The 114,826-nt window shown below is 62.2% G+C and carries 95 protein-coding genes, 3 tRNA genes, 1 other RNA gene and 3 pseudogenes (1 of these 102 cut by a window edge); 64 read left to right on the top strand and 38 right to left on the bottom strand.

All coding sequences use genetic code 11. The features are described 5' to 3' along the window. Nucleotides 1-284 precede the first annotated feature (284 nt). A complete protein-coding gene (locus tag DD235_RS10100) occupies nucleotides 285-665 on the top strand; it encodes a DUF4870 family protein (protein ID WP_239990108.1) in 381 nt (126 codons plus the stop codon). Nucleotides 666-812: 147 nt separating this feature from the next. Here the strand turns inward: DD235_RS10100 and DD235_RS10105 are convergent, their stop codons facing one another. Continuing rightward, nucleotides 813-1,088, bottom strand: coding sequence for an SWIB/MDM2 domain-containing protein (locus DD235_RS10105; protein WP_109061974.1), 276 nt, complete (start codon nucleotides 1,086-1,088; stop codon nucleotides 813-815). A gap of 200 nt (nucleotides 1,089-1,288) precedes the next feature. On the opposite strand from DD235_RS10105, the gene pyrC reads away from it, so the two are divergent. Further along, nucleotides 1,289-2,353: a dihydroorotase gene (gene pyrC / locus DD235_RS10110; protein ID WP_162300465.1), complete on the top strand. Its 1,065-nt coding sequence runs from the start codon at nucleotides 1,289-1,291 to the stop codon at nucleotides 2,351-2,353. A gap of 40 nt (nucleotides 2,354-2,393) precedes the next feature. Here the strand turns inward: pyrC and DD235_RS17265 are convergent, their stop codons facing one another. The 3 genes and pseudogenes from DD235_RS17265 to DD235_RS17275 form a co-directional block, all read right to left on the bottom strand. Further along, nucleotides 2,394-2,984 (bottom strand): ATP-binding cassette domain-containing protein, encoded by a 591-nt coding sequence (locus tag DD235_RS17265; protein ID WP_420810462.1) that lies wholly within the window; start codon nucleotides 2,982-2,984, stop codon nucleotides 2,394-2,396. A 39-nt stretch (nucleotides 2,985-3,023) separates the two neighbouring features. Further along, nucleotides 3,024-3,338, bottom strand: a pseudogene (locus DD235_RS17270) (ATP-binding cassette domain-containing protein); the annotation flags it as partial. 198 nt (nucleotides 3,339-3,536) lie between these two features. Continuing rightward, nucleotides 3,537-4,277 (bottom strand): annotated as a pseudogene (locus DD235_RS17275) (ATP-binding cassette domain-containing protein); the annotation flags it as partial. A gap of 146 nt (nucleotides 4,278-4,423) precedes the next feature. Between DD235_RS17275 and rnpB the strand changes: the two are divergent. The 16 genes from rnpB (at nucleotide 4,424) to lpxC (ending at nucleotide 23,213) form a co-directional block, all read left to right on the top strand. Continuing rightward, nucleotides 4,424-4,819: RNase P RNA component class A (rnpB, locus tag DD235_RS10120), an RNA gene on the top strand. Nucleotides 4,820-5,118: 299 nt separating this feature from the next. Continuing rightward, complete coding sequence (gene mraZ / locus DD235_RS10125; protein ID WP_239990122.1) at nucleotides 5,119-5,502, top strand: division/cell wall cluster transcriptional repressor MraZ; 384 nt, start codon at nucleotides 5,119-5,121, stop codon at nucleotides 5,500-5,502. A 12-nt stretch (nucleotides 5,503-5,514) separates the two neighbouring features. Continuing rightward, nucleotides 5,515-6,555 (top strand): 16S rRNA (cytosine(1402)-N(4))-methyltransferase RsmH, encoded by a 1,041-nt coding sequence (gene rsmH, locus DD235_RS10130; RefSeq protein ID WP_109061977.1) that lies wholly within the window; start codon nucleotides 5,515-5,517, stop codon nucleotides 6,553-6,555. A gap of 2 nt (nucleotides 6,556-6,557) precedes the next feature. Then, entirely contained in the window at nucleotides 6,558-6,857 is a 300-nt protein-coding gene (ftsL, locus tag DD235_RS10135) for a cell division protein FtsL (protein ID WP_109061978.1), read from the top strand. After that, the gene (locus DD235_RS10140; RefSeq protein WP_109061979.1) at nucleotides 6,854-8,587 is read left to right on the top strand and encodes a peptidoglycan D,D-transpeptidase FtsI family protein; all 1,734 of its coding nucleotides are present in this window, start codon (nucleotides 6,854-6,856) and stop codon (nucleotides 8,585-8,587) included. The genes ftsL and DD235_RS10140 overlap by 4 nt, the downstream gene beginning before the upstream one ends. Next, the gene (murF, locus tag DD235_RS10145) at nucleotides 8,584-11,439 is read left to right on the top strand and encodes a bifunctional UDP-N-acetylmuramoyl-L-alanyl-D-glutamate--2,6-diaminopimelate ligase MurE/UDP-N-acetylmuramoyl-tripeptide--D-alanyl-D-alanine ligase MurF (RefSeq protein WP_109061980.1); all 2,856 of its coding nucleotides are present in this window, start codon (nucleotides 8,584-8,586) and stop codon (nucleotides 11,437-11,439) included. The genes DD235_RS10140 and murF overlap by 4 nt, the downstream gene beginning before the upstream one ends. After that, on the top strand, nucleotides 11,429-12,601 hold the full coding sequence (gene mraY / locus DD235_RS10150) for a phospho-N-acetylmuramoyl-pentapeptide-transferase (protein WP_109061981.1): 1,173 nt from the start codon (nucleotides 11,429-11,431) through the stop codon (nucleotides 12,599-12,601). The genes murF and mraY overlap by 11 nt, the downstream gene beginning before the upstream one ends. After that, nucleotides 12,598-14,142, top strand: a complete 1,545-nt coding sequence (gene murD, locus DD235_RS10155) for a UDP-N-acetylmuramoyl-L-alanine--D-glutamate ligase (protein WP_109061982.1) — start codon at nucleotides 12,598-12,600, stop codon at nucleotides 14,140-14,142. Before mraY ends, murD begins: the two co-directional genes overlap by 4 nt. After that, complete coding sequence (ftsW, locus tag DD235_RS10160) at nucleotides 14,139-15,338, top strand: putative lipid II flippase FtsW (RefSeq protein ID WP_239990109.1); 1,200 nt, start codon at nucleotides 14,139-14,141, stop codon at nucleotides 15,336-15,338. The genes murD and ftsW overlap by 4 nt, the downstream gene beginning before the upstream one ends. Next, entirely contained in the window at nucleotides 15,335-16,411 is a 1,077-nt protein-coding gene (gene murG / locus DD235_RS10165) for an undecaprenyldiphospho-muramoylpentapeptide beta-N-acetylglucosaminyltransferase (RefSeq protein ID WP_109061983.1), read from the top strand. The genes ftsW and murG overlap by 4 nt, the downstream gene beginning before the upstream one ends. Then, a complete protein-coding gene (gene murC, locus DD235_RS10170) occupies nucleotides 16,408-17,814 on the top strand; it encodes a UDP-N-acetylmuramate--L-alanine ligase (protein ID WP_109061984.1) in 1,407 nt (468 codons plus the stop codon). The genes murG and murC overlap by 4 nt, the downstream gene beginning before the upstream one ends. Beyond that, a complete protein-coding gene (locus DD235_RS10175) occupies nucleotides 17,811-18,764 on the top strand; it encodes a D-alanine--D-alanine ligase (protein ID WP_109061985.1) in 954 nt (317 codons plus the stop codon). The genes murC and DD235_RS10175 overlap by 4 nt, the downstream gene beginning before the upstream one ends. 11 nt (nucleotides 18,765-18,775) lie before the next feature. Continuing rightward, nucleotides 18,776-19,582, top strand: coding sequence for a cell division protein FtsQ/DivIB (locus DD235_RS10180; protein ID WP_109061986.1), 807 nt, complete (start codon nucleotides 18,776-18,778; stop codon nucleotides 19,580-19,582). A gap of 4 nt (nucleotides 19,583-19,586) precedes the next feature. Next, nucleotides 19,587-20,813, top strand: a complete 1,227-nt coding sequence (gene ftsA / locus DD235_RS10185; protein ID WP_109061987.1) for a cell division protein FtsA — start codon at nucleotides 19,587-19,589, stop codon at nucleotides 20,811-20,813. Between the two features lie 171 nt (nucleotides 20,814-20,984). Beyond that, entirely contained in the window at nucleotides 20,985-22,154 is a 1,170-nt protein-coding gene (gene ftsZ, locus DD235_RS10190) for a cell division protein FtsZ (RefSeq protein WP_109061988.1), read from the top strand. Nucleotides 22,155-22,289: 135 nt separating this feature from the next. Further along, the gene (lpxC, locus tag DD235_RS10195; protein WP_109061989.1) at nucleotides 22,290-23,213 is read left to right on the top strand and encodes a UDP-3-O-acyl-N-acetylglucosamine deacetylase; all 924 of its coding nucleotides are present in this window, start codon (nucleotides 22,290-22,292) and stop codon (nucleotides 23,211-23,213) included. A gap of 65 nt (nucleotides 23,214-23,278) precedes the next feature. On the opposite strand, the gene DD235_RS10200 is transcribed toward lpxC, so the two are convergent. After that, complete coding sequence (locus tag DD235_RS10200) at nucleotides 23,279-23,770, bottom strand: DciA family protein (RefSeq protein WP_109061990.1); 492 nt, start codon at nucleotides 23,768-23,770, stop codon at nucleotides 23,279-23,281. Nucleotides 23,771-23,821: 51 nt separating this feature from the next. Here DD235_RS10200 and DD235_RS10205 point away from each other — a divergent pair, with 51 nt between their 5' ends. From DD235_RS10205 to DD235_RS10220, 4 genes are all read left to right on the top strand, one after another. Then, entirely contained in the window at nucleotides 23,822-24,844 is a 1,023-nt protein-coding gene (locus DD235_RS10205; protein WP_109061991.1) for a M23 family metallopeptidase, read from the top strand. A 124-nt stretch (nucleotides 24,845-24,968) separates the two neighbouring features. After that, the gene (gene secA, locus DD235_RS10210; RefSeq protein WP_109062269.1) at nucleotides 24,969-27,710 is read left to right on the top strand and encodes a preprotein translocase subunit SecA; all 2,742 of its coding nucleotides are present in this window, start codon (nucleotides 24,969-24,971) and stop codon (nucleotides 27,708-27,710) included. Between the two features lie 292 nt (nucleotides 27,711-28,002). Further along, on the top strand, nucleotides 28,003-29,766 hold the full coding sequence (locus DD235_RS10215; protein WP_109061992.1) for a methyl-accepting chemotaxis protein: 1,764 nt from the start codon (nucleotides 28,003-28,005) through the stop codon (nucleotides 29,764-29,766). A 70-nt stretch (nucleotides 29,767-29,836) separates the two neighbouring features. After that, on the top strand, nucleotides 29,837-30,928 hold the full coding sequence (locus DD235_RS10220; protein WP_109061993.1) for an FUSC family protein: 1,092 nt from the start codon (nucleotides 29,837-29,839) through the stop codon (nucleotides 30,926-30,928). Between the two features lie 15 nt (nucleotides 30,929-30,943). Here the strand turns inward: DD235_RS10220 and mgtE are convergent, their stop codons facing one another. From mgtE to DD235_RS10250, 6 genes are all read right to left on the bottom strand, one after another. Beyond that, nucleotides 30,944-32,407, bottom strand: a complete 1,464-nt coding sequence (gene mgtE / locus DD235_RS10225) for a magnesium transporter (protein WP_109061994.1) — start codon at nucleotides 32,405-32,407, stop codon at nucleotides 30,944-30,946. Further along, nucleotides 32,404-32,820: an acyl-CoA thioesterase gene (locus DD235_RS10230; protein ID WP_109061995.1), complete on the bottom strand. Its 417-nt coding sequence runs from the start codon at nucleotides 32,818-32,820 to the stop codon at nucleotides 32,404-32,406. The genes mgtE and DD235_RS10230 overlap by 4 nt, the downstream gene beginning before the upstream one ends. A 228-nt stretch (nucleotides 32,821-33,048) precedes the next feature. Further along, complete coding sequence (locus tag DD235_RS10235; RefSeq protein ID WP_109061996.1) at nucleotides 33,049-34,044, bottom strand: TRAP transporter substrate-binding protein; 996 nt, start codon at nucleotides 34,042-34,044, stop codon at nucleotides 33,049-33,051. A gap of 298 nt (nucleotides 34,045-34,342) precedes the next feature. Beyond that, on the bottom strand, nucleotides 34,343-35,668 hold the full coding sequence (locus tag DD235_RS10240) for a TRAP transporter large permease (protein WP_109061997.1): 1,326 nt from the start codon (nucleotides 35,666-35,668) through the stop codon (nucleotides 34,343-34,345). Continuing rightward, a complete protein-coding gene (locus tag DD235_RS10245) occupies nucleotides 35,665-36,294 on the bottom strand; it encodes a TRAP transporter small permease (protein WP_109061998.1) in 630 nt (209 codons plus the stop codon). The genes DD235_RS10240 and DD235_RS10245 overlap by 4 nt, the downstream gene beginning before the upstream one ends. 70 nt (nucleotides 36,295-36,364) lie before the next feature. After that, complete coding sequence (locus DD235_RS10250; protein WP_109061999.1) at nucleotides 36,365-37,360, bottom strand: TRAP transporter substrate-binding protein; 996 nt, start codon at nucleotides 37,358-37,360, stop codon at nucleotides 36,365-36,367. 116 nt (nucleotides 37,361-37,476) lie between these two features. Between DD235_RS10250 and DD235_RS10255 the strand changes: the two genes are divergently transcribed. Continuing rightward, nucleotides 37,477-39,480 carry a sensor histidine kinase gene (locus DD235_RS10255; protein ID WP_109062000.1) on the top strand — a complete coding sequence of 668 codons (2,004 nt, stop codon included), beginning with the start codon at nucleotides 37,477-37,479 and terminating at the stop codon, nucleotides 39,478-39,480. 2 nt (nucleotides 39,481-39,482) lie between these two features. Further along, entirely contained in the window at nucleotides 39,483-40,112 is a 630-nt protein-coding gene (locus DD235_RS10260; RefSeq protein WP_109062001.1) for a response regulator transcription factor, read from the top strand. Between the two features lie 50 nt (nucleotides 40,113-40,162). Here DD235_RS10260 and DD235_RS10265 read toward each other — a convergent pair whose 3' ends face one another. Both DD235_RS10265 and DD235_RS10270 read right to left on the bottom strand, forming a co-directional pair. Continuing rightward, a complete protein-coding gene (locus DD235_RS10265; protein WP_109062002.1) occupies nucleotides 40,163-41,371 on the bottom strand; it encodes a M20 aminoacylase family protein in 1,209 nt (402 codons plus the stop codon). Between the two features lie 61 nt (nucleotides 41,372-41,432). Then, the gene (locus DD235_RS10270; protein WP_109062003.1) at nucleotides 41,433-42,305 is read right to left on the bottom strand and encodes an inositol monophosphatase family protein; all 873 of its coding nucleotides are present in this window, start codon (nucleotides 42,303-42,305) and stop codon (nucleotides 41,433-41,435) included. Nucleotides 42,306-42,468: 163 nt separating this feature from the next. Here DD235_RS10270 and mnmC point away from each other — a divergent pair, with 163 nt between their 5' ends. The 6 genes from mnmC (at nucleotide 42,469) to DD235_RS10300 (ending at nucleotide 49,873) form a co-directional block, all read left to right on the top strand. Further along, entirely contained in the window at nucleotides 42,469-44,367 is a 1,899-nt protein-coding gene (gene mnmC, locus DD235_RS10275; protein WP_109062004.1) for a bifunctional tRNA (5-methylaminomethyl-2-thiouridine)(34)-methyltransferase MnmC2/FAD-dependent 5-carboxymethylaminomethyl-2-thiouridine(34) oxidoreductase MnmC1, read from the top strand. Nucleotides 44,368-44,511: 144 nt separating this feature from the next. Next, the gene (locus tag DD235_RS10280; RefSeq protein ID WP_239990110.1) at nucleotides 44,512-46,755 is read left to right on the top strand and encodes a glycoside hydrolase family 31 protein; all 2,244 of its coding nucleotides are present in this window, start codon (nucleotides 44,512-44,514) and stop codon (nucleotides 46,753-46,755) included. A 187-nt stretch (nucleotides 46,756-46,942) separates the two neighbouring features. Beyond that, the gene (locus tag DD235_RS10285; protein WP_109062005.1) at nucleotides 46,943-48,001 is read left to right on the top strand and encodes a methionine ABC transporter ATP-binding protein; all 1,059 of its coding nucleotides are present in this window, start codon (nucleotides 46,943-46,945) and stop codon (nucleotides 47,999-48,001) included. Further along, complete coding sequence (locus DD235_RS10290) at nucleotides 47,982-48,635, top strand: methionine ABC transporter permease (protein ID WP_109062006.1); 654 nt, start codon at nucleotides 47,982-47,984, stop codon at nucleotides 48,633-48,635. Before DD235_RS10285 ends, DD235_RS10290 begins: the two co-directional genes overlap by 20 nt. 292 nt (nucleotides 48,636-48,927) lie before the next feature. Further along, nucleotides 48,928-49,734, top strand: coding sequence for a MetQ/NlpA family ABC transporter substrate-binding protein (locus DD235_RS10295; RefSeq protein WP_109062007.1), 807 nt, complete (start codon nucleotides 48,928-48,930; stop codon nucleotides 49,732-49,734). A gap of 63 nt (nucleotides 49,735-49,797) precedes the next feature. Beyond that, nucleotides 49,798-49,873, top strand: a tRNA-Lys gene (locus DD235_RS10300). 195 nt (nucleotides 49,874-50,068) lie between these two features. Here DD235_RS10300 and dbpA read toward each other — a convergent pair. From dbpA to DD235_RS10320, 4 genes are all read right to left on the bottom strand, one after another. Next, complete coding sequence (gene dbpA / locus DD235_RS10305) at nucleotides 50,069-51,457, bottom strand: ATP-dependent RNA helicase DbpA (protein ID WP_109062271.1); 1,389 nt, start codon at nucleotides 51,455-51,457, stop codon at nucleotides 50,069-50,071. 145 nt (nucleotides 51,458-51,602) lie between these two features. Beyond that, nucleotides 51,603-52,385, bottom strand: coding sequence for a 3-hydroxybutyrate dehydrogenase (locus DD235_RS10310; protein ID WP_109062008.1), 783 nt, complete (start codon nucleotides 52,383-52,385; stop codon nucleotides 51,603-51,605). Between the two features lie 12 nt (nucleotides 52,386-52,397). Further along, complete coding sequence (locus DD235_RS10315; RefSeq protein WP_109062009.1) at nucleotides 52,398-53,171, bottom strand: acetoacetate decarboxylase; 774 nt, start codon at nucleotides 53,169-53,171, stop codon at nucleotides 52,398-52,400. Nucleotides 53,172-53,194: 23 nt separating this feature from the next. Beyond that, nucleotides 53,195-54,367 (bottom strand): patatin-like phospholipase family protein, encoded by a 1,173-nt coding sequence (locus tag DD235_RS10320; protein WP_109062010.1) that lies wholly within the window; start codon nucleotides 54,365-54,367, stop codon nucleotides 53,195-53,197. A 197-nt stretch (nucleotides 54,368-54,564) separates the two neighbouring features. Between DD235_RS10320 and proP the strand changes: the two genes are divergently transcribed. From proP to DD235_RS10415, 19 genes are all read left to right on the top strand, one after another. Further along, entirely contained in the window at nucleotides 54,565-56,094 is a 1,530-nt protein-coding gene (proP, locus tag DD235_RS10325) for a glycine betaine/L-proline transporter ProP (RefSeq protein ID WP_109062011.1), read from the top strand. A 105-nt stretch (nucleotides 56,095-56,199) separates the two neighbouring features. Continuing rightward, a complete protein-coding gene (locus DD235_RS10330) occupies nucleotides 56,200-57,000 on the top strand; it encodes a MetQ/NlpA family ABC transporter substrate-binding protein (protein WP_162300466.1) in 801 nt (266 codons plus the stop codon). A gap of 24 nt (nucleotides 57,001-57,024) precedes the next feature. Then, on the top strand, nucleotides 57,025-57,588 hold the full coding sequence (locus DD235_RS10335; protein ID WP_109062013.1) for a 1,2-dihydroxy-3-keto-5-methylthiopentene dioxygenase: 564 nt from the start codon (nucleotides 57,025-57,027) through the stop codon (nucleotides 57,586-57,588). Between the two features lie 236 nt (nucleotides 57,589-57,824). Continuing rightward, a complete protein-coding gene (locus tag DD235_RS10340) occupies nucleotides 57,825-58,544 on the top strand; it encodes a GntR family transcriptional regulator (protein ID WP_109062014.1) in 720 nt (239 codons plus the stop codon). Further along, a complete protein-coding gene (locus DD235_RS10345; protein ID WP_204524229.1) occupies nucleotides 58,541-59,299 on the top strand; it encodes an ABC transporter ATP-binding protein in 759 nt (252 codons plus the stop codon). The genes DD235_RS10340 and DD235_RS10345 overlap by 4 nt, the downstream gene beginning before the upstream one ends. 19 nt (nucleotides 59,300-59,318) lie before the next feature. Beyond that, the gene (locus tag DD235_RS10350) at nucleotides 59,319-60,062 is read left to right on the top strand and encodes an ABC transporter permease (protein WP_239990111.1); all 744 of its coding nucleotides are present in this window, start codon (nucleotides 59,319-59,321) and stop codon (nucleotides 60,060-60,062) included. 15 nt (nucleotides 60,063-60,077) lie between these two features. Then, a complete protein-coding gene (locus DD235_RS10355) occupies nucleotides 60,078-61,079 on the top strand; it encodes an ABC transporter substrate-binding protein (protein WP_109062016.1) in 1,002 nt (333 codons plus the stop codon). Between the two features lie 48 nt (nucleotides 61,080-61,127). Continuing rightward, on the top strand, nucleotides 61,128-62,141 hold the full coding sequence (locus DD235_RS10360; RefSeq protein WP_193519596.1) for a zinc-binding dehydrogenase: 1,014 nt from the start codon (nucleotides 61,128-61,130) through the stop codon (nucleotides 62,139-62,141). Between the two features lie 13 nt (nucleotides 62,142-62,154). Then, on the top strand, nucleotides 62,155-62,577 hold the full coding sequence (locus DD235_RS10365) for a PaaI family thioesterase (RefSeq protein ID WP_109062273.1): 423 nt from the start codon (nucleotides 62,155-62,157) through the stop codon (nucleotides 62,575-62,577). Nucleotides 62,578-62,579: 2 nt separating this feature from the next. Beyond that, complete coding sequence (locus tag DD235_RS10370) at nucleotides 62,580-63,371, top strand: VOC family protein (RefSeq protein WP_239990112.1); 792 nt, start codon at nucleotides 62,580-62,582, stop codon at nucleotides 63,369-63,371. Then, nucleotides 63,368-64,882 (top strand): class I adenylate-forming enzyme family protein, encoded by a 1,515-nt coding sequence (locus tag DD235_RS10375; RefSeq protein ID WP_109062019.1) that lies wholly within the window; start codon nucleotides 63,368-63,370, stop codon nucleotides 64,880-64,882. Before DD235_RS10370 ends, DD235_RS10375 begins: the two co-directional genes overlap by 4 nt. A 62-nt stretch (nucleotides 64,883-64,944) precedes the next feature. Next, nucleotides 64,945-66,009, top strand: coding sequence for an ABC transporter substrate-binding protein (locus DD235_RS10380; protein WP_109062020.1), 1,065 nt, complete (start codon nucleotides 64,945-64,947; stop codon nucleotides 66,007-66,009). Continuing rightward, nucleotides 66,006-67,328 carry an acyl-CoA thioesterase/bile acid-CoA:amino acid N-acyltransferase family protein gene (locus DD235_RS10385; RefSeq protein WP_109062021.1) on the top strand — a complete coding sequence of 441 codons (1,323 nt, stop codon included), beginning with the start codon at nucleotides 66,006-66,008 and terminating at the stop codon, nucleotides 67,326-67,328. Before DD235_RS10380 ends, DD235_RS10385 begins: the two co-directional genes overlap by 4 nt. Continuing rightward, entirely contained in the window at nucleotides 67,325-68,083 is a 759-nt protein-coding gene (locus DD235_RS10390) for an ABC transporter ATP-binding protein (RefSeq protein ID WP_239990113.1), read from the top strand. Before DD235_RS10385 ends, DD235_RS10390 begins: the two co-directional genes overlap by 4 nt. Further along, on the top strand, nucleotides 68,076-68,867 hold the full coding sequence (locus DD235_RS10395; protein ID WP_164497343.1) for an ABC transporter permease: 792 nt from the start codon (nucleotides 68,076-68,078) through the stop codon (nucleotides 68,865-68,867). Before DD235_RS10390 ends, DD235_RS10395 begins: the two co-directional genes overlap by 8 nt. Nucleotide 68,868: 1 nt before the next feature. After that, entirely contained in the window at nucleotides 68,869-70,491 is a 1,623-nt protein-coding gene (locus DD235_RS10400; protein WP_109062024.1) for a gamma-glutamyltransferase family protein, read from the top strand. Nucleotides 70,492-70,646: 155 nt separating this feature from the next. Beyond that, the gene (locus DD235_RS10405) at nucleotides 70,647-71,681 is read left to right on the top strand and encodes an ABC transporter substrate-binding protein (RefSeq protein ID WP_109062025.1); all 1,035 of its coding nucleotides are present in this window, start codon (nucleotides 70,647-70,649) and stop codon (nucleotides 71,679-71,681) included. A gap of 110 nt (nucleotides 71,682-71,791) precedes the next feature. Then, on the top strand, nucleotides 71,792-72,232 hold the full coding sequence (locus DD235_RS10410; protein WP_109062026.1) for a hypothetical protein: 441 nt from the start codon (nucleotides 71,792-71,794) through the stop codon (nucleotides 72,230-72,232). Between the two features lie 59 nt (nucleotides 72,233-72,291). After that, complete coding sequence (locus tag DD235_RS10415) at nucleotides 72,292-72,633, top strand: hypothetical protein (protein WP_109062027.1); 342 nt, start codon at nucleotides 72,292-72,294, stop codon at nucleotides 72,631-72,633. On the opposite strand, the gene DD235_RS10420 is transcribed toward DD235_RS10415, so the two are convergent. Together DD235_RS10420 and DD235_RS10425 are read right to left on the bottom strand one after the other, a co-directional pair. Next, nucleotides 72,587-73,801: a M20 aminoacylase family protein gene (locus DD235_RS10420; protein ID WP_109062274.1), complete on the bottom strand. Its 1,215-nt coding sequence runs from the start codon at nucleotides 73,799-73,801 to the stop codon at nucleotides 72,587-72,589. The genes DD235_RS10415 and DD235_RS10420 overlap by 47 nt on opposite strands. 56 nt (nucleotides 73,802-73,857) lie before the next feature. Continuing rightward, complete coding sequence (locus tag DD235_RS10425; RefSeq protein ID WP_162300467.1) at nucleotides 73,858-74,862, bottom strand: ABC transporter substrate-binding protein; 1,005 nt, start codon at nucleotides 74,860-74,862, stop codon at nucleotides 73,858-73,860. A gap of 288 nt (nucleotides 74,863-75,150) precedes the next feature. Here DD235_RS10425 and DD235_RS10430 point away from each other — a divergent pair, with 288 nt between their 5' ends. The 4 genes from DD235_RS10430 to DD235_RS10445 all read left to right on the top strand — a co-directional run bounded on the left by DD235_RS10430 (nucleotide 75,151) and on the right by DD235_RS10445 (nucleotide 80,770). Next, nucleotides 75,151-76,020, top strand: a complete 870-nt coding sequence (locus DD235_RS10430; RefSeq protein ID WP_109062029.1) for an ABC transporter ATP-binding protein — start codon at nucleotides 75,151-75,153, stop codon at nucleotides 76,018-76,020. Next, the gene (locus DD235_RS10435; protein WP_109062030.1) at nucleotides 76,017-76,886 is read left to right on the top strand and encodes an ABC transporter permease; all 870 of its coding nucleotides are present in this window, start codon (nucleotides 76,017-76,019) and stop codon (nucleotides 76,884-76,886) included. The genes DD235_RS10430 and DD235_RS10435 overlap by 4 nt, the downstream gene beginning before the upstream one ends. Before the next feature lie 84 nt (nucleotides 76,887-76,970). Further along, nucleotides 76,971-78,089, top strand: coding sequence for a metallophosphoesterase family protein (locus tag DD235_RS10440; RefSeq protein ID WP_109062031.1), 1,119 nt, complete (start codon nucleotides 76,971-76,973; stop codon nucleotides 78,087-78,089). Further along, on the top strand, nucleotides 78,086-80,770 hold the full coding sequence (locus DD235_RS10445) for an AAA family ATPase (protein WP_109062032.1): 2,685 nt from the start codon (nucleotides 78,086-78,088) through the stop codon (nucleotides 80,768-80,770). Before DD235_RS10440 ends, DD235_RS10445 begins: the two co-directional genes overlap by 4 nt. A gap of 337 nt (nucleotides 80,771-81,107) precedes the next feature. Here DD235_RS10445 and DD235_RS10450 read toward each other — a convergent pair. Together DD235_RS10450 and murB are read right to left on the bottom strand one after the other, a co-directional pair. Further along, a pseudogene (locus DD235_RS10450) lies at nucleotides 81,108-82,271 on the bottom strand (MFS transporter); the annotation flags it as partial. 151 nt (nucleotides 82,272-82,422) lie between these two features. Continuing rightward, complete coding sequence (gene murB, locus DD235_RS10455) at nucleotides 82,423-83,511, bottom strand: UDP-N-acetylmuramate dehydrogenase (protein WP_109062034.1); 1,089 nt, start codon at nucleotides 83,509-83,511, stop codon at nucleotides 82,423-82,425. 74 nt (nucleotides 83,512-83,585) lie between these two features. Between murB and DD235_RS10460 the strand changes: the two genes are divergently transcribed. Next, a tRNA-Gly gene (locus DD235_RS10460) sits at nucleotides 83,586-83,661 on the top strand. A gap of 67 nt (nucleotides 83,662-83,728) precedes the next feature. Then, nucleotides 83,729-83,804 (top strand) — tRNA-Gly (locus DD235_RS10465). A gap of 106 nt (nucleotides 83,805-83,910) precedes the next feature. Here DD235_RS10465 and DD235_RS10470 read toward each other — a convergent pair. Further along, nucleotides 83,911-84,828: a LysR family transcriptional regulator gene (locus DD235_RS10470; RefSeq protein ID WP_109062035.1), complete on the bottom strand. Its 918-nt coding sequence runs from the start codon at nucleotides 84,826-84,828 to the stop codon at nucleotides 83,911-83,913. A 112-nt stretch (nucleotides 84,829-84,940) separates the two neighbouring features. On the opposite strand from DD235_RS10470, the gene DD235_RS10475 reads away from it, so the two are divergent. The 3 genes from DD235_RS10475 to DD235_RS10485 all read left to right on the top strand — a co-directional run bounded on the left by DD235_RS10475 (nucleotide 84,941) and on the right by DD235_RS10485 (nucleotide 87,405). Continuing rightward, nucleotides 84,941-85,573 carry an NADPH-dependent F420 reductase gene (locus DD235_RS10475; protein WP_109062036.1) on the top strand — a complete coding sequence of 211 codons (633 nt, stop codon included), beginning with the start codon at nucleotides 84,941-84,943 and terminating at the stop codon, nucleotides 85,571-85,573. Nucleotides 85,574-85,668: 95 nt separating this feature from the next. Continuing rightward, on the top strand, nucleotides 85,669-86,724 hold the full coding sequence (locus DD235_RS10480; RefSeq protein WP_109062037.1) for an LLM class flavin-dependent oxidoreductase: 1,056 nt from the start codon (nucleotides 85,669-85,671) through the stop codon (nucleotides 86,722-86,724). 72 nt (nucleotides 86,725-86,796) lie between these two features. After that, complete coding sequence (locus DD235_RS10485; RefSeq protein ID WP_109062275.1) at nucleotides 86,797-87,405, top strand: hypothetical protein; 609 nt, start codon at nucleotides 86,797-86,799, stop codon at nucleotides 87,403-87,405. A gap of 28 nt (nucleotides 87,406-87,433) precedes the next feature. Here DD235_RS10485 and DD235_RS10490 read toward each other — a convergent pair whose 3' ends face one another. The 6 genes from DD235_RS10490 to DD235_RS10515 form a co-directional block, all read right to left on the bottom strand. Beyond that, nucleotides 87,434-88,510, bottom strand: coding sequence for a fimbrial protein (locus DD235_RS10490; RefSeq protein WP_109062038.1), 1,077 nt, complete (start codon nucleotides 88,508-88,510; stop codon nucleotides 87,434-87,436). Nucleotides 88,511-88,530: 20 nt separating this feature from the next. Next, nucleotides 88,531-91,203, bottom strand: a complete 2,673-nt coding sequence (locus DD235_RS10495; RefSeq protein WP_109062039.1) for a fimbria/pilus outer membrane usher protein — start codon at nucleotides 91,201-91,203, stop codon at nucleotides 88,531-88,533. A 103-nt stretch (nucleotides 91,204-91,306) separates the two neighbouring features. Then, the gene (locus DD235_RS10500) at nucleotides 91,307-92,059 is read right to left on the bottom strand and encodes a fimbria/pilus periplasmic chaperone (protein WP_109062040.1); all 753 of its coding nucleotides are present in this window, start codon (nucleotides 92,057-92,059) and stop codon (nucleotides 91,307-91,309) included. 58 nt (nucleotides 92,060-92,117) lie between these two features. After that, the gene (locus tag DD235_RS10505) at nucleotides 92,118-92,645 is read right to left on the bottom strand and encodes a fimbrial protein (protein ID WP_109062041.1); all 528 of its coding nucleotides are present in this window, start codon (nucleotides 92,643-92,645) and stop codon (nucleotides 92,118-92,120) included. 282 nt (nucleotides 92,646-92,927) lie between these two features. Then, the gene (locus DD235_RS10510) at nucleotides 92,928-96,236 is read right to left on the bottom strand and encodes a bifunctional diguanylate cyclase/phosphodiesterase (RefSeq protein ID WP_109062042.1); all 3,309 of its coding nucleotides are present in this window, start codon (nucleotides 96,234-96,236) and stop codon (nucleotides 92,928-92,930) included. Nucleotides 96,237-96,375: 139 nt separating this feature from the next. Then, nucleotides 96,376-97,089: a response regulator transcription factor gene (locus tag DD235_RS10515; protein WP_109062043.1), complete on the bottom strand. Its 714-nt coding sequence runs from the start codon at nucleotides 97,087-97,089 to the stop codon at nucleotides 96,376-96,378. Between the two features lie 182 nt (nucleotides 97,090-97,271). On the opposite strand from DD235_RS10515, the gene DD235_RS16805 reads away from it, so the two are divergent. Genes DD235_RS16805 through DD235_RS10530 form a run of 4 tightly spaced genes read left to right on the top strand, consistent with a single transcriptional unit; the run spans nucleotide 97,272 to nucleotide 101,561 of the window. Next, a complete protein-coding gene (locus DD235_RS16805; RefSeq protein ID WP_162300468.1) occupies nucleotides 97,272-97,448 on the top strand; it encodes a hypothetical protein in 177 nt (58 codons plus the stop codon). Nucleotides 97,449-97,502: 54 nt separating this feature from the next. Continuing rightward, nucleotides 97,503-99,752 carry a TonB-dependent receptor gene (locus DD235_RS10520; RefSeq protein ID WP_109062276.1) on the top strand — a complete coding sequence of 750 codons (2,250 nt, stop codon included), beginning with the start codon at nucleotides 97,503-97,505 and terminating at the stop codon, nucleotides 99,750-99,752. Between the two features lie 34 nt (nucleotides 99,753-99,786). Continuing rightward, nucleotides 99,787-100,467: a Fe2+-dependent dioxygenase gene (locus DD235_RS10525; RefSeq protein ID WP_109062044.1), complete on the top strand. Its 681-nt coding sequence runs from the start codon at nucleotides 99,787-99,789 to the stop codon at nucleotides 100,465-100,467. Beyond that, complete coding sequence (locus DD235_RS10530) at nucleotides 100,467-101,561, top strand: alpha-hydroxy acid oxidase (protein WP_109062045.1); 1,095 nt, start codon at nucleotides 100,467-100,469, stop codon at nucleotides 101,559-101,561. The genes DD235_RS10525 and DD235_RS10530 overlap by 1 nt, the downstream gene beginning before the upstream one ends. Nucleotides 101,562-101,574: 13 nt before the next feature. Here DD235_RS10530 and DD235_RS10535 read toward each other — a convergent pair whose 3' ends face one another. The 10 genes from DD235_RS10535 to DD235_RS10580 all read right to left on the bottom strand — a co-directional run bounded on the left by DD235_RS10535 (nucleotide 101,575) and on the right by DD235_RS10580 (nucleotide 112,245). Next, a complete protein-coding gene (locus tag DD235_RS10535; protein ID WP_109062046.1) occupies nucleotides 101,575-102,096 on the bottom strand; it encodes a prolyl-tRNA synthetase associated domain-containing protein in 522 nt (173 codons plus the stop codon). Next, entirely contained in the window at nucleotides 102,093-102,845 is a 753-nt protein-coding gene (locus DD235_RS10540; protein ID WP_109062047.1) for an amino acid ABC transporter ATP-binding protein, read from the bottom strand. Before DD235_RS10540 ends, DD235_RS10535 begins: the two co-directional genes overlap by 4 nt. 24 nt (nucleotides 102,846-102,869) lie before the next feature. After that, nucleotides 102,870-103,646 (bottom strand): amino acid ABC transporter permease, encoded by a 777-nt coding sequence (locus tag DD235_RS10545; RefSeq protein WP_204524230.1) that lies wholly within the window; start codon nucleotides 103,644-103,646, stop codon nucleotides 102,870-102,872. Next, on the bottom strand, nucleotides 103,643-104,380 hold the full coding sequence (locus DD235_RS10550) for an amino acid ABC transporter permease (protein ID WP_109062277.1): 738 nt from the start codon (nucleotides 104,378-104,380) through the stop codon (nucleotides 103,643-103,645). The genes DD235_RS10545 and DD235_RS10550 overlap by 4 nt, the downstream gene beginning before the upstream one ends. Next, entirely contained in the window at nucleotides 104,380-105,771 is a 1,392-nt protein-coding gene (locus DD235_RS10555) for an MmgE/PrpD family protein (protein ID WP_162300469.1), read from the bottom strand. Before DD235_RS10555 ends, DD235_RS10550 begins: the two co-directional genes overlap by 1 nt. Beyond that, the gene (locus DD235_RS10560; RefSeq protein WP_109062050.1) at nucleotides 105,768-106,598 is read right to left on the bottom strand and encodes a transporter substrate-binding domain-containing protein; all 831 of its coding nucleotides are present in this window, start codon (nucleotides 106,596-106,598) and stop codon (nucleotides 105,768-105,770) included. The genes DD235_RS10555 and DD235_RS10560 overlap by 4 nt, the downstream gene beginning before the upstream one ends. A 49-nt stretch (nucleotides 106,599-106,647) precedes the next feature. Further along, nucleotides 106,648-108,048 (bottom strand): aspartate ammonia-lyase, encoded by a 1,401-nt coding sequence (locus DD235_RS10565; RefSeq protein ID WP_109062051.1) that lies wholly within the window; start codon nucleotides 108,046-108,048, stop codon nucleotides 106,648-106,650. Beyond that, nucleotides 108,041-109,021, bottom strand: a complete 981-nt coding sequence (locus DD235_RS10570) for a LysR family transcriptional regulator (RefSeq protein ID WP_109062052.1) — start codon at nucleotides 109,019-109,021, stop codon at nucleotides 108,041-108,043. Before DD235_RS10570 ends, DD235_RS10565 begins: the two co-directional genes overlap by 8 nt. A 277-nt stretch (nucleotides 109,022-109,298) precedes the next feature. After that, the gene (locus DD235_RS16875) at nucleotides 109,299-110,780 is read right to left on the bottom strand and encodes a TPM domain-containing protein (protein WP_193519588.1); all 1,482 of its coding nucleotides are present in this window, start codon (nucleotides 110,778-110,780) and stop codon (nucleotides 109,299-109,301) included. Between the two features lie 70 nt (nucleotides 110,781-110,850). Further along, complete coding sequence (locus tag DD235_RS10580; protein ID WP_109062053.1) at nucleotides 110,851-112,245, bottom strand: anti-phage deoxyguanosine triphosphatase; 1,395 nt, start codon at nucleotides 112,243-112,245, stop codon at nucleotides 110,851-110,853. 103 nt (nucleotides 112,246-112,348) lie between these two features. On the opposite strand from DD235_RS10580, the gene DD235_RS10585 reads away from it, so the two are divergent. Both DD235_RS10585 and DD235_RS10590 read left to right on the top strand, forming a co-directional pair. After that, nucleotides 112,349-113,440: a mechanosensitive ion channel family protein gene (locus DD235_RS10585; protein ID WP_275667548.1), complete on the top strand. Its 1,092-nt coding sequence runs from the start codon at nucleotides 112,349-112,351 to the stop codon at nucleotides 113,438-113,440. Between the two features lie 177 nt (nucleotides 113,441-113,617). After that, on the top strand, nucleotides 113,618-114,826 hold the 5' portion of the coding sequence (locus DD235_RS10590; protein ID WP_338028415.1) for an ABC transporter substrate-binding protein. Its footprint extends 90 nt past the window's final position; only the first 1,209 of its 1,299 coding nucleotides appear in the window; the start codon lies at nucleotides 113,618-113,620; the stop codon falls past the right edge of the window.

Genomic DNA, 114,826 nt, shown 5'->3' on the forward strand with positions numbered 1-114,826 from the left:
GCGCCGATGATAGTTGGTTTACGCCTGTGAAAGTAGGTCATCGTCAAGCTTTTATTCCCAGAAACCCCCAAGCTCCGCGCTTGGGGGTTTTTGCTTTTGGTGAAAGAAAAAATTAGAAAAAAATCTACATCTCTCTCCCGCGATTTCCTGATCCCTCCTTGCAGGATTCCAATCTCTTCTCACGCTTCGACTGCACTCTCAGTCTCACCAATTCCCGTCTCCTCCGCCTCCACGACGACGACTCCTTTCTGATACTATTGATCAGACGATCTTTATGGAGAACGATGGTGTCTGACAATATTCACCCCCTCCCTCCCGAACAACCCAAGGGCGGTCTTTCTTCCCTCAATCTGACGCACCTGGCATACGCCCTGTATGCGCTGGGTTTTCTGACGGGAGGTTTTCTTGCGATTGCCACGCTGGCGTCCGTGGTGTTGCTTTACGTCAAGCGCTCGGATGTGGCTGGCACGATCTATGCTGTTCACTTCGACTGGCTACTGCGTACCTTCTGGTGGGCGCTGCTGTGGCTGGCAATTAGCGCGATCGCGACACTGCTCTTTATCGGCTGGCTGGGTATCCTGGCGACGGTCATCTGGGTGCTGTATCGCCTGATCCGTGGCTGGCTGTTGCTGCTGGAGAACAAGGCACCGACCACCTACGAGTAATGCATCTGAGCCGGGGCACAACGGGCTCCGGTTCTCTGTATACCTCATCTCAAAAAAAAGCCCCCTGCATATATGTGCAGGGGGCTTTTTACTGGACCAGCCGGACTGCGGCAGGTTTGCCGATAAGGCTGTTGTAGCGCTCTGTGATCAGCTCAGGTGGCCGCTGACGATCTTGGTCAGTTCGAACATCGAGACCTGCTCCTTGCCGAACAGGGGACGCAGCTTGGCGTCGGCATTGATATTGCGGCGGTTTGCGGGATCCTGGAGGTCATGCTTCTTGATGTATTCCCAGATCTTCTTGGTCACTTCGGTGCGGGGCAGCGGTTGCGTTCCGATGACGGCGGCCAGCGTAGTGCTGGGTGTCAGTGGTTTCATGAAAGCGGCACTGGGCTTGCGGGTCGCGGTCTTGGTGGCGGTAGCCATTGAGGGTTCTCCTGTGTGACTGAATGATGCTGGCATGGTAATGGCACTGTGTTGCCAGAGTGTGTGCGAGCCTCGTTACTTTGCATAAATTTGTGATTCAGCCTCATGCCATAATGTGTGTTGCTTGCAGGCAAGGCCATTTGTTGGCACTGCTTCGACACCTCCACATTGAATTTCTGCTCAAGGACATGCCGCTTTCCATGCCTCAAACTGCTCCCGATACACTGACTCTGACACGTCCCGACGACTGGCACCTGCACCTGCGCGATGGCGAGGCGCTGAAGGCAGTGGTGGGTGACACGGCTCGCCATTTCGGGCGTGCGATCATCATGCCGAATCTCAAACCTCCTGTCACGACGACGGAGCAGGCGCAGGCCTATCATGATCGTATTCTGGCAGCGCTGGCGGCAACGGAAGGTGACAAGGCGCGGTTTACGCCGCTGATGACGCTGTACCTGACTGACAATACCACTGCGGATGAGATTGGCCGCGCCAAGGCATCGGGCATCGTCCATGCCGTCAAACTGTACCCGGCCGGAGCCACGACCAATTCTGATGCCGGCGTGACCGATCTGCTCGGTCGCTGTGCTGCTGCTCTGGCAGAAATGGAGCGGGTGGGCATGCCGTTGCTGGTGCATGGTGAGGTTACGGATCCGGCCATCGATGTGTTTGACCGCGAAGCTGTCTTCATCGAGCGTGTGATGCAGCCGCTGCGCAAGGCTTTTCCGGCGCTCAAGGTCGTGTTTGAACATATCACGACCAAGGATGCGGCCGATTACGTCATGCAGGCCGAGGGGCCGGTCGCGGCGACCTTGACACCCCAGCATCTGCTGTACAACCGCAATGCCATTTTCCAGGGAGGGCTGCAGCCGCATTGGTACTGCCTGCCCATCCTCAAGCGTGAAACGCATCGCCAGGCATTGTTGGCTGCTGCGACCAGTGGGAGTCAGCGCTTCTTTCTTGGAACGGACAGTGCGCCGCACGCACGAGGTCTCAAGGAACAAAGCTGTGGCTGTGCCGGCTGCTATACGGCGCTGCATGCGATGGCGCTGTATGCGACGGCGTTCGATATGGTGGGCAAGCTGCACAACCTCGAGGCCTTTGCCAGCCACAATGGGCCGGATTTTTATGGTCTGCCTCGCAATAGCGATACGATCACGCTGGTGCGCGAGTCGTATGAGGTGCCGGAGCAACTGCCATATGGCAATACTGAACTGGTTCCCCTGGCGGCCGGCCAGACCTTGCCCTGGTCTGTGCGTGACTGAGGGCTGGCTGCGGGGCGGGCACCCGGTCAGGTGTTCGACCTCAGCTTTGCTGTTTGGCCTCTAGCGCTTCCCAGCGAGCGAACAGTTTTTCGAGCGTGGCTTCGATTTCCTGCAGCTCTGCCTGCAGGCGGTTTACCTCATCCGGGTCGTCTCGATAAAGTGCGCCATCGGCCAGGCGTTCGCTGCAGGAATGCTGCCGTGCCTCTAGTTCGGCGATGGCATCGGGCATGCCATCGAGTTCTTTCTGCTCCCAACTGGGCAGGGCGCGGGCTGCATTGCGTGTCGGTTTGCTGCGCGCCGTGGCGGCAGGGGTTGCAGGGTCGCTGGATGAGGACGGCCCATCCTGCAGATTATCTTTTTGGGGAGTGCGGCCATCAGCGTTGGACTGCGTGCCCGCGCTGTTGCTGGATTGGATCGCTGGGTCGGGCCGCTGCGCCAGCCAGTCATCATAGCCGCCTATATAGTCGCGCCATTTTCCATTGCCTTCATGGGCGATGGTCTGGGTCACGACGTTGTTGAGGAATGTACGGTCGTGGCTGACCAGCAGAACAGTACCGTGATAATCCTGTAGCAGGGATTCGAGCAGTTCCAGGGTCTCGATGTCCAGGTCGTTGGTGGGCTCGTCCAGCACCAGTACATTGACGGGCCGTGCAAACAGGCGCGCCAGCAGCAGTCGGGCACGTTCGCCACCTGACAGACTGGATACCGGCGACTGGGCACGCGCGGGTGGGAACAGAAAGTCACCCAGATAGCTCATCACATGCTTGCGCTGGCCGCCGATTTCCACCCATTCACTGCCCGGGCTGATCACGTCGGCGAGGGTATCGGTTTCATTGAGCTGGGCGCGCATCTGGTCGAAATAGGCCACACTCAGGTTGGTGCCCAGGCGGACGCTACCCTGGTCCGGTGCCATTTCACCCAGGATCAGCTTGAGCAGTGTGGTCTTGCCCGCGCCATTGTGGCCGATGATGCCGATGCGATCGCCCCGCCAGATGGCGGTGCTGTAATTGTCCACCACGGTACGGCCGTCAAATGCCTTGCTGACATCGCTCAGTTCGGCGACCAGTTTGCCCGAACGTTGGCCCTGGTCGATAGCCAGTGAGACGTTGCCGAGACGCTCGCGACGTTGGGCGCGCTCGACACGCAATTGTTCCAGGCGGCGGACGCGGCCTTCGTTGCGGGTGCGCCGCGCCTCGACCCCCTTGCGGATCCATACTTCTTCCTGGGCCAGTACCTTGTCGAAGCGGGCTTGTTCCAGGGCTTCCGATGCCAGCCATTGCGCCTTGCGCTCCTGCCAAAGCGAGAAGTTGCCCGGAAAGCTCAGGAGCTGGCCACGATCCAACTCGATAATGCGTGTGCTGATGGCATCGAGAAAGCGTCGGTCATGCGTGATGACGATCAGGCTGCCAGGCCAGGACAGCAGGGTTTGCTCGAGCCAGGCGATACCTTCGAAGTCGAGGTGGTTGGTGGGTTCGTCCAGCAGCAGCAGATCAGGCGAGTCAGCCAGTGCTCGTGCCAGTGCCACGCGCTTGCGGGTCCCGCCAGAGAGCCCCTCCAGTGATACGTCCGGGTTGAGCCGCAGGCGTTCCAGCAGTGTGCGCACGCGCGACGGGCGCTGCCAGTCTTCGTGTTCGATATAGTCGGTGCCGCATACCGCCTCGAACAGTGTCTCTGCTTCGGGCAGCTCGGGCTCCTGCTCCACGGTGGCGACGCGCAGATTGCCCAGCCGGTTGATTTCGCCTGCGTCCGGGTCAATGCGGCCATCCAGCAGCTTGAGCAGCGACGACTTGCCGGCCCCGTTGCGACCGATCAGGCCAATGCGTTCACCGCGCAGGATGGCGAGGTCAGCCTGGTCTAGCAGTGGATGGTGGCCGTAAGCCAGCTGGATACGGGTCAGGGAGATCAGGGTGTCGGGTGCGGCCATGGAAAATCGGAGAAAAAGCGCCGGCGGTCGGAACCGCGCAAAACAGGTGGAATGCGAACAAAACTGTCCGCATCAATGATGCCAGGGTGAGTCTGGATTACCGTGGCCTGATATTGTCGCAGGAAAGCACGTACAATGGGCCCCGCAGGGCAGGCCGGGCAATCGCGGTAGGTATCAGTCTATCGAGGAAGGTCTGGACTCCAATGGGCAGGATAGCGGCTAACAGCCGTCCGGCGAACCCTTCTTCGGGAGGGCCGAGCCGAGGAACAGGGCCACAGAGACGAGTCTGCCGGAAGGGCGCGTGCGCACAGGTACGGCCACTCCGTACTTCGGCTGCTTTCGGGCAGCCGGTCCGGCAGGGTGAAACGCGGTAACCTCTATCTGGAGCAACACCAAATAGGCATGCATCCTGGCAACAGGGCGGACGGCCCGTCCGGCATGCGGGTAGGTGGCTAGAGCGCGGCGGCAACGTTGCGCCAAGATGAATGATTGCCAGCCGGGCGACCGGCTTACAGAATCCGGCCTACAGGCCTGCCCTGCATCTTCCTTTTCCCCGCTCAAATGCTAGCAAATGCAAAGCTTGCATCCGGCTATGTGGTGACCAGATAAGGCATCACTTGCGGATTGCTTTGCAATTACCTGATTTATCTAAGAAAAAAGATGATCCGGGTTTTCCCGGTCTGCGTAAGTCCTTGACCTCGTTGAAAAAAACAGTCCTGCGCTTCTTGACTGCCTATGCTGATTGCCATACAGTGGGAGAAAGTAGGATTTTGTGTGCTCAAGTGGGGTAAAAGTGGTTTTTCAGGGTAGCAGTGCGCTCACATTGGATGCCAAGGGACGGATGTCGATTCCGGCCCGGCACCGTGACGCCCTGATGGCTCAGGCTGAAGGCCGCCTGACCCTGACGCGCCACCCGGATGGCTGCCTGCTGGTCTATCCGCGACCGGCGTGGGAACTCAAGCGCGAGCAGATCGCCGCTTTTCCGATGTCGGCACGTCCGCTGCAGCGCCTGCTTCTGGGGAATGCCCAGGATGTGGAACTCGACAGTGCTGGCCGGATTCTGGTTGCTGCGGAGCTGCGCCAGGCGGCAGGCCTCGAGAAAGATGTCATGTTGATGGGGTTGGGCAGTCATTTCGAGCTTTGGGATGCCGCCACGCTGGCGCAGCGCGAGGCGGAAGATCTCAAGAACTGCATGGCGGATGCGCTGAGCCAGTTCTCTTTTTAAAAAGGCCCATGGATGATGGAACACCAACCTGTACTGTTGGAACAGACAGTTCATGCCCTGTTGGCAGCGCCTGCGCTGACTTCGGGCGGACGGGTGTTCGTCGATGGCACGTTCGGGCGCGGCGGTCATTCACGGGCATTGCTGGCGGGACTGCCGCACGATGCCCGGTTGTTCGTGTTCGACAAGGATCCTCTGGCGATTGCGCAGGCCCAGGCGCTGGCGGCCGATGATGCCCGCGTCACGGTCGTGCACGACGGGTTTGTGACGATGGGCGAGGCATTGCTGGCTCAGGGCGTCACGCAGGTGGCCGGCATCATGCTCGACCTGGGGGTGTCGTCACCACAGATTGATGATGGAGAGCGTGGCTTCTCTTTCATGAAAGATGGTCCGCTGGATATGCGGATGGATACGACGCGTGGCCTGACGGCCGCGCAGTGGCTGGCCGAGGCCAGTGTGGATGAAATGCGGGAGGTCATACAGAACTATGGCGAAGAACGGTTTGCTTTTCAGATTGCAAAGGCGATTGATGCTCGCCGCGCAAGTCAACCGCTCGAGCGTACGCTCGACCTTGCCGGGCTCGTCGCAAGTGTCGTCCGTACTCGCGAAAAGGGCCAGCATCCGGCCACGCGCACCTTTCAAGCTCTACGGATTTACCTCAACCAGGAGCTTGAGGAACTCGCTGGCGCCCTCGAGGCAGCTCTGAGTGTCCTGCAACCCGGTGGGCGGCTGGCAGTGATCAGCTTCCACTCTCTCGAGGACCGCATGGTCAAGCAGAGTATCGCCGCCGCTGCACGCCCTGGCGCGGAGCTGGCGCGCTTGCCGCTGCGCGAGAGTGAAATGCCGCAACCGGTACTACGTGCGGTCGGGCGCATCCTGCCTGAAGCCGATGAGGTTGTGCGCAACGGCCGGTCCCGTTCGGCGGTTCTGCGCGTGGCCGAACGGACCACGACTGCGCTGCCGCAAGCCGGGGCGCAGCAGTTCGTGGCAGCTCGGCACGCCGCAGTCTCTCGCGGTGGTCGGCGCGGCAGTGCCGTTAAGCGGACCAGGAGATAGCCATGGGTCGCCTGGTCCTGTGCACGGTTGCTCTCCTGATGCTGTCGGCCCTGTCGCTGGTCAGCAGCCGGTATCAGGCGCGCCAGTTGTTCGTGGCGATGGAGCGTGAGCAGGCCCAGTCTCGTGAGTATGAGGTCGAATGGCGCGGTCTGCAGGTCGAGCGTGCCGCGCTGACCAGCAACGCGCGCATTGACCGTGTCGCGGGTGAGTTGCAGATGGTGCCGGCTACGCCCGAACGCACCCTGTATCTGACGGAAAGCCAGATTGGTTATGTGGCTGATACGGAAGGGGATGCGCAATGAAGCGCGTGCCTTTCTTCGACAATCCTGTGCTGCAGGTGTCGTTGCCTGCCTGGCGTGCCAAGCTGGTGCTGATCCTGTTGCTGCTGGGGGCACTGGCCTTGCTGGTGCGTGCACTGTTCCTGCAGGGATTGTCTACCGAATTTCTTCAACAGCAGGGTGAGCAGCGCTATGAGCGCACCCTGGTGCTGCCTGCCACTCGAGGCAAGATCCTTGATCGCAATGGTGTCGTACTGGCTTCCAGCGTCCCTGCGCGTGCCGTCTGGGCTATTCCCGAAGATGCGCGGCAGGCTGAACCGCAGCAGATCCAGGCCCTGGCTGATCTGCTGGGCATGCCGGCCACGGCAATCAGCAGTCGGCTCGATGAGCACGCCGACCGCAGTTTCCTGTATATAAGGCGGCAGGTTCCGATGGATCTGGCCGACCGGATTCGTGATCTCAAGATTCCCGGCATTCACCTGCAGCCCGAAACGCGGCGGCAGTACCCCGAAGGCGAGACCATGGCCCACGTTGTGGGCTTTACCAGTATTGAGGATCAGGGTCAGGAAGCGATCGAACTGGCGTTCAATGATCAGCTTTCGGGCAGTCCAGGTAGTCGTCGCGTTATCCGCGACCGGCTGGGGCGTGTGATCGAGGATGTGCGGGCGATCGATCCCCCCGTGGATGGTCGCGATCTGCGGCTGTCGCTCGATTCACGCGTGCAGTTCCAGGCCTATCGTGCGCTGGCCGATGCCATGGAAGAGCACAAGGCAGCCGCAGCTTCTGCGGTCGTGCTTGATGCCATGACAGGTGAAATCCTGGCCCTGGTCAATCTGCCGACGTTCGATCCCAATCGCCGCGATACATTCCAGGGGGCGCAATTGCGCAACCGGGTGCTGACCGATACCTTCGAACCGGGTTCGACCATGAAGCCATTCACGGCGGCCCTGGCGCTTGACCTGGGTCGTATCGGCCTGAATACCCAGTTCGATACCGGTCACGGGCAGTTCCGTTACCAGGGTAATGTCATCAGTGACGTCAGCCGCAACAATGGCGTGCTGGATGTGGCGGGGATCCTGCGGCGCTCCAGCAATATCGGCATGACGCTGATTTCCGAGCGCCTCGAATCCCGCGAGATGTGGGACCGATTTACCGAACTCGGGCTGGGGCAGGCCCCTGCTACTGGTTTTCCTGGTGCCGCCGCAGGGCGGCTGCGGCCCTGGGAGCGCTGGCGTCTGATCGAAAAGGCCACCATGTCCTATGGTTATGGCCTGTCGGCATCGCTGTTGCAACTGGCACGCGCTTACAGTGTGTTTGCACGTGATGGTGACATGGTGTCTCTGTCCATCGTCCAGCGCCAGAGCGCACCGACCAGCGTGCAGGTGTTCAAGCCTGAAACCGCCCGTGCCGTGCGTTCCATGCTGGAGGCGGCAGCAGGGCCTGATGGTGCCGTCCGCGCCCAGGTCCAAGGTTACCGGGTGGCGGGCAAGAGTGGCACGGCACGCAAGATCGTTGATGGTCAGTACAGCATGTCGCGCTATCGCAGCTCTTTCGTGGGCTTTGCGCCGGTATCCAATCCGCGCATCATCGTGGCGGTGTCCATTGATGAGCCCAATGCCGGCGCATATTACGGTGGCCGCGTGGCGGCACCGGTGTTTTCGTCGATCGTCAGCGGCAGTCTGCGTATCCTCGGTGTGCAGCCCGATGCGCCTTTCGAGTCCATCGTGGCGGCAGATAAAAAGGAGGGCGCATGACGCAGGTGATTTCCATGACCCAGCGTGTCGCGAACCTGGTTGGCTGGCTGCGTGAGCAGGCCGGCGTGGCGGCTTCTGCACGCCTGCGGCTCGACTCCCGCCAGGTGCGCGCGGGTGATGTCTTCGTGGCTTGCCCCGGCATCAAGTCGGACGGCCGGGCACATATCCGTGCTGCATTTGAGCGCGGTGCGGCCGCAGTCTTGTGCGAGGCTCGAGCCGACCTGCCTGCAGATGGCCCGTTGTTGCAGGTCGAGGGGCTGGGACCCTTGCTGGGCGAGCTGGCACACGAGTGGTACGGACGGCCTTCCGAGTCAATGTCTGTGGTGGCGGTGACGGGTACCAATGGCAAGACTTCCTGCGCGTGGTGGATTGCTCAGGCTTGGGCGCGACAGCGGCATCGCCCGGCTGGTGTGATCGGTACGCTGGGTGCCCATCTGCCTGATGGCTCGGTGCAATCTTTCGGACTGACGACGCCGGATGTCCTGATGACGCATGATCTGCTTGCGCAGATGCGTGACCAGGGTGCGGAATGCGTGGCAATCGAGGCCTCTTCCATTGGCTTGGTGCAGGGGCGGCTGGAGGGGGTGCGTGTCGATGTGGCAGGCTGGACCAATCTGACGCATGACCATCTCGATTTTCATGGCGACATGATGGCCTACGAGGCGGCCAAGATGCTGCTGTTTGTGCGCAGTGAGTTGCGGGCCGCCATCGTCAATGAGGATGACGCGGCTGGCGCTCGATTGCTGGCGCGTTTGAGTGGCTTGCCGACGGGCACGTCCCTGCAGAAAGTACTGGGCTACCGCTGCGCGCCGGCTGAAACGTCGGCCTCTGCGCCATCGGAGGCGGGTCGTCTGTCTGCCGTATCGCTCGAGGCGGGTGCGACAGGCCAGATTTTCAGCCTCTGCGAAGGGGGCTCCAGCGTGCAGGTGGTGACGCCGTTGATCGGTCAGCACAATGTCTCCAATCTGCTGTTGGTAGGTGGCGTATTGCGTGCTCAGGGCTGGACGCTGGCCGAAGTCGCCGGGGCGCTGGGCCGTCTTGGGCCGGTGCCGGGGCGCCTGCAGGCTGTAGATGTGCCATGGGTTGATGCCGCGTCGCCGGCCGTGATCGTTGATTATGCCCATACGCCCGATGCCTTGGCGCATGCTCTGCAGGCCTTGCGGCCGTTGGCTCAGGCCAGGCAGGGGCGTCTGGTCTGCGTGTTCGGATGCGGTGGCGACCGGGATGCCCGCAAGCGTCCCGAGATGGGCCGTATTGCTGCCGAGCAGGCGGATGTGGTGGTGCTGACCACTGATAATCCGCGTAGCGAGCCGCCGGCAGACATCCTGGCTGAGATTGCTGCCGGCGTTACAGGCAGCCATGAAATCCATGAGGATCGTGCCGTTGCGATCATGGTGGCAGTCTTGCGGGCCCGCCCGGAAGATGTCGTGCTGGTCGCCGGCAAGGGACATGAAACCACCCAGCAGACAGGAGCCGTGACCGAGGTATTTGATGATGTCGAGTGGTCACGCCTGGCGCTGTCGCTGCGTGTCGCGACGGGCGTATCGACCGATACGCGGACGTTGCAGGCGGGGGCCCTGTATGTTGCGTTGCATGGTGAGCGTTTCGATGGACACGCCTTCATCGATCAGGCTGCTGCTGCAGGTGCAGTGGTCGCGGTGGTCGATGTGCCGGTGGCTGCGGTCGGCTTGCCGCAGATTGCACTGGGCAATACTCGGCGGGCACTGGGGCGCATGGCCCATGCCTGGCGTGCTGTCCATGACCTGTCCGTGGTGGCGGTGACTGGCAGCAATGGCAAGACGACCACCAAGGAAATGATTGCCTCGATTTTTCGCCACGCGCTGGGCGAACGCGCCACACTGGCGACGGCAGGCAATCAGAATAACGATATTGGCGTGCCGCTGACGTTGCTGCGCCTGCGTCCGGAGCATCGCGCTGCCGTGGTTGAACTGGGGATGAATCATCCCGATGAAATCCTGGGACTGGCTCGCATGACGGCACCCACCGTGGCGCTGGTCAACAATGCGCAGCGTGAGCATCAGGAGTTCATGCATACGGTCGAGGCGGTTGCCCGTGAAAATGGTCAGGCGTTGACTCAATTGTCGGCTGACGGCGTGGCGGTCTTTCCTGCCCAGGACGCCTACGACCCGCTGTGGCAGTCTCTGGCGGGCGAGCGTATGTGCTGCCGCTTTGGCATTGAGGCTGGCGAAGTGCGAGCCTCGGAGATCAGGCTTGATGCGCTGGGTGTCGAGTGCACGGTACGCACGCCGGTCGGGGCAGGTCAGTTGCGACTGCAAGTGGCAGGCGAGCATAACCTGCGCAATGCACTGGCTGCGATAGCCTGCACGTTGGCAGCCGGTGTGTCGCTGCCGATGACTCTGGAGGCACTGGCTGCCTTCGTGCCTGTCGGCGGGCGGATGCAGGCCCATACCCTGCCCGGTGATGTATTCCTGATCGACGATACCTATAATGCCGACCCTGATTCGGTCAGAGCTGCCATCGACGTGCTGGCAGGCCTGCCAGCACCGAGAGTGCTGGCGCTGGGCGATATGGGCGAGGTCGGCACCGACGAGGTTGCCATGCACGAGGAAGTGGGCGCGTATGCGCGTGCACGCGGGGTGGACCTGCTGTGTACGTTGGGACGTGCGACCCGCGACAGCGCACGCGCATTCGGCGCGGGTGCACAGATTTGCGAGAGCGTGGAAGAAGTGGTCAATCATATCCAGGCGGCCGGGGCCGCCAGTATCCTGGTCAAGGGATCGCGTTTCATGAAGATGGAGCGCATTGTCCTGGCGTTGCGGCAGGCTGCCGAAGGCGCTGCCGCAACGGAAGGAGCGCATCATGTTGCTTGAATTGGCACGCTGGTTGTCCGATGAGCATATCCGCGCTTTCGCGGTCTTTGACTACATCACGTTTCGTGCCGTGCTGGCTTGCGCCACCGCACTGTTGATCGGTCTGGTGGCTGGCCCGCGCGTCATTCGCCGGCTGACCGAGCTCAAAATCGGTCAGGCTGTGCGCAGCTACGGCCCGCAGACGCATCTGGTCAAGACGGGTACGCCCACCATGGGTGGCGTGCTGATCCTGATTTCCATCGGCATCAGCACACTGTTGTGGTCGGACTGGAGCAATCGTTTCGTCTGGGTCGTCCTGCTGGTCACATTCGGCTTTGGCTGGATCGGCTGGGCAGATGACTATCGCAAGGTAGTGCATCGTGATCCCGAAGGCATGCCGGCAAGGCAGAAATTCATGTGGCAGGCGCTGATCGGTCTGGTGGCAGCCATCTATCTGGCTTTTGCCGTATCGGTGCCGGCCAATACTGATCTGTGGCCTCTGTTCCGTGATTGGGTGCTGAGTGGTTTTGCCATGCCGCTGCCCACGCGTGCCGATCTGATCGTGCCGTTCTTCAAGTCTGTCAGCTACCCGCTGGGCGTCTTCGGCTTCGTGGCGCTGACCTGGGCCGTGATCGTGGGCACCAGCAATGCAGTGAACCTGACTGATGGCCTGGATGGCCTGGCGATTATGCCGACCGTGATGGTGGGGGCGGCACTGGGTGTATTTGCCTATGTGGTGGGCCGGGTCGATTATTCCAAGTACCTGCTGTTTCCCTACATACCCGGTGCCGGAGAACTGATGGTGCTGTGTGCGGCACTGGGTGGTGCCGGGCTGGCTTTCCTGTGGTTCAACGCCTATCCGGCCCAGGTATTCATGGGGGACGTTGGCGCGCTGGCGCTGGGGGGCATGCTCGGGACCGTGGCGGTCATCGTGCGCCAGGAAATCGTGCTGTTCATCATGGGGGGCGTGTTCGTGGCCGAGACGCTGTCGGTCATGCTGCAGGTCGTCTGGTTCAAGTACACCAAGCGCAAATACGGAGAAGGGCGGCGCATTCTGCGCATGGCTCCCCTGCATCACCATTTCGAGGTCGGCGGCTGGAAGGAAACCCAGGTTGTCGTCCGTTTCTGGATCATCAGCATGATGCTGGTGCTGATCGGCCTGTCCACGTTGAAACTGCGATGAACGATACGGTACACGCCTCTCTGCCGGGCCCGCTGACCCTGATCTTTGGATTGGGGGAGACCGGGCTGGCTGCTGCGCGCTGGTGCCTGCGCCAGGGCTGGCCGCTGCGTGTTGCCGATACGCGTGCGCAGCCTGCCGGGCTGGAGGCACTCCAGTCTGCAGGTGTCGAATCCGGACTGCTGCGCGATGTGCGCCTGGGAGACGGTGTATTCGACCATGATGTGCTGGACGGCGTTGGACAACTGGTACTCAGCCCTGGCCTGAGCCCGCTGGAACCGCGCCTGGCCGCATTGCTGGCCGAAGCGCGTGTGTGCGGTATCGAAGTGGTGGGCGAAATCGAACTCTTTGCCCGGGCGCTGGCCGAGTTGCGCGAGCGTACGGGTTATGCGCCGGGCGTGGTCGCGGTGACCGGCACTAACGGCAAGACGACCGTGACCCGCTTGACCCGCAAGATGCTCGAAGACGCCGGCATCAGTGCCCGCGAGGCAGGCAATGTCAGCCCGGCTGCGCTGGATGCGCTGATGGTCGCGCTTGACGAGGACAACCTGCCGAAGGCCTGGGTGCTGGAGCTGTCGAGCTTTCAGCTCGAAACGACGCAGACCCTGGTACCGGATGCCGCCGTCATCATGAACCTGACACAGGATCATCTGGACTGGCACGGTTCGTTCGAGGCCTACGTCGCGGCCAAGGCGCGCCTGTATGGCATGTCGCGTATCAAGATCGTCAATCGCGAAGACCCTGCTGTGCTGGCATTGGTCGATGATGTGGTTGTCCAGGATGTCCGTACGTTCGGTTACGATCTGCCTGCCTGCCTTGGGGATACGGGGTTGGAGTCCGAGCACGGCGTGCGCTGGCTTGCCGTGCGTGATGAAACCGATTTCGACCTGCCCGCGCCGACCACGGGACGGCGTCGCAAGGCCGGCGAGGAAGTTCCCGTCTCGCGTGCAGAGGGACGGCTGTCGCGACTGATGCCGTTGGATGCTCTCAAGTTGCGCGGGCATCATCATGCGCTCAATGTGCAGGCGGCATTGCTGCTGGCCCGGACGCAAGGTGCCGGCTGGGGCAATCTGCTGCGCAGTGCCCGCGAATACACGGGAGAACCGCATCGTACCGAGTTCGTGCGTAACGTGGGCGGCGTGGATTTCGTCAATGACAGCAAGGGAACCAACGTCGGTGCGACGGTGGCCGCGCTCGACAGCGAGGATCGCCAGGTTGTGCTGATCCTGGGCGGCGAAGGCAAGGGGCAGGATTTCGCGCCGCTGCTGCGTCCGGTCAAGGCACGCGTGCGGCACCTGGTATTCATCGGTCGCGATGGCGCACTGATCGAGCGTGCGCTGGCGGCCAGCAGTGTACCGGCAGAGCATGCCTCCTCAATGGCAGAAGCCGTGGCGGCTGCATTTGCTGCAGCACAGCCCGGCGATGTCGTGCTGCTGTCGCCTGCCTGCGCCAGCTTCGATATGTTCAGTGGCTATCCGCAGCGTGGCCGCGTGTTTGCCGAGGCGGTACAGGAACTCGCACTTGAACGGGGGGAAGTGGCATGAGCACGACGCCGCTGAACAACCGCATGGAAGGCCTGACCACGGTGCGTCCCGGACGCGCCCGCATGAGCAACTTCGACGTGCCGCTGGTGGCGACTGCCGGTGCATTGCTCATGCTTGGCCTTCTGATGGTGTATTCGGCGTCGATCGCGCTGGCTGACGGCCCGCGCTATGCCAATTACGGCCCCTATCATTTCGTGGGACGGCATGCGCTGTTCCTGGGTATCGGTGCAGCGGGCGGGCTGGCTGTCTGGATGGTGCCGATGCGCATCTGGCAACGCCTGGCGGTACCGTTGTTCCTGTTCGCTATTTTCCTGTTGGTGGTGGTGCTGGTGCCGGGTATCGGCCGTGAGGTCAATGGTGCCTATCGCTGGTTGCCGATGGGGCCGCTCAATTTCCAGCCATCCGAGCTGATGAAGTTCGCAGTGCTGCTCTATGCCGCCGACTATACGGTGCGCAAGCAAGAGCATATGCATGCCTTCACGCGGGGCTTCCTGCCCATGGCCTGCGCGCTGGCGCTGGTCGGGTTGCTGCTGCTGCTTGAACCCGATCTGGGAGCTTTCATCGTGATCGGTGCGATTGCGGTAGGCATCCTGTTCCTGGGTGGTATCAACGGCAAGCTGTTCGGTGTGCTGATCACGGGCCTGATGACCGTGTTCATGCTGCTGATCTGGCTGTCTCCGTGGCGGCGAGCACGGTTGTTCGCCTACCTTGATCCGTGGAACGAAACCAACATGTACGGCAGCGCCTACCAACTGTCGCATTCGCTGATTGCACTGGGCCGTGGAGAATGGTTCGGTGTGGGCCTGGGGGCCAGCGTCGAAAAATTGCATTACCTGCCCGAGGCGCACACCGACTTCCTGCTGGCCGTGATTGGCGAAGAGCTTGGGTTTGTCGGTGTGGCGACCATCATCGTGCTGTTTTTCCTGCTGGTGAAGCGTGGTTTCGAGATCGGTCGCCAGGCCATCGCCATGGAGCGCACGTTCAGCGGTCTGGTGGCACACGGCGTGGCCCTGTGGCTGGGCGTGCAGTCTTTCATCAATATGGGTGTCTGCCTGGGGCTGCTGCCGACCAAGGGCCTGACGTTGCCGCTGATGAGTTATGGCGGTTCGAGCATCGTGATGAACCTGTGCGCGCTGGCGCTGCTGCTGCGCGTGGACCGGGAAAATCGCATCTTGATGCGGGGGGGGCGAGTATGACAGCGCCGACCCTGATGATCATGGCGGGCGGTACCGGCGGGCATATCATGCCGGGGCTGGCCGTGGCCGAAATGATGCGGGCCGATGGCTGGCGCGTGGTCTGGCTCGGTCACCCCGAGCGGATGGAAGGGCAACTGGTTCCCCGCAACGGGATCGAACTGCTGCCACTGCGATTTGCCGGCTTGCGTGGCAAGGGGCTTGTGGCGCTGCTCAAATTGCCGTTTCTGCTGGCGCGTGCCTGCTGCCAGGCGCTGGGACACTTGCGCCGGGAGCGGCCCGATGTGGTGCTGGGCATGGGCGGCTACGTGGCGGTGCCAGGCGGATTGATGGCTATTGTCAGCCGTACCCCGCTGGTCGTGCACGAGCAGAATGCCGTGGCCGGCTCGGCCAATCGTTTGCTGGCACGCGGTGCGCGTGCCGTGGCGGCTGGTTTTCCGGCCGTGCTCGGGCCGCGCACGCAGTTCGCCGGCAATCCGGTGCGCGACAGCGTGCTGGCACTGGCTGCGCCCGCACAGCGCTATGCCGACCGGCAGGGGCCGCTGCGGTTGCTGGTGGTGGGTGGCAGCCTGGGGGCGCATGCGCTCAACGTCGCGGTGCCCGAGGCGCTGGCGCTGATGCCGGCAGACAGCCGGCCGCAGGTGGTGCATCAGGCTGGCGCGCAGCATATCGAGGCGCTGCAGCAGCGCTATGCACAACTGGGCGTCGAAGCCGATTGCCGGGCATTCATCGAGGATATGGCGGCGGCTTATGCCGAGGCCGACCTGGTGATCTGCAGGGCTGGCGCGATGACCGTGGCAGAAGTCGCGGCGGCTGGTGTGGCTGCGCTGTTTGTGCCGTTGCCGCACGCCATCGATGATCACCAGACCGTCAATGCCCGTTATCTCAGCGATGCGCAGGCGGGCTGGCAGGTTGCCCAGAAAGAATTGACACCGCAGTGGCTGGCCACCTGGCTGGCGGCGCGGACCAGAACGGAGCTGCAGTCCGTGGCCGAGCGTGCGCGTGAGCGTGCGCGGCCCGATGCGACGGCAGCGATTGCGAACATTTGCAGACAGGCAGGAGGGATGCAGGCATGAAGCATCGCATCCATCACATTCATTTCGTCGGTATCGGCGGATCGGGCATGAGCGGCATCGCCGAGGTGCTGCTTAACCTTGGCTATCGCATCAGCGGTTCCGACCTGCAGGACTCAGCGGTGACACGGCATCTGGTCGAACGCGGCGCGCAGGTTACGCTGGGGCATGCAGCTGCCAACATTGGGCAGGCCGACGCCATTGTGGTGTCGACCGCTGTGACTGCGGACAACCCCGAAGTGCTGGCGGCGCGCGCCGCACGCATACCGGTGGTGCCGCGTGCCATCATGCTGGCCGAACTGATGCGGCTCAAACGCGGCATCGCCGTGGCCGGCACGCACGGCAAGACCACCACCACCAGCCTGGTCGCCAGCGTGCTGGCCCAGGGGGGACTGGACCCGACCTTCGTGATCGGTGGGCGACTCAATTCGGCCGGTGCCAATGCGCGCCTGGGCCAGGGTGACTACATCGTGGTCGAAGCCGACGAATCGGATGCTTCGTTCCTGAACCTGCTGCCGGTGATGGCCATCGTGACCAACATCGATGCCGATCACATGGATACGTATGGCCATGACGTGGCCCGGCTCAAGAGTGCTTTCATCGACTTCACGTTGCGCCTGCCGTTCTACGGCAGCGCCGTGCTGTGCAAAGATGATCCCAACGTCTGCGAGATCATGCCGTTTGTTTCGCGGCCGATCACCAGCTACGGTCTGCATCCGGAAGCGCAGGTGCGCGCTGTCGATGTCCGTACCGATGGTGCCCGCATGCGTTTCCGTGTCGAACGGCGTGATCGTCAACTGGTGCTGCCGTCACTGGATATCGAGCTGAATCTGCCGGGGCTGCACAACGTGCGCAATGCACTGGCTGCGATTGCCGTGGCGACTGAGTTGGGTGTGGAAGACACGGCCATTGCCGAAGCGTTGCGCACCTTCCGGGGCGTCGGGCGGCGCTTTACCTTCGCGGGCGAGTTCGACGTGCCGGCCCAGCAGGGCGGGGGCCGATTTACCGTGATCGACGACTATGGCCATCACCCGGTCGAGATGCAGGCCACGCTGGATGCCGCACGCGGTGCCTGGCCCGACCGGCGCATCGTGCTGGCCTTCCAGCCGCACCGCTACACCCGTACCCGTGATTGCTTCGAAGACTTCGTGCGCGTGCTGGGCCAGGCCGATGCCGTGCTGCTGACCGAGGTTTATGCCGCAGGCGAACCGCCCCTGGTGGCGGCGGATGGGCGTGCACTGGCACGTGCGGTGCGGGTGGCCGGCAAGGTCGAGCCGGTTTTTGCCGAAACCATCGAGGATATGGCCCAGGCCGCCGTCGATTTCGTGCGCGACGGTGACGTCGTGATCGTGATGGGCGCAGGGTCGGTCAGCAAGGTGCCGGGACTCATAGGAGAACTGCGATGAACAGCCGCTTCGGAAAGGTTGGCGTGCTCTACGGCGGACAGTCGGGCGAACGCGAGGTGTCGCTGATGTCCGGTCAGGGCGTGCACGAGGCATTGGTCAAGTCCGGTGTGGATGCCCATCTGTTCGATACGGGAAGGCAGTCGCTGGCCGAACTGGCGCAGGCCGGCTTCGACCGCGTGTTCATCGCGCTGCATGGCCGTCATGGTGAAGATGGCACCATGCAGGGCGCGCTCGAATTGCTGGGCATTCCCTACACGGGCAGTGGCCCGCTGGCGTCGGCGCTGGCCATGGACAAGATCATGACCAAGCGCATCTGGATCGAGCAGGGCATTCCCACGCCGGCCTATGCCGAGGTGCGCAATGCCGGCGAACTGGATGATGTGGCGTCCCGCCTGGGGTTGCCCATGATTCTCAAGGCTCCGCACGAAGGCTCCACGCTGGGGCTGGCCCGGGTCGAGCAGGCCGATGCGTTGGTGCAGGCCTGGCAGCAGGTCGTGCGCTATGAACCCGTGGCGCTGGCCGAACAGTTCATTCGCGGTCGCGAGTTGACGATTGCCGTGTTGGGGCGGGGCGAGCAGGCCCGCGCCCTGCCGATCATCGAAATCATCGCGCCGCAGGGCAACTACGACTACGAACACAAGTATTTTTCGGACGATACCCGCTACGAATGCCCCGCCAGCCTGCCGGCCGACCTGGCCGCCGAGATCCAGGCGCTGTGCGTGCGGGCCTATCGCGTGCTGGGCTGCGAAGGCTGGGGGCGCGTGGATGTGATGTTGGACGAACAGCAACGGCCCTGGCTGCTCGAGATCAACACTTCGCCCGGCATGACCGGCCATTCGCTGGTGCCGATGGCATCGCGTGCGGAAGGTGTCGACTATACACAGCTGTGCCTGAACATACTGGCCGAGGCCAGTTGCAAGGTGCCGCTCAATCCGGCGCAGCCAGCCTGACGGGATGACACGTGTGGAACGAAGCCCGAACCATCAACCTGATCGCCAACGCCTTGACGGCGCTGGCCATCCTGCTGTTGGCCGTTGCGACGGTCGGCTGGCTGGTGCAGCGGCCGGCCTTCCAGTTGAGTGCCATCGAGTTGGAGGCCGGGGGCGATGGCGAGTTGCACTATGTCTCGGAGGCTGCCGTGCGGGCAGCCACGGCAGGGCGGTTGCAGGGCAACTTTTTCACCGTGGACCTGGATGCCACGCGGGAGCTGTTCGAAACCGTGCCCTGGGTGCGGCGGGCTTCGGTCCGGCGGGTCTGGCCCAACATCCTGCGCGTGCAGATCGAAGAGCACCAGCCTTTTGCGTTCTGGAACGAGAGCCAGATGATCAATACCTGGGGCGAGGCCTTCACGGCCAACCAGGGCGAGCTGGACGACGATCAGGTTTTGCCGCAACTGGCCGGACCCGAGGGCACCGAGCGGCTGGTGGTGCAACGCTATGCCGAACTGGCGCGCTGGTTCGAGCCGCTGGGGCTGCAGGTGCAAAGCATCGCGCTCAGCCCTCGCTATGCCTGGCAGTCGGCGCTTTCCAACGGCCTGTTGCTCAACCTGGGGCGCGATCCGGGGGCGGAAGCACCCAATCCCCAGGGCGTGACGGGAGCCTTGCCCTTTGCTGCGCGGATTCGCCGCTTCGTGCAGGCATGGCCGGTGGTCCAGAAACAGTTGGGCGCGGAAACCGGCATTTTGCAGGCGGACCTGCGCTACCCGAACGGATTTGCCCTGACGCTGGCCGATCCGCCTGCCACACAACAACCCAAAAACAAACGTTGACGCCATGACTCGTGACATCAAAGACCTGATCGTTGCCCTGGACATCGGCACCAGTAAAGTGGTGGCGGTAGTTGCAGAGGTATTGCCCGGCGGCCGCTTCGAAGTGCTTGGCCTGGGCCAGCACGAGTCGCACGGCATGCGCAAGGGCGTGGTCGTGAACATCGAGACCACGGTCAACTCCATCCAGCGCGCGCTCGAAGAGGCCGAGCTGATGGCCGATTGCAAGATCCGTGACGTCTATACCGGCATTGCCGGCAACCATATCCGCAGCTTCAACTCCAGCGGCATGGTGGCGGTCAAAGACAAGGAAGTCACGGCGACCGATGTGGCGCGGGTGATCGAGACGGCCAAGGCCGTCAATATTCCGACCGATCAGCAGGTGCTGCATGTGCTGACGCAGGAATTCATCGTCGATGGACAGGAAGATATCCGCGAGCCGATCGGCATGAGCGGCCTGCGCCTGGAGGTGCGGGTGCACATCGTGACCGGTGCAGTCAGTGCCGCCCAGAATATCGTCAAATGCGTGCGCCGCTGCGGCCTGGAAGTGCAGGATCTGATCCTGCAGCCGCTGGCCTCCAGCCTGGCCTGCCTGACGCCCGACGAGAAAGAGCTGGGTGTGGTGCTGGTCGATATCGGTGGTGGTACCACCGACGTGGCGATCTTCACTGGCGGCGCGATTCGCCATACCGCCGTGATCCCGATCGCCGGCGACCAGATCACCAACGATATCGCCGCCATGCTGCGTACGCCCACGCCTGATGCCGAAGATCTCAAGCTGTGTTTCGGTGTGGCCAAGCAGATCCTGGTCAGTCCCGACGAGACAGTGGAAGTCTCCGGTCTGGGCGACCGCGAGACGCGCCGGGTCAAGCGCCAGGCACTGGGCGCGGTGATCGAACCGCGTGTGGAAGAACTGTTCTCGCTCGTACAGCAGGTGATCCGCGAATCCGGCTATGACGACCTGGTGGCTTCGGGCATCGTGCTGACAGGTGGAACGTCGCAGATGCCGGGGCTGGTCGAGCTGGCCGAGGATGTGTTCCTCAAGCCGGTGCGGGTGGCCGTGCCGGAATACGAAGGCAGCCTGGCCGATGTGATGCGCAATCCACGCTTCTCGACGGTGATGGGCCTGCTGGCCGAGGCACGCATGCAGCGCCTGCGTGGCCGTCATGTGGCGCAGCAGAATGGCAGTTTCAAGAGGATTCTGACCCGCATGAAGGAATGGTTCATGAATTGATGCGGGACCGTGCAGAAACGTGTTGCCGAATGGCCGGCGGCGATGCGCAAAGGAAGACGCCTGTGGCGTTTTTCACTGGGGATGGCACGAAGGACTCTGTGTCCACCGTGCCGATAGCAAGTAGTTGGCCGTCAGGAGATTTGATTATTTCGACTTTGTGAGGGAGTCACTATGATGAACTTTGAAATGCTGGACAACAATACGAAGGGCACCGTGATCAAGGTAGTCGGGGTCGGCGGTGCCGGTGGCAACGCGATCTCGCACATGATGCGTGGTGGTGTGGGTGGCGTCGATTTCGTGTGCGCCAATACCGATGCGCAGGCACTGGTTGCCAGCGGTGCGCCGGTGCAGATTCGCCTCGGCCGTACCGGCTTGGGTGCCGGTGCCAAGCCCGAACAGGGCCGTGCCGCAGCAGAAACGGCACGCGAGGAAATCCGTGCGGCGCTCAATGGTGCGCATATGGTGTTCATTACTGCCGGCATGGGTGGCGGTACGGGTACCGGTGCAGCACCTGTCGTGGCCGAAGTCGCCAAGGAACTGGGCATCCTGACCGTGGGTGTGGTCACCAAGCCGTTCTGCTTCGAGGGCAGCAAGCGCATGCGTCTGGCCGAAGAGGGTATCAATGATCTGTCGCGTCATGTGCATTCGCTGATCGTGGTGCTCAACGAGAAGCTGTATGACCTGATGGATGAGGATGCGACCCAGGAAGACTGCTTCAAGAGCGCGGACGACGTGCTGCACAATGCCTGCGCCGGGATCGCCGAGATCATCAATGTCGAAGGCAATGTGAACGTCGACTTCGAGGACGTGAAGACCATCATGGGCGAGCAGGGCCAGGCGATGATGGGCACTGCCGTGGCCAAGGGTCAGGATCGTGCCAAGGTGGCGGCCGAGCAGGCAATTGCGTGCCCGCTGCTGGAAGGCATCGACCTCAATGGTGCGCGTGGCGTGCTGGTCAACATCACGGCAAGCCGTTCGCTTAAGATGCGCGAAACCCGCGAAATCATGGACACCATTCGCGTACATGCCTCCGAGGATGCCACCGTGATCTTCGGTACGGCCTACGACGAAAGCATGGGCGATGACCTGCGTGTGACCGTGGTCGCGACGGGGCTGGGCCGTGCGGTATCGCGCCCGCAGCTGGTGCATGATGTCGAAACGGCAGTGCGTACCGGTACCGACGATATGCCGGTGGCGCAGCAACCGCAAGGTGGCCTGGAAATCCCGACCGTGATCCGCATGCGCGAGCGTGGCCAGGCAACTGCCCAGGTGCGCGCCATGGAAACGGCTGGCATGGACCATTTCGACATTCCGGCCTTCCTGCGCAAGCAGGCGGATTGAACTTAACGGTTCAGATCCGTTCCAACTCTCTCACTCGCCATCGCGTTGCGTCCCCCAGGCGCGGCGTGATGGCCGGGTTGTCGCGTCACGGCAGTAACGGCGCTACAATCCGATTTTGCGTTTTTTACATTGCCCATGTTTCGACAGCGCACTATCCAGAATATCGTTCGCACGACAGGTGTTGGCCTCCACTCCGGTCTTCGGGTCGAACTGGTGCTGCGTCCGGCCGCGCCGGACACCGGCATCGTGTTCCATCGCGTGGATCTGCCCGAGGTGGTGGATCTCCCCGCGCAGGCGCACATGGTGCACGATACGCGTCTGGCTTCCGTGCTGCAGCAGGGCAATGTGCGTGTTTCCACGGTCGAACACCTGATGTCGGCCCTGGCAGGTCTGGGCATTGATAACATCCATATCGACCTGACTGCCGAAGAAGTTCCCATCATGGACGGCAGCGCCGGTACCTTCGTGTACCTGCTGCGTTCCGCCGGGCTGGTCGAGCAGTCGGCACCCAAGCGGTTCCTCAAGATTCTCAAACCGGTCGAAGTCCGCGAAGGCGAAGGCCCCAAGGCCAAGTGGGCGCGCCTGGAGCCCTACGACGGCTATGCTCTGAATTTTTCCATCGATTTTCGCCATCCGGCCATTGATTCGACCGCCAGCTTCGCCGAAATCGATTTCGCCCGGCATTCGTATGTGCGCGAAGTGGCGCGTGCGCGCACCTTCGGTTTCGTCAACGAAGTCGAGGCGCTGCGTTCGATGGGACTGGCCCGTGGCGGCAGTCTCGACAACGCCATCGTCATGGACGAATACCGTGTGCTCAATGCCGACGGGCTGCGTTACGAAGACGAGTTCGTCAAGCACAAGATTCTCGACGCGATCGGCGATCTGTATCTGATCGGCCACCCGCTGGTGGCGCGCTATGTCGCCAGCAAGTCCGGCCACGGCCTCAACAACCAGCTGGCGCGTGCCGTGCTGGCGCGCCAGGATGCCTGGGAGCTTGTGTCCTATACATCCGATGAGAACGTCCCGGTGACTTTCCAGCGGGACTGGAAGTTCGCCTGATCCTGCGCGGGTCGGGTATGCAGCAACCGGTGCCTGGCACCGGATCGTAGCCGGGCGAAGGCCTTTCAGGTCTTGTTTCCGGTGCCGTGATGCGTCAGCAGACGGGCCACGGCATCGGCCAGTTCTCCTGGCTGCAATTGGTCATGCAACTGCTGGAATGCATCCAGCGCCTGTGGCCCCAGGGGCGTGACCGATTTGGGGGGGCGAGACGCAGGATGCAGGACGGCCGTGAGGCCTGCCTGGACCTGTACGCGGATCTCGCCGACCTGCCATCCGCCTGCCTGCAGCTTCTGTGCAAGCGAAGGGGCCATCTGTCTGAGCTTGGCCGCATGTGCCGGGCCGGGTACGGCCAGGACCAGTTGCTGTGCATCGACGCGGGCAATGCGGATGTCGGCACCGAAGCCGGTGGGCAGCAGTTGTGCCAGTGCCTGTTCGAGCCGCAGGTGATACTGCGCCATTGCCATGACATTGGCGGCGCGCTGGTCGTGGCCCAGCCAGCCGGTGACGGTATGGCCGGAAGAACGGGCAGGGAATCGGCCGGGAACACGACGGGTCATGGATACAGTCAATATGAACAGAGTGCAGGACAGGCAGGAATGAAAATAGCGATGCGCATTAGCCGGTCTGGACGGGCCGGACGCTGGAAACTGAGCGGCATGCCGCTGGTGCTGGTCATGGCGCTGGCGCTTCTGGCTTCGGCCGCAGCCGGTGCGCTGTTGCAGCGTCACTATGATAAGCCAGTTCAGGTCGGTACGGGTTTGCGCTTCCAGGCGACCGAGGATCTGGGGCGTGATGCGTCGTTCGTGCGTGAAAATGTCAATTTGCTGGCAGCCCGGGTGGGTGTGCTGGAAGCCCAGTTGCTCAACATCGATGCCATGTCGCAGCGCGTGGCGCGCATGGCCGACATTCCCTATGTCAAGGTCGATGACCTGACGGCTGCGCCCCTCAGCGAGGGCCAGATCATGGATGAGCCGCCGATGGACTGGGAACACGCCGGTGCGGGTGATGGTCTGGATACCATCGATGGGATGGCTGCTAGCAATGGTGCAGAACGTTCTGCGCAGTCGCTGGGCCGGGAGCTGGACAGCCTGGTGGAGCGTCTGGATGTGCACAAGGACCGACTGGCGTTGTTCGAAGCCGCGCTGGCCTATCGCGAGGCGGATCGGGTGCGCCTGCCCACGACCATGCCGGTCAAGAATTATCCGTATCTCTCTTCTTCCTATGGCTGGCGTCGCAATCCGGTGACGGGGCGCTATGCCATGCACGAAGGTCTGGACTTTTCCGCGCCGCGTGAAACGCCCATCGTGGCTGCGGCCAGCGGCATGGTGATCGAGGCCGAGTTCAGCAGTGGCTACGGCAATATGGTCGTCATCGATCATGGTCATGGCCTGATTACGCGCTATGCGCATGCTTCCAAGCTGCTGGTCAAGCCGGGTGACTTGATCGAGCGCGGCCAGGAAATCGCCAAGGTCGGCTCTACCGGCCGCTCTACCGGCCCGCATCTGCACTTCGAAGTGCGGATGGCAGGGCAGCCGCTTGATCCCAAGCTGTTCCTGGCCGCTGCCGACAGCCCCGTGAAAATGGCGGATGCCATCGGCATGGTGACGCCGGAAGCGGCTGCGCTGAATTGACGCTACCGGCCGGCTGAGCCGTTAGCCCGTGCAGGCCTCCCGATGGGCCTGCAACGAAGCCCTCCCTGGTTGCGGTACACTGGTGTGTTTTCTGCGATCATCCGCCAACTACATCGAAGCCAGCATGGTATCTCTGCTCAAAAAACTTATCGGCAGCCGCAATGACCGACTGCTCAAACAGTATCGCAAGCAGGTCGCGCAGATCAATGCGCTCGAAAGTTCCGTCGCCGCATTGAGCGACGAGGCGCTCAGCGCCAAGACGGCCGAGTTCCAGGCACGTCACCAGAAAGGTGAGTCGCTGGATGCGTTGTTGCCCGAGGCGTTCGCGGTCGTGCGCGAATCCGGCAAGCGCGTGTTCGGCATGCGTCACTTCGACGTGCAACTGATCGGTGGCATGGTGCTGCACCAGGGCAAGATCGCCGAAATGCGCACGGGTGAGGGCAAGACCCTGATGGCGACGCTGCCTGCCTACCTGAATGCCATCTCGGGCAAGGGTGTGCATGTGGTGACCGTCAATGACTACCTGGCACGCCGTGATGCCGAGTGGATGGGACGCCTGTATCGCTTTCTGGGCCTGTCGGTCGGCGTGGTGGTGCCGCAGCAACCCAACGACGAAAAAAAGGCTGCCTATCAGGCCGACATCACCTATGGCACCAACAACGAATTCGGTTTCGACTACCTGCGCGACAACATGGAGTACCGTGCCGAGGATCGGCGCCAGCGTGTCCTGAATTTCGCCGTGGTCGATGAGGTCGACTCCATCCTGATCGACGAGGCGCGTACGCCGCTGATCATCTCCGGCCAGGCTGAAGACCATACCGAAATGTACATTCGCATGAATGTCGTACCCGGTATGCTCACCCGCATGGCAGGCGAACCCAAGCCGCACGAGCCGGAACCCGAAGGCGACTTCTGGGTAGATGAAAAGGCGCAGCAGATTCACCTGTCGGAAGCCGGCCATGAAAAGGCCGAGGCCACCCTGACCCAGCTCGGGCTGCTGCCCGAGGGCGAGTCGTTGTACGACCCGCGCTACATCACGCTGCTGCATCACCTGATGGCATCGCTGCGGGCGCACAACCTGTTCCACCGTGACCAGCACTATGTGGTGCAGTCGGGTGAAGTGATCATTGTTGATGAGTTTACCGGGCGCCTGATGACAGGGCGGCGCTGGTCCGACGGCCTGCACCAGGCGGTCGAGGCCAAGGAAGGCGTGAAGATCCAGAACGAGAACCAGACCCTGGCCTCGATCACCTTCCAGAACTACTTCCGCATGTATGCCAAGCTGGCCGGCATGACCGGTACGGCGGATACCGAAGCCTACGAATTCCAGGAAATCTACGGTCTCGAGACGGTCATTATCCCGACCAACCGGCCGATGGTTCGTATCGACCAGAACGATCAGATTTTCAAGACCGACCAGGAAAAATACAACGCCATCCTGGCCGACATCCGTGATTGCCACGAGCGTGGCCAGCCGGTACTGGTCGGTACCACCAGCATCGAAAACTCCGAACTGCTGGCGGAAATGCTCAAGAAGGCCAAGCTGCCGCATGAGGTGCTCAATGCCAAGCAGCATGCCCGCGAAGCCATGATTGTGGCCGAGGCCGGCAAGCCCGGTCACATCACCATCGCCACCAACATGGCCGGTCGTGGTACCGACATCGTGCTGGGGGGCAGTATCGACAAGCAGGTCGACCTGATCATGGCCGACGAAACGCTGAGCGAAGCGGAAAAGCAGGCTCGCGTCGCCCAGGTCAAGGATGAGTGGAAACCGGCCAACGAGCAGGTCAAGGCCGCTGGCGGCCTGCGCATCATCGGTACCGAGCGTCACGAGTCGCGTCGTATCGACAACCAACTGCGTGGTCGTGCTGGGCGCCAGGGCGATCCTGGTTCGTCGCGTTTCTACCTGTCGCTCGATGATTCGCTGATGCGCATCTTCGCGGGTGACCGCGTGCGCGCCATCATGGAACGCCTGCGCCTGCCCGAAGGTGAACCGATCGAGGCCGGCATGGTCACGCGTTCGATCGAATCGGCGCAACGCAAGGTCGAGGGCCGAAACTTCGATATCCGCAAGCAACTGCTCGAATACGACGATGTTGCCAACGACCAGCGCAAGGTGCTGTATGGTCAGCGCAATGAAGTGCTGGAGGCGCAGTCTGCGGCCGATATGGTCGAGAATCTGCGCGATGCGACCTTCGAAGAACTGGTCCGTCGCTATGTGCCAGCCGACTCGGTGGAGGAACAGTGGGATATCGAAGGCCTCGAAAAGGCGCTGCGCAATGAGTGGCAGCTTGATCTGCCGCTGGCAGACATGCTGTCCAAGGAAACCAGCCTGACCGACGATGATCTGCTGGAGCGTGTCCTGACTGCTGCCCGCGAAGCCTATCAGACCAAGGTCGAGCGCGTGGGCGTCGAAATGTGGGGGCAGTTCAAGCGCTCCATCCTGCTTCAGGCCATCGATGCCCAGTGGCGCGAGCACTTGGCCTCGCTGGATCACTTGCGTCAGGGGATCCACCTGCGCGGCTATGCGCAGAAGAATCCCAAGCAGGAGTACAAACGCGAAGCCTTCGAACTGTTCTCCAACATGTTGGATCGCATCCGCATGGACGTGGTAAAGGTGCTGATGACAGTACGTATCCAGTCAGCCGAGCAGGTCGAGCAGGCCGAGGCGCAGGCCGCTCAGCCCGCCGTGCAGAATGTGCAGGAACATCATTCGCTGGACTACGACGAGGCGTTGGGGGCCGAGGCAGGATTGCCGCCAGGTGCCGAGCATGACTTGCAGGGGCTGCCGAAGGTGGGTCGCAACGAGCCCTGCCCTTGCGGCAGTGGCAAGAAATTCAAGCACTGCCACGGGCGACTGGCCTGAAAACCATCGCGACAAGATGGCTTCATAAAAAAAACAATAATGGCAACACTGTTTTCAGTGAATGATGAATGGGAGGCGAAAGCCTCCCATTTTTTATGCGTGCCACAAGGGATGAATAATTTTGGAATCGATGCGACCGCAGGTGCGGCCGGTCTGGCTTGGAGGCCTATGGGTTTTATTTCATTCCTGATGTTTTGCATGTTGGTGTGTGTGGTTTTCATGTGGTGGTCTTTGGTCGCGAATTTCCTGCCGTCTCATTGATCACCCCCTTTGTGGCTATTGTTGTATTGCTATGTTCAATCTGAAAAATATAAAACTGGGCAAGCTGCTCGGTCTCGGTTTTGCCTCCCTTATCGTATTGGCCCTGGCTCTGGCGCTGGTCGGGCGTGTGCAGTTGGATCGCCTGAGCGAAGAGATTGTGCTGCTGGAGACCGATCATCTCGCCAAGGTGGCATGGGTGCAGAAAATGTCTTCGAATCTCGATGGTGCCGCAATTGCCATCCGGAATATGTTGCTGACGTCCGATGTCCAGAAAATGGAAGCGGAAAAGCGCTGGTTTGAAAATGCCAGCGCAGAAAACATTGACCTCCTGAAAAAAATGGAGGCGACGATGCTGTCGGAACGGGGCAAGGAGCTGTTTGGCAAACTGACCCAGACGCGAGTTGTCTATCTGGAGATATTTCGCAGGTTGCTGACGCATGCCTTGGCGCAGGAGTCCTATCAAGGACGCAAGGTACTTGAGCAAGAGTTGCAGCCGGCACAGGCGGTCTATTTTGGTGTGCTTGAGCAGATTGACCAGTATCAGCGGCAGAGAGTGTCCGACCTGGTGAATCTGGTCGAGGCCCAGGCTGCCTTGGCGAGCAGGATCATGCTGGCTCTGGCCCTGGCGGCAGCGCTGCTGGGGGCAGGGATTGCGTGGTGGATTACCCGTCGTATCAAGCGCCAGCTTGGCGGTGAGCCTGCCTATGCAGCGGAGATAGCCCAGCAGGTCGCCAACGGCAATCTGGCGATTCGGGTGCGGATCGAAGAGGGGGACGAGAGCAGTGTGCTGGCCGCGATGGAGTCCATGCGAGCCAATCTGGCCAGAATGGTCAATGATGTGCGGCGCAGCAGCGAATCGATTGCGACCGGTGCTCGCCAGGTCGCGGCCGGCAGTGCCGACCTGAGCCAGCGTACGGAAGCCCAGGCGGCCAATCTTGAACAGACTGCGGCCTCCATGGAGGAGATGAACTCAACCATTCGCCAGAATGCCGATACGGTGCATGCCGCTTCTGAACTGGCGAACCAGGCGAGTGCGACGGCCGCCCAGGGCGGCATGGTGGTGGGAAATGTGGTCGAAACCATGGGTGAAATCTCTACCAGTTCGCGCAAGATCAGCGACATCATCAGTGTGATTGACTCGATTGCATTCCAGACCAATATTCTTGCCTTGAATGCGGCGGTAGAGGCGGCCCGTGCAGGCGAGCAGGGGCGTGGTTTTGCTGTCGTGGCGGCAGAGGTGAGGACGTTGGCGCAGAAGTCCGCGCAGGCTGCGCGTGAAATCAAGGCATTGATCGAGGATAGTGTGTCGCGCGTGGAAACCGGGTCCCGTCTGGTGAGCGAGGCGGGCGTGACGATTGACCAGATCGTATCCCAGGCCGGTCGTGTGGCAGAACTGATCACGGAAATCGGTACTGCGACGCATGAGCAGACACAAGGCATTTCCCAGGTCAGTGATGCGGTGAATCAACTGGATCAGGTCACGCAGCAAAATGCTGCCCTGGTCGAGGAGTCCACTGCGGCAGCCGGGAGCCTGCAGGATCAGGCGGCACAACTGGTACAACTTGTCAGTATCTTCAGGCTGGCAGAGGGGCAGTCTCCTGTTCAGGCGTTGGCTCCGCGACGTTCGGCTCCTGCAGCCCGACCTGTTGTACCATCTCATGCTGGTGCGCAGGCCAAGACGACAGTCTCGGAGCGCTCGCCCCGTGCCTCGGCCAAACTCGCTTCCCCTGCTGCATCCAAGGCAGGGGTGGCGTCCAATCCGGCAAGTGAAGATACGGATTGGGATACCTTCTGAGTGCATGGGTTTGTTCAATGCGGTGAGTGGTAGACCGTTCACCGCAGGCGTATTCGGATAGGAGTGTCGCATGCCTGTATCAGCCAATACCTCCCAGCATGAGGTGCATGGGCAAGGCCTGTTGCACATGAAGCCGGCGACGTGGCGATGGAGCCGTGCCATACGTGCCGCATTCTCCATCGGCTTGCCATTCGCTGTCGGGCTTGCGCTGGGTGACATCATGACGGGTATGTGGATCGCCATGGGATGCCTGATGATGGCGACTGGGGAGCGTTATGGCCCCTATCGCGAGGTTTGCCTGACGCTTGCCGTCTCTGCGCCGATTGGTGCGCTCGGTTACCTGGCAGGCTATCTGGGGCTGTTGCCGTGGTGGCTGGTAGTGCTGTTCATGGCGCTGATCGGGCTGGGGGCCGGCTTCTTGAACAGCCGGGGGCGCATGCTGTCGATCGGCACGCTGCAAACCCTGCTGGTCGCATCAATTGCCCTGGGTGTGCCGGCCATCGCGCCTTTCTGGGAACCTGCGGTGCTGTACCTGGTCGGTGCCGCTTTTTACGCATTGCTGTTGGGCGCAGAAATCCTGGTGCGTGGCTGGCATGCCCAGGATGTCTCTGAGACTGCTACGGTCGCTACTGCCGCGCCTGTGGCGGCTGCAACGTCATCTCGGCCTGAGACATCTGTCGGCGGGGCAGTGCAACAGGCGCTGGCGCTGGCGCTGGCGCTGTGCCTGGGCGTGGCCTACAGCGCTCGCTGGCTGGACAGTTCACCCCATTGGTTCTGGATTCCACTGACTGTCGGGCTGGTGATGAAGCCCGATTTTGGTTCCATCTATGACCGTGCCCTGCAGCGCATCATCGGTACAGTCGTGGGGGTGATCATCGGTGCCCTGGTTCTGGCTGTGGTGCCCAAGGGCTATCTGTTTGTGCTGATCATGGCATTGCTGGCCGGTGTCCTGCCCTGGGCCATGCAGCGTTCGTACATTCTGCAGGCGGTTTTCCTGACGCCGCTGATCCTGATGCTGGTCGATGTGATCGTACCCGGTACGGGCAGTGTGGATGACGCCCTGCAGCGTTTGCTCGATACCGTGATCGGTGGCGTCATTGTGATCCTGCTGGGTTGTTTGCCCTGGCGGCATGCCAGCCGGGTATCGAAAGCCCGGCCTTGATCCTGCTTGACCGGCTCAGAGCAGGAACAGTGTCGCCAGCCCCAGGAAAATGAAAAACCCCAGCGAGTCGGTCGCGAACGTCAGCAATACTGACGAGCCCATGGCGGGATCCTTGCCGAAGCGGGCACGCAGCATGGGGACCAGCACGCCGATGGTAGTCCCCACCAGCATGTTGCAGACCATGGCTGCCATCATGACCAGCGCTACCGGGATCGACCGGGAAATCAGCCAGGCGAACAAGGCGGCACCGACACTGCCGCACAGGCCGACCAGCACGGTAATGGTCATTTCGCGCTTGACCAGTTGCCAGACGTTGTGACCGGTGATCCTGCCCATGGCCAGGGCACGGATGATCATGGTCATGGTCTGGTTGCCGGAGTTGCCACCAATGCCGGCAACGATCGACATCAGGAAGGCCAGCACCACGATGTGGCTGACGGTGTCTTCGAACTGCGAGGCCACGAATGCTGCCGTGGCTGCCGTACAGAGGTTGAGGAACAGCCAGGGGGCGCGGTTGCGCAACGCCATGCCGACTGGCGCGAAGATGTCCTCTTCCTGCATACCGGCACGTGACAGGGCCTGTTCTTCGGAGTCTTCGCGGATCACGTCCACCACCTCGGAGATGGTGACGCGGCCGACCAGGCGACCCTGGTCATCGACCACAGGGGCTGAGACCAGATCGTAGCGTTCGAATGCCCGTGCCGCATCGGCATCGGAGTCGAGCGGACTGAGCGACAGATAGTCGGGACTCAGGACATCCTGTACCTTGGACTTGAGATCTCCTACCAGCAGGCGCGAGAGCGACAGCGTGCCCTGCAGGCGACCCTGCCGGTCCACCACGAAAATCTGGTCGGTATGGTCTGGCAGTTCGCGCATGCGGCGCAGGTAGCGCAGCACGGCCTTGAGGGTGGTGTCCTCGCGCACCCGGACCATGTCGAAGTCCATGATGGCACCGACGCTGTCCTCGGGGTAGCCCATGGCCTCGATCAACTGGGCGCGCTCGTCTTCGGTCAGGCCCTTCTGGACCTCGGCCACCACGTCGGGCGGCAGGTCGGGCGCGAGGTCGGCCAGTTCGTCTGCATCGAGGGTTTCGGTCGCGGCCACCAGGTCCTGGCGGTCCATGGCCTCGATCAGCGATTCGCGAACCCAGTCATCGACTTCGAGCAGCACGTCGGCATCGTGTTCGGTGCCGACCAGTTGCCAAACGGCCTGGCGCTCGGTCTTGGGCAGGGACTCCAGGATAAAGGCGATGTCGGCGGGATGGAGGTCATCCAGCAGTGCCTTGATTTCGCTTTCGTGCTGGCGCTGGACCACGGACTCGACCAGACCGGCGCGTTCGTCGCCAGCTTCCTGACGGTGGACCAGATCAGAGACCAGTTGCTGGCGGTGCAGCACATCCTGGATGCGTGTCAGTGCCTCTTGCGCATCCTCAGGGTCGAGGCGGCGCAACGGGCGGGTGATGATTTCTTCCTGCGTCATGGGGCGATCGACTCCAGCGGTGGCAGGGGACGTCGCTGACGGCTGTCGTCGGTGGCGACATAGGTCAGCGTGGCTTCCGTGACCTGAACAATGCTGCCGTCCTGGCGCTGTGCATAGACCTCGACCTCGACCGTGATCGAGGTGGTACCCGTACGGATGACGTCGGCATAGAAACTGAGCAGGTCGCCGACGAATACCGGCTGGCGAAACTGGATGGCATTGACGGCGACGGTGGCCACCCGCCCGCGCGCGCGGCGGTAGGCCGGGATGGCACCCGCGATGTCGAGCTGGGCCATGATCCAGCCACCGAATACGTCGCCGTGGAAGTTGGCGTCGGTCGGCATGGGCATCATGCGTAACACGGGGTCACGGTCGGCGGGCAGGACAGTTCGGGATTCGCTGGCAGCAGTCATGGCCGACTCCGGTATCGAGGGCGGGCAGGCCCACCACGCGTGGCCTGCTCCTGTATTGGGCAGCCCATCATTTTAACCGAGCCGATAGGTCAATTCCATGAAAGAAAATGCACGCCATAAGGCGTGCATGGTGGCTGCCTGCCTCTGTGGTATCGGGCAGGCGATGATCAGTATGCCGCAGCGGGGCAGGTGAGCGCTGCGGGTGACTACCGCCCCGTGCGTGCTGGGCTAGCGGCCCAGCGCCTGGTAGACGGCGTCGATGGTTTCCTGGCCGATGCGGGAAGCCATTTCCTGGTGGACGGGTTCCAGCGTTTCGATCCATTGCTGGCGTTCTGCATCCGTCATCTCATGGAAGTTGGTCTTGCGGGTTGCCTGCATGGCGAGCAGCGCGGCATCGTTTTCCTGTTGGGCTATGTCGTTGGCATACGTCGTTGCCTCGGCCATGGCCTTTTCCAGGTTGGCGCGCACGTCGGCCGGCAGCTCATCCCAGAATTTCTTGTTGACGATCACCGCATAGCCGATATAACCGTGGTCGGAAAGGGTGGCATGCTTCTGCACATCGTAGACCTGCTGGGTATACATGTTCGACGGCGTGTTTTCCGAGCCGTCGACCACGCCGGTCTGCATGGCTTGGTAGACCTCGGAGAAGGCCATCATCTGCGGTACGGCATCAAGCGCTCGCATCTGGGATTCGAGCACTTTGGAGGATTGGATGCGCATCTTCAGGCCGAAGAAGTCATCCGGTGTATGCATGGACCGGTTGGCACTCATGATCTTGAAGCCGTTGTCCCAGTAGGCCAGGCCGGTGATGCCCTTGGGCTGGAGTTTGTCCAGCAGGTTCTTGCCGACTTCGCCGTCGGTGACTTTGCGCAGGTCTTCCTTGCTGCGGAAGATGTAGGGCAGGTCGAACACTTCGAACTCGCGCACGCCCAGCGGGCCGAACTTGGACAGCGACGGAGCCAGCATCTGGACGGCACCCAGTTGCAGGGCTTCGAGTTCTTCCTTGTCCTTGTAGAGCTGCGAGTTGGGATAGACCTCGACCTTGACCTTGCCGTCGGTGTATTGCTCGGCCAGTTCCTTGAAGCGGTCGGCACCCTTGCCCTTGGGCGTGTCGGGAGCGACGACGTGGCTGAACTTGATGATGATGGGGGCGTCCTGGGCCTGGGCGAGCGGCCCGGCGCAAAATAGCGCGGCGGTCAGGCCTGCGGTAATCAAGCGTTTCATGTGTGTCTCCAATATGTTTTTGCATTCAGGGTGTGGCCCTGTGTGCCTGCCTGTGGCGGCATTGAAGACAGCGTAAAGGAGGCGTTGGGGCTTTCCTATTGTGGATGTCACGAATCGGGTATTCCCGGCTGAGGGGATTCGAAAGGCAGGCTTTGGAAAAACTGAATGCTCTACCTGCTTGCGGGTCAAGCGATGTGGAGGGGCACAACGAAAATGCGCCCCACAGAGGAGGCGCATCGTGTTGCCGCTCGCTGATCCGAGCCTGCCGTCGCAACGGCGGGGCCGGATCTGCTCGCGATTACATCCAGCCGGTCAGGCGTGGCAGCCAGAGCGTGATTTCCGGGATGAACGTGATCATCATCAGGAAGATCAGCCCCGTGATCAGCCATGGGAAGGTTGCCTTGGTGACATCTGTCAGCCCCAGCTTGGATATGCTGGATGCCACGTACAGGTTCAACCCTACGGGTGGGGTCGCCAGACCGATTTCCATGTTTACCACCAGCATGATGCCGAAGTGCACCGGGTCGATGCCCAGCTTCATGGCGACGGGGAACAGGATGGGGGCCATGATCAGGATCAGGCCGGACGGCTCCATCACCATGCCGATGATCAGCAACAGCACGTTGACGAACAGCAGGAAGGCCACCACACCCAAGCCCTGCTCGACGATCCAGGCGGCAATACCCTGCGGAATCTGCTCGGAGGTCAGGATGAAGGCGAACATCACGGCGTTGGTGATGATGTACAGCAGCATCGCGCTCATCGCAGCCGAATCGAGCACGATCTTCTTGACGTCGCGCAGTTTGATGTCCTTGTACACGAACACGGCGATGATGAAGGCGTACACGGCGCTCATGGCGGCGGCTTCGGTGGGGGTGAACACGCCGCTGTAGATCCCGCCCATCACGATGATGACCAGCATCAGGCCCCAGACCGATTCCCGGAACGCCTGCCAGCGCTCACCCCAGCTGGCCTTGGGCTGGCGGGGGTAGTTGTGCTTCCAGGCACGGTACATGGTGGTCACGCCCAGCATGAAGGCCAGGATCAGACCCGGTACCACGCCGGCAATGAACAACTGGCCGATGGAGGCTGAGGCGATACGTTCGCCATCCGGGCCTTCGACCATCATGCCGCTGGTGGCGACGGCGTACATCACCATCACGATCGACGGCGGCAGCAGGATGCCCAGGCCGCCCGAGGTGGCCACGATGCCGGTGCCGAACTTGGCGGGAAAGCCCTGCTTGACCATGGCAGGCATGATGATGGAGCCGATTGCCGCCACGGTAGCCGGTGAGGAGCCGGAGATCGAGGCGAACAGCGCGCAGGCCAGCACGGCGGCCAGGCCCAGGCCGCCGGGCAAGTGGCCGACCATCGAGGTGGCAAACCGGATCATCCGTTTGGCCACCCCCCCGTGGGTGAGGAAGCTGCCCGCCAGGATAAAGAACGGGATGGCCATGATTTCGAATTTCTCGATCCCGGTGAACAGCTTGAGCGCGATGCTGTCCATGGGCACATTGGTCATGGTGAAGAGGAAGGTCATCACCGTGAGGCCCAGCGCGATCGAGACCGGCATGCCGGTCAGCAGCAGCACCAGCAGCAACAGGAAAATGATCAGGGTATTCATGCTTTTGCTGCCTCCGGTTTGAGCAGTTCTTCTTCAAGCTCTTCCTGCATGCCATGCCCGTGATGCGGCAGGCCGCCGGTGCGCAGGTAAGTGACCAGGGTCTGCAGGAAGCGGAAGCACATCAGCGCTGAACCTGCGGGCACGGCCAGATAGACGATCCACATCTCGATTTCAAGGTCGGGCGAGACGGTGCCGGTCTTGGCGATGTCCCAGGTGAAGCTGCCGCCGATCCAGGCGACGATGGCGGTGAACAGGACACCCGCCAGGATGGAGATGACGATCAGGGTCTTGCGCAGGGGCGGCGAGACCATATTGACCAGGACATCGACCCCGACGTGGATGCCCAGGCGCACGCCGTAGGCGGCACCGAACTTGGCCATCCAGACAAACAGGTAGATACAGAGTTCCTGGGCCCAGAGCAGATTGATGCCGCTCAGGCTGCGATAGGCCGAGCGAGCCTGCTGCTGCAGCCAGGGATAGTCATTCTGGCGACTCCAGCCGATCAGGTCGGCGATCAGGCCGATCGAATAGCGCTGGCAGACGGCGATGAAGATGATGACCACGGCCGATATCATCAGCAGCGAGATCAGGTTCTCTTCGAAGCGATCGAGAATTTTTGAAAACATGGGAGACTCCGGGAGTCAGCCGCAGGACTGCCAGGCATGGCAGTCCTGCGTTGCGACGGCAAGGCAGGGATCAGCGGCCCAGGGCGCTGTTGACGGCGTCGATGGTGCTCTGGCCGATGCGCGAGGCCATTTCCTTGTGCACGGGCTCGAGTGCGGCAATCCATTCCTGGCGCTCTGCGTCGCTCAGTTCATGGAAGGTGGTCTTGCCGGAAGCGCGCATGGCGGCCAGCGAATCGTCGTTTTCCTGTTGGGCGATGTCGTTGGCGTAGGCGGTTGCCTCGGCCATGGCCTTTTCCAGGTTGGCGCGCACGTCGGCAGGCAGTTCGTCCCAGAACTTCTTGTTGACGATGACTGCGTAGCCCAGATAGCCGTGGTCGGACAGCGTGGCGTGCTTTTGCACTTCATGCATCTTCTGGGTGAACATGTTCGACGGCGGGTTCTCGGTGCCATCGACCACGCCGGTCTGCAGGGCCTGGTAGACCTCGGAGAAGGCCATCACCTGCGGCACGGCATCGAGCGCCTTCATTTGCGATTCGAGCACCTTGGAGGACTGGATGCGCATCTTCAGGCCCAGGAAATCGTCGGGGGTCTGCAGCGGGCTGTTGGCGCTCATGATCTTGAAGCCGTTGTCCCAGTAGGCCAGGCCGGTGATGCCCTTGGGCTGGAGCTTGTCCAACAGGCCCTGGCCAACTTCGCCGTCAGTGATCTTGCGCAGGTCTTCCTTGTTCTGGAAGATGTAGGGCAGGTCGAAGACTTCGAATTCACGCACGCCCAGTGGGCCGAACTTGGCCAGCGACGGAGCCAGCATCTGGACGGCACCCAGTTGCAGGGCTTCGAGTTCTTCCTTGTCCTTGTAGAGTTGCGAGTTGGGATAAACCTCGACCTTGACCTTGCCGTCGGTGTATTGCTCGGCCAGTTGCTTGAAGCGGTCGGCACCCTTGCCCTTGGGCGTGTCGGGCGACACGACGTGGCTGAATTTGATGATGATGGGGGCGTCCTGGGCGAAGCTGGCGGCACTGGTGCAGAGTGCGGCGGCGGCCAGGCCTGCTGCGAAAATACGCTTCATGTGTTTCCTCCGATAATAATTTTAGGGTTATCCCTTATGTGTATTGCCGGCCTTTAGGCACGACAGAGCGCGAGAATAGAGGCAATAATCCTCTTTTGCTATTGTGGAAATCCGAAGTGCCGGTCAACCTTCCCGCGCAGTCACGCTCATCCGATCCGGGTACGCCTTCTCAGGGCGGGGCTGTCGTCGCCATCATTCCGATTATTGCGATCCTGCTGATCGTGGCGCTGATTGCCGCGTTCATGTGGATGAATGAGCGCGATATCAGGGTGGAGCAACGCGAAAAACTGGTGCGCGATACCCTGTGGGTCGAGCAGACGCTGCGTTTCCAGCTCGAAAGCCATGAAAGTAATCTCTACCGGCTGGCTGCCGAGATGGGGCAGTCTGCCGAGCTGCCGGCCAATACCCTGGCGCGGGCACGCCATATGGAAGCCAACCATGCCGAACTGGTCTATATCGCCCTGCGTCGCATCGACGGCACGCTCGATGCCATTGCACCCGTAGGTGATCCGGGGTTGCAGGAAGACATGGCGATGCTGCCCACGGTCGGCGTGCCGCCACGCACACAGGGGCAGCCCAGCCGGGCCCAGTGGAGCCCGCCGGTCTTCGTGCGGGGGCGTTTGCTGTCTGTGCTGCGGTTGCCGGTGTTCAGCGAGCACAATGTGCCGCTCGGGACGCTGGAGGCCGTGCTGTCGCTGGGCAATCTGCTGCGCGCCAACGTGCCCTGGTGGATCGGTGAGCGCTATCAGGTATCGCTGACCAGCGTAGGGGGCGATACTCTGGTCAGCAAGTCGAATGCCCAGGCCGACAGCAGCGCCGCCTATACGATGGCGTTCGATCCGCCATTCAGCGGCCTGTTCCTGACGCTGTCGCCCTTCGAAGCCAGCGAGGATGGGCGGTTGCAGCAGACCCTGCTGTCGGTGATTCTGGGGCTGACCCTGCTGGCCGTGGTCAACCTCTGGATGCAGCGTCGCCACCTCAAGTTGCGTATCCGTGCCGAGCAGGCACTGCGGCGCGAGCAGGTATTCCGCAAGGCGATGGAGGATTCGATCACAGTCGGCCTGCGCGCCCGCGACCTGGAGGGACGCATCATTTACGTCAATCCGGCCTTTGCCCGCATGGTGGGCTGGGAGCCGGGCGAAATCATCGGCCGCTCGCCACCCATGCCGTGGTGGCAACCGGACCTCATCTCCGAAACGCTGGAGCGTCATCGCAACCTGGGGCAGGTGCCGACCGCACACAGCTTCGAGACGGTATTCCGGCGGCGTGACGGCAAGGCGCTCGATGTCATGGTGTACGAGGCACCGCTGATCGATGCCGGTGGCACGCATGTGGGCTGGATGGCTTCGATCATCGATGTGTCCGACAGGCGCCGCGCGGAAGAGCAGGCCAGCCAGCAGGCCGACCGGCTACAGCAGACCGGCCGGCTGATCACCATGGGCGAAATGGCTTCCACGCTGGCGCATGAACTCAACCAGCCGCTGGCCGCCATCGCCAGTTATGCTGCCGGCTGTCTGAACATGCTGCAACGTGAACCGGTCGATCATGCACGCTTGCACACCACGCTTGAGAACCTGGCGGGACAGAACCGTCGGGCCGGTCAGATCATTCGCCGTATCCATGATTTCGTGCGCAAGCGGGAGCCCGAGCGCGAGGATTGCGATCTGGTCCGACTGGTCGAGGATACGGTGGCCTTCGCTGCCCTGGATGCGCGTCGTTCCGGTGTCCGGCTGGCCTTCGAGGCGACGCAGACACACTTGGCCGTCAGTGTCGATCCGGTACTGATCGAGCAGGTTCTGCTCAACCTGATCCGCAATGCCACCGAGGCCATGCAGGACGTGGCGGGGCCGGACAAGTTGGTGCGGGTCAGCGTCGAGCGCCATGAAGAGCGGGCGCTGGTGGCCGTGGCCGACATGGGGCATGGTATTGCACCCGAGGTCATGGAGCGGGTGTTCATGCCGTTTGTGACGACCAAGGCGGTGGGCATGGGGATGGGGCTCAATATCTGTCGCTCGATCCTGGAGATCCATCAGGGGCATCTCTGGTTCGAAGCCGGTGCGTCAGGGGGGGCGACTTTCCTGTTTTCGCTGCCCTGCGCACCGGGTGTGGAGGAGGGATAGGGATGGATCAGCAACAAAACGGGCAGGAACTGGTGCAGGTCGTCGATGATGACCCGGCCATTCGCGACTCGCTCGAATGGCTGCTCTACTCGCGCGGCGTCAGCAGTCAATTATGGCCGTCTGGCGAGGCCTTTATCGAAGGCTGGACGCCGGAATTGAAGGGCTGCATCCTGCTGGATATCCGCATGAATGAAATGTCCGGCCTGGAGGTGTTCAACTGGCTGCTGGCCAGGAAGGCACCGCAACCCGTGGTGTTTCTGACTGGCCATGGTGATCTGCCGCTGGCCGTCGAGGCACTCAAGCGCGGTGCCGCCGATTTCATCGAGAAGCCGTTCAATGACAATGACCTGGTGGATCGTGTCCTCAGCGCCATCCGCAAGGGCGAGGCACGGCTGGATCGCTATCGCCGCGAGCAGGAACGCGATACGCGGCTTGCCACGCTGTCGGCACGCGAGGTCGATGTGTTGCAGAAGGTGCTGCTGGGGCTGCTCAACAAACAGATCGCCGATGAGCTGACTATTTCGATGCGCACGGTGGAAGTCCACCGTGCACGTGTGCTCGAGAAAATGGGTGTGCGCAACGTGGTCGAACTGGCCCGGTTGTTCGGGCCGGAGGACGGCCAGGGCGGCTGATTGATGTTTGCCGGCCAGTGCAGGATGCGTGTCCTGGCCAGACGTGTCGATCAACGTGCCGGCGGTTGCGCCAGGCGATGCTGGGCCAGTCGCACCCAGTAGGTGGCCCCCAGGGGGATCAGGTCGTCATTGAAATCGTAGCTGCCATTGTGCAGCATGCAGGGACCGGCACCCGCGCCGGCCTCGCGGTGCGTGCCATCGCCATTGCCCAGCCAGACATAGCTGCCCGGCTTGTGGCGCAGCATGAAGGCGAAGTCTTCGGCACCCATCGACGGTTCGACCTGGGTGATGACCTGCTCGGGGCCTGCCAGTGCCGTCAGAACGTCCGCACAGACCGCCGTTTCGATGGCATCGTTGACGGTAGGCGGGTAGTTGCGCTCGAAACGCAGTCGCGCCTTGCAGCCCAGGGCCAGCCCGGTATGCTCGACGATTTCGCCCATGCGCCGCTCGATCAGGTCCAGCGTGACATCGGTAAACGTGCGTACGGTGCCGCGCAGGATGGCTTCGTTGGGCACCACGTTGTAGGCACTGCCGGTATGGATCTGGGTCACGCTGAGCACGGCAGCATCAAGCGGATTGCGATTGCGCGTGACGATGCTCTGCAGCGCCTGGGCGATCTGTACGGCTGCCATGACGGGATCGATACCCAGGTGCGGCATGCCTGCATGTGCACCCTTGCCTTCGATCACGATATCGAACTCGTTGCTGGAGGCCATGATGGGCCCGCTCGACAGGCCGAAGCTGCCGACCGGCATGCCGGGCCAGTTGTGCATGCCGAATACGGCATCCATCGGGCAACGCTCGAACAGGCCATCCTGCACCATGCGCTCGGCACCCGCACCCCCTTCTTCGGCAGGCTGGAATATGGCATAGACCGTGCCGGCAAAGTCGGGATGCTGCGCCAGGTAGCGTGCAGCCGACAGCAGCGTGACCGTATGGCCATCGTGGCCACAGCCGTGCATCTTGCCGGGGATGGTGCTGGCATGGGCGAAGGTGTTGACCTCCTGCATGGGCAGAGCATCCATGTCGGCACGCAGGCCGATGGCGCGGCCATTGTCTGGCTGGTTGCCCTTGATGACACCGACCACACCGGTGCCGGCCAGACCTCGGATCACGGGGATGCCCCAGGCCGTCAGCCGGTCAGCGATCAGGCCGGAGGTGCGGTGTTCTTCGTAGCCCAGTTCGGGATGGGCGTGGATGTCGCGCCGGAGGGCAGCCATCTCGGCTTGCCAGCCGACGATCGGTTCGAGCAGTTGCATGGCGTTCGGAACAAAGACTATCGGATGGATATTATGCCCGAGTGCCACGCACTGCGGACACTTATCCCCGTTGCAGGTAAGGTTCGACCATGCCGCACAGCAAGGGGTGCAGGTGGCGGCCGCCGCTGATCACGTCGCCCTTGATGGGCCAGGGATCGCGCCCGCGCAGGTCGGTGGCGATGCCGCCGGCCTCGCGTACCAGCAGTGTGCCGGCGGCCACGTCCCAGGGGGCGAGGCCCAGCTCCCAGTAGCCGTCGAAGCGGCCGCAGGCGACCCAGGCCAGGTCCAGGGCGGCCGCGCCCAGCCGGCGTACGCCGCGGGTCTGGTGGATCGCCTGATCCAGCATGGGCATGTATTCGTCGGCAAAGGAAAAATCGCGGAACGGCAGGCCCGTTGCCAGCAGGGCGTCTGCCAGTGCATCGGTGCGCGAGCACTGTACTCGCTGGCTGTTCAGGCGGGTACCGCCGCCATGCACGGCGGTGAACATCTCTTCGCGGCTGGGATCGTAGACGACAGCCACCACGGGGGTGTCCTCGGTGACGACGACATCAGGGGCGATGGCAGTGCCGGCATGGGCGATCAGCGCAATCGAGACGGCATAGTGCGGGATGCCGTGCAGGAAATTGGTGGTGCCGTCGAGCGGGTCGATGTACCAGGTGGCCTGGCCATGTGTCTGTCCGCCGGTTTCTTCGGCAATCAGACCGTATTGCGGGGTGAGGCGGGTCAGGATATCGACAATGGTCTGCTCGGCGTCGCGGTCTGCCTGCGATACCAGGTCGTTGCGCGCCTTGTGGTCAATGATCAGGTCGGCGCGGCGGTAGGCGTGGGCCTGCAGGATGGCGGCACCGGCATGGGCCGCCTGTGTGGCCGCGTCCAGCGCCTGGGGCAGGTTGAGTGCAGCGTTCAGGCTGGTCGTGGAAACGGTATCGGTCATGGATGCATCCTGAAGGGAATAACGGATCCTGATAGTGTACGCGTCTGTCGTGACAGTTTGAGGGCAGACAATTGAGGCGGGACAACGCCAGCGTGACGTGAAGGGGGTAAAGTGCGAGTCTTCCCTCACTGGACGGCACAGGTGTGCCGGATGCAAGCACTCCATGGCCGGACCCTATATCCCTCTCGAACCCGCCACGCCTGCCTTTGACGATGCAGGTACGCCCTACAGCGACCGCTATGGCGATGTCTACCACACCGTGCATGGTGCCCTGGCACAGGCTGAGCATGTATTCATCCGGGGCAATGGTCTGCCGGAGCGCTGGCAGGGGCGCGCCTCGTTCACGGTCTGCGAGACCGGCTTCGGTCTCGGGCTGAACTTCCTGGCGCTGTGGCGGCGCTGGCGTGACGATCCGGCGCGACCACAGCGCCTGCACATGATTTCCATTGAGGCGCACCCGTTTCGCCGGGCTGATCTGACTGCGTTGCAGCAGGCCTGCGTGCCGCCGGAGTTGGCTGGGCTGGCGGCGCAGTTGCAGGCTCAGTGGCCAACGCTGCTGCCGGGTCTGCACCGGCTGGAGTTCGAGGGCGGCGCACTGACCCTGACGCTGGCCTTCGGGCGTGCCGAGGTGCTGGCGGGGCAGATCCTGGCGCAGGTCGATGCCTATTTCCTGGATGGCTTTGCACCGTCGCGCAATCCGGATATGTGGGATAGCGAGATGCTGCATCGGCTGACCCGACGCTGTGCGCCGGATGCCACGGCTGCGACCTGGTCCAGTGCCGGGGCCGTGCGGCGGGCGCTGGAGACGGCCGGTTTCGAGGTGCAGCGCCAGCCAGGCTTTGGCGGCAAGCGTGAAATGACCGTGGCGCAGCGACGGGCGCACGACTGGAATGGTCGACCGTCTTCTGGCGCGCAGATTGTTGCGCATCGGGCCAGTGGCGAGCGCCATGCGATTGTGGTTGGGGGCGGCCTGGCGGGGGCCGGGGTGGCGCAGGCGCTGGCCCTGCGCGGCTGGCGCGTCACGGTGCTCGATCATGATCTGGCCCGCCATGACGGGCATATCGCTGCTGCGCTGACGCCCGCCATTTCCAAGGATGACAATATCCGTGCCCGCCTGTCGCGAGCTGGTAGCCAACGTGCCCTGCGACGCTGGATGGCGTTGCCGCCAGAGGCACGGCCGCTGCACTGCGGGACGGTGCAGGTGCATGGTGAAAACCTCAAGCGGGCCGCGCCGCAGGATGTGGTGCCCGCCCTGGCGTTTCCCCCGGAATGGGTGCGTGCGGTCAGCCGTGAAGAAGGGAGCGAACTGGCGGGGCTGCCACTGACGCAGGCCGGCCTGTTTTTTGCAGACGGTCTGCGCGTGCAGCCCGATGCACTGTGCCGTGCACTGCTGGCCACGCCGGGCGTGGAGGTGGTGTCGGCGCAGGTGGCGCAGATACGTGGTCCAGAGGCTGCCGACAAATGGCAGGCGCTGGATGCAGGCGGGCAGGTGATTGCGCAGGCCGATACACTGGTGCTGGCCAATGGCCTTGCAGTGCAGGGCCTGCTGGCGCAAGCCGGCTTGCTGGCAGGCCTGCCGGACATGGCTGGCATGTTCACCATGGCGGGTGAAATCGTATTGCTGGAGGCGGGGCTGCTCAAGGCTGCGCCGCGCTGCGTGGTATCGGGCAATGGTTATTTCCTGCCGGCGCTGGGCGGAGTCTGTGCGCTGGGCACGACGTATCTGCCGCATCAGGTCGAAGCTGGCGTGTCGCTGCAGGGACAACACGAGATCATGGAGAAGATCCAGTCGGTCATTGGCCAGCCGCTGTTGCAGGCCGGAATCCAGCCACCGGGCCGGGATGGCCTGTGGCCGGGCTGGGCGGGCTGGCGGGTCGTGATGCCGGGTCGCCTGCCGGCCATCGGTCCGGTGCCGGGGGCGGCCGGATTGTGGGTGGCGACGGGCTATGCCTCGATGGGTGTGACCTGGTCGGCGCTGGCCGGCGATGTGATCGGCAGCCTGCTGGAGGGAGAACCGGTGCCGCTGGAGCAGGAGCTGTTGCAGGCCATCGCGCCGCGCTGAAGGCACCCTGGCGCATGCCTGCAGACGGGGTCCGGGAGCGTTTTATCTGCACGCAGACCGGATACGAGTTTATTTTAGTGGCCAAATCCGTCAAAATAGAGCCTTTTCGTGTTTTTGCAACTGGCTCTTGCCGGGGGATACGCTGTGCTGTCCAAGTTAGATGCTGGCCCTGCCACGCCGCTTGAAACCTTGAAACTGCTTGCAGAAAATTCGGCCCAGTTCGAGTTCGAGGCGGGACCGGATCTGCGGCTGTACGTCGAGGCACACGCCCCGGGCGTGTTTCGCTTTCGTTGCGACTCTGCGGCCCGCGTGGCGGCAGAAGAAAAACCTGCCAGCCGTGCCCGCCAGCGTGCCGAGATGTTGCTGGCCCGTTTCGAGCGGATCGGTGAAACCACGCCGGTTGCCTTCGAAGAAGACGGTCGCAAGGGCTGGCGCTTCGAGCAGGGCGATGGCCGCCTGGAAATCTCGGTCGATCCGGTCCGGCTGGCGCTGTATCGCGGCGATCGCTGTGTGCTGTCCACCGCCGATGTGCCGGGTGCCGCACCCTTCGAGGTCGTAAGCGAAGCCGCCAGCAAGGCCGGTTGCGGCCAGCCTTTTGCGCGAGCGGCCTTTGCCCTGCCGGCAGGCGAGGCGGTCTATGGCCTGGGTGAAACCCAGGGCAATCCTGACCGTCGCGGCGAAGTCGTGGTGTCCGATGTGCCCGCCTATCGTGCCCTGCCGTTGGCCTGGAGCCCGTCAGGCTGGGGGATCTACGTCAATACGCTGCATCGTGTCGAGCACTGGCTGGGCGTCGAGTCCAGCCCCGATCAATATCAGATCGACATCGAGGCCCCCGCACTGGACCTGTTCCTGTTCGTGGGCGAACCGGCCGAAATTCTCAATCAGTACACGCAACTGACAGGCCGTGCCGGACAGCCGGTGCTGTGGGCCATGGGGGCCTGGGTCCAGCAGGACGCGCAGGCAACCCCGGTGCAGACGGCAGAGCTGGCCGAGCGGCTGCGTGCCGAGCGGATTCCGTTCGACAACATCCTGTTGTCCGGCCCTGCGGCCTGGAGCCTGCAGGGCAAGCTGGCGCTGGAATGGGATGCGACCCGTTTCCCGGATGCGCGGCAATTGATGGCGCTGTTTCACAAGCATAGTGCCCAGGTCTGCGGTTACGGTTTTCCCGGCGTGCCTGCGGATCATCCGCTGTTCGAAGAGCTGGAAGATCGCATGTGGCTGCTGGCCGATGAAGACGGTGCGGCACATGTTTTCCCGGGCTGCGCGCAGAGTGCAGGCCAGCCGTTCGGCCTGCTGGACCTGACCCATCGCGAGGTGTATGCACTGTGGTGCGAGCGGCATCGCCAGTTGCTGGACGATGGTCTGGACGCGCCGGCCTGCGATGTGCAGATTGATATTCCCGATGGCATCGAGGCGCGTGGTGGCGAAACCGGCGCGGTATTGCGCACGGTGTACCCGCTGCTGGTCAAGCGTGCTCTGTTCGATGCCGTGGCCGGGCACAAGACCCCGCCCGAAGGTATCGTCTGGAGTCGTGATCTCATGCCGGCCGCACAGCGCCTGCCCTGGCTGGCAGGTCCACAGGTCGACAATACTTGGGACGGCCTGGAAAACAGCTTGCGCGCCGCGCTGTCGGTCGGGCACAGTGCCGTGCCGGCCACGGTGCACTATTTTGGCAACCCCGATGCGCCGGTCGATGCGCTCGATGGCGAACTCTATGTGCGCTGGCTGAGCTGTCTGACCTTTTCGGCCAATTTCGTCCTGCAGGGGGCGGAAGCTTTTCTGCCCTGGCGTTTCGACGAGTCCGTTCAGGCGCATGTGCGCACCTGGCTGGAGTGGCGCTATCGTCTGATCCCCTATGTGCTGGGGGCGATCGAGGATGCTGCCCGTACCGGGTTGCCGGTGCAGCGGTCGATGGCACTGTCCTTCCCCAATGATCCTGCGGCACATGCCTGGGACCTGCAGTTCCTGCTGGGCCCGGCCATTCTGGTTGCGCCGATCACGGCACCCGGCGAGGCATCGTTCGTGTACCTGCCGGCTGGCGACGCCTGGTGGGATCTCAACACGGGCGTGCGCTACGAAGGCGGTCAGATTCTGGAGATGCGCTGCGATCTCGACCAGTATCCGGTGTTTGGCCGCGAAGGGCACATGTTGTGCCTCGGACCTGCTACCCAGCATACCGGCGAATTCAATTCGGCCCGCATTCTCGACGAGGTCTGGATGTTCGGCATGCCCGAGCACAACCCCGTGGTCATGCGCAACAAGATCCGCGTGATGCAGATGCAGGGATCCAGCTATATCAAGGGGCTCGAAGGGCTGCGCATCCTGGCGTCCGATGGACTGGAGGTCAAGCGGCGCGGGGCTGAAGTACGTATATCCCGGGCGCGCTGAGCGAATCCGGGTACTGTGTGGTTCATGCAGCGGCCTGCGCGGCCGCTGCTCGCGGGGCAGGTGCCGCGCAAGGCGGCATGGTGTATTTCTCCGACTTCCCCGTGTTTTCTTATATTTCCAATGGAAATATAGATCTGAGAAAAGAGCGTTTTCCAGATTTTTTTATTACTGGCAGAATGGGCCGGTCATGATTCATATTGAAAATATTCATAAGACCTATGTCACGCCGCGTGGTCGTTTCGACGCGCTGCGCGGGATCTCGCTGGAGATCGGCAAAGGCGAAATCTTCGGCGTCATCGGGCCGAGCGGCGCGGGCAAGAGCACGCTGGTGCAATGCATCAACCTGCTGGAGCAGCCCGATCAGGGAGCGATCACCATCGGTGGGCAGGTGCTGACAGGATTGCCCGAGTCGCAATTGCGCCAGCAGCGGCGGCGTATCGGCATGGTGTTCCAGGGCTTCAACCTGCTGGCGCGCCGTACCGTGGCCGGCAACGTGGCCCTGCCGCTGGAAATCGCCGGTGTGCCCGCCAGCGAGATCGGACCGCGCGTGGCGCGCCTGCTCGATCTGGTGGGACTGGCACATCTGCATGATCGCTATCCGGCGCAGATCAGTGGCGGGCAGAAGCAGCGCGTGGGCATTGCCCGTGCGCTGGCCAACGACCCCGACGTGCTGCTCAGCGACGAGGCGACTTCGGCGCTGGACCCGGAAACCACGGCCACCATCCTGACGCTGTTGCGTGAAATCAACCGCAAGACCGGTGTGACCATCGTCATGATTACGCACCAGATGGAGGTTGTACGCCAGGTGTGTGATCGCGTGGCCGTGATCGACAAGGGCCATATCGTCGAGTCCGGGCCGACGGCACGGGTCTTTGCCGCACCGGAACACGATATTACGCGTGCCATGGTGTCGGCCGTGACGGCATCGGAACTGACCGACGAGACTTTGGCCACACTGCGCGACCGCCTGGGCCAGGCACGCGCCGAGTCGGGGCAGGATGCCCGGCTCTGGAAGCTGGGCCTGTCCGGCCAGGATTCCGGTGCCCTGCTGTCTGACCTGTCGCGCCAGTTCGACCTGCGCCTGTCATTGGTGCAGGCCCGCATTGAGGATATCCAGGGCGTGGCCGTGGGGACCCTGTTTGTCGTGGCGCAGGGCGCAGCCGAGCGCATCGAAGCGGCGCAGATTGCCGTTCGTCAAAAAAACATTGTTCTGGAAGAAGTGAATCATGAATCCGCAACTGCTTGACCTGCTGTGGACTTCGCTGCTTGAAACGCTGCTGATGGTGAGCGTGGCAGGTTTGGCTGCCGTGCTGGTGGGCGTGCCGCTGGGCGTGGCGCTGACCGTGACCGATGCGCGTGGCATGCTGCCGCGTCCGGTATTCAACCGGGTACTGGGTGTGATCGTCAACGCCACGCGTTCGGTGCCCTTTGTGATCCTGCTGGTGGCAATCATCCCGCTGACCCGGCTCATTGCCGGCACATCGATCGGTACGCGTGCCGCCATCGTGCCGCTGGCGCTGGCCGCCATTCCCTTCATGGCGCGGGTGGCCGAAAACGCCATGCGTGAAGTGGATCGCGGCCTGATCACGGCGGCGCGCGCCATGGGCGGCACGCCGATGCAGATCATTGTCAAAGTGCTGCTGCCCGAGGCCTTGCCCAGCGTGATCGCGGCGACTACGGTCACCCTGGTGAGCCTGATCGGCTATTCGGCCATGGCCGGTGCCATCGGTGGTGGCGGGCTGGGGGATCTGGCGATTCGCTACGGCTACCAGCGCTTCATGCCCGATGTGATGCTGATCGTGGTGCTGGTGCTGATCGTGCTGGTGCAGGCCGTGCAGAGTCTGGGTGACTGGCTGGTACGTCGCTTGTCGCATCGCTGATTTTTTGTCGCCGGGCTGTTCCAAGCCAAAAAGCGTTTCCTTGGGGGCAGTGCTGGCGTGCAGCGACAAGCGTGGGGGTATTTTTTGTCGCCGGGCCGCCCCAAGACAAAAAGCGCCCCCTTGGGGGGCAGCGCCGGCGCGCAGCGACAAGCGTGGGGGTATTTTTTGTCGCCGGGCCGCCCCAAGACAAAAAGCGCCCCCTTGGGGGGCAGCGCCGGAGCGTAGCGACAAGCGTGGGGGTATTTTTTTCGTGTCATTTATCTTGCCGATTACGGCAGACTGGAGTGTTTTCATGAATTTCAACAAACGAATCCTGATCAAGTCCGCTGCCGCGCTGGCACTGGCTCCGCTGTTTGCCGTCTCGTCGGCTTGGGCGCAGAATGCGTCGATTACCGTGGGCGTGACCGCCGGCCCGCACGGCCAGATTTTCGAAGAGGTCAAGAAAGAGGCCATCAAGCAGGGGCTGGATATCAAGGTCGTTGAGTTCAGCGACTACGTGCAGCCCAATGCCGCCCTGGCCGCCGGTGACCTGGATGCCAACAGCTACCAGCACCAACCCTATCTGGATACGGCCAATGCTGACCGCGGCTATGGTCTGGTCAGCATCGCCAAGACCGTGATTTTCCCGATTGGCATCTACAGCCAGAAGGTCAAGTCGCTGGATGAAGTGGGCGAGGGTGGCCGCATTGCCGTGCCCAATGACCCGACCAATGGTGGTCGTGCCCTCCTGCTGCTTGAGAGCCTGGGACTGATCAAGCTGGACCCCAAGGCTGGTCTGCGTGCGACCCCCATCGACATCGTCGAAAACCCGCGCAAGCTGCGTTTCGTCGAACTGGATGCGGCTCAACTGCCGCGCTCGCTGGGTGATGTCGATGCTGCCGCGATCAACACCAACTTTGCGCTGGAAGCCGGCCTCGATCCCAACAAGGACGCCATCGCCCGCGAATCCGCCGAGTCGCCCTATGCCAATGTGATCGTGGTGCGTGAGCAGGACAAGGATCGCCCCGAGTTCAAGACCCTGATCGAAGCTTATCAGAGCGCCCCGATCAAGGCCTTTATCGAGGAGCAGTACAAGGGCTCGGTGGTACCCGCCTGGTAAGGTGTTGAAAACAGGACCCTGTCGTTTGACAGTAGTCCTGAAAGACGCAATAATAGCGGGCTTGGGCCTTTAGCTCAGTCGGTAGAGCAGCGGACTTTTAATCCGTTGGTCGCGAGTTCGAGTCTCGCAGGGCCCACCAAAATTTTGTTTTAGAAAAAGGCTTGTCGATTTTTCGGCGGGCCTTTTTTCTTTGTGTTTGCATTGCGTGCGGGACTGCCCGCGAGAGAGGCAGCAAGCTGCTGCCATAAGGTTGCCGTCGGCGCCAAGAGCAGCCCAGGGCGCTTGGCCCTGGCATCGCTGACAGAGGCGGCCAGGCCCTCTGGCACCTCATCGTTCAGAACTCTTCCAGATATCGCATTCGGAACCGCTTGCCCTTGATATTGCTGTTCGACACTCTGGAGAACACCTGCTTGGCGATCTGTCGATCCAGTGCCACATAGGCATTGAACTCGGTGATGTTGATCTTGCCGACCTGTTCGAAGCTCAGCCCGCCGTCGCCCGTCAGGGCACCCAGCAGGTCGCCGGGGCGCAGTTTGTCTTTCTTGCCGCCATGGATGCACAGCGTGACCATGGGCGCGCGCAGGGGGCGATCCGACTTGGGGCGCAGGGACTTGATGTCGGCCCATTTCAGCGGGCTGCCCTGGTACTGCTCGATCAGGTTGGCCCAGTGCATTTCCTCGGGCGAGCACAGGCTCAGCGCCAGGCCTTTCTGGTCGCCGCGACCGCTGCGGCCGATGCGATGGACGTGGACTTCGGTGTCCTTGGTCACGTCCACATTGATCACGGCACCCAGGTTCTGGATATCCAGGCCGCGCGCAGCGACGTCGGTGGCGACCAGCACGGCGCAGCTTCGGTTGGAGAACTGGATCAGGATTTCGTCGCGGTCACGTTGTTCCAGATCGCCATTGAGTGCCTGGGCACTGATGCCTTCGGCACGCAGGCGCTCGATCAGCTCGTGGCTGCGGATCTTGGTGTTGCAGAAGGCCAGCGTGGATTCGGGTCGGAAATGGGCCAAAAGCTGGACTACGGCGTCGAGCCGTTCGCTGTCGTCGATTTCATAGAAAATCTGTTCGATGCGGCTGGCATCGTGCTGTGTCTCGACCTTGACCTCGGCCGGGTTGCGCAGGAAGCGGGCGCTCAGCTTGCGGATGTTGTCGGGGTAGGTCGCCGAGAACAGCAGGGTCTGGCGCTTGGCCGGGCAACGCGAGGCGATGGCGACGATGTCGTCGTGAAAGCCCATGTCCACCATGCGGTCGGCTTCGTCCAGTACCAGTGTGGTCAGGCCGGACAGATCCAGGTTGCCGCGCGCCAGGTGATCCTGGATACGGCCGGGCGTGCCCACCACAATGTGCGCACCTCGTGCCAGTGATTCGGCCTGGGGGCGTGCCGCTACGCCGCCGCACAGGGTCAGGATTTTGACGTTGGGAATCAGCCGGGCCAGTCGACGCAGTTCCTGGGCAACCTGGTCGGCCAGTTCCCGGGTCGGACAGACCAGCAGGGCCTGTGGGGCCAGGCGTCGGGTATCCAGTGTCTGCAGGACGCCCAGGCCGAAGGCGGCGGTCTTGCCGCTGCCGGTCTTGGCCTGCGCGATCAGGTCGCGGCCTTCCAGCACGAGCGGCAGGCTTTGTGCCTGGATAGGCGTCATCTGTTCGAAACCCAGGCTTTGCAGGTTGTCGAGCAGGGCGGGCAGAAGAGGCAGGGTGGAGAACGGGGCGGTGGTCACGACGGGGGATGCTCGCAGAGGGGCGGCCAGCGGGCCGCGCAGGATGGATTCAGCCGACAGTGTATGCCGTTCGCTGACGTTATCGTGCGTTGCCCGCCAAATAATGTGCCGCTTTGCAGCGGCACGCGAGCGGTACATTGCTGACCTACTGCATGAACCAGCCGTGGCTGACTACCATAGTCTGGCCGGTCAGCGCGTTGTTCCTGGCGGCTGCGAAGAACAGCACGGCATCGGCCACGTCGTCGGTCGTGGTGAATTCGCCATCGACGGTGTCCTTGAGCATCACGGTCTTGATGACCTGTTCTTCCGTGATGCCCAGTTCCTTGGCCTGCTCGGGGATCTGCTTGTCCACCAGTGGCGTGCGTACGAAACCGGGGCAGACGACGTTGGCCGTCACGTTGTGCTCTGCACCTTCCTTGGCCAGTACCTTGGCCAGGCCGACCAGACCGTGCTTGGCGGTGACGTAGGGGGCCTTGAGCTTGGAGGCTTCCTTGGAGTGTACCGAACCCATGTAGACCACGCGGCCATAGTTGGCGGCGTACATGTGCCTGAGGCAGGCGCGGGTTGTCAGGAACGCACCGTCGAGGTGGATGGACAGCAGTTTTTTCCAGTCGGCGTAGGGGAAGTCCACCAGCGGCTTGACGATCTGGATGCCGGCATTGCTGACCAGGATGTCGATCTTGCCGTATTTGGTGATGACGTCGGCCACGCCTTTCTCGACCTGATCTTCATCCGTGACGTTCATGGCGACGGCAAAGGCGTCGGCCCCGGTCGCCTTGATTTCCTCGGCGGTGGCCTGGGCGGCCTGCAGGTTGAGGTCGGCGATCACGGGGGTGCCGCCTTCGGCCGCGAAGCGCAGTGCGATTTCCTTGCCGATACCGCTGGCGGCACCGGTGATGATACCGATCTTTCCATCAAAGCGGGACATGTGCTGTCTCCTTCAGAGGGTGGGGGTTGAGTCGGGGGCCAGGTAGTCGTAAACCACTTCGCCCAGGCCCAGTGTCAGGTCGGCGATGTAGTGGGTGGCCGACACCACTTCGCGCACGGGCAGCCGCGCCACGTCACACATGGCATGTTCGAAGAGCTGCAATGCGCCGGGACCGTCCCAGGCTCCCTTGAGCGTGACATCTTCCATGTAGTAGCGAACCAGTTCGCAGATACGTGGCGAACCGTCCACGTGGGGGATGATCTTGATCATGAAGGCCGGCTTGTCCAGGTTCCTGGCGAAGCTGGGCAGGTCGAGTTCGCGGTGCTTGTAGCCCATGGTGGCCGTGGCGCACAGGACCGAGCCATAGTGCAGCGTGCCGACCAGGGTTTCCTGCTCATGCCGCAGGTTGGGGGTAGCCAGCTTTTTGGGAAAGCCCCAGAGTTCGCGCCCACCGGTAATCGGTGCGTTGTCATCCAGGTACATGGCATGCACAAAGCTGCCCTCCTGCACCTCGCCCTGGGGCGTGGTGAAGCGTACCGGGATCACCTGGCCTGTCTCGGTGTAGTCGCCAAAGCCGGTGGAATCGGGCATGCGGATGAATTCGTAGGCCACGGTGTCGCCGACCACCTCCAGTGGCTCCGGCACCAGCGCCTGCAGGCGCTCGGGGTCGGTGCGATAGGTGATGACGAAGAATTCCCGGTTGTAGAACTTGTAGGGTGGCCGGGGATAGGCGGGGTTGTGCAGCGGCATGGCAAAGGCGCTGGCGCGCACATCTGCGATTTTCATCGGTCGAGTCTCCTTGCTCTGGATCAGGATTGCTTTTTGCGATGCACGTCAAAGGTAGCGACACCGTCCGGACTGGTCGGGCATTGCAGGACTTCCGGGTGCCGGAGCGTCAGGATGGCGTCTTCGTAGCCGGCGTGCCAGTGCTCGTGCATGGTGGTGCGCGAGAACTCATAATCCTTGCTGACGCCTTCATATTCCTTGGCGCGGTAGATCAGCTGGATGATGTTGTAGTCCTTTTCATCCGCTTCCGAGATCAGCGCATCGATTTCGGCATCCTCCGCGCCCAGCAGTGCGGCGTCGGGCATTTTCTCGATCAGGCGAGCCAGGGCACGACGCAGGCGCTGTTGTCGTCGGAACTGGTCGGTGGCCTGCCGTGTGCGGCTCGAAAATCGAATGTCCTTAAGGCGGATGTCCTGGCAGATCAGGTCGCCCGGAAATTCACCCCGGGCACTCCAGAGATCGACCTGGAATGCCAGTGTGTCGCAGCGTGGCTTGCTGTCCAGTACCCACTGGAGCGGCGTATTGGAGACCAGCCCGCCATCCCAGTAGGGTTCGCCATCGACCATCACCGCCGGGAAGCCGGGGGGCAGCGCACCGCTGGCCATGACATGCTCGGGGCCGATAGTATGGGTGGTGGTGTCGAAATAGGTGAAATTGCCGGTTAGCACGTTGACGGCACCGACGCTGAACCGCATCTTGCCGGTGTTGATCCGGTCGAAATCGACCAGTCGCTCCAGCGTGGCCTTGAGGGGCGACGTATCGTAGAAACTCTGGGCGTTGTCCGTTCCGGATGGGGCCAGCAACGGATGCAGCAGGCGAGGTTTGAAAAAATCCTGTGCGCCGTTGATCAGTGTGGCGAAGGCGCTGATCTGATTCGACCAGCCGCGCAGCACGTCGTGCTGGGGCTCGATGCCGGTGGCCTGCAGCCCCCAGAGCGATGGCAGATAGGCCGGATGGGCCGGCGGTGTGGCCGTGATGGTTTGCCAGAAATCCCGTAGTGCATCAACCCGTTTTTCGGGAGGATTGCCGGCGATCAGTGCGGCATTGATGGCACCGATGGAAATGCCGGCTACCCAGTCCGGGTGCAGGTCCTTTTCTGCCAGAACCTCGTAGACCCCGGCCTGATAAGAGCCAAGCGCACCACCGCCCTGCAGGATCAGGGCGATGCGTTCAAAGGGAGCGTGTTGCTTTTTCATGCATCAACTCCATCTGGAAATAGGTGGAAATTCATACAGACAATAATCACGATTCAATAAAATTGATGTGTCTATTGCTTTTTGTTACATAAGAATAATATCCGCTTGCGCCTTTGTTTATTCTCGGCATATACAGTCATCTGCATTAAGAGGCTGGCCAGTTTTATTTTCATAATGCGTTCACTGGAAACGGATCGATGACAACAACACCTGCATCGCAGCCAGCACGTCCTCTGGGACTGGATGACATTACCGTCATCGATGATTCAAAACTCAAGAAAGCCGTGACGGCCGCCGCTCTGGGCAATGCCATGGAGTGGTTCGATTTTGGCGTATATGGTTTCGTGGCCTTTGCTCTGGGCAAGGTGTTCTTTCCCGATGCATCGCCAGCCGTGCAGACCATCGCGGCCCTGGGGACATTTTCTGTGCCGTTTCTGGTTCGGCCACTGGGGGGCGTGTTCTTCGGGCTGATGGGAGACAGGTTCGGACGCCAGAAAGTCCTGTCATTGACCATTATCATCATGGCGATCAGCACCTTCTGCATCGGGCTGATCCCTGCCTACGCCACGATTGGCCTGTGGGCACCGATTTTGCTGCTGTTGTGCAAGTTGGCACAGGGGTTCTCGGTCGGCGGTGAATATACGGGGGCTGCGATTTTCGTGGCCGAATATGCGCCGGATCGTCGTCGAGGTTTTCTCGGCAGCTGGCTGGATTTCGGCTCCATTGCGGGTTTCGTGATGGGCGCAGGCCTGGTGGTGGTGCTGCAGACCATATTGGGCGAGGCACGTTTCCTGGACTGGGGCTGGCGCGTGCCATTCTTCGTGGCCGGGCCGCTGGGCCTGCTGGGTTTGTATCTGCGCCATGCAGCGGAAGAAACCCCCGCCTTCACGCAGCAGCTCGAACGCATGGAGCAGGGCGACCGCGATGCGATCAAGGAGCGGCCCGGCGTGTCGTTTCGCGAGATATTCACGCGCTACCGCAAGGCACTGCTGATCTGCATCGGCATGGTACTGGTCACGAATATCACCTATTACATGCTGCTGACCTATTTGCCGACGTATCTGTCGAGCAGTCTGGGTTATTCCGAAGCGCATGGTGTCCTGATCATTATCGTGGTGATGATCGGCATGCTGTTTGTCCAGCCGGTGGTGGGTTTCGTCAGCGACAAGGTCGGCCGCAAGCCATTTTTGCTGATCGGCAGCGTGGGCCTGTTTTTCCTGGCCTTGCCTGCTTTCAAGATGATCGGGACCGATAATACCGGCATGATTTTCCTGGGGCTGCTGGTACTGGCGGTGCTGCTCAACTGCCTGACCGGTGTCATGGCGTCGACGCTGCCGGCATTGTTTCCCACTCGGATCCGCTACAGCGCCCTGGCCAGTTCGTTCAATATCGCCATTATCCTCGCAGGCCTGACGCCGACGGTGGCCGCCTGGCTGGTCGAATCCACGCAGGATCTGATGATCCCTGCCTATTATCTGATGGCGGCCGCCCTGATCGGTCTGACGACGTCGTTTTTCTTACCGGAGACGGCAAACCGGCCACTGCGTGGCGATACGCCCAATGCCTCGAGTCGGCAGGAGGCACGAGTTTTGCTCCAGCAGGCTTACGAGCATATCGAGCAGAACGTGGAAGAAGTCGATGAGCGGATACTCGCACTGGAAGAGCAGATCGAGAAATTGCGGCAGCGTCGGCAGACCCTGGTAGACCAGCATCCCCGGCTGGATTAGGAGAAAGTTATTTTCTGTCCGGATATATCGACATAACCAGAGATTATTCCATGCTGGTTGTATGGGTATTAAAATCCCGGTTTTGACTTCGATATATCAGGAACCATGATGCGGACCTCTCTGCTGCGCGCCATTTTTCTCTCATCCCTGCTGGTGTTGTCGGGAGGTGCCGGTGCCGCAGGTGATGCGCCGCTCAAGGTGGGTGTGACGGCGGGCCCGCATGCCCAGATCGGCGAGGTGGTCAAGGCCGAAGCCGCCCGGCGCGGGCTGGTGGTGGAACTGATCGAGTTCAGCGATTACGTGCAGCCCAATGCCGCGCTGGATGCCGGCGAAATCGACCTCAATGTCTACCAGCATCGCCCCTTCCTGGAAGCGCAGAACAAGGGCCGGGGCTATCGACTGGTGCCGGTCGCCGATGCCGTGGTGCAGCAGATCGGTATCTATAGCCGCAAGGTCGGCAAGCTGGATGACCTGCCCCAGGGGGCGCAGGTGGCGATTCCCAATGATCCGACCAATGGCGCACGGGCGCTGCTGGTCCTGCGCGACGCAGGCCTGATCGGGCTGCGCGAAGGCGTGGATGTGGGGGCATCGCCGCTCGACGTGGTGGAAAATCCCAAGGGCATCCGGTTCGTCGAGATCGAGGCGGCACAGTTGCCGCATGCGCTGGGCGATGTCGATGCGGCTGCCGTCAACTCTTCGTATGCCATTCCGGCCGGGCTTTCGCCCGCGCGCGATGCCCTGGTGCTGGAGCGCAAGGATGGCCCCTATGCGGTGATCGTGATTGCGGCTCGCGAAGACCGGCGCGACGATCCGCGTATTGCGCAGTTCGTCGAGGCCTACCATACGCCAGAGGTCAAGGCATTCGTCGAGCAGGCTTTTCCGGATGCCTACTCTGCGGCCTGGTAGTCTGTCGGGACAAGGAGAATCAGCATGACGCAATTGACTGTATACCGTGATGACGCACCGGACCTGCCGGTGCTGCAGACCGCCGATGCCGGGCAGATCGCCGCACTGGTCGAGACACTGGGCGGGCGCTTCGAGCGCTGGCCGGCGCGTCGTGAACTGGCACCAGGCGCGGCACCCGAGGTGGTGCTGGCGGCCTATGAGGACGAGATCCATGCGCTGCAGCAGGAAGGGGGATATCAGACGGCAGATGTGATCAGCCTGCATGGCGCACCGTCCAACCTGGCCGAGCTGCGCGCCAAATTTCTGGCCGAGCATACGCATGCCGAAGACGAGGTGCGCTTTTTCGTGGCAGGCAGCGGTCTGTTCGTGCTGCATGCGCAGGGGCAGGTATTTGCGTTGCTGTGCGAAAAGGATGACCTGATTTCGGTGCCGGCCGGCCTGCAGCACTGGTTCGATATGGGACCGTCGCCGTCGTTCACCTGCATCCGCCTGTTTACCGATCCGGCGGGCTGGGCGGCGCAATATACGGGAGATGGCATTGCCACCCGGTTTCCGTCTCTGGGTGACGCGAATGGCCCATCTGCCTGATGGCAGATAAACGCTGATCCGCAGCGGCGGATTTCTTTTTCTTACATCCCCCGATGGCTCGCCTTTCTGGCGGGCCTTTTTGTTGCCTGGGCTGCTCAGTTACGCCGTTTTGGCACATATTCTTAGCGCAAACAATTCGTTCGTGCCGGCGCATGCATGGCCTAACTTATCGGCTTCTCTGGACTTCACAGCATGGTGCTGTGAGCAGCCCACAGGGTTTGTCGATGTTACGTCATATGCCTCCTGAATCGTCTCTGCCTGTCGTGCCCGGTACCAACCAGGGCGACTGGGCCTATCAGCGCATACGTCGGGACATCCTTTCGTGCCGGTTGTTGCCGGGTGCCATCGTGACCGAGCCGGAGCTGATGGCCACCTATGGCATCGGCAAGAGCAGTTGCCGTATCGCATTGACCCGATTGAGCCATGAACACTTTGTCGCCTCACGGCCGCGCAAGGGATATCGGATTGCGCCCATCACGGTCAAGGATGTGGAAGAGGTGTTCACGCTGCGCGTGCAGCTTGAGCCGCTGGCGGCACGCCTGGCAGTGGGGCGGGTCGATATCGCCAGACTGCGCGAACTGGAGGCGGCCTGCCGTGTCCGGCATCCTGTACCGCTGCCGGACCAGATCGATCTGTTCATGGATGCCAACAATGCGTTCCATCTGGAAATCGCCCGTGCGTCCGGTAACGAGCGACTGTTGCGCACCCTGACGGGCCTGCTCGATGAAATGAGTCGTCTGGTCGCCCTGGGATTCAATGTCCAGGGAACCAAGCCGGAAATCAAGCATGATCACAATGCCATGATTGCCGCCTTCGAAGAGGGCGATGGCAAGCGGGCTGAATTGATCGCGCGGCGACACATCGAGACGTTCCAGTCCATGACACTGGAAAAGGTCTATGCCAGCCTGAGCGAAGCCGGTGCGTCCTTGCCGTTGCTGGCGGAGCGATTCGGATGAATGCCACCATGGTCATCGAACATGCCCCGGTCATTTCGGTATCGGGCCTGAGCAAGCATTTTGGTGCCCTGGAGGTGCTGCGCGATATTTCCCTGGATGTGGCACAGGGCGAAGTCATTGCGGTGCTGGGGACCTCCGGTTGCGGCAAGAGTACGCTGCTCAACATCCTGTCGGGGCTGTTGCGCCCGGATACCGGGCATCTGCGGCTCTATGGCCGCGAGGCAAGTGGCTTCACGGATTGGCGACGCATTGTCTACATGTTCCAGGAAGACCGGCTGCTGCCATGGCGCAGCATCTGGCGCAATGTGGCTTTTGGGCTCGAGGCCGGCACCCTGTCGCGCACGCAGCGGCGGGAGCGCGCCCTTGCGGCGCTGGCACAGGTGGGGCTGGCTGCTTTTGCCGATGCCTGGCCGCATCAGTTGTCAGGGGGCATGCGCAGTCGGGTGGCCCTGGCGCGCAGCCTGGTGGCGGAGCCGGGCATCCTGCTGATGGATGAGCCCTTTTCCAAGCTGGATCCGCAGACGCGCAGCCAGATGCATGCCGAATTGCTGCAGTTGCAGCGACAGCACGGCATGACCGTGGTGTTCGTGACGCACGATGTGGAAGAGGCCGTGGTGCTGTCCGATCGGGTCATCGTGCTCGAGCCGCGTCCAGGCCGCGTCCGGGCGCAACATGTGCTGGATTTGCCGCAGCCACGGTTGCCAACCGATCCCGTTGTGAGCGAACGGGTGCGTCAGTTGCGGCTGGAGCTGTGAGATGCACGCGAGTAGACGCATGATCGGATTGCTCCTGCAACGGCTGTTGCTGCTGGCCCTGGTCGTAGGACTGTGGTGGTACGGCGCCAGCCGCGTGCCTGCGTTCGTGCTGCCAGGGCCGGACAAAGTGCTGGATGCCCTGGTGAGACTGGTGCACAGCGCGAGTTTTTTCAATGACCTGGGTGCCACGATGGGGCGGGTACTGACGGGTTTCCTCCTGGCCGTGCTGGTGGGGACACCGTTGGGCCTGGCGCTGGGCGGGAGCCGTCTGCTGGCGCGCTTTTTCGAGCCGGTGCTGGCCGTGCTCAATACGGTGTCTTCGGCGATATGGGCCATTTTCGCCATCATCTGGTTCGGCATTTCGGATGCCACGACGGTGTTCGTGGTGTTCATGACCGCCATGCCGCTGATCCTGACCAACGTGTGGCAGGGGGCCCAGGCGGTCGATCGACAGTACATCGAACTGGCGCGGGCGTTCCGGTTTTCGCGGACGGCCACCCTGCTCAAGGTATCGCTGCCCAGCATCCTGCCCTATTTCTTTTCGGGCGCACGGCTGGCGTTCGGCTTTGGCTGGCGCGTGTCTTTGGTGGCCGAGACGCTGGGATCGTCCAACGGGATCGGCTATCGCCTGCGTCAGGCGGCCGATCTGGTGCAAAGCGACCAGGTATTTGCCTGGACGGTGCTGCTGGTCGCGTTGATGCTGGTGCTGGAAGCCGGGGTGCTCAAGCCCCTGGAACGCTGGCTGTTTCGCTGGAAACTTTAAAACAAGGAGTGTTTCATGTCTTTCTTTTCATTGCGCACGCTGGCTGGCCTGGGGCTGGTGGCGATGTCTGCGGTCATGTCTTCAGGTGTTGCACAGGCGGCCGACAAGGTGCGGATCGGTTACTGGACCAGTGGTGTCAGTCTGGGCTATGGCTCGGTGCTCGAGGCCACGGATTTTCTGGCCGGGCAGGGCATTGACGCAGAGTTCGTGCATTTTCCCGAGGTCAACGGGCCTACGCGCGCCCTGGCGGCAGGGTCGATAGACCTGGCCTTCGGTGCGCCGCTGGCGGGTGTGTTCAGCGCTGCGGCAGAGGGTGTGCCGGTGCGGATCTTTGCCGCGACGCAGCCGGCCGATGTGCAGTTCGTGGTGCCGGCGGATTCTCCTATCCAGAGTCTGGATGAACTCAAGGGCAAGAAAGTCGGGATGTCGCCGGCCGGCTCGTCGGTGGCCGTGATCGCCAGTGCCGTATTGGCTGGCAACCATGGGATCGGTGCCGATGATTTTGCCCTGGTGGGGGGCAACGAGTCGCGACTGGTGCAATTCGTGGCGCAAAAACAGGTCGATGCCGCCGCGCTGCGCTCGGTCACCATTGCCCAGTTGGGCGATCAGTTGCAGGTTCGGCCGCTGGGCAGTTTTGCCCAGGAGTGGCGCAAGCTGACGCAGTCGGACGCTGTGCCCTACATCGGTGTCGGTACGGTGCGTGCCAGTCTGGCGGACGAGCAGCCTGAGGTCGTAGCGCGGGTGATCGCTGCATTGCGCGAGACCCTGGCCTGGGGCAAGGATCACCCCGACGAGGTGGTGGCCATCCTGCAGGGTAGCGCCAATCTGCCCGAGGCCGATGCCCGCGCCTATGTCAGCCTCTGGGACTCGATGAACCGGGCGTCGTTCGAGCCGGAAGAAGTCGAGACGCTGCGCCGCCAGCATCAGGTGTTCTCGGACAGCGGCCTGGTCAAGGGCCAGCTCGATGATGCCCTGTTTGCGACCCAACCCTATCTCCTGTCCAAGTCTATTCGCTGACAGGTCAATTCTTTCGATGGAGCTTTTTTCACAATGACCCAGACAACCATGAAGGCCCTGGTGCTCGATGCGCACGGCGACCTGGACCAATTGCACGTCGTGGCCGACAGGCCGGTGCCTGACGTTACCGACGGCCATGTGCTGGTGCGGGTAGGTGCGGCGTCTTTCAATTATCACGATGTGTTTACCGTCAAGGGCATGCCGGGCATCAAGGTGCCGTTGCCTGTCGTGATCGGCCTGGATCTGGCGGGCACGGTCGAGCAGGTCGGTGCCGGCGTGCAGGGCTGGCAGCCGGGGGACCGCGTGCTGGTCAATCCCCTCAAGCCCGGCGTGGGACTGATGGGCGAGATGACGGATGGTGGCATGGCCGAGTTTGCCCTCGCCGATGCGCGCCAGTTGATCCGCCTGCCTGATGCGGTGACGTTTGCCCAGGCGGCGGCATTGCCGGTGGCTTATGGCACGGCACACCGGATGCTGGTGACCCACGAGACCGTCAAGCCGGGTGATCGTGTGCTGATCCTGGGTGCAAGCGGTGGGGTGGGGACGGCCAGCGTGGTACTGGCCAAGCTGCTGGGGGCAGAAGTGATTGCCTGCGCCGGGAGCCATGAAAAGGCTGAACGCCTCAAGGCGCTGGGGGCCGACCATGTGGTCAATTATCGCGAAGAGGATTTTTCCAAATGGGCCATCGCCCGTTATGGCAAACCCCAGCGTCGCACGCACGAGGGGGGCGTCGATGTGGTGATCAACTTCACGGGAGGCGATACCTGGGTGCCCTCGCTCAAGTGTCTCAAGCGTGGTGGCACGTTGCTGGTGTGCGGGGCCACAGCCGGGCATGACCCGAAGGAAGACCTGCGCTATGTCTGGAGCTTCGAGCTGACCATCAAGGGGTCCAACAGTTTCTACGAAGACAACCTGGTGGCCTTGCTCGATCTGGTGGCACAGGGACAGATCGAGCCGGTCATCGACCGTGTATTGCCGCTTGAACAGGCCGCAGAAGGGCTGGCCTTGATCCGTGACCGCGCCGTGCTGGGCAAGGTTGTCGTGGCGCCTGCCGCCGTTTGAAAAGGAAGACATCATGACTGAGACAACATTGCCCGGTGCGGCCGAGATCCAGGCGCGCCTGCTCAAGGGGCCGTATCACCAATGGCTTGGCCTGCAGGTGCTGGCCGTCGGCGATGGCAGCATCGAGCTGGGGGCGACATGGCGGGAGGAGTGGGTGGTCAATCCGGAAGGGGGCTACACGCATGGCGGTATCCTGGCCACGCTGGTAGACCTGACCGCAGACTGGGCGCTGGTATCGCGTACCGGTCGGGGCGTGCCCACGATCGACTTGCGGGTGGATTATCACCGGCCAGCCAGGGGCAACCTGCGTGCGACCGGCAAGGTAATCAAGTTCGGACGGCAATTCTCCGTGGCCGAGGCTCAGATCTTTGATGCCGAGGGGCAGCTCGTTGCCAGCGGGCGCGGTGTGTACGCGACACCTGCTCCCAAGGGCTGATCATGGCCATTGCGCTGGATCACGTGGTCATCAATGTGCGCTTTGCCATGGACGAGGCTGTCGCGCTGTTCGAGGCGTTGGGGTTTACCGTGACACCTCGCGGCTTCCATACGCTCGGTTCGATCAATCATCTGATTGTGTTTGGTGAGGCCTATCTGGAGCTGCTGGGGTTGCCGCAGGATGGCGAGCGTGTACGTCAGGAATTGCTGGACAGTCCGGCAGGTCTGGATGGACTGGTATTCGCCTCGGCGGATGCAACTGCTACGCATGCCGGGTTGATCCAGTCCGGCCTGAGTGTGCAGCCGGTGCAGCAGTTTTCCCGGCCTGTTGATCTGGAGGATGGACTGCGGGCCGTGGCGCATTTCGAAGCTGTGCGCCTGGTGACCGGGCAATTTGCTGCGGGACGGGTGTATTTCTGTCATCACCTGACTCCTGAACTGGTGTGGCGCGCGCCCTGGCAACAGCACGTCAATGGGACGGTCGGGATTGCCGGCCTGACCGTTGCGAGTGCTGATCCCGAGCGCACGCGGCACGACTATGCCCGGTTGGGCCGGATCGATGCCCGCTGGGGGCTTGATGTGACCGATGAGGCAGGGGTGGCCCGGCAGGTGGGGGCGTTGTCCGGGATCGGTGCCGACCGTGCGGAGCGTTTTGCCGTGCTGGCTTTGCAGGGCGTGGATCTTGCCGATATCACCCGTCGTGCTGCGGCCCTCGACTTGCCGCATCACGCCAGCGCAGGGCGTGTGTGTGTCGGCTTGCCGCTGTTCGGCGTCGTGCTGGAGTGCCGCGCATGAAGCCCGAAGTTGTCAACCTGGGGTGTGTCCGGCCTGTCCGCGATGATGGCGCACGGCTGGCGATCATCGGTCTGGATGCACAGATGCGCGCGGTGCGCTACAGCGCCGCCGAGCTGGATGCGCTGGCCGATGGCGTGGCTGCCGGGCTGCGCGCGCGTGGGCTGTCGCCGGGCGAACGCGTGGCGTTGCTGGGGGCCAACTCCGTGGCCTATGTCGCTGCCGTGCTCGGCATTATGCGTGCCGGATTGGTGGCTGTGCCGTTGAATCATCGCTGGCCGGATACGCAGATCGACTATGCCCTGGCCGATAGCGGTGCCCGACTGGTGTTCTGCGATCCGGAAAGAATGCGGCCTGAGCGAAAGAGTGTCGAAGGTGTCAGCCTGGCTTTGGAGGATACCGAGGGGCTATCTGCATTTGTCGGCCAGGATGCTGTCGCTGCGTGGCAGCCAGCGGGGTCGGAGACGGCGCTGATGCTGTACACCTCGGGTTCGACAGGCAGGCCCAAGGGCGTCCTGCTGAGTCATGCGGCACAACTGTGGGTGGTGCGGACCCGGTTGCAGGATGCGTCGCTGGCGGATGAACGTGCACTGATCGCGGCACCGCTCTACCACATGAATGCCCTTGCCCTGATCCTGCTGGCGCTGGCCAGTGGTGCGACGGCCGTCCTGCTGCCGCAGTTTACGGCGCGGGCCTATATCGAGGCGGTGGGGCGTTACCGCTGTACCTGGCTGACGGCTGTGCCGCCCATGATTGCCATGATGCTGCGCGAGCAGGCTCTGCTGGCCCAGACCGATCTGGGCAGTGTACGGGTGATCCGGATGGGGTCGGCACCGGTCAGCGCCAGCCTGTTGGCCCAGATACGGCAATGGTTGCCCAATGCGCGCATCATCAATGCCTATGGAACCACAGAAGGGGGGCCGGTGGTCTTTGGTCCCCATCCTCAGGGGATACCGACGCCGCCGCTGGCTGTCGGCTACGCCCATGCTGCCGTGCAGTTGCGCCTGCGGGATGGCGCGGGGCGGGAAGTGCCGGATGAGGGCGTACTCGAAATCCGGAGTGCAGGATTGATGTCCGGTTATCACAACCGGGCCGATCTGGCTGCGCCCTTTACGGTGGATGGCTATTACGTGACGGGAGATGTGTTCCGGCGCGATGCACAGGGTTTCTACACCTTTGTGGGGCGTCGCGACGATATGTTCGTCTGTGGTGGCGAAAACATCTATCCGGGCGAAATCGAAAAACTGCTTGAACGCCACCCAGGCGTTCAGCAGGCCTGTGTCGTGCCCATCGATGATGACATCAAGGGACAGAAGCCGGTGGCTTTCGTGGTGCTGCGCCCGGAGGTGAGCGTGACCGCAGCGGAGCTGAAGGCGTTTGCGCTGGCACATGGGGCGGCCTATCAGCACCCGCGCCATGTCTGGCTGCTGCCGACATTGCCGCTGGCGGCGACCAACAAGATAGACCGGCAGGCGCTCAAGCGCGATGCGCAGGCCCGGTTGCAGATCGACTGAGTGATACGGCAGTGCCGGGCGTTGGCTGCGGGACTGTCATTTTTCCGAGAAGGAGTTGCAAGATGCAGTTCAAATATCTGGTTCCGATGCTTGCTCTGGCAGTGGCCTCGCCTGCCCTGGCCCTCGATGACGTGACCGTGGCGCTGGCGATTCCGGCAGCCGTGCATGATGGCGCACCTTACGCAGCCGCCGAGGAGTTGGGGCTGTTCAAAGAGCAGGGGCTGTCCGTGAGTTTCGTGGTTTTTCAGGGGGCGGGTGCGTTGCTGCCCCAGGTGGCCAGCAAGCGTGTGACCTTTGGCTATCCGGTCTCGGAGCCGGTGATTTCGAGCTATTTCAGTGGCAAGGATCCGCTGCCGCTACGCTATTTCTATAACGGCACGCCCAGTCAGACGCTGGAATATACCGTGCTGGAGGAATCCCCGATTCGAACGCTGGCTGACCTGAAAGATCGGAAAATCGGTGTGGGTGCCTTGACCTGGGGGACGATTCCCAATAGTCGTGCCGCCTTGCGCGTGGCGGGGCTGGAGCCTGGCAAGAATGTCGAGTTCGTGGCGGTCGGTGTGCTGGGCTCGGGCTTTCAGGCCTTGCGCAGCGGGCAGGTCGATGCCCTGAACTACAACAGCAGCTGGGGAGACATTTTCGAGCTGACGGGCACGAAGATACGGCGCATAGCCTATCCAGAAGTGTTCCTCGAGAATCCGGGCAATGGGTTCATTGCCCACGAAGATACCTTTCGCGACAATCCTGACCTGATCCGCCGTTTCGGGCGTGCCTACACGCAGGCGCAGTATGTGTGCGAGATCAATCCCACCTTCTGCGTGCAGGCATTCTGGCGGCAGAATCCGGAGAGTCGTCCTGCCGATGCCGAGGGCAAGGGTCTGGAAAATGCCACGACATTGCTGACCCGACGCCTGCAGCGGATGTTGTATCGCCCGGACGGAACGCGCCGGCAACCCGGTGAGTATGATCTGGATGTGATTCGCAAGGCGATTGGTGCGATGGCCGAGGCCGGCGAGTTCCCCAGTGCCGATGTGCCGGTTGACCGCATTTTTTCGAATGAGTTTGTACCGGCCTTCGATGACTTTGACAAGGACGCGTTGCGCCAGCGGGCCGAGGCCGCGCAATGAGTGCCGCATTGCACGTCGTACCGGCTGATGCCCTGGTGGATCAACCCCGGCATATCCATGCTGCGGGGTTGGCACCGGGGCAGGTTCGGCTGCTGGCTGAATCGACGTATCCGGATGGCAGTGTCTGGCGCAGCCAGGCCCGGTTCGACGTCGGTGCGGATGGGCTGCTGGACCTGGATACCGCGTTGCCTGCGGCTGGGGACTGGCATACGCCGGAGCCGATGGGGGTGATCTGGTCGATGCGCCAGGTGCAGCTCCCTCGGCTGCCGGAACTGAGCGATGGGATCGCGGCAAGGCAGATCGCGCTGACGGTTGAGGATAGCGCCGGTCAACGGGCTCAGGCTGTGCTGGTGCAAAGATTCCTGGGCACAGGGGTGCGTCGCCAGGAAGTCCGCGAGTCAGGCCTCTCGGCTACGCTGTTCACGCCGGCCGGCGACGGACCGCATCCCCTGGTGATCGTGCTCAACGGCTCGGGGGGCGGAACACCGGAACAGCGTGCGGCGCTTTTTGCGGCCCATGGCTACATGGGCCTGGCCCTGGCGTATTTCAAGGCACCTGGGCGACCGGCATATATCTCGGGTACGCCGCTGGAGTATTTCGAAACGGCGCTCGACTGGGCCATCGGCAGGTTGCAGCCACACAGGGGCTTTGTGGCCGTGTCCGGCCTGTCGCGGGGCGGCGAACTGGCCTTGTTGCTGGGGGCCACATTTCCGGCGCAGGTCTCGGCCGTGATCGGCTATGTACCTAGCGCCGTGGTCCATGGGACGCTGCGCGCCGGGGCACCCGAGGAACCACGCGATGCGACTGCCTGGACGTGGCGGGGGCAGGCGCTGCACAATGTCTGGCAAGCCAACCCGCTGGCGGACTGGCATGCCTTCGATCATCCTCCTTCGCCTGATCGCCCGATTCGCCAGGCACCGGCCTTTGTGGCGGCGCAGGCGCATGCGCCCAGCGTTGCGGCAGCGCGCATACCTGTCGAGAGGATTGCCGGTCCGGTTTTGCTGATCTCGGGTGCCGAGGATGGATTCTGGCCTTCGCAGGCCTACAGCGAGCAGATCGTGGCAACCTTGCAGGCAGCCGGCCATGCCTGGTCCGCATGGCATGACGCCCATCCCGGTGCCGGCCATGCCATCGGCCTGCCCTATGTACCGACGACGATGATCGCCAATGTTCATCCGGTGGCCGGGGTGCCTCTTGATGGCGGCGGGACGCCGCAGGCCAATGCCCGGGCCAATCGCCTGAGCTGGGCCAGGGTGCTGGATTTCCTGGAGGAAGCTCGCGCTGCTCATGTCGCCCGTCAACAGGGATGTGTCTCATGAGCGCCGCCCTGGAATTGCACGGGGTGGGCGTAACCTATGCCACCCGGCGCGGTCAGATCGAGGCGCTCTCGGCGGTAGACCTGAAAATCGAACAGGGTGAGTTCGTTGCGGTGCTGGGGCCTTCGGGCTGCGGCAAGTCAACGGCGCTCAAGCTGGCGGCCGGGTTGCTGCCGGCGACCTCCGGGCGGATCTCGGTGGCGGGGCGTCCTGTGGCGGGCCCCAGTCGGCAAGCCGGGGTCGTGTTCCAGAAACCCAATCTGCTGCCCTGGAAAACTGTCCTGAACAATGTCCTGTTGCCAGCTCGCACGCTCGGTCTGCCGATGGCGGCCGCTCGGGTCCGTGCCCGCGAACTGCTGGAACTGGTCGGCCTGGGGGCCTTTGCCGACGACTATCCGTTCGAATTGTCCGGGGGCATGCAGCAGCGGGTGGGGATTGCCCGCATGTTGCTGCACGACCCCGAGCTGCTGCTGATGGACGAGCCATTTGCCGCGCTTGATGCGCTCTCGCGCGAAGCCTTGACGCTGGAGTTGCAGCGCATCTGGAGCCAGCAGCGAAAATCCGTGCTGTTCATTACCCATAGCATCCAGGAGGCTGTATTCCTGGCGGATCGTGTCCTGGTGATGTCCTCCAGGCCCGGACGCATTGTCGAGGATAAAGTGATCGATCTGCCGCGTCCCCGTACGCTGGAGACATTGGCGGATGATCGTTTCACGGCACTGTGCCAGCATTTCCGGAGGCATTTCAGCCATGCGTAGAGTGATTCCCCTGTTGTATCCGCTGACCAGCCTGGGTGTCCTGATCCTGGTCTGGTGGGCCGCCGTACGCGGTTTTGATATTCCCGACTATCTGCTGCCTCCGCCGTCGGCTGTCTTCGACGCTCTTTATCGTGGCTTTGTCGATGGCAGCCTGTGGCCGCATATTGCCGCTACGTTGGGCGAGACACTCAGTGGCTATGTGATCGGCAGTGTGCTGGCTGTCCTGCTGGGTGTGTTGCTGGCCGAGTCACGGACGTTCGAGCGATTCGTCTATCCGTTGCTGATCGGACTGCAGGCCACGCCCAAAGTGGCACTGGGACCGCTGATCCTGGTGTGGTTCGGTTTCGGCATGGCGTCCAAGATCGTGCTGGTGACGCTGGTGTGCTTTTTCCCTTTGTTCGTCAATACGGTCAACGGTATCCGTCGGGCCGATCCCGACCTGATCGATACCTGTCGCTCTTTTTCTGCCTCGCGGTTCTACCTGCTGCTGCACGTCAAGCTGCCTGCTGCGGCGGGCGAAATATTCGCAGGACTCCAGATCGGCGTGGCACTGGCGCTGATCGGTGCCGTGGTGGGAGAATTCCTGTCGGCGCAGCGTGGCCTTGGCTACCTGATCGCATCCAGCTCGGTCAGCATGAGCATGTCCACCATGTTTGCAGGTGTGGTGCTGCTGGCCTTGATCGGCTTGACCGGTGCGCAGACCGTACGCTGGTTGCAGCGTCGCCTGCTGTTCTGGGAGCCAGGCGCTTTGCGGCGCGATGACCGCGCCACAGGAGGGCGCTGAAATGACATTCGATTGGCACAATCCCTATCCGACGACGCGCATTCCGGTCTTTGCCCGCAATGTGGTGTCCACCTCCCATCCCCTGGCTGCACAGGCCGGGTTGCGCATGCTGCTGGCTGGCGGCACGGCGGTCGATGCCGCCATCGCGGCGGCGGCGGCGCTGACCGTGGTCGAGCCGGTCTCGTGTGGCCTGGGGGGCGATGCATTCGCCATCGTGCATGATGGACAGGCATTGCATGGCCTCAATGCCTCCGGGACTGCGCCTGCTGCCTGGGATCTGGCATATTTCCGTACGCGTTATGGCGAGGAAGCCGATGGCTCGGTGCGGCGTCCGGTTCGTGGCTGGGACAGTGTGACCATTCCCGGCGTGGTGGCGGGCTGGGCCGCGTTGCACGCGCGTTTCGGAAAACTGCCGTTTGCCGATGTACTGGAACCCGCCGCCGAGCTGGCCGAGCGAGGCGTCACGCTGGCACCTGTGGTGGCCTATAAATGGGCGGCGGCCGTGCCCGCGCTGCAGGCGCAGCCCGGCTTTGCCGAGACGTTCATGCCGAAGGGGCGTGCGCCGCGGGTCGGCGAGGTTTTCCGCTGTCCGGCACTGGCGCGGACGCTGCGTCTGCTGGGTCGCCAGGGCGCGAGGGCGTTCTACGAGGGCGAGGTGGCCGACGCCATCGTTGCTCACGCCAACGCTACGGGCGGGAGCCTGGGCCGAGCCGATCTGGCGGCCTATCAGCCTGAATGGGTCAACCCCGTGTCGCAAGCCTACCGAGGGTATGAACTGCATGAAATCCCGCCCAACGGGCAGGGGATTGCTGCGCAGGTGGCCCTGGGCATCCTGGCGCATTTTGACCTGTCGGCGCTGCCGCCTGACTCTGCGGAAGGCCTGCACCTGCAGATCGAGGCCATGAAGCTGGCCTTTGCCGATGTGTATCGTTACGTGGCGGATCCGCGCAGCATGGCGGTGACACCGCAGGACATGCTGGCTCCGGCCTACCTGGCGCAGCGCGCCAGGCTGATCGATCCCGGTCGGGCGCAATTGCCGGATTTCGGCTTGCCTGCCAGCGGCGGAACGGTCTATCTGACGGCTGCCGACGAACAGGGCATGATGGTGTCTTTCATCCAGTCGAACTACATGGGTTTCGGTTCCGGCGTGGTCGTGCCGGGCTATGGAGTCAGTCTGCAGAATCGAGGGGCAGGTTTTTCCGGCGATCCACGCTCGGCCAATGTGGTGGCACCGGGCAAGAAGCCGTTTCATACCATCATCCCGGCTTTCCTGACGCAGGCGGGTGTAGCCCGCATGGGTTTTGGCGTGATGGGGGGCGATATGCAGCCACAAGGCCATGTCCAGACCCTGATACGCATGCTGGATCATCGACAGCAGCCACAGGCTGCATGTGATGCCCCGCGCTGGAAGGTCAATCGCGATTTCTCGGTGGATCTGGAAAACACCATGAATCCCGATGCGGTGGCAGGGCTGACCGCACGTGGGCACCGCCTGCGGTCGGTTGAAGATCCCTACATGGATTTCGGGGCCGGACAGTTCATCTGGCGGCAGGACGATGAGGCTGGGCAGGGCTATGTCGCCGCCAGTGACAGTCGTCGCGATGGCCAGGCTGTGGGCTTTTAGGTGTCGCGCTCAGCGCCAGGGATGCAGGTTTCGGCATGCCTGGCGCATTTTTCTGGCATCGGGCAGATTGGGCATATTGTTATGCCCAATCCTTTGTTCGCAACGGCCTATTGCCTTTCTAGAATGCCAGTTCGCTTCACTGCAGAGGGTATTCCATGTCCGTTTTTTCCCATAAAAACCGTGCCGGCCGCATGCCGGGTCTCCGGCTGCGTGCCGCCACTGCTGCGCTGGCCCTGGTGCTGGCTGGCGGGGCCCAGGCCGAAGTGTCCGAAGTCCGGCTCTCGCGCCAGTTTGGCCTGCCCTATCTGCCGCTGGTCGTTGCGGCGCACGAGAAACTGATCGAAAAACATGCCCAGGCCCAGGGCGTGGCTCCTCTCAAGGTGACCTGGACCGAACTGGCCAGCGGCACAGGCCTGACCGAAGCGTTGCTGTCGGACAGCATCGATTTTGCCGGTGGCGGCATCGGTCCGTTGCTGTTGCTGTGGGACCGTACCAAGGGCGGCGTCAAGGCGGTGGGCGGACTCGACGGCTCGGTTGCGTATCTGGTATCGAACAATCCTGCCGTCCAGTCCATCGAGGACTTCGGCGATGGCGATCGCATCGCCCTGCCCGGCGTGAAGGTCTCGGCTCAGGCCCAGTGGCTGCAACTGGCGGCTGCCAAAAAATGGGGCGCAGACCAGTATGACCGACTGGATCGCCTGACGGTGACGCTGCCGCACCCGGAAGCGGCTGCGGCCGTGATTTCCGGACGTTCCGAGATCAATGCCCACTTTGCCACGGCACCTTTCAGCTACCAGGAAATCGCCAGCCCCAATGTGCATGTGGTGACGACTTCGGATGATATCCTGGGCGGGCCCGCGACCAATACCTTCCTGTATGCCAAGACCCGGTTCCGCGACGACAACCCCAAGGTGTTCCGGGCCGTCTTCGATGCCCTCAATGAAGCCCATGAGCTGATCGCCGCCGACAAGGCCGAGGCGGCCCGCATCTATGTCGAGCAGACCGGCAGCAAGCAGAGCGTCGAGGAAGTGCTGGCGATTCTGGAGCAGCCAGGCCAGCGGCCTGTGTTCGGGGTCAACAATACCTATGTGCAGGCCGAGTTCCTGAACAGTATCGGCACACTCAAGAGCAAGCCCGAATCCTGGAAGGACTATGTCTTTCCCGAGCTGCACGACCAGCCGGGTAGCTGAGGCAGGGCATATCTGACCGGAATGAAGCTTTGCACGTGCGGGAGCGGGATAAATTCTCTACTATGGCGTTCCTCATCTATTTCATTCCGGCATAGGCCGGCGTTCTCGATATGGCTTATACGATTCAGGCAGTGATCACCCTGGCAGGCGATTCCATGGGGCCATTGCCGGAGCCGCTGCGCTGGCTGCCGCTGCCGGCGTCGCTTCTGATGTTGCCGCTGGGTACGGACGCCCTTGAGGTGCTCGGTCTTCCACGGCGGCCATTCACGTTTGAAGAAGAAACCGAGACGCCACCGTCGCTGGGCAAGTTCTGCGAGCGTTTGAGTCAGGGCCGCAGCATCGTGTATATCGAGGCAGAGATTTTTGGTGGCTGGGGGACACAGGCAAGTATCCTGTTCAAGGACGGGGTGCAGGTCGGTGATCCGGTCATCGCGGAGGATGCCATCAATCAGGCCCTGCGCAGTCTCGGTGTCGCCAGTGGCAATGCCGTGGATGAGTTCGAGGCCGCAGGCCTGGGACGGCACAGGAACACAGACGGGTGGCTTGAATGAGCCGGATATATGCCTGCGCTGTCCATGTTCGTTGTCCATGACATCCTGGTGTGTGCCTGATGTCTCTGCCACATCTGCGCCAGCTCCAGGACGCACTGGTTCAACGCGGCTGGACAGTGATCGAGTACCTGCGAGGCGACCCTGCGTTCGACGTGCAGGGCGCGGCCACATGGGCGATCCAACGCAATGAAAGCAGGCCGGCCCTGCTGCTCGATTTTGCAGGCTTCGGCAGCATGGGGGAGGATATCCCGCTGGACAGAAGCTATGCGTGCGCCGTGCGCGGGACCGCCATCAGCCTGTATTTCAGCAGGGTGAACCGCAGTCAGGATACCTGGCGGCGAGACCTGGCCGGATTCATCGATGCGCTGGATGGTGCCGAAAAAATGCCTCGGCCAGTCTGACCCAATAGGTCGCACCAATCGGCAGCAAGGCGTCATTGAAGTCATAGCTGCCATTGTGCAACTGGCAGGGACCCTCGGCAGCCTGTGATGCGCGGTGCGTGCCATCGCCGTTGCCCAGGAACAGGTAGCTGCCGGGAACATGCTGCAGGTAAAAGGCGAAGTCCTCGGCAGCGCCCAGTGCCGGCGTGTCCCGATCGACCTGCGAGGCACCGAAGGTCTCGATGGCTGTGTCGGCCGCAAAGGCCGTCTGGGCCGGATGGTTGACCACGGGAGGATAGCCGCGTTTGAAATCCAGACGCCCCTGTGCGCCATAGGCCTGCGGCAGCGTCTCCACCATGCGGCGCAGGCCGGATTCGATCCGGTCCAGCGTATCTGTGCGGAAGGTTCGCACCGTGCCGCCCAGAATCGCTTCGTCGGGAATGACGTTGTAGGTTTCGCCTGCGTGGACTTGCGTGACCGACAGCACGGCGCTGTCGAGCGGCGAGGTATTGCGTGATACCAGGGTCTGCAGCGCGCCGATCAGGCTGCCGGCCACCACGACTGGATCGATGGCGCGATCCGGGATGGCGGCGTGGCCACCCGTGCCGCGTAAGGTGATGTCGAAACGGTTGCCGGAGGCCATGATGGGGCCGGCGCGAAAGCCCAACTGGCCTGCGGGCAGGCCGGGCATGTTGTGCAGGCCGTAGATTTCGTCGCAGGGAAAGCGCTCGAACAGGCCGTCTGCGATCATGGCGCGGGCTCCGGCGTTGCCGTTTTCCTCTGCCGGCTGGAAGATGAAATAGACCGTGCCGTCGAAGTCGCGGTGGTGTGCCAGGTACTGTGCCGCGCCCAGCAGCATGGTGGTGTGGCCATCATGGCCGCAGGCGTGCATCTTGCCGGGTGCGGTCGATGCGTGCGCAAACCGGTTGTGCTCGGTCATCGGCAGCGCATCCATGTCGGCACGCAGGCCGATGGCGCGGGTGCCCGCACCGACCGTGCCGCGCAGGATGCCAACCAGTCCGGTGCGAGCCAGCCCGCGATGCACCTCGATCCCCCATTGCTCAAGCAATTGCGCCACGCGTGCTGCGGTACGGACCTCTTCAAAGGCAGTTTCCGGATGGGCGTGAAAGTCGCGCCGGATGGCGGTCAATGCCTCGGTAGCGGCAACAATCTCGGGGATCAGGGGCATGGCAGTCATGACTTCGTGTGTAGGCAGGGCAAAGCAGGCGGGTGTCCGGGGGCGGATCAGCGGCCGTTGCCTGTGCTTTCGAAGAAGTACTCCTGCCACGTTTCGGGCTTGCGCTTGAGCGCGCCGACCTTGTACAGGAATTCTGCCAGTACCTGGGTGTGCGCCGGGGCCGTGTCGAAGCTGAAGTCGGGATTGCGGATCAGCTCCAGGATGGCGGCTTCGCTCAGATTGGAGTGGGTGGCTGTCTTGAAGATGCGGGCTGCGGCTTCAGGCTGCTCTTTGATGAAGCGCGAGGCGTCGTCCAGTGCCTGCACAAAGGACTGGTAGACCTGCGGGCGTTCCAGGCGGAATTTTTCGGTGGCAAATGCCACGGTCGAGGTCGCACCCTGGCCCAGCACATCATATGAGCTGAAGACCGCATGGAAGCCCGGCCTGGCCAGCACCTCATACTGGAACGGTGCGCTGGACATGTGCGCGACGATCTCGGTCTTGCCGGCCAGCAGGGCGCTGGTGGCGTCGGGGTGCGACATCGACACGGTCTGGCTGTCGAGTTTTTCCCACTGATCCTCTCCAAAGGCCTGGGCTGCTGCCATTTGCAGATAGCGCGCCTGACCGGATACCTTGACGCCGGGCACGGCGATGCGGTCGGTCGGCTTGAAGTCCTTGACCGACTGGATATCGGCCCGATTGGTGACCAGCAGCGAAGGTGCGGCACTCAGGCCGGCGATGGCCCGCACGTTTTCCTTGCCGTGGGTACGATCCCACAGCGTCAGCAGGGGGGCCAGGCCGCCTGCGCCGATGTCGATGGAACCGGACAGCAGCGCGGCAATGATTTCCGGGCCGCCGGGCACCTGGTGCCACTCGACGGTCAGTTCCTCGATACCGTTTTCACGGGCACGGGTTTCAATGAATTTCTGGTCCTTGGCGACCGTCAGGAGCAGGTAGGGCAGGCCGTACTGGTCGGCCAGAACCAGTTTTTCGGGAGCGGCCTGGGCCGACGTGGCACCGATGGACAGGGAGGCGGCCAGTGCCAGCAGGGAGTGGAACAGCGGTTTCTTCATGATGCGTGATGCTTGGGCTGAGATTGAAACAGGCTGGCCGGACGATGTGCGACACGCCGTGCGGCAAGACCATCCATAGTAGGGTGCTGCGGGTTTCCGGATCGGACTGGAAAATGATTTGCATATTGCGCCTGGTTTGGTTGAGGGGCTGAAGCCAGGCGCAGCCTGCCTCATGAATTCCGATGATAAAAAAATAGAAATATGATCGTTCGGTTTTGTGCCTGCCCGCAGCACAATGCCCAGTCAGAGCCGGAGGCCACCTGATTCCGGTGGGCTGCGGCTGCATTCATGCAGAAAGAGGGCATCGCGGTGACGGATATTTCATTGGTCAGCACATCTGACGCGCCGGGGCATGCCTTGCCCGCGCCTTTGCTGGAGGTCGATCGCGTCAGCCTCGAATACCGCACGCCGGAGCGGGTGGTGCGTGCCACGCATCAGGTCAGTTTCGATCTTTACCCGGCCGAGCGCTATGTCTTGCTCGGGCCTTCGGGGTGCGGCAAGTCCACGCTGCTGAAATCGGTGGCCGGTTTCCTGCCGCCGGTCGAAGGCGAGATCCGGCTCGATGGCCGGGTCGTCCGCCAGCCGGGACCGGATCGGATCGTGGTCTTCCAGGAGTTCGATCAGTTGCCGCCCTGGAAAACCGTGCGCCAGAACGTCATGTTTCCGCTGCTGGCCTCGGGGCGGCTGGGGCGTCGCGAAGCCGGCGAACGGGCCCTGCATTATCTCGAGAAGGTCGGACTGGCGGCATTTGCCGAGGCCTACCCGCACCAGCTTTCCGGAGGCATGAAGCAGCGCGTGGCGATTGCCCGGGCGCTGGCCATGCAGCCGCGCATCCTGCTGATGGATGAGCCGTTTGCCGCGCTGGACGCCCTGACGCGTCGCAAAATGCAGGAAGAACTGCTGGCGCTGTGGGATGAGGTTGGCTTCACCCTGCTGTTCGTGACGCACTCCATCGAGGAAGCCTTGGTGGTCGGCAGCCGAATCGCCTTGCTGTCGCCGCATCCCGGTCGCGTGCATGCAGAAATCAACAGTCATGAGTTCGGGCTGCACAGTACCGGCAATCATCGTTTCCAGGCCACGGCACAGCGCATTCATCGCCTGCTGTTTGCCGAGCCGGGTCAGGCCGGTGCGCAGGCCTTGCAGGAGCGGGCAGCATGAGCGCGCATACGATTCCTGTCCGTCCCGAATACGAGGTCGAGCTGCAGCCGGTGGTCAATGTGTCGGTGGAGCGCGCGTTGCCGCTGTCGACGCGGCTCTGGCAGCAGGCCTGGCTGCGCAAGGGCATCATCCTGATTCTGCTGGTCGTGCTGTGGGAACTGGCGGCGCGCTGGCAGGACAATGAGCTGCTGCTGCCGACCGCCACGGCCACTTTCCGGGCGCTGGTACAGGACCTGGCCAATGGCGAACTGCTGGAGCGCATCGGGATTTCGCTGACCATTCTGGTGCAGGGCTATCTGGCCGGCATCATCCTGGCATTCGTGCTGACCACGCTGGCAGTGTCCACCCAGCTCGGGCGTGACCTGCTGTCGACGCTCACCTCCATGTTCAACCCGTTGCCGGCCATCGCGCTGTTGCCACTGGCGCTGCTGTGGTTTGGTCTGGGCACGGGCAGCGTGATCTTCGTGCTGATCCATTCGGTACTGTGGCCGCTGGCGCTCAATACCTACGCAGGTTTCCAGGGTGTGCCCGAGACCTTGCGCATGGCGGGCCGCAACTACGGGCTCAAGGGGCTGCGCTATGTACTGCAGATCCTGGTGCCGGCCGCGCTGCCGTCCATCCTGTCCGGCCTCAAAATCGGTTGGGCCTTTGCCTGGCGGACCTTGATCGCAGCCGAACTGGTGTTCGGCGCTTCATCTGGCAAGGGCGGATTGGGCTGGTTCATCTTCCAGAACCGCAATGAGCTGTATACGGATCGCGTATTCGCCGGTCTGCTGATGGTGATCGTGATCGGCCTGCTGGTCGAGAACCTGGTGTTCAACGTGCTGGAGCGCGTGACGATCAAGCGTTGGGGCTTGCAGAAATAACACGGGCCGCCCAGGGGCGGTAAAAACGGTTCTGTACAATTCTTCCGTATAACGGTTTGCCTCGCATACGGAAAATTAATACCCATGACCCGCATCCTGCACACGGCCGACTGGCAGATCGGCCGTCAGTACGCACGCTTCGAACCCGAGGACGCTGCGGCCCTGTCCGAGGCCCGCTTCCGTACGGTCGAACGGATCGCCGCGCTGGCCCAATCGGGCGGCTACGATGCCGTACTGGTCGCGGGCGACGTGTTCGATGCGCAGACGGTATCCGAGCGCACGTTGCGGCGTCTGTTCAATGCACTGCAGGGGTTCGATGGCGACTGGGTGCTGTTGCCGGGCAATCATGATGCGGCGCTGGTCGAGAGTGTCTGGACCCAGGCGCAGCGCCTGGGCCTGCCCGGCCCGCGCATGCATCTGGCGCTGCGGCCCGAAGTCATTTTGCTGGAGGCCTCGAGTCTGGCGATCCTGCCTGCACCGCTGACCCAGCGCCAGACCTACGAAGACCTGACCACCTGGTTCGATCAGGCTGGGACACCGACCGGCTGGCACCGAATCGGGTTGGCCCATGGCAGTGTGCAGGGCATCTTGCAGGACGATATCGACGCGCCCAACCCTATCGCCCCTGATCGCGCTGCGCGTGCCCGGCTCGACTACCTGGCACTGGGCGACTGGCATGGCCAGCGTTGCATCGACGCGCATACCTGGTACAGCGGCACGCCCGAACCCGACCGCTTCAAGGACAACGGTGCAGGCCATGTGCTGTCGGTGGCGTGGGATGACGGTGCATCGGCCACGGCCTCTGTCGCACCGACGGTCGAGCCGCTGTTCGTGGCGCATCATGTGTGGCAGCAGTGGCATGACACTCTGGCTGTGCCCGATGACCTGGATCGCCTGGTGGCCCGCCTGGAGGCTGCGCCGGCACAGGCCGTGCTCGACCTGACCCTGGAGGGGCGCACCGACCTGGCCGGCCAGCATCGGTTGCAGGAGGCGCTGGCTCGTGCGCAGGCGCTGCTGCGCAGCCTGTCCGTGCAGCAGGATGGCCTGAAACTCTATCCCGGAGAACAGGAGCTGGCCGCGCTCTCGGCATCGGGCTATGTCGGCGAAGTGATCGCCGAGTTGCAGGCCCGCCAGGAAAGCGACGACAGCGGCACCAGCCGTGAGGCCTTGGTGATTCTGGCCCAGTGGCTGGAGGAAGCATGATGCAATTGCAGCAGATCCGTGTCGAACAATTCCAGTGCTATCGCGCTCCGTTTGTCGTCGATGGCCTGACGCCGGGCCTGAACATCCTGAGCGGCCCCAACGAGGCCGGCAAAAGCACGTTGGCACGCGCCATCCGCACGATATTCCTGGAACGCTACAGTGCCGGTACGCTGTTGCATCTGCAGCCGCAGGACGACAGCGCCGCCTCGCCTTCGGTCGAACTCGAATTCCTGTGGCAGGGGCGGCCCTGGCGGCTGTCTAAGCAATTTCTCAAGAAAAAGCGCTGCCTGCTCAGTGATGGTCATCAGCAATGGGACGGCGAGGAGGCCGAGCAGCGGCTGGCCGAGATGATGGGCTTCGGCTATTCCAAAAAAGGATTGAGCAAGCCCGAGCACTGGGGTGTGCCTGGCCTGTTGTGGGTCGAACAGGGCAGTGGTCAGGAATGGCGCGAGCCGGTGGCTCATGCCGCCGATTACCTGCAGCAGGCATTGGGTGACATGGTGGGCGCATCCGACCAGCGCGAAGGTGATGGCTTGCTGCGACGTGCCGAGACCGAGCTGGCCCAGTACCTGACTGCGCGCACGGCCAAGCCTACCGGAGCTTATCTGCAGGCGATCCAGCAGGCCGAAGAAGCCAGGCAGGAGAGCGAGGCCCTGCAGGTTCGCCTGCAGGCCTATCGCCAGCAGGTCGATGAGCTGGCCACCTTGCAGCAGCGGCACCGTCAGGACAGTGCCCAGCGTCCCTGGGAAAGCTTGCGTCACCAGCAGGCCGAGGCCGAGCAGAAGCTGGTGGCCATTCGCCAACTGCAGGCCCGACAGGAACAGGACCGGCAGGCGGCCGACCAGACCACGCTCAATCTGCAGCTGCAGCGCGAGACGCTGCTGGCACAGCAGCAGGATGAACAACAGGCCCAGGCGCGCGCGCAGGCGTGCCAGCAGGCCGATGCCCAGGCGGAGTCCACCGCACAGGCGCTGGCACTGCTGCGTACTCAGACGACACGCGCCCAGGCCGCCTGGCAGCAGGCACAGGAAGCGTTGGCGCGCAGCCAGTCGGCGCTGCGCGGCCTGCAGTTGCGGCAGCAGGGCGAGATTCTGGCTCAGCGCCAGCAGGAATTCCAGGACAGGCTGGCACAGGCGCAGCGCTGGCAGCAAGCCTGGCGCGATGCGCAACAGGCCGAAGCAGCCCTGGCCGTGGACGAAGCGGTCTGGAAACAGTGGCGACAGGATGCACAGCAACTGCGCGAACTGGATATCCAGCGCCAGGGCCTGGCGACGCGCATCCGTTACCGTCTGGTGCCGGGGCAGACCCTGCAGTTGGGGGCGGCGATGTTGCAGGGCGAGGGCGAGCAGCCGCTGCTGGAAGCCGCCACGCTGAGCTTGCCGGGCGTGGGCGAGCTGGAACTGATTCCCGGTGTCCGCGACCTGGCCGAACTGGGGCGTCGTCACAGCGAACTCGAAGCGCGCTGCCGGCAACACGCTCAGGCCCTGGGGCTTGAGACGCTGGCAGCAGTCGAGGCACGGCATGCACAGGCACAACGCCATCAGGCCGACGGCAAGCATGCGCAGACCATGCTGCAGAGCCTGGCTGCCAAGGGTGTGGCCGCGCTGGAAGCGGAGCATGGGGCATTGCAGTTGCAGGTGCAGCGCCAGACACAGGACTGGACGGCGTGGCTGGCGCACTGGCAGCAACTGCATCCTGGCCAGGACTGGCGCGAGGCCGCAGCGACCGAAGCGGACGAGCATGGTGCCCGGCGGCAGGCCGACCTGTGCCGGGAACATCTGCAGCAGGCCGAGCGCCAGCAGCATGATGCCGTGCTGGCGCACCAGCAGGCTCAGCAACAGGCCCGCCATGCGCACCAGGAGCATGAGGCGCTACAGGCCCGGCTGGCCGATCCGGCCCGGCTGCAACAACTGCGCGCAGGCCGGGAACGCCTACTCACGCTGCAGGCCGAGGCGCAGGCACAGCAGGCCCGTATCGAAGCCCGCCAGCGTGACATCGATGCTGCCCGCCCCGATCTGCTGGAGCAGGATATCCAGCGCCTGACGCAGAGTGCCCGACACCAGGAAACGGCTTTTCTCGAGCTGGGGCATCGCCTGGATGTCCTGCGTGCCCAGCTGGAAAGCCTGGGAGCGCAGGGACTGGATACGCAATATGCAGAAGCCGACGCCACCTTCGAACAGGCCGAGCGTCGTCGCCAGCAACTGGCGCAGCGCGCGCAGGCCTTGCAACTGCTGGTGCAGTTGCTGTCAGACAAGCGCCAGATCCTCATCGGTCGCTTGCAGGCACCGCTGCAACAGCACCTGCAGCGCTACTTGCCGTTGCTCTACCCACAGGCCGGCATTGCACTGGATGAAACCTTGCAGCCCGCATCCCTGACCCGCGATGGCAGGTTGGGCACGCCGCTGGAGGCACTCAGCTTTGGGTCGCGAGAACAGATCGGACTGGCCTGCCGTCTGGCCTATGCCGACCTGTTGCAGCAGGCCGGTCGCCCCACGTTGCTGATTCTGGATGATGCGCTGGTACACACCGACGAGGCCCGTCTGGCGCAGATGAAACGCATGCTGTTCGATGCGGCGCAGCGTCACCAGATCCTGTTGCTGACCTGCCACCCCGACAAGTGGCGCGACATGGGCGTGCCGGTGCGCACGCCATTTACCGCGCAGTCGGGGGTGACGACGTAGAGGCGGGCTCGGCCGGTGTCGGGCTTGATGGTTCGGCGCGTTGCGTTTTGCTGGCCTGCTTGGGCAGGACTGGCGGCAGGGGAGCGGGTTCCTGTTCTGGTAGCGCAATAGGTGTCGGCCGTGCAGGCTCCTGCGTGACGGAGCATGTTGCCGACTCCGACTCCGACTCCGACTCCGACTCCGACTCCGATGCAGGTGCAGGTGGCGATTCCGGTGCGGGGGCTGCCTCTGATGGTGTCGTCGATGCTGATGTCGGTATGGACGCAGGCCCGGTTGTGGATGTTTCCGGCGGGGGGGCTGGATGCTGGGGCTTTTTCTTCTTGAAGCGGTCGAACTTGTCCCGGTTGAGCCAACTGCTGCCATAGAGCAGCAGCGCATAGGCCCAGAACAGGGGGGCGATGCCGATGGCGTTGCCCAGCGCGCCGAAACCCATGGGCAGCATGACCTGGGTTGAATTCAGCAGGGCCAGGCGCAGTCCGACGGTCTCGGCAGTGCGCCCGGGAGGAGAGTGCTGGTGCATCAAGGCCAGCAGGCTGGGCTGGCTGCCACCCAGCGCCAGGCCCAGGATGAACGAGAGCGTCAGCAGGAACGAGATTTCGCGGAACAGCGGGTACAGCAGGAAGATGCACCCCGCGCTGATCGTGGCCGACACCAGCAAGGTCCAGGGGCGTACGTGCTTCTGTATATAAGGCAGCGCCAGTCGGATCACGAAGGTGGCCAGTGAGAAGCAGGCCAGGACCGTGCCGATGGTGGTGGCGGACAGGCCGATGGACACACCGTAGATCGGCACGATGAAGGCGTGTGTGTCCCAGGCACCAGACAATACGGTGTTGGTGCCAAGGATGCGGCGTAGCTCGGCAATGCGCAGCAGATCGCGGATGCCCGGCTTGGGGGCCTTGGCCTGCATGTCGGCCTGCTGCTGTTCAGTGGCGGTCAGCGGCGCAGGCTCAGGTAGCTCTTCGACCTTGTGCTCCGGGGCCGATGCCACATGCGGCGGCAGCGTGGGCAGCAGCTTGCGCAGGCCGTACAGGGCAATGATCGGCCCGATGGCCAGCACCCCAAAGGCAAAGCGGTGCCCCAGGTGGTCGATGGCCAGCCCGGCCAGCAGCGGCCCGGAAAATCCAGATACCGATTGCGCCAGCGCCAGCCATGAGAAATTGCGCAGCCGCTGTTTGCTGTCGCCACGCCCCATCAGGTTCTGGGTGGAAACCTGATGGAGTGTGAAACCGATGCCGATCATGCCGGCGGCCAGAACCAGGGCGGCCAGATCCGACCAGAGCAGGGGAATGATTGCGCCGACGATGATGAGGGCATTGCCGATGCGCATCGGGAGGCTGACCCCGATACGATCCACCCAACGTCCGGTATAGACCGAAAACAGCATGGGCAGGACAGCGAACAGCGCTACCAGAAAGCCCACCATGAAGGTCGACATGTGCAGGCTGATTGCGGTGAGGGAAACCGCCACGCGCCCACCGTTGAGTGCGACGTGATTCAGCATTGACAGCGTGCACCACAACCCGGCGTTCGGCAGGGCGGACGCGCTTGCGGACGGATCGGGCGAGGGGGATGCTGAGGCGGGTGCTGTCACGGCAGGCAAAAGCCTATTCTGCACCCTATATGCTTATTTGTCGATGTCGTCCCTGCCCGGATCAGGGTTGCCCCCAGGCCACCGGCTCGCGCTCCAGTTCGACGCCGAAACGCTCCCGCACATCGGCACGTACAGCCTCTTCCAGCGCCAGTACATCGGTCGCCTGTGCACCACCGTAATTGATGAGTACCAGCGCCTGCCGTGTATGCATGCCCACCGGCCCCAGGCGCTTGCCTTTCCAGCCACACTGGTCGATCAGCCAGCCCGCCGCCAGCTTCCAGCGACCATCGGTTTGCAGGTAGCCGGGCAGGGCAGGGTGGTGTGCGTGCAGAGCTTCCCATTGTGTTGTGGAGACCACCGGGTTCTTGAAATAGCTGCCGGCATTGCCCAGTTCCCGAGGATCGGGCAGCTTGGCCCGGCGAATGTCACAGACCGCATCGAAGATCTGTCGCGCAGTCGGGCCGGCTGGTGCGCTGTCCCCTTGTTCTGTCGAAGTGGCGCGTGCCAGCAGTGGATGCTTCTGCAGGTCGGGATAGTCCAGCACCGGTCGCCACTGCCGGGGCAGGCGGAAACGGACTGCAGTAATCAGCCATGTGCCGGGTTCCGCATGCTTGAACAGGCTGTCGCGATAGGCAAATCGGCATTCAGATGCGTCCAGACAGTGCATTCTGCCCTGTGGAATATGCCAGGCCAGCACGCTGTCGATACGGCTGCCGACTTCCACACCATAGGCCCCGATGTTTTGCACGGGTGCAGCACCGACCGTGCCGGGGATCAGCGCCAGGTTTTCCAGCCCGGGCCAGCCCTGATCCAGGCAGGTGCGTACAAAGTCATGCCAGACTTCGCCGGCCCCGGCTTCGACCAGCCAGGCATCGTCGCTTTCCGATATAAGCCGGATGCCGGGCAGGCGCACTCGCACGGTCAGTCCGCCGATTTTCGGAGCCAGCACCATGTTGCTGCCGCCACCCAATACGTGCACCTGTGGGTATTGCTGTGCCAGTGCGCTCAGCTCGGGGAGCTGTCCGGTATCCTCCAGCGTGACACAAGCCAGCGCCCTGGAGGGCAGGCGTAGCGTGTTGAGAGAGTGCAAATCCTGGGAGGAGATAGACAGCATGACAGCATGAATTTTCTGGGTGGGCATGCTTGACATAGTACAAAATTTCTTGCTATAGTTTCGTTCTCGCAGCGAAGCTATGCTGAATTAAGTATGTTTTTGCTGCTGATGCGGGAGTAGCTCAGTTGGTAGAGCGCAACCTTGCCAAGGTTGAGGTCGCGAGTTCGAGACTCGTCTCCCGCTCCAGGTTTTTATGTTTAAGCTGCGTGTGCAGCTTGGCATTTTAGATTACGCAGCACATGCGTAGCTAAATGCGGGAATAGCTCAGTTGGTAGAGCGCAACCTTGCCAAGGTTGAGGTCGCGAGTTCGAGACTCGTTTCCCGCTCCAAATTCTTAAAAAGGCCCAAGCTTCGGTTTGGGCCTTTTTTGCATTTGAGCCAAAACTGGCTGAAATAACGCTAACTACAAGCAGCCTGATTTTGCGAACACCTGCGTTACTCAGCCTCCGCTGCATGCTGCCATGGCGGAGGTGCCAATGCATCGACGAGAAAATCACGCAGTCGCTGTACCTTGACGGGCACCAGCGTGCGCGTGGGATACAGCGCCTGGATTGTCAGGGTATGGCTGTGCCATTCGGGCAATAGCTGTACGAGCGCGCCTGAGCGCAATTCGCGATACACCAGAAAGTCTGGCTGGAGAATGATGCCTTGTCCTGCAACTGCCAGGGCCCTGCAGGTTGCTCCGCTGCTGGTATGCACGCGTGGCTGTACACGCGCTGTGATTGCCTGGCCATCATCGGTACTGAAGCACCAGGCATCACCTGCTGAGAAATAGCTGTAGGCTATCGTGACGTGTTTCGCCAGATCGGTGGGGTGGGTGACCGGCTCGGCAGCAGCCAGATAGTCGGGGGAGGCGCACAGTAGCAACCGGGTCTGTGCCAGGGGGCGGCCGATCAGAGATGAATTGGGTGTCTGGCCGATGCGTACCACCAGGTCATAGCCCTCTTCGACCAGATCCATGACCCGGTCCGAGAGCACGACATCCATTTGTACCTGTGGATTTTCTGCCAGGAAGCGGGGCCACAACGGTGCCAGCAACTCGACGCCGAAGTCCTGCGGGGCTCCGACTCTCAGGCGTCCGTGCGCCTGGCTTATTTGTTGTCCGGCTTCTTCTTCCATGTGCTGTATGGCGGCGAGCAGCTCCTTGCTGCGCTCGTAATAACGACGCCCATCCTCTGTCAGGGAAAGGCGGCGGGTAGTGCGGTGCAGCAGTCGAATCCCCAGCATGTGTTCCAGATCGGATACCTGGCGGGATACGGCGGGTTTCGACAGGCCGGTTGTTTCTATTGCACCTACAAAACTGCCGGCATTGACCACGGCGATGAAGGTCGACATGGCTTGAAGCTTATCCATAGTCTCTCCTTAAGAGACAGTGAGTCTATAGATATTGTATTTATTAAATTCAGCGTGACCAATAAAGTACGGATATCGCGTTTCTCAACGCTTTTCTACGCAGGAGTTCGTCATGAAAGTCACCGTCATCGGTTCCGGCAATATGGGTGCCGGATTTGTCAGCCAATTTACTCGTGCCGGCCATTTGGTGCGAGTCACCGCCCGCGACTTGTCCAAGGCTCAGGCCCTGGCCTCTGCGCATCCCGGCGCGATTGCTGTGTCGCCCAGCGAAGCACTGGGTGATTCCGATGTGGTGGTGCTGGCCGTAGGGTATGGCGATGCCGTAGCGGCGCTGCAATCGCTGGGTGATCTGACAGGCCGGGTGGTGGTTGATATCACCAACCCGCTGACGGCTGACTATATAGGCCTGACGATTGGCCACGATACCTCGGCGAGCGAGGAGATCGCCAAGGCCGTACCGGGGGCAGAAGTGGTGAAGGCGTTCAATACCGTATTCGCCCAGGTGCTGGCAGATGGCCCGCTGTTCGCTGATGGTGCTACGGTACCGGTGTACTTCGCCGGTGACAGCGAGCGCGCCAAGCAGACTGCGCGTGTGCTCATCGAAAGCATTGGCTTTGTCCCCGTCGATGCGGGTGGTCTGAAGAATGCCCGCTATCTGGAGCCGCTGGGTGGTCTGAATATCTATTTCGGTTATGGCGCTGGACAGGGCACGCAGATTGCGCCGACCTGGATCCATCGCGCCTGAGTATCCGTTTCATCAAGTATGGTTAAATGAAATGAGCGCCCAGGGCTGCATCTGTGAAGACGCTGTCCTGGGCGAGATGATGAATAAGGACCTCCATGGCGCGTCACGAGACTTTGCAGTTCGGGCTTGATACCTTTGGCGATGTGACCCGTGCCGACGATGGTTCTCCGCACTCGCATGCGCAGGTGCTGCGTTGCGTGGTAGAGCAGGCCGTGCTGGCCGACCAGCTCGGGATCGATGCCATCGGTATCGGTGAGCACCATCGCCCTGATTTTGCCGTTTCTTCCCCGGATGTCGTGCTGGGTGCCATTGCAGGGGCCACCCGGCGAATCACGCTTGGCTCGGCCGTGACGGTGCTGTCATCCGACGATCCCATCCGCGTGGTTGAGCGTTTTTCCACCCTGGATGCCGTGTCGTCCGGGCGTGCCGAGGTGCAGCTCGGCCGCGGCTCCTTCATCGAGTCATTTCACCTGTTCGGGCAACGCCTGGATGACTACGAAATGCTGTTTGAGGAAAAGCTGGCGCTTTACATGGCGGCGCGTAGCCAGCAGCCAGTGACCTGGTCGGGGCGTCATCGTGAGTCCCTGAGCGGTGCGATGGTGTATCCCCCTACCGAAAACCGGTTGCTGCCAACCTGGGTTGGTGTGGGCGGTACGCCCCAGTCATTGATCCGTGCGGCGCGCTATGGACTGCCGGTCGTGCTGGCGATCATCGGTGGCGATCCGCTGCGTTTTCGGCCTTTGCGTGATCTGTACGCCCAGGCGCTGCGCGATGCTGGGCAGTCGCCCCTGCCGGTTGCGGCGCATTTGCCGGGGTTCATCGCCAACACGGATGCCGAGGCGCTGGAGCAGTCCTGGCCCTATATCGGTCCCTATTTCAGTCAGGTTGCGCTGGAGCGTGGGGGGCGGGCGCTGAGCAGGCAGGAGTTCCTGGCCCAGTCCAGCTTCGAGGGCGCTTATCTGATCGGCTCGCCGGAAACGGTTGCCAGGAAGATTGTGCGCATCGTCAGAGGACTGGATCTTGCGCGGCTGGATTTCAAGTATGCCAACGGGGCCATTCCTCATGCCTTGCTGATGCGCAGCATCGAACTCTACGGTAGTAAAGTGATTCCGCTGGTGCGTGAGTTGCTGCAAGACGCTGGCAACGCCTGATCCCGGGCTGCGCAGGTGACCTGATACAATCCGCCGCAACCCCGCCGGACGCCCGGCAAAAGGATGGAAGTCGTGGATATTGTATTGATTCTATTGGTGATTGCCCTGGCGTGGCAGGTGCTGCGCGTGCGTTACCAGCGTATGCATATCACTCTGCTGGGTGGGCATCTGGCCAATCTGCAACTTGAGCGCCATATGGAAACGCTTACGCAGGGCTATACCCGAGCCATCCATGAGGCGTCCGAGTCGCGCCAGCTCCAGGTGCTGGAGACGTTCGCGCCTACGGAGCGGTCGGTGGCCGCGCAGGTGCAGACATTGGCCAATGCCATGCAGAAGGAAAGCGCGGAAGCGGCCAGTATGGGCACCTTTGCCTTGTGTATTCCCTATGCCGAGCGGTTCATGCCCTCGGCGGTGCGTGATTTTCGCAAGCTGTTGCAGATTCATGCTGTCGGTCTGCGCCATGCAGTGGACAACGAGGCGGGATGGGATCCGAAGGCGCGTGCCTTTCACCTTTCTGCCGAGCTGTATCTGTTCCAGCACAGCTGCCACTGGTACTGCAAGTCGCGCACCGTGGCAGATGCGCGGCTGATGGTGCGGCATCAGGTCAAGCACGAGAAAGTGCTGGAGTCCGTGTCGGAAGTGACCCGGTCGGCATACCAGCGCTGGCTGCAGGGAAACTGACCGGGCAGCGCTTCCGGGGCGGCGTGTCCTAACGATACGAAAACGTCACGGTCGCCACTGCCCGGACCTCGCCTGCCTTCATCGTTTGCGCCGTCCTGACGTACTGGGCCTGCAGGCTGGTTCTCAGCAAGAGGCCTATGTTGCTGGGGGCGGAGCCGATATACCACTGGTTGGTATTGCCGACGGCGGAAGAGTCCGGGCCCATGCTGATGGGTGTGCTGCTGCCGTCGCGGAACATCTGTATGCCGATACCCTGGGCAATGCCGTCGCCGCTGCCGGGGCTGAGATAGTTCTTCGTACTGCCCGGATCGTTGTTGTCGGTCATGGTGGCATACAGCGAAATGCCGGCCGGACAACTGAGGTTCAGGTTGATCGCGTTGGACGCACCGACATTGGACGGAGCTGAGCCTATGGCCACGTTGGCGAAGTCGTTGACCGATACGGGTGGCAGGGTCATGGTATAGGCATTGGCACCATGCAGGGTGCAGGTGATGGCATTGATGTCGAAAGTGGCATTGGCCTGGATGTAGGCACCGCCTTCGACATTGCCATTGGCCGTCTCCACGTAGAAATTCGCCAGCTGCGTATACGGCATGTTGTAGGTGCCGCTCTGCAGGCGACCGGTCGCGACGAAAACGACCTGAATGTTGAAACCCATGGTGACGGTGGGCGAGCCGCTGTAGGTCGGCGTATTGCCTTGTGCCTGCAGGGGCTGGTAGTCGTAGCTCTTGCGGTCCGAGATGCCGATGGCGTAGCCGATGCCGGCGATGCCGGTTTCGAATACCGGATAGGTCTTGCCGCCGGACTGGTAGAACACGCCGGGCACCACAGGCCGGGCGGGCGTGGCCCAGGAGCGGACCATGCGGCACTGGGCATTGCTGTTGCCATCGAAGATTCGACCTTCGGGCTTGCTTTCGTTGCCGATCTGCTGGCCGATGGTGTTGGCGTCGGCACCGGCGCTGAGCGACTGTACGCCCAGGTTGGCCGTCAGGTTGCTGGTCTGGCAGTAGGTCGCGCCCCAACTGGCCAGCGGCAACAGCAGCAGGCCGGAGCACAGGGTGCGCGATGCGGTGCGCAGCAGGCGGGTTCGCAGGCGTGATGTCATGGAAGTCTCTTTTTCTGGAATCAGGAAAGGGATGCCGTGCCCTGCTGGCCGGGCAGGGACAGGCACTGGACACGCTGCCGGGCGAAAGGCAGGCTGCTGTCGTGTTGAGCCGGAGGGGCATACTGGATGCGGCACTGGCTGGTGGCGTCGCTGCCCCAGATCACCTGGAGGTCGGTTGGCTCCTCGAGGCCGCGCACGAAGATGCGGCCACCCTGGCCGACCTGGGCGATGCTCAGGCCGTCCGGGTTGCGGACATCCGCGCCCATCGGCGGGGCCTGGCCGTTATCGAGGCGGACATCCATGAGGACGGCGCGGCCGCTGCGGGTTTCGTATTCGAGCATGACGATGGCACCGGCCGTGGGCGCGACATTCTGCGAACTGCCTAGAATCTCGACATCCAGCGAGGATCCCTTGGGATCGATCGAGACGCTGTTGTTGCGGTAGGGGATCAGGTTGCTGGCGACCCCATAGCCGGAGCCGTCGATCAGGCTGCCGTTGTCGCCATTGATACTGGCTCCTGTGGCACCGGGCGCGTGCAGGATGGCGAAGGTATCCCCCTGGTTGCGCACGAAGTTGACGCCGCCGGCATGGGCGACCACGCTGCCGTTCAGGCTCAGGCTGCCCTGGCGCGTGCCCTGGCTGCCGGCGCTGGCGCTGGCACCGACCTGCGTGTAGCGGCCATCGTACTGTACCGAGCCGCCGGCATTGTTGTCATGGCCGCCGTCGTAGTCCTGGTAGGTGTTGTAGATGCTGTACGAGAGTTGGCGGCGTTCGCCGGCACTGCCGTGCAGGTTGGCCATCATGGAAGAGCTGCCGTGGCTGGAACGGGTGACCGACGTACTGAGCGTGGGGGCGTTGTTGCGGCCAAGGGGGATGTTCAAGCTGAGCATGGCCTGGGTCTCGCTGGCGGACAGACCGGAGTTGAAGCGGCTGACGTTGAGGTTCATGCTGCCCCAGCCGAAACCCTTGTTGTAGCCCACCTGATAGGTCGTGTTGCTTTTCTGGCTGGCGTTCCAGTAGTCCTGGGTCGAGCCGCTAACGTAGAGCGTGCCGTAATTGCCCAGTGGCTGGTTGATGGTGGCCTGGAAGCGGTGGCGCTGCGGATAGGGGGAGCTGCCGTAGTAGCTGTTGTCCGAGCCGAAGCTGCCGCCACCGCTGTCGAGCGCATAGGTGTTGCGGGTGCCGCCGGGATTGCGGGCGCGTGCAAAGTCGGCCAGGCTCAGGTAGCCGCTGCTGGAGAAGCGGTAGGCGGCCAGTGTCAGGTTGGTGTTGGTGCTGTTGACCAGCTTGCTGAAACTGATACGGTAGCTCTGCCCACTCATGCTGCCGCCGGCATTCAGCCAACTGGTGGGCAGGTTGCTGGCATGCGAGTGGGTGGCGTCCAGGGCGAAGGCACCCAGGCGGGTATTGAAGGCCAGGCCCAACTGTCCAGCCAGGTAGTGTTCAGCCACGATGGTACCGCCATAGGCCGACACCAGATTGGTCAGGCCACGCTGGTAGGTGCCTTGCACGAAGCTGGGTAGCGAGTCGAGGTTACGGTCGCGATAGCGGCCGGCCGTCAGGCTGTAGCGCGACAGGCCGGGGCGCAGCAACTGGGCGACCGAGGCGTAGGGCACGGTAAAGCGCTTGGTTTGGCCACTGGCTTCGGTCACGACCACGTCTAGGTCGCCGGCATAGCCGGTGTTGTAGAGATCGTCGATGACGAACGGGCCGGGTGGCACGGAGGTCTCGTAGATCTGGTTGCCATCCTGGAACACACTGACACGGGCATTGCTGTCGGCCACGCCCTGGATCAGCGGGGCAAAGCCGGTGAGCGAGTCGGGCAGCATGCGGTCATCGCTGTTGATCTGGATACCGGTGTACGGCACGCTGTTGAACAGCGTGTTCTGGGTGTATGACTGTCCGATGGTCAGTTGCGAACGCCATGGGGCGATATCGCGCTGTACGTAGGTGCTGACATTCTGGTAATGGCTGCCGGCGAACGAATCGTGCGAGTAGGAGGCGTTGTAGCGCAGGCGCCAGGCCCCCAGGTTCATCCCGGCATTGAAGTTGCCGAAAAAGTTGTTCTGAGAGTCGAAGTGCCGATACTCGGAGCGGTAGGCGTTCAGGTTGTAGTTCAGAAAGCCGGCGTTGATGCCTTGTTCCCATTTGTCCGGGGCCACATAGCCGCGTGCATGGCGCGAGACGTAGGCCTGCGGAATCGAAATATTCAACGTCAGGTCGGACACGGAGGGGACTGCCTGGAAATCGGGAATCAGCCCGGCGGCATCGAAGCAGGCCGCGTCGCCGGCGGCGAGTTGGCGCTGGGCCTCGGCACTGTCGGGCAAGGCGGCGAGATTCAGGCTCCATTGGCTGACCTGTGTCGGGCTGAAACACAGGTCGGCGTTTTCGCCGTCCGGACGTGCGATGGCGCGGATGTTCTCGGGGCCCAGCCATTCTCCGTTGACGAACAGGTCGTAACGCTGCGTGCCGGCTTGCAGGACATTGCCCTGCCTGAAGCGCGACAGGTCGATATCCTGTCCTTCGCTGCCGCGCAGGAAGCGGGGATCGAATTCGATCGGCGCAGCCGCCTGGAGGTTGCCGGCATGGGCCAGCAGCGCCAGCGCCAGGGCCAGGCACAGGGGGCGCAAGGCCGGCCCGGGCGTCAGCGTGTGGCAGGCAAACGGCGAGGAAGAGCGCGTCGATGGATGCATGTCGGACGAACCTTTGGCTGCGAAACGGAAGTCATGAACCGGCTGGATGCTGTCGGGCTTTCTTGCTGGCAGTGTGGACCAGGCCGGCGGTGCCTGGAGGGCTTCAGGGCCTGACGGGACTGCTGTTCTGGATCAGAGCGCCGAAATCGTTGATCCAGTTGAAGTCGACACGCGCCGCCTGGCTGGGTAGCTGGCCGGACAGGCCGGGAATGGGCAGGCTGCTGGTGGCACCGGGGGCGATCATGTCACCCTCGATGCGATATTGCCTGTTGTCTGTATCGAGCGTGATGCCGTTGAAGGAGACGTGATAGGCACTGGGGTTGTGTATCTGCAGGGCCGGCTTGCCATCGACCTGCGCGAAGGACCATTGCAGTTGTCCTGCGGCCTCGCGGGCGTTGCCGGGCAGACCGACCGGTCGATAGAACAGCTTGAGCCGGGTCCGGTAGGCAAGCTGCATGTAGGAAGCGGCTTCTGCCTCCTGAGGCATCGGCGGGATGTCGAGCAGATTGAAGTAGAACAGGGATTCCCTGTCCTGGGGCAACTGGGTGTCACCCGGCACGAAAATGACGCGGAACGTCTGTCCGCTGTTGCCTTCGAGCCGGATGAGCGGGGGGGTGACGACAAAAGGTGCCTGGCTTTCCTCGGCGCGGATTGCCGGATCGCCCTCGTCGACCCAGACCTGGACAAGGGCTGGCGTGCCGCCCGGGTTTTCGGTACGAACCGTGATTTCCTGGTTCTGGGCCGGGTAGATCAGCCGCGTACCGTTGATGATCACATTGGCCTGCACGGCCTGGGGCATGGCGATGGCCATGCCGGCCAGGGCGGTCAGTGCGACGAGGAATTTCCGGATCTGCATGGGTCGGTTCCTGGAGTGACTGAACCCGGAAGGATGCCCGGGCACCATGTTTGCCTGCTTAGTTGTAGTTCATCGACATTTCGATGTACGACGACACCGCACCCGACTGGACGTTGCCATTGGGCGAGTAGTACTGCGCGTAAAGCGTCATGCTGCCTTTGCCACCGTCGATATTGTAGCTGGGTGTATCCGTGTTGAGGTTCAGAACCTGTGCGGATCCGTCGAGCAGTTGCAGTTCCACATTGGCGGCGGCATCGGTGGTCGCCAAGTTGCGGAGGGTACCGGCAGGCGTGACATTGACGCTGCTGGCCTCGAAGTTGACCGTAGCTGTGGTTTCGGCTTCGCAGTTGCTGATCGACAGCGTCAGCGGTGTGCGGCCGGCGTAGGAACCTGCCGTATTCAGACTGCTGGTGCTCAGCGTCGGCAGGTTGATGGTCTTGTTCAGCGGGCTGTTGGCGGTATCGATCTGGCAGGTGCTGGAGGTCAACTGGCCGTTGATGTCGATACGGACGTCGTAGGCCATGGCAGTGCCGGTGAAGGCCGTGGCGGCGATGACGGAGGCGAGGGCTGCGATCTTGAGTTTCATGTGAGGTTCCTGGTTTCTGGAGGAAAGAGCGGAAGACCTCGGTTGGCCCCGCCGTGTTGATTTCCCTGATGAGTCGGGATGACGGTATTGTGCGGGGGGCGTGATCGCGGATATATGGGATGAGTCCCAATTTTGGGCAGAGAATGTCAAGAAAACAGCAGGGCAGGCCTCGGGCAAGGCACGCAATGCCACGGTTTTCCTGGCTTTTCCCGGAGGCAGGGATGGGGGCTGGTACTTGTCCGAAACTCGTGGGCAGCGAGTTGGTTTTCTGGGTCGACTGGCTCAGCCGATCGGATCGGACATGTCCAGGTGTTTGCCCGAACGGACCAGCGCTTCGAGTTCCGGTGCAGCAATCGGTCGGCTGAAGAAGTAGCCCTGTATCTCGTCGCAGTGGTGCTGGCGCAGGATATGGCAATGCTCGCGGGTTTCCACCCCCTCGGCGATGACGTTGAGCCGCAGGTTATGCGCCAGGGCGATGACGGCGCGCACGATGGTTTCATCTTCCGCGTGGGTCAGCATATTGCGTACGAAGGACTGGTCGATTTTCAGGGTGTCGACCGGCAGGTTTTTCAGGTAGCTGAGGTTGGAGTAGCCGGTGCCGAAGTCATCGATGGATAGCTTGACGCCGGCTTGCTTGAGCTGGGCCAGCGTGACGATCATGCTTTCGATATCCTGCGCGATCAGGCTTTCGGTCAACTCCAGCTCGAGCAACTCCGATGCCAGGCCGGTTTCTTCGAGCATGTCCAGGGTCCACTGGGCCAGGTTCTGGTGCAGTAGCTGGCCCATGGAGATATTGACCGAAACGGCCAACGGCGGCAGGCCGGCGTCGGCCCAGGCCTTGGCCTGCCGGCAGGCCGTGCGCAGTACCCAGTCGCTGATGGGAATGATCAGGCCGGACTCTTCTGCCACGGGGATGAACTGGCTGGGCGGCACCATGCCCAGTGTCGGGTGCTGCCAGCGCAGCAGGGCTTCACAGCCGATGATGTGGCCGTGGTGCAGGCTGACCTTGGGCTGGTAGACCAAGTGCAGTTGTCCGGCCGATGCCGCATTGCGCAGATCGGCTTCCAGCGTGACCCGTTGCTGGGCCATCCGGTTCATCGTGGCATTGAAGCTGGCATAGGTATTGCGGCCCAGGTGCTTGGCCTGGTACATCGCCTGGTCGGCATGCTTGATCAGCGTTTCCGGATCATTGCCATCGCGGGGGCAGATGCTCAGCCCGATGCTGCCGGACAGGTGAATCTCTCTATCGTTGATCGTGAAGGGCTGGCGGATGGCCTCGATGATTCTGGCGGCCTGGGCTGCGGCAGTTTCGGGGTGGGGCAGGTCGGCCAGCAGGATCAGGAATTCGTCGCCGCCATGCCGTGCCACGGTGTCATGGGCACCCAGCAAGGGGGCCAGCCGGGCTCCGACAGCTTTCAGTACGGCATCGCCAAAGGGATGTCCATAGGCATCATTGATGATTTTGAAGCGATCAAGGTCCAGCAGCAGGATGGCCTGCGATATGCCTGTCTCTGCCGCACGGGCCACGGCCTCGCCAAGGCGTTCCTGCAGCAGCAGGCGATTGGGCAGGTCGGTCAGCGCATCGTGCGTGGCAAGGTGCTGCAACCGTGCTTCAGCATGCTTGCGTTTCGAGATGTCCAAGCCCAGACCGACGAAACCACGTTCGCCATCATGTGTGAATCGAGCGCCCGTGAACAGGCCGGGGACCAGCGTGCCGTCAGGCAACCGGTAGCTCGCCTCAAAATGGGCCGATCCTTGGTCGAGCGTTTCCTGGATCTTGCGGTTGACCAATGCATGCTCGCGCTCGGGAATCAATCGGGTAATGGGTGTACCAGCCAACTGGTCAATGGGGATGCCGGCAATCAGTTCGAGATTCTTGTTCCACCTTTGCAGCCGGGCCTGTGCATCGCAGTGATAGAACACGCCCGGCAGGCTGTTCAGGACGGTATCGGCATAGTCCCGTTCCTGTCTGAGGCGGCGTTCGGCTTCCTGGCGGGCAGAAATGTCATCGATGATGCAGGTATGTACGACATCACCGCTGGTGGGTACGGTAATGATGCGCAGTTCTGCCTCGAAGGGGCCGCGTGATCCGGTCAGCAGATAGGTGGTGGGGCCAGGGCGGGCCAGGAGCGTGAACCAGGATGTGTGCGGGGCGGGCGGGGAAATGACGGTCTGGATGGCGTGTTGCAGGACCTCTGTGCGCAATCGCCCGAACAGTCGCTCCGCGGCACGATTCCATTCGATGACCCGCAGTTGCCCGTCCAGGCTGAAAATGGCTGTTTCCGTCGAGTCGAAAATGGCCCCCTTGAGTGCCAGCGAGGTGACCTGTTGTTCCTTGGCCGCGAACAGTTCGACAGTCTGAGAGGCCAGTTGCTGTTCTCGTTGCTGTACGGCCGATGCCAGGCGGGTCAATGCCTCGCTCAGCCGCTGTGTTTCCCTGAACTCCTGTGTGACCGGACTGAACTGCAGTTCGTTCGGTGTGCCGGATTGTCGGGCGGAGTCGACGCTGCGCTCCAGCTCGGCCAGAGGGCGGCCGAAGCGGCGGGCCATGTAGATCACCATCAGGATCAGGCCAAAGGCCATGGCCAGCCCCATGCCTGCCATCTGGTAAAGCTGGTTGCGCAACGAAGCCTCGATCAGGGCTGCCGGTTTGGAGGCGACAATGGTCCAGGATAGCCGTTCGCTGACGTCGAAACGTTTTGCCAGTCGCCAGTATTGCTGCCTATCGGCGGCCGTGTATTTCTGGATATCTGTGCGGCTTTGCGTGTCGATGAACTCATGCATGTCAGCGGGTACCGCCAGCGGAACCGAAGCAATATCGGGGGAACCGATGAGGCGTGGCGTCTTGCCCTGTTCGATGATGTGAAGCCGGATGCCGTATTCGCTGGAGGTGTCCTGCAGGAAGCGGTTCAGTGCCGGCAGGTCCAGGTCGATGTCCAGCACACAGAGCAGGCTGCCGTCGCGGTCGTGGATCGCCCTGACATAACTGATACCCCACAGCGAGACCTGTTTCGATGCATGGACTATCCATGGATAGGCACCCAGCCAGTGCCCCGTTGCCGGTTGGGCAATAGCGGCTTCATAGAAGGGCCGCTGGCGGGCATCATAGCCGTTGGGCTCCCTGCTTGCGTATGGGATAAAGCCCTCGTCGCTCAGGGCCAGGATGCGGGTCTGGTGCTGTGTGGGTGAGGCACCTGGATGTAGCCAGAGCAGGACACGGCCATCGTCCGCGCGTTCCAGATTTCCATACTCGCCATGTTCGGGCAGGATGATGCCGAGGTAGCTGAGTTCCGGTCGCTGTTCGAATGCTGCCAGGGACTGTTCCAGCGTGGCCTGCAGCGTGGCGGCAGAAATCTGTTGGGTCTGGGCGATACGTGCGGCTGACTCGGCTGTCAGTTCTGCCGCCTGGATCAGCATCTGGACTCGCCTGACCGATTGGTTCAGCGCCTGGGACAGCTCCTGCTCTACGGTTTCTCGGGTATTCGAGATCGCTGTCCAGACCATGCCCGTCAACACCACCGCGCCGATGGCAAATGCCAGCCCCGCGACATTCAGGGCCAGTGCCAACGAAAAGGATCGAGCAGGCTGCATCTTTGCTGGGTCGAACCGGGCTACATAGTGTTACGGAGTCATGCCTGCTCGCATAGTCGCATTTATTTCATGTATTGGGAAGCAGGAGACTTCCCGCAGAAAAGTGGTGAGGTGATTTCTGTCCTGATTCGGGCCCTGGCTAGCCGAGCGGGGTATCGGTTGTCAGTCGCCAGCCCGTGCCATGTACGGTTTCAATGCCGTCAAATCCGTGCTGATGCAGGGTCTTTCGCAGCAGATGGATCTGGCTGCGCAATGCCTCGGTCGATGGAGGCTCTCCTTGCCAGAGCATGTCTTCCAGACGCTGGCGGGGAACGACGCGTCCGGCGTAGCGCATTAGCATCTCCAGGATCATGACACTTTTGCGTGTCAGCCGGACCGGCGTGCCGCCGACCAGGACCTGCTGTTGCGCGACCTGGAATTCCACCGGACCGAAATGCAGACTGAAGGCGGCATCCGACAGACATTTCGAGCGTCGGATGATGGCCTTGACTCGCGCAATGACCTCGTCCAGCGCAAACGGCTTGGTGAGGTAGTCGTCTGCCCCCAGTGAGAAGCCGGTCAGCTTGTCTTCGAGCGTGGCGCGTGCCGTCAGCATGAGCACCGGGGTTGTCCACTGCATGGTGGTGCGCATCTGCTGCAGCATCCGGTAGCCGTCCATGCCGGGCAGGCCGACATCCAGGATGACGGCGTCGTAGGCCGCATTGTCGAGTTGCTGCATGGCGGCGCGGGCCGTGTGGGCAATGTCCGCCGTGAAGTCGTGGGACTCCAGTGCCAGCAGCAGGTTTTCGGCGATGGCGGAGTCATCTTCTACGATCAGGACGGTATAGGGAATCTGGCTGTGGGGTGTGGACATGGACGGCGTGCTGTCTCGATGCGTGTTCACGGCAGGGTAGCAGAGCCTCTGTGAAATAAACGTTCAATAGCAAAAGAAAACGTTCCTGCAACTCGTTTTCGATGCTGCCTGCCATTCAACGAAAATTTGATGGGCCACTACTTAGAATTGGAAATGACATTCCGTCTCATTTGGTGGTTTTCATGCGAAAAATGGCTGGTACTAAAGGACTTATCCGTACGCAGATCGTCAACGGCATCCTGGTCGTGCTGGGAGGCGTACTGGCGGCTGCCGTGTTGGCAATCACTGATGGCGCGCGCAACGAAGCCGGCTACAAGGTCGGCATGAGGACTGCCTGCGCCTGTGCCGTGTCTGCCTGATTTCGAGTCAGGCAGATGCGTGCGGTCAGCGCTTTGCAAACAGAGAAAATATATATGGAAAAAGTATCTACCCCGCCATCCAACCCGCACCGTTTCGCCTCCTTGCTGCCCATGGAGGGGTTCCAGCCCGCCTTTCGCCGTTCGGGAACCCTGCTGGGTGCCGTCGTACTGAGCGGCACGGTGGGCGTGGCCGGCGCGCAGACTCAGGAGGTCAGTGAGGAGGAACGGGTGTCGACCCTGGAGCGCATTCATGTTACGGCGCAGCCGGACAGCAGCTACCAGCCTCCTACCGGTATCGACAGTCCCAAATTCACGGCACCGCTGCTCGATACGCCACGGTCCGTCACGGTCGTGACCGAAGCGTTGATGCGTGATCGGGGTGCCACGTCGCTGCAGGATGTGCTGCGCACCGTGCCGGGTATTACGCTGGGGTCTGGCGAAGGCGGTACGCCGACCGGGGATCGCCCGTTCATTCGTGGCTATGAGGCCAGTACCGATATTTTCGTCGATGGCTTGCGCGACTATGCGCGCGGTTCGCACGAAACCTTCAACCTCGAGTCGGTCGAAATCATCAAGGGGCCCAGTTCGGCCTATACCGGACGTGGCGGCACGGGAGGCAGCATCAACCTGCGCACCAAGGCACCGCATCTTGGAAACTTTGCCGAGATATCGGGTGGGCTCGGCAACGCCAGCCAGTGGCGTTCCACTTTTGATGGCAACGTCCGGATCGCGGATACCGTGGCGGCGCGCCTGAACCTGATGAAAATGGGGGGCGATGTGCCCGGGCGTGGCGGTGTCACCATCGATCGCTGGGGCGTGGCACCTTCGATTGCCTTCGGGCTGGGGACGCCGACGCGACTGACGCTGTCGTATGAGCGACTGCAGAATGACGACATGCCCGATCTCGGCGTACCTTTCAGCAATGCGGCACGGCCGGGACGCACCGAGCCGCCGCGTGTCGATAGGGACAATTTCTATGGCCGGCTCAATGCCGATTTCCGCGAGAATACGTTCAAGACTTCGACGGCCATGATCGAGCATGACTTCTCGGATCGCGTCACGGTGCGCAACGTGACCCGTCATGTCGAAACCCTGAATCATTATCTGATGACCCGGCCCACGTTCGACAACTGCACGGCGACCTCGGGGCCGCCTTGCTCGACGGAGGGCCCGGATGCCCAGTTCCGCCGCGATGATCGCATGCGCTGGCGCAGCAGCAAGAGCCTGATCAACCAGACCGACCTCTATGGCAGCTTTGATGCCGGCGGCATCCGCCACAACTTCAGCATGGGGCTTGAGTTCAGCCGGGAGCGCATCTATGACCGGACCATGACCGGCGGGCCGGGTCGCGAGCTGGGTTCGCTGTGGGATCCCGATCCTGATCGGCACTACGCTTTTGATATCGTCTACGGGCCCCGTACCGGCGCAGGTGAAATACGTACCCGCTCGCTGTATGTGATGGACACCATGGATCTGACCGAGCAGATATCGGTCAATGCCGGCTTGCGTCGCGATGTGTTCAAGGTCGACAACTACGAGGACAGCCGTACCGACAGTTTCTGGAATTATCAACTGGGCCTGGTCTACAAGCCTGCGCCCAACGGCAGCATTTACCTGTCGTATGCCACGTCGACCAACCCGGCAGGCGAAAACCTTGGCCAGGGCGGGGGCGCGGATGGCGTGGGCGGGGCAGCGCAGATCCGCGACGTCAAGCCGGAAAAGAGCCGCAGCTGGGAGCTGGGCACCAAGTGGGATCTGCTGGATGAGCGGTTGTCGCTGACGGCGGCCGTGTTCGAGACCCGCAAGACCGACGCACGCTCGACTGATCCTCTGACCGGGGATGTGACGCTGGGTGGCAGCAACCGGGTCCGGGGGCTGGAACTGGGTGCCTCGGGCGCACTGAGCCCGGCCTGGAATGTGTGGGCGGCGTATTCGTGGCTGGATCCCAAGGTCAATACCTACCGCAGCGGCAACAGCGTATTCGATGGCAATCAGATGAAATTCATCGCCCGGCAGAGTGCCAGCCTCTGGACGACCTATCGCCTGCTGCCGGCATTGATGATCGGTGGTGGTGCTACCTATCAGGGAGCTCGCTACGCGAACGATGCCAATACGCTGGAGCTGCCAAGCTATGTGCGCTATGACGCGATGGCGCGCTACGACATCCGCGATGATCTGTCGCTGCAGTTCAATGTGAACAACATTACCGACAAGGAAATGTACGACGCTTCGCATGTCGGTATCTTCGCGAATATCGCGCCAGGCCGTTCGTACATGATGACGCTGACCTACCGGTATGAGTAAGTTCGCCGCCTGAGTCCCATACTGGAGAAAAAGCATGTTGCTGGTGATTCCCGAAGTGCTGTCCGCGGCCGAGGTGGCGGCCATGCGTGAGCGGCTGGAACAGGCAGACTGGCAGGATGGTCGCCAGACCGCAGGCTATGCGGCCATCGATCAGAAAAGCAACCTGCAGTTGCAGGTGCGGGATCCTCTTGCCGTGGAACTTGGGCAGCGCATTCTGCAGGCGCTGTCGACCGATCCGCGTTTCATCTCCTTTGCCTTGCCGGGCAAGATCCTGTCGCCGATGTTCAACTGCTATCGCGGTGGTGGAGAGTACGGGTTTCACATCGACAATGCCATTCGCGTGGATCCGCTGGGTGGCGACCGGATCCGTACCGATGTCTCGACCACGCTGTTTCTCAGTGATCCCGGCGACTACGATGGCGGTGAACTGGTCGTCAGCGGGACATATGGGGTCGAGACCGTCAAGCTGCCGGCCGGGCATGCCGTGGTCTATCCCGGCACCAGTCTGCATCGGGTGACGCCGGTATCGCGGGGGCAGCGGCTGGCGGCCTTTTTCTGGACGCAGAGCATGGTGCAGGACGAAACGCAGCGCAACCTGCTGTACGAACTGGACTGCACAATCCAGCAACTGGCGCTTCGTCCTGAGAACCGGACCGAGGTCGTGCGGCTGACCGGGGTCTATCACAACCTGGTGCGTGGCTGGGCGCAGGTCTGATGCAGAACACGGTATTGACCTCTCTCGCGGATTACGAGGCCGCTGCACGGCTGCGCCTGCCTGCCGACATCTGGGCCTATCTCAACGCGGGGGCGGCTGATGGTCTGAGCCAGCAGGCCAATGGCCAAGCCGCAGAGCGGCTGACGCTCTGGCCCAGGGTGCTGCGTTCTACCGCAGGCAGCGACGCGTCGGTCATGCTGTGGGGGGAAAGGCATGCCTCACCCATCCTGATCGGGCCGACGGCTTATCATCGGCTGGCGCATCCAGAGGGCGAATTGGCCAGTGTGATGGCTGCTGCGGCGCTGCAGGCCGGCATGGTGGTCAGCACGCTGTCGAGCCTGCCTCTGGAGAGCATTGCCACGCGGGCGCAGTGCCCGCTGTGGTTTCAGCTCTATCTGCAACGCAGGCGTGACATCACGCTGGATCTGGTGCGGCGTGCCGAAGCGGCCGGCTATCGTGCGCTGATGGTGACCGTGGATGCCCCGATCCAGGGGGCGCGCAATGCTGAGCAGCGTGCGGGCTTTTACCTGCCATCCGGGGTCGAAGCAGCCAATCTGGTCGATTATCCCGCCGCTCCTGGGGGCGATCACCTGGCGGCGGGGCAGTCGGTCTTTGCGCTGCCGGGTGTCCAGGCGGCACCGACCTGGGAGGACCTGGCCTGGCTGAGTGGCCAGACCTGTCTGCCTGTCATCGTCAAGGGCATTCTGCATCCACTCGATGTGCAGCCGGCTCTGGAGGCCGGCGCGGCCGGCATTGTGGTTTCCAACCATGGCGGACGCGTTCTGGATACCGTGCCGGCGACGCTTGATGCATTGCCGCTGGTTGTCGAGGCGGTTGCCGGACGCGTGCCGGTACTGGTCGATGGCGGTATCCGGCGGGGCACCGATATTCTCAAGGCGCTGGCGCTCGGGGCGCAGGCCGTGCTGATCGGACGTCCGGTGCTGCATGGCCTGGCCGTCGGCGGAGCATCCGGCGTGGCACATGTGCTGCATCTGCTGCGCGCAGAGTTGGAAATGGCAATGGTGTTGGCTGGATTGCGCACGCTGGAGGAAGTGCGTTCCGGCAGCGTGCTCGCGCCGGCGCGTCCGGCTTGAGCCGTGTCAATGGTTATTCATTGCGCTGTGGAATCTCGATAAAAGTGGCTGGATGGTGTATGGCGACCAGGAACGTCTGCAGTTCTTCCGTGCTGATGGCGATGGTCGACGTATTGACCAGCGGGTGAAACAGAAAACAGGTGGTCGATTGCAGTTGCATGTCCATCAGCAGTTGAACCTGATTTTGTGTGTCGGCTGCCAGCGCCAGCGGGCTGGCAGCACCGGGCATAATGCTCAGCAGGTGTTGCATTGCCTCGGGCGGGCAAAATGACAGCCTGCCGACTCCCAGCCTGTGGCCCAGAGTCGTCAGGTCGGCTCTGGTATCTGGATGCGTCACAATCAGGAACCGTGCGGTGCCTTTTTTGTTTTGAACCAGCAAGCTCTTGCCTCGACAGCCCGCCAGGCGGGCTCCGAGTGCAGCAGAGTCGGCCATTGTATAGACGGCATCATGCTGGGTTTCGCGATAGTCCAGTCCGAGATGATCCAGCATTGCCAGCAAGGATGCGCGCGACCAGGTGGGCAGGGTTTGACTCATAGAATGTGACCCAGAAACTCCTGCGTGCGGGGATCCTGTGGCGCATCGAAAAAGGTGTCGGGTGCGCCGTGTTCGACAATCAGACCGTGGTCCGTGAAGTAGACCTGATGGGCGACTTCGCGGGCAAATCCCATTTCGTGGGTGACCAGGATGCAGGTCATGCCTTCCTGGACGAGATCCCGTATGGTGAGCAACACCTCCTTGACGGTTTCGGGGTCGAGGGCTGCCGTGACTTCATCGAACAGCATGACGCTGGGGCGCATGGCCAGGGCGCGTGCGATGGCGACCCGTTGCTGCTGGCCGCCCGACAGATGACCCGGATAGGCGTCTTCCTTGCCGGTCAGGCGGACTTTTGCCAGCAGTGCAACGGCGCGCTCCCGAACTTCTGCCGGGTTCTGTTTCAGCACTTCGACGGGGGCCAGCATGATGTTCTGCAGTACGGTCATGTGCGGGAACAGGTTGTATTGCTGGAACACCATGCAGACATCCTTGCGCAAGGCGATCCGTTCGGCATTGCCCTGAAGCGCGTGCACGGCGTGCCCTGCTGCATGGATCTCCCCGGAGTCGGGCGTGACCAGTCCATTGATACAGCGCAGCAGGGTCGATTTGCCCGATCCCGACGGACCGATCAAGGCGACGGCCTCGCCTTTGCGTACCGTCATGGATACACCGCGCAGTACCTGATTGTTGCCGAAAGCCTTGGTCACGTTGTCGACCTGAACGATGATGTCTTGACCATTTTGGGTCATGAAATTCTCCTGGAATACAGTGTGTTACGCGATTGCGTAGCGTTTTTCGAGTCGGCGGGTCCAGCGTGCAATCGGATAGCAGTAGGCGAAGAACAGGATCAGCAGCAGGCCGTAGACGGGCATCAGCAGGGCGGTACTGTTTTCTGCAGACAGCACGGCACGGGCCACGGTGACGCTGTCTTCCACCCCGACAATGGAGACGAGCGGGGTCGCCATCATCAGGACGGCGTAGACGTTCATCCAGGGCGGCACCATGCGTTTGATGGCCTGTGGCAGGATGATCATGCGCAGGGTCTGCCCCCGGCTGAAAGCGAGGGCATTGGCTGCTTCCCACTGTCCTGATGGCAGGGATTGAATCCCGCCGCGCACGACTTCCGAGACATTGCCCATGACGGGCAGCATGAGACCGATGATGCCCTTGACCCATGCCGGGAATGGAATGGTCCAGCCGAAAAACTGGATCTGGTACGGCAGGAGCAAGACGCAGAAAAACAGCAGAACCAGCCAGGGAGCATTGCGAAAGAACTGTGTGATCCAGTCGGCTAGCGTACGCACCAGCGCAATCTGGGAAACCTGTCCGATGCCCAGCAGTGCGCCCAGCACTGTGCCGATTGCCATGGCGGCGACGCTGATGCCTACGTCCACGGCGAATCCCTGCAACAGCAATGGGAGCCACTTGATCAGGGCACTGATGCCAGGCTCCGTGCCGCTGGCGGATGCGCTCTGTGGCAGGGCCAGTGCGAGGAGGGTGATTGGCGCGAGACGCCAGCGAAGGATTGTCGAAAAGTCGGGTTTTGTCATGCGTGTCCCCATCCAGGTACGGCGATTGCGCGTTCCAGTATCTTCATCAGCCAGGTGAATGCACCGATCACCAGCATGAAAAACACCAGGAGAACCACCATCATTTCCAGTGCATTCAGGCTTTCGGACCATATCTGCGACGAGGCATACAAGACTTCGGGTACGGCAATGGCGAAAGCATTGGTGGTGGTCTTGATGAGATTGACGAGATTGTTGGTCAGGCCGGTCAGGCTGATACGCACCGAGAGTGGCAGGACAATCCGGCGGAAAATCTGCCGTTCGTTCATGCCCAGCGCATCGGCCGCCTCGATCGTCGAGCGTGGCACGGCTTCGATGCCGGCACGGAAAATTTCGACATTGAATGCGCCTGCGTACAGCGTTAGCGAAATGATGGCCCAGGTGACGTTGCTGAGAACGGGCTGCATGCCAGGCAGCAGTCCGCTGAGTGCGGGTCCCAATGCAAAGTAGAAAAAGTAGAGCTGTACCAAGGGCGGTGTGTTGCGAAAAGCATGCACATAGCCGTTGACCAGACGTTGTGCCCAGGCCCCTCCTGTGTATTGCAGGTAGGCACCCAATGCCCCGACCAGCAGGCTGCCGACAATCGAGGCAATCGATAGCCAGGCGGTATACAGAATGCCTTCCAGGAACAGGTCACGGTCAAAGGCATCGTAGAAGAGCGACAGATTGATGCCATGCGATTCATTCAGACCGGTAAAGAATGCAGCGATATCCATCATGCCCTCCCGATGTGGCCAGGACCGCGCAACAGGTGACGCAGGTCAGTGAGCCTGTCCAGATCCTGCAGCCGGAGCCAAAGCGCCTGAGCCTGTTCGGGCGAGTGCACATGCGAGGCACATGCGATGAATTTGTCCTGCATTGTCTTTTCGGAGGCAGGCTGTTGTGGCATGCCGGTCGCAGCCAGAACGGTATGAGACAGTTGCCGGCCATCCGCCAAATGGATATCCACCCGGGCTGCCTCGGGGCATGACGTGGCGTGTTCGGGAGGCACCAGTGCCTTGTCTTGCCGGAGCGTGACACGCTGCATCAGGTGCTGTAGGGCAGGGTCTGCCAGCGTTGCATCGTTCAAGTGCGAAATGCGTACATCGCCATGCAGCAGTGTGCAGGCAATGGCAAATGGCATGCTGAATTGTGCTTCGCCGGGCTGCTTGGGCTTCTGATAGGGCAGGCTGGTGATGACCAGCGGCGTGCCGTGGCAGCAGATGGATACGACCTGATCGAGCGTCCAGCGGTGTTGGGTCTGCAATGCGATGACGGCCTCGATGGCGGCCTGCACGGCCGAGCACATGGGACGCAGCTTGAAGGCAATGCCGGGATCGAGCAGGGCATAGCGGGAGCCGAGAGCCTGAATGGCGGCGAGGTCCAGAATGCCGCCATTGAGCGTGCCGGCATAGCCGCGTGGACGTTCGAACGTGCCAGGTTGCCCCGCGATACCGGCGCGTGCAGCATAGGCTGATTCGATGCCACTGCGTGCCGCCATTCCGCATAGATAGGGTTTGGCTGTGGCACCGTGTGTGGCGCGCAGACCCATTGGCTGATTGGCGGCCAGTCTGATGGCATGTGCGGTTGCTTCTACGTCAAGGCCGAGCAGTTTGGCGGAAGCGGCTGCGGCACCGACGATCCCCAGCGTGGCGGTTGTCCAGTGGCCGCGTTCGTACAGGCTGTTGGTGAGGGCCAGGCCCAGTGCGTATTCGGTTTCCACGCCAACCACAAAGGCTTCCAGCAACTGTGCTCCCTGTGCGTTTGTATGCTGGGCGACGGCCAGGGCGGCGGGCAGGACGGCAGCAGTGCCATGGACGATACCGGCGTAGCATGTGTCGTCGAAGTCCAGTGCATGTCCTGCCGTACCGTTCAGCAGGGCGGCTGTATGCACATCGGCACCAGCGGTTCCGTCGGCCAGTTCGCAGGGGCCGGTGTACCTTGGCAGGGTGGCGCATTTTGCGAAGACGTCGGTGACACAGCCTGCCAGCATGACGCCCAGGCCATCACGGATGCAGGTGCGCGCCACCGACAGGGCAGGCGCAGGAATGGCAGACAGGGAAAGCCCTGCCCCCCACTGTGCGATATGGCTTTCCATATCCGGCAATGCGTGGGAGGCGTTACTCATTGGGCGGCTGCCTTTGTCTGCTCTTCGGTCAGGAATTCGCTGGCGGGCAGGCCCCATTTCTGTTCGAGCGAACGCAGCAGGCCCGATGCGTGCCAGTCCGTGACGGCCTGACGTGCAAAATCGCCGTAGGCCTGGTCGCGCTCCTGCAGGGGGACGGCGATTGCCCATGGCACGACGTTTTCCACAGGCAGTGGCATTTCATAGTCTGCCCACTTGGTTTCGCCGCCGGCCAGAATCGACGCCAGCAGTGTGCTGTCTTGCAGGAAACCGATGCAGGAGCCGGTCAGCAACGCATTCTGTGCTTCGACGTTGCCAGGGAAGGCAACGATTCTGGCTCCATATTTTTGTGCAATGTCGCGGTTGTAGTAGGCACCCTGCGTGGCGCATACGGGCTTGTCCTTGATGTCTTCCCAACGCTGGATACCGGCATTCTTGTGAATCAGCAGGCCGGTGCCGCCGGCGTAGTAAAAGGGTTCGATGACCCCGACGACCTTGCGCCGCTGTTCGTTGACGGACATGGTCGCAATCATCATATCGATGCGCCCCTGTTGCAGGAATTCGATACGGTTGGCGGTCTGTACGGGTACCAGCTCAAGGCGGACGTCCAGCCGCCTGGCCATGTCGGCAGCCAGGTCCGGTTCGAGCCCGACAATGCTGCCACTGGGATCGAGATAACCGAAAGGACGGTAGTCGGTCTTGACGCCTACGCGCAGCACCCCGTTATTCTTGATCCGGTCCAGCACGGCGCTTTGCGCCTGTGCCTGTCCGGTTGCCAGGATGCCGGTTACTGCCATTGCAGCCAGCAGGGTTGAAAAGGATTTCTTCATGGTTTGTCTCCGTTATTTATGAATAGTCAGGCCAGAAGGAAATGTGTGTTCAGCAATCGATAATGGTGGACTCCCGTGTCAGTGCGATGGCCTGTTCGCGTGCCAGCAGCCCCTGGTCCTGCAGGGCATCCAGCAGGGTTTTGTTCTGTGTTGCGGCCTGGCGCACCATGGCGCTGACCTTTGCGTAGCCCAGTGTCGGAATCAGGGCGGTGGCGATTGCGGAGGACTGCAGCAGGTGTCGCTCATTGGTCGTGACGTTGGCGCGGATGCCATCGACACATTTTTCGCGGAACAGGCGGATGCCGTTGTGCAGCAGCCGGATCGAGTCGTACAGGCGGTCGGCCACGACAGGCTCGAAATGGTTGATTTCGAGTTGACCGCCTTGATTGGCCTGGGCCACGCAGACATCGTTGCCTGTCACAGCAAAACCGATCTGCACCATCGCCATGGGCAGTACCGGATTGATCTTGCCTGGCATGATGGATGAGCCTGCCTGTACTGCGGGCAGTTCCAGCTCACCCAGGCCGCCGTTGGGGCCGGATGACAGCAGAATGAGATCGGAGGCGATCTTGCCCAGGGAGGTGGCGCAGGTGCGCAGTTCGGCCGAGACCCGAGTGAACGTATCCAGGTTCTGCATGGCGTCAAAGGCATCGTCGGCCGGATGAAAGTCGACCCCCGTGATATTGGCCAGATGGGCGTATGCGCGAGCCTTGTAGCCTTTGGGGGCACCAAAGCCCGTGCCGATGGCCGTGCCCCCCAGGGGCAGGGCGCGCAGATCGTCACGGCTGCGGGTAAGTTCCACTGCCAGCCGTGCCGTCAGGGCCGCATAGCCGCCGAACAACTGTCCCAGCGTCATGGGCTGGGCATCCTGCAGGCAGGTCCGCCCAAGATGCAGTACGTCCTGAAACTCGTCGGCCTTGCGCCGGAAGCTGGCTGCCAGTGCGCGAACCTCATCGATCATCGGTGCCAGCAGGGTATGGGCGGCGATTTTCATGGCCGCAGGGTATACATCGTTGGTCGACTGGGAACGATTGACGTGGTCGTTGGGATGTACCCGGTCGTAGATGCCGGGCTGTCCACCGAGCAACTGCTGGGCGCGATTGGCCAGTACCTCGTTGACGTTCATGTTCGAGGAGGTGCCGCCCGAGCCTTCCATGAAATCCACGATCAGGTATTGATCGTGCTGTCCTTCGGCCAGTTCACGGCTGGCCTGGACGATCGCCTCGCACTGCGCCCCGTCCAGCACGCCCAGGTCGTGGTTGGCCAGGGCTGCCGCCCACTTGCAATAGGCGAAGGCGCGTGCGAACTCGCGCTCGGAGCCGATCGGCCGTCTTGAAAAGCTGAGGTTCTCGACTCCCCGCAGGGTATGGACACCGTACAGGGCGTCGCCGGGGATATCTACCGTGCCGAGATAATCGGCTTCCGAACGCGAGCGTGAGGTTTCAGGCATTGTCTTTCCAGGGATGGATGGTGATGAGTCCGGGTAGTGCGTCGTTGATGGCGGCGAGTTCCCGGGATACGTGGTCCTGCAAAATGATGCGCACCATTTCGAAGGTTTCCTGTGCCAGCGAGTCGTACTCGCCTTTGCGGGCATGCAGGTACAGCGTGCGTTCGGCATGGAGTTCCGGTACCAGATCGTGGCGGACTGCCGTTGCCGAACGTCCCCCTTGCAGCAGACACAGTGGCGTGGTGACGGACCAGCCCACGCCGCCGGCGACCATGGCAGTCAGGGTGTCGGCGGTGTCGACTTCCAGGCGTCGGGCGGGAGATAGACCCAGGCGCCGCAAGGCGCGTTCTGCCTGGGCACCCAGGTGTGACTGTTGGTTGAAGCGCACGATCGGCAGTGTCCGGGACAGTGCCATGAGATCTTCGGTTGAGTTGCAGACAGGTGCACCTTGCCTGGGGGAAATAATGAAAAATCGTTCGGACATCAGGGCGTGGTTGGCCAGGCCTTCGAGATCCAGTGAGCGGGTGGTGATCACCAGGTCGAGTTCACGACGGGCGAGTGCTTCGCCGAGTGCAGGCGTCAGGCCTGTCCGCAGGGACAGTTGTGCGGTGTTGCGCAGCAACTGGTGTACCAATTGCGTGCCGCAGGTAGCTGCGCACGAGTCGACAATGCCGATTCTCAAGCTGGGCTTGATGCCCTGGCTGGCTTCGATGACTGCCCCGCGCAGATTCAAGGCTTCATTCATCAGCATCTGTCCGCGGTTGAACAGTGCCATGCCAGCCGGTGTCAGTGTCAGGGGGCGCGCCGAGCGGTTGAGCAGTGGCGTGCCGAAACTTTCCTCCAGCGTGCGTACGGACTGGGAAACGGCAGATTGCGATATGCCGAGACGTTCTCCGGCCTTGGACATATTGCAGTCCTGGGCGGTGGCGAGGAAAACACGAAGCGCTTGCATGTCGATGGGGCGGTTATCTTGCATGGTGGGTCTCGATGAGCTGAAGGTTAGGTTTTTGAAGAAATGGAATGAATAGTGTTAACCACTATATTAGTGAAACTAATGATTTGGCTTAGAAGGAGCGATACCTGAATCAGGTCGGTCTGGCATGCGCAAAGGCATGGCCGGCACGCCCTCAGGGCACGCCGGAAATAATGTTTGTGATGCAGTGAGAACTGCGCTGGATGCCAGGGCGAGGCGTTATTTCTGGGTTGTGATCGTGGCCTGCTGCCCGGACTGGAGAATTATTTTTCTTGCTTGATTACCACCGGCCGCCTGCCCCGCCGCCACCGCTGGAGCCGCCTCCGAAACTGCCGCCTGAGCTGCCCCCGCCGCTGCCGCCTCCCGAGCTGCCGGAGCTGCTGCTGTCCTGCAATTGGGCAAGCGTGACCATGCCGAGCGAGATCTTGTAGTCGCAGAAGGCGCAGGCCTGGATGCGTTCGCCGGTGCCGGCTGCGGAGTAGGTGGCCGGTTTGCGTACTTCGATGTCCGGTTTCTTGAGCGTTCGCCCCTGGCAGGATGGACACGTTTCATAATTCGCGGTGTGACGGCCATCGAAGCCGATCACCCGGTGGTTGCCGGTATCGGTATCCCGCCATATCTCATAGGACCTGGAACCCAGCCGTTCTTCGCAGCGCTGCTGGTCGGTTAGCCAGGCTTCCAGCGCCTTGGGCTCAATGGTGTCGCGATGGATCCGGCTCCATGAACCTGCCTCGGCGGGCGGGGTTGCACGCAGGCGGGTCAGTCTGCTGCCTGGTCCGAGGTCGTAGTAAGCCTTGTAGGCAAAGGGTGACAGCAGCAGGGTTATGAGGTTCAGGCGTGTGAAAGCAAGCTGCATGTCCAGGCCGGTTTTCGTGTCGCGTGTACTGTCACGGATGAAGAGGCGGCATCCGTAAAAGTGATAGCACAGCATCAGTGCGCAGAATAGACCGACAAACCAGGGCAGATTGCGGAACTGGTAGGCCTGCAGGATCGAGTCCGTGAATATCAGGACGATCAGGCTGGCAAACAGCAGGAGCAGGAAGGTCAGCACGGCATACCAGAAGGCATGTCCCTTGTAGCGGGCTGGAGTGATGCCGTGCCGGGCCAGTACCCGTCGGCGCGACCAGTTCATCCAGCCGAACGCAAGCATGCACAGCAGCAGGATTGTCAGGGTTCGCTCCAGGGCGGGGGCATGCAGGTTCCAGAAGGTCGGCTGCCAGGCCTGCAGGGCGGCTAGCTCCATGTCGTGCTCAGGCGACAGGAAGATGCTTTCGATGGCTTTGGCCGTGGCCAGCACCGCCATGTCGGGATTGCCTACCTGCAGATAGGGCACCAGGTAGCGCTCTGCGATCTGGTTCAGCAGGGCATCGGGAAAGACCCCTTCCAGTCCGTAACCAGTGATGAAACGGTATTCGCGCCGATCCATGCTCAGGAACAGCAGCAGGCCGTTGTTGCTGCCTTGCTTGCCGATGCCCCAGTGCGAGAACAGGTTCAGGGCAAATTCGAAGTCGCTGTCGCCGGCGTAGTCGTTGACCACGACCATCGCGAACTCACTGTCGTTGGTTTGCTCGATGCCGGCACTCAGGACATTCAGTTGCGCACGGGTGTGACTGCCCAGATTGCCGTCCGGATCGCTGACATAGTGGTCGTTGCCCTGGGCCCTGGGGTTGGGCAGGGACTGGACGGTATATTGCGCATGTGCGCTCAGGCACCAGGCGAGGCTGGCGATGAGGGCAATCAGGAAGCTGCGGATCTGGATCATCGGGAAGCGGGGTATTCAGAGATCATACCTATCGGCACGGTCGCCGCCGGCGTCGTAGTGCGTCAGGGCCTTACATCCGGTCGAAGACCGACCCCATGTGCGGCAGGAACAACCGGTCATAGGTCTTGAGCAGGAAGGCATCGGTCATGCCGGCGATATGGTCGCAGATCACGCGCGACCTTTCCTCGGTGGGGGCTTTTTCCCAGCGCTGGAAAGTGTCTCTGGGCAGGAAGGATTTGGGCTCCGAGGCCATCGCCTCGAAGACGGCAATCACCAGGCGCTGTCCCTTGAACTCCATCTGCTGGACACCGGGACTGAGAATGACGGCTTCGCGCACGGCGGCCTTGAGCGCATCCAGAAAGGTCTTCACCTCGGCAGGCAGGTCGGCACGATGGCGCAGCAGGGGGGCCTCGAAGGTTTCATCGGTATGGATGCGGGCGTGGCTGATGAAATAGTGCACCAGCCGGCCGATGAAGCGCTTGCGCTTGCCATCGTCGCCGAACAGCCGTTCCACCATCCAGTCGTAGGCAGCTTCGGGTGTGGTACCGGGCAGTTCGTCCGGATAGCGCTTGCCCAGATCGGCGCGCAGATAGTCCAGAAAATGCAGGCAGGCCGGCACGGGCACGTAGCGACGGAATTCGTCGGCCGAAATCAGTGCCATGGTCAGGGCATCTTCCAGATCATGCACGCCAAAGGCGATATCGTCGGCGATGTCCATGATGCTGCAATCGAACGACTTGTGCCGTGTCTTGCCGTGATGCGGCTTGCCCTGGGCATCGACAAAGGGGCGCTGCAGATCGGTGAAACGGTCGCGGTCACTGTTCGAGAGCGGGGCCAGGATCCAGTCGACGACGGCCTGCTCGCTATCCATGTAACACTTGGGCGGCCGCGAGGCCTTGCGGTCGATGATGCGCAGGGTGCTGGGGGTCGGGTCGAGCCGGGGAGCCAGCGCCGGGTTGTAGACTGCGGAATGGGGGGCTGGGTACTTGAGCAGGCTCAACAGGGCACGTCGTGTCAGGTTGGCACCGGCACCATCGGAAAATTTCTCCAGCCGCGAGACGATGCGCAGCGTCTGGCCGTTGCCTTCGAAGCCTCCCTCCTCGCGCATGCAGTAGTTCAGCGCCACTTCGCCGCCATGGCCAAACGGTGGATGACCCAGGTCATGGGTCGCACCGGCCACCTGGATCATGCTCAGGCTGGGCAGGTGCTTGTGGATGTCTGTGTATTCAGCCTGTTGCTCGAACTGGCGCATGATGCCGGTGGCGATCTGCGCCACTTCCAGGCTGTGCGTCAGGCGGGTGCGATAGAAATCGTCGTCGCCCGGGCTCAGGATCTGGGTCTTGCCCTGCAATCGGCGAAACGAGGCGCAATGGATGATGCGGGCATAGTCGACGTCGTCGGGCGAGCGTACGTCGGTTGGAGCGGAAGTCCAGGATTCACGGCGATCCTGCCAGGGTGTGCTCATGGCGGCGGGTTCCTGATGGGGAAAGGACGGATGACGATACGGTAACATGTGCCGGACTGTGGCTGTGTCCGGCCCTTGCCGGTATCAGAAAGGCTGGCGACGCATGCTGCGGACATGGCGCTGGGTGATGTTTTTCTTCGACAGGATTCCTGTTTTCATGCACGATGAACTGATAGTCAAGTATTCCGTCGGTGCCGGACTGGCGCTGCTCCTGCTGCTGTGTCTGTTCGGCCTGCAGATCATGGCTGCGCGGCGTCGCTCTCTGACCCACAGCATCGTTTTTCATGTGGTGCAGGTGGCGTTTCTGCTGGGCCTGATCGGGGTGCTGCGCTATTACGCCGAAATGGCGGTGCGCGATTACCAGCTCGATACGGTGGCAAATCACATCATCGATTTCATGTCGGTGACGGCCATGGCGCTGATCGTCACGCGCAAGCTGTTCATGCTGGTCAACCGGCTGGAACGGCGGCAAATCCGCAAGGGCAGCGATCCGACTTCGTCACGGATCGTGTCGCGGGCCTTCAAGCTGGCGGTCATGCTGATCATGATGTTGCTCTTTGGCGAGCATTTCGGCATGAGTCTGTCGGGCCTGCTGGCCTTTGGCGGCATCGGCGGCATTGCCATCGGCATGGCCAGCAAGGACATCCTCAGCAATTTTTTCTCGGGCGTGATGCTGTACTTCGACCGACCGTTCAGCATCGGCGACTGGGTGTCTTCGCCCGATCGCAATATCGAGGGCACCGTGGTCGAGATCGGTTGGCGCATGACCAAGATCATCACGTTCAGCAATCGTCCGATGTATGTGCCCAATTCGCTGTTCGCCACCATCAGTGTCGAGAATCCGGGACGCATGACCAACCGTCGGATCAATACCGAGATCGGCTTGCGCTACGAGGATGCCGGTCGTGTGGCCGGCGTGGTGGAAGACATCCGTACCATGCTGCTGGGCAATCCGAAGATCGACACCACCCAGACGGTGCTGGTGTACTTCAACCAGTTCGCGGATTCGTCGCTGAACATCATGGTCTATTGCTTTACCAAGACCACCGACTGGGCGGAGTGGCTGGCGGCGCAGCAGGAGGTCTACCTGGCGATCATCGATATCGTGCAGAAGCACGGCGCTGATTTCGCCTTCCCGTCGCAGACGGTGTATCTGCAGCACCAGGATGCTGCGCCTGGCCCGGGTGGTGCATAGCCATGATAGGAGGCTGTCGTGCAGGCAGCGCCAGGGTAGCTAGGGTTTTCATCCATTCGTGGATTTGGAAGGTGCCGTTCATCAAATAACAATTCATTGTGCCTGTCAGCTCGGATAGTATTTTCTGCAGGATGCGTGCATAGACACAGATCCATCAGAAAAATACAGGAGACAGTCATGATGACGAAATTGCGTATGGCCGCGCTGCTTGCGGCCGGGCTGGCGTTCGGCGGCATTGCGCAGGCAGCGACCAAGCCGGCCGAAATGAAGGTCGGGATCAGTACCTATACCTCGGGTTCGGCTTCGGTGTTCGGCGTGCCGGGCAAGGAAGCGGCAGAACTCTGGATCGAGCAGTTCAATGCGGCAGGCGGCCTCGATGGCGTGAAGCTGACGCCCGTGTTCATCGACGAGGGCATGGGCAGCGACAAGGTTCTGACCGAGTACCGGCGGCTGGTGCAGGAGCAGGGCGTGAACGTCATGCTTTCGGCCATCTCGAGCGGTAACTGCAATGTGGTGGCCCCGGTGGCCGAGGACCTCAAGGTCCTCAACATTCTCTGGGACTGTGGCACCGAGAAGGCGCTGGAAAACAAGAACTACCAGTATGTGGTGCGTACCCAGGCCAATGCCGTCAGTGAAATGGTGGCGACGGTTCTCTACCTGCTGAAGGTCAATCCCGATTTCAAGACCATTGCCGTGGTCAACCAGGACTACGCCTGGGGCCGTGATTCCTGGGAAATCTTCCGTACGACCCTGCAGGCACTCAAGCCCGACGTCCGCGTCGTGGCCGAAATGTTCCCCAAGTTCGGTGCGCCTGACTTCTCGACGGAAATCACCCGCCTGCAGGCTCTGCGACCGGACGTGATCCTCAACACCTCCTGGGGCGGTGACCTGGATACCTTTGCACGCCAGGCATCGCAGCGCGGACTGGCCCGCAACTCGCTGCTGGTCTTGCCGCTGCTTGAAAGCTCGCTGGATCGCGTCGGAGCCGTGCTGCCCGATGGCGTGATTGCCGGTGCACGTGGTGACCATTACTACCTGCATCCGACCTACAAGGATGATCCCAAGCATCAGGCATTCGTCGAGGCCTTCCAGGCCCGCACCAAGACCAACCCGATCTATCCGGTCTACCACATGGTCCAGGCTCTGGAGGGCATGGTCGCTGCCTACGAGAAAGCCATCGCCGACAACAATGGCGAATGGCCCGAGGTCGAGCAGGTGGCGGCAGCCATGAAGGGACTGGAATTTCGCGGGCTGACCAGTCCGGTGCGCATCCGTGAGGATGGACAGGGCCTGGAGGACCAATTGCTGGGCACGCTCAAGCGGCACGATGGCGAAACCATTCCGCGTATCGACAATGTCATGGTGATCCCTGCTGACATGGTGACG

The organism is Corticimicrobacter populi (genome assembly GCF_003123725.1).
In the GTDB taxonomy this organism is placed as follows: domain Bacteria; phylum Pseudomonadota; class Gammaproteobacteria; order Burkholderiales; family Burkholderiaceae_B; genus Corticimicrobacter; species Corticimicrobacter populi.

Excerpts from the sequence above, each read along its gene's own strand:
- DD235_RS10545 (WP_204524230.1), bottom strand. The coding sequence starts at position 103,646 with ATGACAAAACCCGACTTTTCGACAATCCTTCGCTGGCGTCTCGCGCCA.
- DD235_RS10520 (WP_109062276.1), top strand. The coding sequence starts at position 97,503 with ATGGAAAAAGTATCTACCCCGCCATCCAACCCGCACCGTTTCGCCTCC.
- DD235_RS10270 (WP_109062003.1), bottom strand. The coding sequence starts at position 42,305 with ATGACCGATACCGTTTCCACGACCAGCCTGAACGCTGCACTCAACCTG.
- DD235_RS10400 (WP_109062024.1), top strand. The coding sequence starts at position 68,869 with ATGACATTCGATTGGCACAATCCCTATCCGACGACGCGCATTCCGGTC.
- DD235_RS10405 (WP_109062025.1), top strand. The coding sequence starts at position 70,647 with ATGTCCGTTTTTTCCCATAAAAACCGTGCCGGCCGCATGCCGGGTCTC.
- DD235_RS10535 (WP_109062046.1), bottom strand. The coding sequence starts at position 102,096 with ATGAGTCAAACCCTGCCCACCTGGTCGCGCGCATCCTTGCTGGCAATG.
- DD235_RS10265 (WP_109062002.1), bottom strand. The coding sequence starts at position 41,371 with ATGCAACTGCTCGAACCGATCGTCGGCTGGCAAGCCGAGATGGCTGCC.
- DD235_RS10235 (WP_109061996.1), bottom strand. The coding sequence starts at position 34,044 with ATGAAACGCTTGATTACCGCAGGCCTGACCGCCGCGCTATTTTGCGCC.
- mraY (WP_109061981.1), top strand. The coding sequence starts at position 11,429 with ATGTTGCTTGAATTGGCACGCTGGTTGTCCGATGAGCATATCCGCGCT.
- DD235_RS10105 (WP_109061974.1), bottom strand. The coding sequence starts at position 1,088 with ATGGCTACCGCCACCAAGACCGCGACCCGCAAGCCCAGTGCCGCTTTC.
- DD235_RS10330 (WP_162300466.1), top strand. The coding sequence starts at position 56,200 with ATGATGCGGACCTCTCTGCTGCGCGCCATTTTTCTCTCATCCCTGCTG.
- DD235_RS10290 (WP_109062006.1), top strand. The coding sequence starts at position 47,982 with ATGAATCCGCAACTGCTTGACCTGCTGTGGACTTCGCTGCTTGAAACG.
- DD235_RS10475 (WP_109062036.1), top strand. The coding sequence starts at position 84,941 with ATGAAAGTCACCGTCATCGGTTCCGGCAATATGGGTGCCGGATTTGTC.
- DD235_RS10350 (WP_239990111.1), top strand. The coding sequence starts at position 59,319 with ATGATCGGATTGCTCCTGCAACGGCTGTTGCTGCTGGCCCTGGTCGTA.
- DD235_RS10550 (WP_109062277.1), bottom strand. The coding sequence starts at position 104,380 with ATGGATATCGCTGCATTCTTTACCGGTCTGAATGAATCGCATGGCATC.
- DD235_RS10285 (WP_109062005.1), top strand. The coding sequence starts at position 46,943 with ATGATTCATATTGAAAATATTCATAAGACCTATGTCACGCCGCGTGGT.
- DD235_RS10495 (WP_109062039.1), bottom strand. The coding sequence starts at position 91,203 with ATGCATCCATCGACGCGCTCTTCCTCGCCGTTTGCCTGCCACACGCTG.
- DD235_RS10205 (WP_109061991.1), top strand. The coding sequence starts at position 23,822 with ATGCGCATTAGCCGGTCTGGACGGGCCGGACGCTGGAAACTGAGCGGC.
- ftsA (WP_109061987.1), top strand. The coding sequence starts at position 19,587 with ATGACTCGTGACATCAAAGACCTGATCGTTGCCCTGGACATCGGCACC.
- rsmH (WP_109061977.1), top strand. The coding sequence starts at position 5,515 with ATGATGGAACACCAACCTGTACTGTTGGAACAGACAGTTCATGCCCTG.
- DD235_RS10295 (WP_109062007.1), top strand. The coding sequence starts at position 48,928 with ATGAATTTCAACAAACGAATCCTGATCAAGTCCGCTGCCGCGCTGGCA.
- DD235_RS10435 (WP_109062030.1), top strand. The coding sequence starts at position 76,017 with ATGAGCGCGCATACGATTCCTGTCCGTCCCGAATACGAGGTCGAGCTG.
- DD235_RS10555 (WP_162300469.1), bottom strand. The coding sequence starts at position 105,771 with ATGAGTAACGCCTCCCACGCATTGCCGGATATGGAAAGCCATATCGCA.
- DD235_RS10220 (WP_109061993.1), top strand. The coding sequence starts at position 29,837 with ATGCCTGTATCAGCCAATACCTCCCAGCATGAGGTGCATGGGCAAGGC.
- DD235_RS10375 (WP_109062019.1), top strand. The coding sequence starts at position 63,368 with ATGAAGCCCGAAGTTGTCAACCTGGGGTGTGTCCGGCCTGTCCGCGAT.
- DD235_RS10515 (WP_109062043.1), bottom strand. The coding sequence starts at position 97,089 with ATGTCCACACCCCACAGCCAGATTCCCTATACCGTCCTGATCGTAGAA.
- DD235_RS10440 (WP_109062031.1), top strand. The coding sequence starts at position 76,971 with ATGACCCGCATCCTGCACACGGCCGACTGGCAGATCGGCCGTCAGTAC.
- DD235_RS10580 (WP_109062053.1), bottom strand. The coding sequence starts at position 112,245 with ATGAGCACACCCTGGCAGGATCGCCGTGAATCCTGGACTTCCGCTCCA.
- DD235_RS10500 (WP_109062040.1), bottom strand. The coding sequence starts at position 92,059 with ATGCAGATCCGGAAATTCCTCGTCGCACTGACCGCCCTGGCCGGCATG.
- DD235_RS10585 (WP_275667548.1), top strand. The coding sequence starts at position 112,349 with ATGCTGCGGACATGGCGCTGGGTGATGTTTTTCTTCGACAGGATTCCT.
- DD235_RS10345 (WP_204524229.1), top strand. The coding sequence starts at position 58,541 with ATGAATGCCACCATGGTCATCGAACATGCCCCGGTCATTTCGGTATCG.
- murC (WP_109061984.1), top strand. The coding sequence starts at position 16,408 with ATGAAGCATCGCATCCATCACATTCATTTCGTCGGTATCGGCGGATCG.
- proP (WP_109062011.1), top strand. The coding sequence starts at position 54,565 with ATGACAACAACACCTGCATCGCAGCCAGCACGTCCTCTGGGACTGGAT.
- DD235_RS10340 (WP_109062014.1), top strand. The coding sequence starts at position 57,825 with ATGCCTCCTGAATCGTCTCTGCCTGTCGTGCCCGGTACCAACCAGGGC.
- DD235_RS10510 (WP_109062042.1), bottom strand. The coding sequence starts at position 96,236 with ATGCAGCCTGCTCGATCCTTTTCGTTGGCACTGGCCCTGAATGTCGCG.
- DD235_RS10385 (WP_109062021.1), top strand. The coding sequence starts at position 66,006 with ATGAGTGCCGCATTGCACGTCGTACCGGCTGATGCCCTGGTGGATCAA.
- DD235_RS10390 (WP_239990113.1), top strand. The coding sequence starts at position 67,325 with ATGAGCGCCGCCCTGGAATTGCACGGGGTGGGCGTAACCTATGCCACC.
- DD235_RS16805 (WP_162300468.1), top strand. The coding sequence starts at position 97,272 with ATGCGAAAAATGGCTGGTACTAAAGGACTTATCCGTACGCAGATCGTC.
- DD235_RS10470 (WP_109062035.1), bottom strand. The coding sequence starts at position 84,828 with ATGGATAAGCTTCAAGCCATGTCGACCTTCATCGCCGTGGTCAATGCC.
- DD235_RS10320 (WP_109062010.1), bottom strand. The coding sequence starts at position 54,367 with ATGAAAAAGCAACACGCTCCCTTTGAACGCATCGCCCTGATCCTGCAG.
- DD235_RS10260 (WP_109062001.1), top strand. The coding sequence starts at position 39,483 with ATGGATCAGCAACAAAACGGGCAGGAACTGGTGCAGGTCGTCGATGAT.
- ftsW (WP_239990109.1), top strand. The coding sequence starts at position 14,139 with ATGAGCACGACGCCGCTGAACAACCGCATGGAAGGCCTGACCACGGTG.
- DD235_RS10200 (WP_109061990.1), bottom strand. The coding sequence starts at position 23,770 with ATGACCCGTCGTGTTCCCGGCCGATTCCCTGCCCGTTCTTCCGGCCAT.
- DD235_RS10570 (WP_109062052.1), bottom strand. The coding sequence starts at position 109,021 with ATGCAAGATAACCGCCCCATCGACATGCAAGCGCTTCGTGTTTTCCTC.
- DD235_RS10560 (WP_109062050.1), bottom strand. The coding sequence starts at position 106,598 with ATGAAGAAATCCTTTTCAACCCTGCTGGCTGCAATGGCAGTAACCGGC.
- DD235_RS10245 (WP_109061998.1), bottom strand. The coding sequence starts at position 36,294 with ATGTTTTCAAAAATTCTCGATCGCTTCGAAGAGAACCTGATCTCGCTG.
- pyrC (WP_162300465.1), top strand. The coding sequence starts at position 1,289 with ATGCCTCAAACTGCTCCCGATACACTGACTCTGACACGTCCCGACGAC.
- mraZ (WP_239990122.1), top strand. The coding sequence starts at position 5,119 with ATGTCGATTCCGGCCCGGCACCGTGACGCCCTGATGGCTCAGGCTGAA.
- DD235_RS10365 (WP_109062273.1), top strand. The coding sequence starts at position 62,155 with ATGACTGAGACAACATTGCCCGGTGCGGCCGAGATCCAGGCGCGCCTG.
- DD235_RS10360 (WP_193519596.1), top strand. The coding sequence starts at position 61,128 with ATGAAGGCCCTGGTGCTCGATGCGCACGGCGACCTGGACCAATTGCAC.
- murD (WP_109061982.1), top strand. The coding sequence starts at position 12,598 with ATGAACGATACGGTACACGCCTCTCTGCCGGGCCCGCTGACCCTGATC.
- DD235_RS10310 (WP_109062008.1), bottom strand. The coding sequence starts at position 52,385 with ATGTCCCGCTTTGATGGAAAGATCGGTATCATCACCGGTGCCGCCAGC.
- DD235_RS10335 (WP_109062013.1), top strand. The coding sequence starts at position 57,025 with ATGACGCAATTGACTGTATACCGTGATGACGCACCGGACCTGCCGGTG.
- DD235_RS10425 (WP_162300467.1), bottom strand. The coding sequence starts at position 74,862 with ATGAAGAAACCGCTGTTCCACTCCCTGCTGGCACTGGCCGCCTCCCTG.
- DD235_RS10100 (WP_239990108.1), top strand. The coding sequence starts at position 285 with ATGGTGTCTGACAATATTCACCCCCTCCCTCCCGAACAACCCAAGGGC.
- DD235_RS10445 (WP_109062032.1), top strand. The coding sequence starts at position 78,086 with ATGATGCAATTGCAGCAGATCCGTGTCGAACAATTCCAGTGCTATCGC.
- DD235_RS10240 (WP_109061997.1), bottom strand. The coding sequence starts at position 35,668 with ATGAATACCCTGATCATTTTCCTGTTGCTGCTGGTGCTGCTGCTGACC.
- DD235_RS10420 (WP_109062274.1), bottom strand. The coding sequence starts at position 73,801 with ATGCCCCTGATCCCCGAGATTGTTGCCGCTACCGAGGCATTGACCGCC.
- DD235_RS16875 (WP_193519588.1), bottom strand. The coding sequence starts at position 110,780 with ATGATCCAGATCCGCAGCTTCCTGATTGCCCTCATCGCCAGCCTCGCC.
- DD235_RS10540 (WP_109062047.1), bottom strand. The coding sequence starts at position 102,845 with ATGACCCAAAATGGTCAAGACATCATCGTTCAGGTCGACAACGTGACC.
- DD235_RS10530 (WP_109062045.1), top strand. The coding sequence starts at position 100,467 with ATGCAGAACACGGTATTGACCTCTCTCGCGGATTACGAGGCCGCTGCA.
- DD235_RS10215 (WP_109061992.1), top strand. The coding sequence starts at position 28,003 with ATGTTCAATCTGAAAAATATAAAACTGGGCAAGCTGCTCGGTCTCGGT.
- DD235_RS10395 (WP_164497343.1), top strand. The coding sequence starts at position 68,076 with ATGCGTAGAGTGATTCCCCTGTTGTATCCGCTGACCAGCCTGGGTGTC.
- DD235_RS10480 (WP_109062037.1), top strand. The coding sequence starts at position 85,669 with ATGGCGCGTCACGAGACTTTGCAGTTCGGGCTTGATACCTTTGGCGAT.
- DD235_RS10410 (WP_109062026.1), top strand. The coding sequence starts at position 71,792 with ATGGCTTATACGATTCAGGCAGTGATCACCCTGGCAGGCGATTCCATG.
- DD235_RS10230 (WP_109061995.1), bottom strand. The coding sequence starts at position 32,820 with ATGACTGCTGCCAGCGAATCCCGAACTGTCCTGCCCGCCGACCGTGAC.
- DD235_RS10380 (WP_109062020.1), top strand. The coding sequence starts at position 64,945 with ATGCAGTTCAAATATCTGGTTCCGATGCTTGCTCTGGCAGTGGCCTCG.
- DD235_RS10565 (WP_109062051.1), bottom strand. The coding sequence starts at position 108,048 with ATGCCTGAAACCTCACGCTCGCGTTCGGAAGCCGATTATCTCGGCACG.
- mnmC (WP_109062004.1), top strand. The coding sequence starts at position 42,469 with ATGGCCGGACCCTATATCCCTCTCGAACCCGCCACGCCTGCCTTTGAC.
- DD235_RS10315 (WP_109062009.1), bottom strand. The coding sequence starts at position 53,171 with ATGAAAATCGCAGATGTGCGCGCCAGCGCCTTTGCCATGCCGCTGCAC.
- ftsZ (WP_109061988.1), top strand. The coding sequence starts at position 20,985 with ATGATGAACTTTGAAATGCTGGACAACAATACGAAGGGCACCGTGATC.
- DD235_RS10525 (WP_109062044.1), top strand. The coding sequence starts at position 99,787 with ATGTTGCTGGTGATTCCCGAAGTGCTGTCCGCGGCCGAGGTGGCGGCC.
- DD235_RS10250 (WP_109061999.1), bottom strand. The coding sequence starts at position 37,360 with ATGAAGCGTATTTTCGCAGCAGGCCTGGCCGCCGCCGCACTCTGCACC.
- ftsL (WP_109061978.1), top strand. The coding sequence starts at position 6,558 with ATGGGTCGCCTGGTCCTGTGCACGGTTGCTCTCCTGATGCTGTCGGCC.
- DD235_RS10505 (WP_109062041.1), bottom strand. The coding sequence starts at position 92,645 with ATGAAACTCAAGATCGCAGCCCTCGCCTCCGTCATCGCCGCCACGGCC.
- murF (WP_109061980.1), top strand. The coding sequence starts at position 8,584 with ATGACGCAGGTGATTTCCATGACCCAGCGTGTCGCGAACCTGGTTGGC.
- DD235_RS10490 (WP_109062038.1), bottom strand. The coding sequence starts at position 88,510 with ATGACATCACGCCTGCGAACCCGCCTGCTGCGCACCGCATCGCGCACC.
- DD235_RS10430 (WP_109062029.1), top strand. The coding sequence starts at position 75,151 with ATGCAGAAAGAGGGCATCGCGGTGACGGATATTTCATTGGTCAGCACA.
- DD235_RS10415 (WP_109062027.1), top strand. The coding sequence starts at position 72,292 with ATGTCTCTGCCACATCTGCGCCAGCTCCAGGACGCACTGGTTCAACGC.
- secA (WP_109062269.1), top strand. The coding sequence starts at position 24,969 with ATGGTATCTCTGCTCAAAAAACTTATCGGCAGCCGCAATGACCGACTG.
- murB (WP_109062034.1), bottom strand. The coding sequence starts at position 83,511 with ATGTCAAGCATGCCCACCCAGAAAATTCATGCTGTCATGCTGTCTATC.
- mgtE (WP_109061994.1), bottom strand. The coding sequence starts at position 32,407 with ATGACGCAGGAAGAAATCATCACCCGCCCGTTGCGCCGCCTCGACCCT.
- lpxC (WP_109061989.1), top strand. The coding sequence starts at position 22,290 with ATGTTTCGACAGCGCACTATCCAGAATATCGTTCGCACGACAGGTGTT.
- DD235_RS10370 (WP_239990112.1), top strand. The coding sequence starts at position 62,580 with ATGGCCATTGCGCTGGATCACGTGGTCATCAATGTGCGCTTTGCCATG.
- DD235_RS10140 (WP_109061979.1), top strand. The coding sequence starts at position 6,854 with ATGAAGCGCGTGCCTTTCTTCGACAATCCTGTGCTGCAGGTGTCGTTG.
- murG (WP_109061983.1), top strand. The coding sequence starts at position 15,335 with ATGACAGCGCCGACCCTGATGATCATGGCGGGCGGTACCGGCGGGCAT.
- DD235_RS10355 (WP_109062016.1), top strand. The coding sequence starts at position 60,078 with ATGTCTTTCTTTTCATTGCGCACGCTGGCTGGCCTGGGGCTGGTGGCG.
- DD235_RS10175 (WP_109061985.1), top strand. The coding sequence starts at position 17,811 with ATGAACAGCCGCTTCGGAAAGGTTGGCGTGCTCTACGGCGGACAGTCG.